The 89,031-nt window shown below is 63.1% G+C and carries 84 protein-coding genes, 1 tRNA gene and 4 pseudogenes; 49 read left to right on the top strand and 40 right to left on the bottom strand.

Annotated elements, in window-relative coordinates; translation table 11 throughout:
- Nucleotides 1–137 precede the first annotated feature (137 nt).
- From AC0L3H_RS23655 to lepA, 3 genes are all read right to left on the bottom strand, one after another.
- The gene (locus AC0L3H_RS23655; RefSeq protein WP_473587064.1) at nt 138–764 is read right to left on the bottom strand and encodes a CDGSH iron-sulfur domain-containing protein; all 627 of its coding nucleotides are present in this window, start codon (nt 762–764) and stop codon (nt 138–140) included.
- A gap of 943 nt (nt 765–1,707) precedes the next feature.
- Nucleotides 1,708–1,914 carry a hypothetical protein gene (locus AC0L3H_RS23650; RefSeq protein WP_023801431.1) on the bottom strand — a complete coding sequence of 69 codons (207 nt, stop codon included), beginning with the start codon at nt 1,912–1,914 and terminating at the stop codon, nt 1,708–1,710.
- 103 nt (nt 1,915–2,017) lie between these two features.
- Nucleotides 2,018–3,823, bottom strand: a complete 1,806-nt coding sequence (gene lepA / locus AC0L3H_RS23645) for a translation elongation factor 4 (RefSeq protein WP_027154707.1) — start codon at nt 3,821–3,823, stop codon at nt 2,018–2,020.
- Nucleotides 3,824–3,982: 159 nt separating this feature from the next.
- Here lepA and AC0L3H_RS23640 point away from each other — a divergent pair, with 159 nt between their 5' ends.
- From AC0L3H_RS23640 to msrA, 3 genes are all read left to right on the top strand, one after another.
- Entirely contained in the window at nt 3,983–5,050 is a 1,068-nt protein-coding gene (locus AC0L3H_RS23640) for a TadE/TadG family type IV pilus assembly protein (RefSeq protein WP_473587063.1), read from the top strand.
- Between the two features lie 212 nt (nt 5,051–5,262).
- Nucleotides 5,263–5,541, top strand: coding sequence for a hypothetical protein (locus AC0L3H_RS23635; protein WP_027154709.1), 279 nt, complete (start codon nt 5,263–5,265; stop codon nt 5,539–5,541).
- Between the two features lie 113 nt (nt 5,542–5,654).
- Entirely contained in the window at nt 5,655–6,395 is a 741-nt protein-coding gene (msrA, locus tag AC0L3H_RS23630) for a peptide-methionine (S)-S-oxide reductase MsrA (RefSeq protein WP_473587062.1), read from the top strand.
- A gap of 161 nt (nt 6,396–6,556) precedes the next feature.
- Here the strand turns inward: msrA and AC0L3H_RS23625 are convergent, their stop codons facing one another.
- From AC0L3H_RS23625 to AC0L3H_RS23600, 6 genes are all read right to left on the bottom strand, one after another.
- Nucleotides 6,557–7,282, bottom strand: a complete 726-nt coding sequence (locus tag AC0L3H_RS23625; RefSeq protein ID WP_473587061.1) for an amino acid ABC transporter ATP-binding protein — start codon at nt 7,280–7,282, stop codon at nt 6,557–6,559.
- Nucleotides 7,260–7,919 (bottom strand): amino acid ABC transporter permease, encoded by a 660-nt coding sequence (locus tag AC0L3H_RS23620; protein ID WP_473587060.1) that lies wholly within the window; start codon nt 7,917–7,919, stop codon nt 7,260–7,262. The genes AC0L3H_RS23625 and AC0L3H_RS23620 overlap by 23 nt, the downstream gene beginning before the upstream one ends.
- 10 nt (nt 7,920–7,929) lie before the next feature.
- Nucleotides 7,930–8,601 (bottom strand): amino acid ABC transporter permease, encoded by a 672-nt coding sequence (locus AC0L3H_RS23615; RefSeq protein ID WP_128169315.1) that lies wholly within the window; start codon nt 8,599–8,601, stop codon nt 7,930–7,932.
- A 40-nt stretch (nt 8,602–8,641) separates the two neighbouring features.
- Nucleotides 8,642–9,412: a transporter substrate-binding domain-containing protein gene (locus AC0L3H_RS23610; RefSeq protein WP_473587070.1), complete on the bottom strand. Its 771-nt coding sequence runs from the start codon at nt 9,410–9,412 to the stop codon at nt 8,642–8,644.
- A 211-nt stretch (nt 9,413–9,623) separates the two neighbouring features.
- Complete coding sequence (locus AC0L3H_RS23605; protein ID WP_091591938.1) at nt 9,624–10,628, bottom strand: cytochrome d ubiquinol oxidase subunit II; 1,005 nt, start codon at nt 10,626–10,628, stop codon at nt 9,624–9,626.
- Nucleotides 10,629–10,638: 10 nt separating this feature from the next.
- Nucleotides 10,639–11,997: a cytochrome ubiquinol oxidase subunit I gene (locus AC0L3H_RS23600; RefSeq protein ID WP_473587059.1), complete on the bottom strand. Its 1,359-nt coding sequence runs from the start codon at nt 11,995–11,997 to the stop codon at nt 10,639–10,641.
- Between the two features lie 218 nt (nt 11,998–12,215).
- Between AC0L3H_RS23600 and AC0L3H_RS23595 the strand changes: the two genes are divergently transcribed.
- From AC0L3H_RS23595 to AC0L3H_RS23580, 4 genes are all read left to right on the top strand, one after another.
- On the top strand, nt 12,216–13,142 hold the full coding sequence (locus AC0L3H_RS23595) for an ABC transporter ATP-binding protein (protein ID WP_473587058.1): 927 nt from the start codon (nt 12,216–12,218) through the stop codon (nt 13,140–13,142).
- Nucleotides 13,139–13,900: an ABC transporter permease gene (locus AC0L3H_RS23590; protein ID WP_473587057.1), complete on the top strand. Its 762-nt coding sequence runs from the start codon at nt 13,139–13,141 to the stop codon at nt 13,898–13,900. Before AC0L3H_RS23595 ends, AC0L3H_RS23590 begins: the two co-directional genes overlap by 4 nt.
- A 162-nt stretch (nt 13,901–14,062) precedes the next feature.
- Nucleotides 14,063–14,566 carry a MarR family winged helix-turn-helix transcriptional regulator gene (locus AC0L3H_RS23585; RefSeq protein ID WP_473587069.1) on the top strand — a complete coding sequence of 168 codons (504 nt, stop codon included), beginning with the start codon at nt 14,063–14,065 and terminating at the stop codon, nt 14,564–14,566.
- Nucleotides 14,550–15,230 carry a GNAT family N-acetyltransferase gene (locus AC0L3H_RS23580; protein ID WP_473587056.1) on the top strand — a complete coding sequence of 227 codons (681 nt, stop codon included), beginning with the start codon at nt 14,550–14,552 and terminating at the stop codon, nt 15,228–15,230. The genes AC0L3H_RS23585 and AC0L3H_RS23580 overlap by 17 nt, the downstream gene beginning before the upstream one ends.
- A gap of 90 nt (nt 15,231–15,320) precedes the next feature.
- Here the strand turns inward: AC0L3H_RS23580 and AC0L3H_RS23575 are convergent, their stop codons facing one another.
- Nucleotides 15,321–17,309, bottom strand: a complete 1,989-nt coding sequence (locus AC0L3H_RS23575; protein ID WP_473587055.1) for a PhoX family protein — start codon at nt 17,307–17,309, stop codon at nt 15,321–15,323.
- A 204-nt stretch (nt 17,310–17,513) separates the two neighbouring features.
- Here AC0L3H_RS23575 and AC0L3H_RS23570 point away from each other — a divergent pair, with 204 nt between their 5' ends.
- The 4 genes from AC0L3H_RS23570 to AC0L3H_RS23555 all read left to right on the top strand — a co-directional run bounded on the left by AC0L3H_RS23570 (nt 17,514) and on the right by AC0L3H_RS23555 (nt 20,984).
- Nucleotides 17,514–17,852, top strand: a complete 339-nt coding sequence (locus tag AC0L3H_RS23570) for a hypothetical protein (protein WP_027154722.1) — start codon at nt 17,514–17,516, stop codon at nt 17,850–17,852.
- A gap of 117 nt (nt 17,853–17,969) precedes the next feature.
- Entirely contained in the window at nt 17,970–18,671 is a 702-nt protein-coding gene (locus AC0L3H_RS23565; protein WP_473587054.1) for a phosphatase PAP2 family protein, read from the top strand.
- 199 nt (nt 18,672–18,870) lie between these two features.
- On the top strand, nt 18,871–19,140 hold the full coding sequence (locus AC0L3H_RS23560; protein ID WP_023801411.1) for a helix-turn-helix domain-containing protein: 270 nt from the start codon (nt 18,871–18,873) through the stop codon (nt 19,138–19,140).
- 122 nt (nt 19,141–19,262) lie between these two features.
- On the top strand, nt 19,263–20,984 hold the full coding sequence (locus tag AC0L3H_RS23555) for a SulP family inorganic anion transporter (RefSeq protein WP_473587053.1): 1,722 nt from the start codon (nt 19,263–19,265) through the stop codon (nt 20,982–20,984).
- A gap of 45 nt (nt 20,985–21,029) precedes the next feature.
- On the opposite strand, the gene AC0L3H_RS23550 is transcribed toward AC0L3H_RS23555, so the two are convergent.
- Entirely contained in the window at nt 21,030–21,977 is a 948-nt protein-coding gene (locus AC0L3H_RS23550; RefSeq protein ID WP_473587052.1) for a CHAD domain-containing protein, read from the bottom strand.
- Nucleotides 21,974–22,447 carry a CYTH domain-containing protein gene (locus tag AC0L3H_RS23545; protein WP_473514376.1) on the bottom strand — a complete coding sequence of 158 codons (474 nt, stop codon included), beginning with the start codon at nt 22,445–22,447 and terminating at the stop codon, nt 21,974–21,976. The genes AC0L3H_RS23550 and AC0L3H_RS23545 overlap by 4 nt, the downstream gene beginning before the upstream one ends.
- A gap of 105 nt (nt 22,448–22,552) precedes the next feature.
- Between AC0L3H_RS23545 and AC0L3H_RS23540 the strand changes: the two genes are divergently transcribed.
- From AC0L3H_RS23540 to AC0L3H_RS23525, 4 genes are read left to right on the top strand one after another with little or no spacing between them, the layout of a single operon-like run.
- Nucleotides 22,553–23,281, top strand: a complete 729-nt coding sequence (locus tag AC0L3H_RS23540; RefSeq protein WP_473587051.1) for a CerR family C-terminal domain-containing protein — start codon at nt 22,553–22,555, stop codon at nt 23,279–23,281.
- Nucleotides 23,278–24,231: an HlyD family secretion protein gene (locus AC0L3H_RS23535; protein ID WP_473587050.1), complete on the top strand. Its 954-nt coding sequence runs from the start codon at nt 23,278–23,280 to the stop codon at nt 24,229–24,231. The genes AC0L3H_RS23540 and AC0L3H_RS23535 overlap by 4 nt, the downstream gene beginning before the upstream one ends.
- A complete protein-coding gene (locus AC0L3H_RS23530; protein ID WP_473587049.1) occupies nt 24,228–25,148 on the top strand; it encodes an ABC transporter ATP-binding protein in 921 nt (306 codons plus the stop codon). The genes AC0L3H_RS23535 and AC0L3H_RS23530 overlap by 4 nt, the downstream gene beginning before the upstream one ends.
- An 8-nt stretch (nt 25,149–25,156) precedes the next feature.
- Nucleotides 25,157–26,293 (top strand): ABC transporter permease, encoded by a 1,137-nt coding sequence (locus AC0L3H_RS23525; RefSeq protein ID WP_473587068.1) that lies wholly within the window; start codon nt 25,157–25,159, stop codon nt 26,291–26,293.
- 78 nt (nt 26,294–26,371) lie between these two features.
- Here the strand turns inward: AC0L3H_RS23525 and AC0L3H_RS23520 are convergent, their stop codons facing one another.
- The 3 genes from AC0L3H_RS23520 to AC0L3H_RS23510 all read right to left on the bottom strand — a co-directional run bounded on the left by AC0L3H_RS23520 (nt 26,372) and on the right by AC0L3H_RS23510 (nt 28,496).
- Nucleotides 26,372–27,025: a glutathione S-transferase family protein gene (locus tag AC0L3H_RS23520; RefSeq protein WP_473587048.1), complete on the bottom strand. Its 654-nt coding sequence runs from the start codon at nt 27,023–27,025 to the stop codon at nt 26,372–26,374.
- Nucleotides 27,026–27,067: 42 nt separating this feature from the next.
- Complete coding sequence (locus AC0L3H_RS23515; protein WP_473587047.1) at nt 27,068–28,045, bottom strand: threonine ammonia-lyase; 978 nt, start codon at nt 28,043–28,045, stop codon at nt 27,068–27,070.
- Between the two features lie 127 nt (nt 28,046–28,172).
- The gene (locus tag AC0L3H_RS23510; RefSeq protein ID WP_023801401.1) at nt 28,173–28,496 is read right to left on the bottom strand and encodes a hypothetical protein; all 324 of its coding nucleotides are present in this window, start codon (nt 28,494–28,496) and stop codon (nt 28,173–28,175) included.
- Between the two features lie 173 nt (nt 28,497–28,669).
- On the opposite strand from AC0L3H_RS23510, the gene mbfA reads away from it, so the two are divergent.
- Nucleotides 28,670–29,653, top strand: a complete 984-nt coding sequence (mbfA, locus tag AC0L3H_RS23505; RefSeq protein WP_473587046.1) for an iron exporter MbfA — start codon at nt 28,670–28,672, stop codon at nt 29,651–29,653.
- 204 nt (nt 29,654–29,857) lie between these two features.
- Here mbfA and AC0L3H_RS23500 read toward each other — a convergent pair whose 3' ends face one another.
- Complete coding sequence (locus AC0L3H_RS23500; protein WP_473587045.1) at nt 29,858–30,202, bottom strand: antibiotic biosynthesis monooxygenase family protein; 345 nt, start codon at nt 30,200–30,202, stop codon at nt 29,858–29,860.
- Nucleotides 30,199–30,531 carry an NIPSNAP family protein gene (locus AC0L3H_RS23495; protein ID WP_473587067.1) on the bottom strand — a complete coding sequence of 111 codons (333 nt, stop codon included), beginning with the start codon at nt 30,529–30,531 and terminating at the stop codon, nt 30,199–30,201. The genes AC0L3H_RS23500 and AC0L3H_RS23495 overlap by 4 nt, the downstream gene beginning before the upstream one ends.
- A 392-nt stretch (nt 30,532–30,923) precedes the next feature.
- Here AC0L3H_RS23495 and AC0L3H_RS23490 point away from each other — a divergent pair, with 392 nt between their 5' ends.
- A complete protein-coding gene (locus AC0L3H_RS23490; RefSeq protein ID WP_473587044.1) occupies nt 30,924–31,598 on the top strand; it encodes an ArsR/SmtB family transcription factor in 675 nt (224 codons plus the stop codon).
- Nucleotides 31,599–31,606: 8 nt separating this feature from the next.
- On the opposite strand, the pseudogene ligD reads toward AC0L3H_RS23490, so the two are convergent.
- A pseudogene (gene ligD, locus AC0L3H_RS23485) lies at nt 31,607–32,608 on the bottom strand (DNA ligase D); the annotation flags it as partial.
- Nucleotides 32,609–32,688: 80 nt separating this feature from the next.
- Complete coding sequence (locus AC0L3H_RS23480; protein WP_027154740.1) at nt 32,689–33,195, bottom strand: YciE/YciF ferroxidase family protein; 507 nt, start codon at nt 33,193–33,195, stop codon at nt 32,689–32,691.
- A 420-nt stretch (nt 33,196–33,615) separates the two neighbouring features.
- Between AC0L3H_RS23480 and AC0L3H_RS23475 the strand changes: the two genes are divergently transcribed.
- Complete coding sequence (locus tag AC0L3H_RS23475; RefSeq protein ID WP_023801394.1) at nt 33,616–33,762, top strand: hypothetical protein; 147 nt, start codon at nt 33,616–33,618, stop codon at nt 33,760–33,762.
- A gap of 279 nt (nt 33,763–34,041) precedes the next feature.
- Here the strand turns inward: AC0L3H_RS23475 and AC0L3H_RS23470 are convergent, their stop codons facing one another.
- Nucleotides 34,042–34,494, bottom strand: a complete 453-nt coding sequence (locus AC0L3H_RS23470) for an Lrp/AsnC family transcriptional regulator (RefSeq protein ID WP_473587043.1) — start codon at nt 34,492–34,494, stop codon at nt 34,042–34,044.
- A gap of 119 nt (nt 34,495–34,613) precedes the next feature.
- On the opposite strand from AC0L3H_RS23470, the gene AC0L3H_RS23465 reads away from it, so the two are divergent.
- Complete coding sequence (locus AC0L3H_RS23465) at nt 34,614–35,609, top strand: nucleoside recognition domain-containing protein (RefSeq protein ID WP_473587042.1); 996 nt, start codon at nt 34,614–34,616, stop codon at nt 35,607–35,609.
- Nucleotides 35,610–35,724: 115 nt separating this feature from the next.
- On the opposite strand, the gene AC0L3H_RS23460 is transcribed toward AC0L3H_RS23465, so the two are convergent.
- The 3 genes from AC0L3H_RS23460 to AC0L3H_RS23450 all read right to left on the bottom strand — a co-directional run bounded on the left by AC0L3H_RS23460 (nt 35,725) and on the right by AC0L3H_RS23450 (nt 39,310).
- Complete coding sequence (locus tag AC0L3H_RS23460; protein WP_031255764.1) at nt 35,725–36,087, bottom strand: DUF1850 domain-containing protein; 363 nt, start codon at nt 36,085–36,087, stop codon at nt 35,725–35,727.
- A complete protein-coding gene (locus AC0L3H_RS23455; RefSeq protein ID WP_473587041.1) occupies nt 36,084–38,186 on the bottom strand; it encodes a TRAP transporter permease in 2,103 nt (700 codons plus the stop codon). The genes AC0L3H_RS23460 and AC0L3H_RS23455 overlap by 4 nt, the downstream gene beginning before the upstream one ends.
- A gap of 164 nt (nt 38,187–38,350) precedes the next feature.
- Nucleotides 38,351–39,310 (bottom strand): TAXI family TRAP transporter solute-binding subunit, encoded by a 960-nt coding sequence (locus AC0L3H_RS23450; RefSeq protein WP_236370914.1) that lies wholly within the window; start codon nt 39,308–39,310, stop codon nt 38,351–38,353.
- A gap of 242 nt (nt 39,311–39,552) precedes the next feature.
- Here AC0L3H_RS23450 and AC0L3H_RS23445 point away from each other — a divergent pair, with 242 nt between their 5' ends.
- Nucleotides 39,553–39,906, top strand: a complete 354-nt coding sequence (locus tag AC0L3H_RS23445; protein ID WP_027155901.1) for a YciI family protein — start codon at nt 39,553–39,555, stop codon at nt 39,904–39,906.
- A complete protein-coding gene (locus AC0L3H_RS23440) occupies nt 39,906–41,156 on the top strand; it encodes an RNA polymerase sigma factor (RefSeq protein WP_473587040.1) in 1,251 nt (416 codons plus the stop codon). Before AC0L3H_RS23445 ends, AC0L3H_RS23440 begins: the two co-directional genes overlap by 1 nt.
- Before the next feature lie 303 nt (nt 41,157–41,459).
- On the opposite strand, the gene cysK is transcribed toward AC0L3H_RS23440, so the two are convergent.
- The 3 genes from cysK to hrcA form a co-directional block, all read right to left on the bottom strand.
- Nucleotides 41,460–42,440, bottom strand: a complete 981-nt coding sequence (gene cysK / locus AC0L3H_RS23435) for a cysteine synthase A (RefSeq protein WP_023803671.1) — start codon at nt 42,438–42,440, stop codon at nt 41,460–41,462.
- A 323-nt stretch (nt 42,441–42,763) separates the two neighbouring features.
- Complete coding sequence (locus tag AC0L3H_RS23430) at nt 42,764–42,961, bottom strand: hypothetical protein (RefSeq protein WP_023803672.1); 198 nt, start codon at nt 42,959–42,961, stop codon at nt 42,764–42,766.
- Nucleotides 42,962–43,043: 82 nt separating this feature from the next.
- Nucleotides 43,044–44,159 carry a heat-inducible transcriptional repressor HrcA gene (gene hrcA / locus AC0L3H_RS23425; RefSeq protein WP_027155899.1) on the bottom strand — a complete coding sequence of 372 codons (1,116 nt, stop codon included), beginning with the start codon at nt 44,157–44,159 and terminating at the stop codon, nt 43,044–43,046.
- Between the two features lie 135 nt (nt 44,160–44,294).
- Between hrcA and rph the strand changes: the two genes are divergently transcribed.
- From rph to AC0L3H_RS23400, 5 genes are all read left to right on the top strand, one after another.
- Entirely contained in the window at nt 44,295–45,011 is a 717-nt protein-coding gene (rph, locus tag AC0L3H_RS23420; RefSeq protein WP_023803674.1) for a ribonuclease PH, read from the top strand.
- Nucleotides 45,012–45,018: 7 nt separating this feature from the next.
- The gene (locus AC0L3H_RS23415) at nt 45,019–45,429 is read left to right on the top strand and encodes a VOC family protein (protein WP_473587039.1); all 411 of its coding nucleotides are present in this window, start codon (nt 45,019–45,021) and stop codon (nt 45,427–45,429) included.
- Nucleotides 45,429–46,091 carry an RdgB/HAM1 family non-canonical purine NTP pyrophosphatase gene (gene rdgB / locus AC0L3H_RS23410; RefSeq protein WP_473587038.1) on the top strand — a complete coding sequence of 221 codons (663 nt, stop codon included), beginning with the start codon at nt 45,429–45,431 and terminating at the stop codon, nt 46,089–46,091. The genes AC0L3H_RS23415 and rdgB overlap by 1 nt, the downstream gene beginning before the upstream one ends.
- The gene (hemW, locus tag AC0L3H_RS23405) at nt 46,088–47,251 is read left to right on the top strand and encodes a radical SAM family heme chaperone HemW (RefSeq protein ID WP_473587037.1); all 1,164 of its coding nucleotides are present in this window, start codon (nt 46,088–46,090) and stop codon (nt 47,249–47,251) included. Before rdgB ends, hemW begins: the two co-directional genes overlap by 4 nt.
- 194 nt (nt 47,252–47,445) lie before the next feature.
- Complete coding sequence (locus AC0L3H_RS23400) at nt 47,446–48,852, top strand: caspase family protein (protein ID WP_473587036.1); 1,407 nt, start codon at nt 47,446–47,448, stop codon at nt 48,850–48,852.
- 113 nt (nt 48,853–48,965) lie between these two features.
- Here AC0L3H_RS23400 and AC0L3H_RS23395 read toward each other — a convergent pair whose 3' ends face one another.
- Both AC0L3H_RS23395 and AC0L3H_RS23390 read right to left on the bottom strand, forming a co-directional pair.
- Complete coding sequence (locus AC0L3H_RS23395; protein ID WP_473587035.1) at nt 48,966–49,871, bottom strand: FHA domain-containing protein; 906 nt, start codon at nt 49,869–49,871, stop codon at nt 48,966–48,968.
- 408 nt (nt 49,872–50,279) lie between these two features.
- The gene (locus AC0L3H_RS23390; protein ID WP_473587034.1) at nt 50,280–50,477 is read right to left on the bottom strand and encodes a hypothetical protein; all 198 of its coding nucleotides are present in this window, start codon (nt 50,475–50,477) and stop codon (nt 50,280–50,282) included.
- A gap of 166 nt (nt 50,478–50,643) precedes the next feature.
- Between AC0L3H_RS23390 and rsmI the strand changes: the two genes are divergently transcribed.
- Both rsmI and AC0L3H_RS23380 read left to right on the top strand, forming a co-directional pair.
- Nucleotides 50,644–51,573: a 16S rRNA (cytidine(1402)-2'-O)-methyltransferase gene (gene rsmI, locus AC0L3H_RS23385; RefSeq protein WP_473587033.1), complete on the top strand. Its 930-nt coding sequence runs from the start codon at nt 50,644–50,646 to the stop codon at nt 51,571–51,573.
- Nucleotides 51,566–53,572, top strand: coding sequence for a YraN family protein (locus tag AC0L3H_RS23380; protein ID WP_473587032.1), 2,007 nt, complete (start codon nt 51,566–51,568; stop codon nt 53,570–53,572). Before rsmI ends, AC0L3H_RS23380 begins: the two co-directional genes overlap by 8 nt.
- A gap of 16 nt (nt 53,573–53,588) precedes the next feature.
- Here the strand turns inward: AC0L3H_RS23380 and AC0L3H_RS23375 are convergent, their stop codons facing one another.
- Together AC0L3H_RS23375 and AC0L3H_RS23370 are read right to left on the bottom strand one after the other, a co-directional pair.
- The gene (locus tag AC0L3H_RS23375) at nt 53,589–53,915 is read right to left on the bottom strand and encodes a hypothetical protein (protein ID WP_473587031.1); all 327 of its coding nucleotides are present in this window, start codon (nt 53,913–53,915) and stop codon (nt 53,589–53,591) included.
- Nucleotides 53,916–54,194: 279 nt separating this feature from the next.
- On the bottom strand, nt 54,195–55,001 hold the full coding sequence (locus AC0L3H_RS23370) for an undecaprenyl-diphosphate phosphatase (RefSeq protein ID WP_473587030.1): 807 nt from the start codon (nt 54,999–55,001) through the stop codon (nt 54,195–54,197).
- Nucleotides 55,002–55,182: 181 nt separating this feature from the next.
- On the opposite strand from AC0L3H_RS23370, the gene AC0L3H_RS23365 reads away from it, so the two are divergent.
- The 13 genes from AC0L3H_RS23365 (at nt 55,183) to AC0L3H_RS23305 (ending at nt 67,992) form a co-directional block, all read left to right on the top strand.
- Nucleotides 55,183–55,875, top strand: coding sequence for a glutathione S-transferase family protein (locus tag AC0L3H_RS23365; protein ID WP_128169289.1), 693 nt, complete (start codon nt 55,183–55,185; stop codon nt 55,873–55,875).
- Nucleotides 55,856–57,016: a tRNA epoxyqueuosine(34) reductase QueG gene (gene queG, locus AC0L3H_RS23360; protein ID WP_473587029.1), complete on the top strand. Its 1,161-nt coding sequence runs from the start codon at nt 55,856–55,858 to the stop codon at nt 57,014–57,016. Before AC0L3H_RS23365 ends, queG begins: the two co-directional genes overlap by 20 nt.
- Nucleotides 57,013–57,915, top strand: coding sequence for an SDR family oxidoreductase (locus AC0L3H_RS23355; RefSeq protein WP_473587028.1), 903 nt, complete (start codon nt 57,013–57,015; stop codon nt 57,913–57,915). The genes queG and AC0L3H_RS23355 overlap by 4 nt, the downstream gene beginning before the upstream one ends.
- A 138-nt stretch (nt 57,916–58,053) precedes the next feature.
- Nucleotides 58,054–59,163 (top strand): penicillin-insensitive murein endopeptidase, encoded by a 1,110-nt coding sequence (gene mepA / locus AC0L3H_RS23350; RefSeq protein WP_473587027.1) that lies wholly within the window; start codon nt 58,054–58,056, stop codon nt 59,161–59,163.
- A gap of 333 nt (nt 59,164–59,496) precedes the next feature.
- Nucleotides 59,497–60,516: a glucokinase gene (locus AC0L3H_RS23345; protein ID WP_473587026.1), complete on the top strand. Its 1,020-nt coding sequence runs from the start codon at nt 59,497–59,499 to the stop codon at nt 60,514–60,516.
- Between the two features lie 114 nt (nt 60,517–60,630).
- A complete protein-coding gene (locus AC0L3H_RS23340) occupies nt 60,631–62,484 on the top strand; it encodes an ABC transporter ATP-binding protein (RefSeq protein ID WP_473587025.1) in 1,854 nt (617 codons plus the stop codon).
- Entirely contained in the window at nt 62,481–63,323 is an 843-nt protein-coding gene (gene dapB / locus AC0L3H_RS23335; RefSeq protein WP_473587024.1) for a 4-hydroxy-tetrahydrodipicolinate reductase, read from the top strand. Before AC0L3H_RS23340 ends, dapB begins: the two co-directional genes overlap by 4 nt.
- Before the next feature lie 33 nt (nt 63,324–63,356).
- Nucleotides 63,357–63,977, top strand: a complete 621-nt coding sequence (locus AC0L3H_RS23330) for a 2,3-bisphosphoglycerate-dependent phosphoglycerate mutase (RefSeq protein ID WP_236393119.1) — start codon at nt 63,357–63,359, stop codon at nt 63,975–63,977.
- 68 nt (nt 63,978–64,045) lie between these two features.
- A tRNA-Leu gene (locus tag AC0L3H_RS23325) sits at nt 64,046–64,130 on the top strand.
- Nucleotides 64,131–64,225: 95 nt separating this feature from the next.
- Nucleotides 64,226–64,726 carry a DUF6538 domain-containing protein gene (locus tag AC0L3H_RS23320; protein WP_473587023.1) on the top strand — a complete coding sequence of 167 codons (501 nt, stop codon included), beginning with the start codon at nt 64,226–64,228 and terminating at the stop codon, nt 64,724–64,726.
- A gap of 8 nt (nt 64,727–64,734) precedes the next feature.
- A complete protein-coding gene (locus AC0L3H_RS23315) occupies nt 64,735–65,952 on the top strand; it encodes a tyrosine-type recombinase/integrase (RefSeq protein ID WP_473587022.1) in 1,218 nt (405 codons plus the stop codon).
- Nucleotides 65,953–66,131: 179 nt separating this feature from the next.
- Nucleotides 66,132–67,145, top strand: a complete 1,014-nt coding sequence (locus AC0L3H_RS23310) for a heme-binding protein (RefSeq protein ID WP_287213604.1) — start codon at nt 66,132–66,134, stop codon at nt 67,143–67,145.
- Between the two features lie 83 nt (nt 67,146–67,228).
- Nucleotides 67,229–67,992 (top strand): IS5 family transposase gene (locus AC0L3H_RS23305; RefSeq protein WP_473587066.1). Its coding sequence is split into 2 segments (ribosomal slippage): nt 67,229–67,562 and nt 67,562–67,992, totalling 765 coding nucleotides; the frame shifts between segments, so codons are not numbered across the junction.
- 7 nt (nt 67,993–67,999) lie between these two features.
- On the opposite strand, the pseudogene AC0L3H_RS23300 reads toward AC0L3H_RS23305, so the two are convergent.
- Both AC0L3H_RS23300 and AC0L3H_RS23295 read right to left on the bottom strand, forming a co-directional pair.
- Nucleotides 68,000–68,209 (bottom strand): annotated as a pseudogene (locus tag AC0L3H_RS23300) (OB-fold nucleic acid binding domain-containing protein); the annotation flags it as partial.
- Nucleotides 68,210–68,507: 298 nt separating this feature from the next.
- Nucleotides 68,508–68,628: pseudogene (locus tag AC0L3H_RS23295) on the bottom strand (IS3 family transposase); the annotation flags it as partial.
- Nucleotides 68,629–68,861: 233 nt separating this feature from the next.
- On the opposite strand from AC0L3H_RS23295, the gene AC0L3H_RS23290 reads away from it, so the two are divergent.
- Nucleotides 68,862–72,068 carry an ATP-binding protein gene (locus tag AC0L3H_RS23290; protein WP_473587021.1) on the top strand — a complete coding sequence of 1,069 codons (3,207 nt, stop codon included), beginning with the start codon at nt 68,862–68,864 and terminating at the stop codon, nt 72,066–72,068.
- A gap of 238 nt (nt 72,069–72,306) precedes the next feature.
- On the opposite strand, the gene AC0L3H_RS23285 is transcribed toward AC0L3H_RS23290, so the two are convergent.
- From AC0L3H_RS23285 to AC0L3H_RS23255, 7 genes are all read right to left on the bottom strand, one after another.
- Nucleotides 72,307–72,495, bottom strand: coding sequence for a hypothetical protein (locus AC0L3H_RS23285; protein WP_287215568.1), 189 nt, complete (start codon nt 72,493–72,495; stop codon nt 72,307–72,309).
- Nucleotides 72,496–72,536: 41 nt separating this feature from the next.
- Nucleotides 72,537–72,890 (bottom strand): hypothetical protein, encoded by a 354-nt coding sequence (locus tag AC0L3H_RS23280; RefSeq protein WP_287215570.1) that lies wholly within the window; start codon nt 72,888–72,890, stop codon nt 72,537–72,539.
- A 114-nt stretch (nt 72,891–73,004) separates the two neighbouring features.
- On the bottom strand, nt 73,005–74,852 hold the full coding sequence (locus tag AC0L3H_RS23275) for an ABC transporter ATP-binding protein (protein ID WP_287215572.1): 1,848 nt from the start codon (nt 74,850–74,852) through the stop codon (nt 73,005–73,007).
- Complete coding sequence (locus AC0L3H_RS23270) at nt 74,849–75,601, bottom strand: ABC transporter permease (protein ID WP_287215574.1); 753 nt, start codon at nt 75,599–75,601, stop codon at nt 74,849–74,851. The genes AC0L3H_RS23275 and AC0L3H_RS23270 overlap by 4 nt, the downstream gene beginning before the upstream one ends.
- 86 nt (nt 75,602–75,687) lie before the next feature.
- On the bottom strand, nt 75,688–76,701 hold the full coding sequence (locus AC0L3H_RS23265; protein WP_287215575.1) for an ABC transporter permease: 1,014 nt from the start codon (nt 76,699–76,701) through the stop codon (nt 75,688–75,690).
- Entirely contained in the window at nt 76,650–78,581 is a 1,932-nt protein-coding gene (locus AC0L3H_RS23260; RefSeq protein ID WP_287215577.1) for a S9 family peptidase, read from the bottom strand. The genes AC0L3H_RS23265 and AC0L3H_RS23260 overlap by 52 nt, the downstream gene beginning before the upstream one ends.
- Nucleotides 78,582–78,669: 88 nt before the next feature.
- Complete coding sequence (locus tag AC0L3H_RS23255; protein WP_473587020.1) at nt 78,670–80,274, bottom strand: ABC transporter substrate-binding protein; 1,605 nt, start codon at nt 80,272–80,274, stop codon at nt 78,670–78,672.
- A 712-nt stretch (nt 80,275–80,986) separates the two neighbouring features.
- Between AC0L3H_RS23255 and AC0L3H_RS23250 the strand changes: the two genes are divergently transcribed.
- The 4 genes from AC0L3H_RS23250 to AC0L3H_RS23235 all read left to right on the top strand — a co-directional run bounded on the left by AC0L3H_RS23250 (nt 80,987) and on the right by AC0L3H_RS23235 (nt 83,507).
- Nucleotides 80,987–81,952, top strand: a complete 966-nt coding sequence (locus AC0L3H_RS23250) for an ABC transporter substrate-binding protein (RefSeq protein WP_473587019.1) — start codon at nt 80,987–80,989, stop codon at nt 81,950–81,952.
- An 86-nt stretch (nt 81,953–82,038) separates the two neighbouring features.
- Entirely contained in the window at nt 82,039–82,641 is a 603-nt protein-coding gene (locus AC0L3H_RS23245; protein ID WP_473587065.1) for a L,D-transpeptidase, read from the top strand.
- Nucleotides 82,642–82,806: 165 nt separating this feature from the next.
- On the top strand, nt 82,807–83,025 hold the full coding sequence (locus AC0L3H_RS23240) for a hypothetical protein (RefSeq protein WP_036263676.1): 219 nt from the start codon (nt 82,807–82,809) through the stop codon (nt 83,023–83,025).
- Nucleotides 83,026–83,267: 242 nt separating this feature from the next.
- Nucleotides 83,268–83,507, top strand: coding sequence for a hypothetical protein (locus AC0L3H_RS23235; protein ID WP_128245741.1), 240 nt, complete (start codon nt 83,268–83,270; stop codon nt 83,505–83,507).
- Between the two features lie 29 nt (nt 83,508–83,536).
- Here the strand turns inward: AC0L3H_RS23235 and AC0L3H_RS23230 are convergent, their stop codons facing one another.
- On the bottom strand, nt 83,537–85,582 hold the full coding sequence (locus tag AC0L3H_RS23230; RefSeq protein WP_473587018.1) for a BTAD domain-containing putative transcriptional regulator: 2,046 nt from the start codon (nt 85,580–85,582) through the stop codon (nt 83,537–83,539).
- Nucleotides 85,583–85,826: 244 nt separating this feature from the next.
- Here AC0L3H_RS23230 and AC0L3H_RS23225 point away from each other — a divergent pair, with 244 nt between their 5' ends.
- The 3 genes and pseudogenes from AC0L3H_RS23225 to AC0L3H_RS23215 form a co-directional block, all read left to right on the top strand.
- Complete coding sequence (locus tag AC0L3H_RS23225) at nt 85,827–86,915, top strand: PLP-dependent cysteine synthase family protein (RefSeq protein WP_473587017.1); 1,089 nt, start codon at nt 85,827–85,829, stop codon at nt 86,913–86,915.
- Between the two features lie 20 nt (nt 86,916–86,935).
- Nucleotides 86,936–88,207, top strand: a complete 1,272-nt coding sequence (locus AC0L3H_RS23220; protein WP_128176606.1) for an aminotransferase class I/II-fold pyridoxal phosphate-dependent enzyme — start codon at nt 86,936–86,938, stop codon at nt 88,205–88,207.
- A 110-nt stretch (nt 88,208–88,317) separates the two neighbouring features.
- A pseudogene (locus tag AC0L3H_RS23215) lies at nt 88,318–88,884 on the top strand (pyridoxal-dependent decarboxylase); the annotation flags it as partial.
- Nucleotides 88,885–89,031 lie beyond the last annotated feature (147 nt).

Raw genomic sequence — 89,031 nt, 5'->3', positions numbered from 1 at the left:
CCCCCCCCCCCCCCCCCCCCCCCCCCCCCCCCCCCCCCCCCCCCCCCCCCCCCCCCCCCCCCCCCCCCCCCACCCCCTCTGGCCTGCCGGCCATCTCCCCCTCAAGGGCCCTCAAGGGGGAGATTCGCAGCGTCAACCTACCCCACAAACCCCTCCCGCTTGTGGCTGCCGTCGCAAAACGGCTTGTTGGCCGAGTGGCCGCAGCGGCAGAGGAAGGTGCGTGTCGTGCGGCCGACCGTGTGGCCGGTGCCGGTGACGATCTCGACATTGCCTTCGAGCTTGAGCGGGCCGTTGGTGGTCGGCGTTACCGTGAGTGGGCCATTGCGCGCGTCCAGCGCCGGCGTGTCCTTCAGTGCCGGCTCGCCGGTGGCGGCGAAGCCTGACTTGCTGTGGCTGCCGTCGCAAAACGGCTTGTTCTCCGAGGCGCCGCAGCGGCAGAGCGTGGCGCGATAAAATGTTTCGCCATTCAGCACGATCTCGGCATGCACCGCCAGCGGGCCGTTTTCCCGGATGCGCACGGTGTTGACCACCGGTGGCTTTTCCTGCGGGCCGCCATCCTTCCTGACATAGGTGATGGCGCCCGATGGGCAGCTTTCGGCGATCGCCACGATCTTCTCGACGCTGGCCGCCTCGGGATGGATCCATTGGCCCTTCGCGTTGGGCACGAACACATGCGGGTCGCCAAGCACACAATTGCGCGAATGGATGCAGCGCCGGCCGGAAAAGCCGACATCGATTTTTTCGCCTTCGACCGTGCCTGCCATGGGTGGGATCTCCTGTGGATGCGGGCAGGCTAAGGCTGCTGCGCGAAGGGCGTCAAGTAGCGATCTCCCCCCTCGTGGGGGAGATGTCCGGCAGGACAGAGTGGGGCGTGAAGGCATCCATTCCGGAAGTTGGTCAAAGAGCTAAACCTGGCTGAAGAGCGTTGGGCGGAACACGCCAAGCTGGTCTTTCAGGATTTCACCGACAACGAACCAGACGAAGCCATTATCGCTCGGCTGATATCGCACTAGGTGCTACCCAGCCGGAGGGGAATGGCTCCAATCAGCTAGTGATTCGAATTTCAGGGCCGGTTTTGACCTGTTTTTGAGCCGATAAAGTATACAGCCGAAGCTATCCGAAAAAGGAAACCGCCGTAACGTCCTCTAAGCCTATGATTCACTGTGGCTTTTAACGTGCCAAGTAGAGGCCGGAATAAAGGCGGGGAAAACAACTTGACGGGGACCATGTCCCGGCGTCATGCAGGGTGTTGACGCCTGAAAAACGAAACCGTCGCAGGCTGGTACCCAGCGACGGTTTCTAAAGTTCAGGTTCCGCAGATGATGGTCGTCAGGCGCGGAAGCTGCACTCCCTTGCAAGAGTGTTCTGAGTCTTTTGGCTCGCAGTGTCAAGCCTGACGACGTGTACAACGTCAGAAGGTGACGACAATGATACCGACCCTTGAACATGCAATCCGAAACAGACTCCTTGTACATCTCGTGTACGATCCCGGCCTTCGAGTCATTGAACCGCACGCACTAGGCCACGGTAGGGACGGGCAGACTCTCTTACGCGCATATCAGGTGTCCGGCGCAAGTGCCTCGCATGAGCACACTGAATGGAAGCTGTTCAGAATAGATAGAGCAGTCAGCGCCGCACACAATGGCGTGTCGTTCAGCGGCCCGCGCGATGGTTACAAACGTGGCGACAAAGCAATGAAGCTCGGGATCATCGTCGAGCTTTGATTACGCCGCAGTCACAAGGCCCCGGTGGATACGCCGGGGCCGAGTTCACCGCACAGTCTGATGCGTGGCGGACTGCGGTCACCACCTTCTTCAACACGCGGTCAAAGTTTTCCTCGGACTCGTCGGTTTTCAGTTTGCGGGCGGCATGCTTGAAGTTCTGGTACTGTTTCTCCTTCGACTCAGTAGCCATCGTGGCCTCCTATGCAGTCTCCGGACAACGATCTTATCAGAAATATCTATCCACCGGATCGATGTCTCGGCGCCGCGCTTCGCACGGTCGCCGACCGGCTACCTCAATCGCCCATCTTCAGCGCTTGGATAAACGCCTCCTGCGGGATATCCACCTTGCCGAACTGGCGCATCCGCTTCTTGCCCTCTTTCTGCTTGTCGAGCAGCTTGCGCTTGCGCGAGACGTCGCCGCCGTAGCATTTGGCGGTGACGTCCTTGCGCAGCGCCGAGATCGTCTCGCGGGCGATGACCTTGCCGCCGATTGCCGCCTGGATCGGGATCTTGAACAGATGGTTCGGGATCAGTTCCTTCAGCTTCTCGCACATCAGCCGGCCGCGCTTTTCTGCCGCCGTGCGGTGGACCAGCATCGATAGCGCGTCGACCGGCTCCTCATTGACCAGGATCGACATCTTGACCAGGTCGCCTTCCTTGTAATCGGTAAGGTGATAGTCGAAGGAGGCGTAGCCCTTGGAGATCGACTTCAGCCGGTCGTAAAAGTCGAAGACGACCTCGTTGAGCGGCAGGTCATAGGTCAGCATGGCGCGCTTGCCGACATAGGACAGGTCAGCCTGGATGCCGCGCCGGTCCTGGCAGAGTTTTAGGATGCCGCCGAGATACTCGTCCGGGGTCAGGATGGTGGCGCGGATCCACGGCTCCTCGATGGCCGATATCTTGACCACGTCGGGCATGTCGGCGGGGTTGTGCAATTCCTTGGTCGTGCCGTCGTTCAACAGCAGCCGGTAGACGACCGACGGCGCCGTGGCGATGAGGTCGAGGTTGAACTCGCGCTCCAGCCGCTCCTGGATGATTTCCAAATGCAGCAGGCCAAGAAAGCCGCAGCGATAGCCGAAACCGAGCGCAGCGCTGGTTTCCATTTCAAAGGAGAAAGAAGCGTCGTTGAGGCGCAGCTTGCCGACTGCGGCGCGCAGATCCTCGAAATCGGCGGCATCGACCGGGAACAGGCCGCAGAACACCACCGGCTGCGCCGGCTTGAAGCCGGGCAGGGCCTGTGCTGTCTGGCGCTTGTCCTCGGTGATGGTGTCGCCGACGCGGGTGTCGGCGACTTCCTTGATCGAGCCGGTGAAGAAGCCGAACTCGCCGGGGCCGAGTTCGTCTACATTGATGCGGGCCGGCGTGAAGACGCCGGTGCGCTCGACCAGGTACTTGGCGCCGGTGCCCATCATGCGAATGGTCTGGCCCTTCTTCAGCACGCCGTCGATGATGCGGACCAGCACGATGACGCCGAGATAGGCGTCGTACCAGCTGTCGACCAGCATCGCCTTGAGCGGGGCAGCAATGTCGCCCTCGCGCGGCGGCGGCAAATCGTTGACGATCGCCTCCAGCACATCGGGAATCCCGAGGCCGGTCTTGGCCGAGATCAGCACGGCGTTGGAGGCATCGATGCCGATCACCTCCTCGACCTGCTCGCGGATGCGCTCGGGCTCGGCGGCCGGCAGGTCGACCTTGTTGAGCACCACGACGATCTCGTGGTTGTTGTCGATGGCCTGATAGACATTGGCCAATGTCTGCGCCTCGACGCCTTGCGAGGCATCGACGACCAGCAGCGAGCCCTCGCAGGCGGCCAGCGACCGCGACACTTCATAGGCGAAGTCGACATGGCCGGGCGTGTCGATCAGATTCAGGATATAATCCTCGCCATTGCTGGCGTGGTATTTCAGCCGCACCGTCTGCGCCTTGATGGTAATGCCGCGCTCGCGCTCGATATCCATCGAGTCCAGCACCTGCTCCTTCATGTCGCGCAGCTCCAGCCCGCCGGTCAGCTGGATCAGCCGGTCGGCAAGCGTGGATTTGCCATGGTCGATATGCGCGACGATGGAGAAATTGCGGATGTTCTTGATCGGCGTGGTCATGTCGGGCGCTTTAGCAGGGGCAGCTTGCCCGGGCAAGCGGCCGGCGCCGCATGAGCCGCCGGCGATCGCAGCGTCGTTAAACTTTGCTCCATCAGATTAAGGCATAATTCGCGGCCTGCGTGACAGGACACGACCTGTTACCGTTTTGGGGAACACGAAATGCCACTGTCCGGAAGCCATTTTCTCAGTTCCGAGAGCGGCTCCTTAGCGCCGATACTCGCCATCATGCTTATCCCGATGTGTGCCGCTCTGGGCCTCTCGGTCGACTATAACGCGGCCATTGCGACCAAGGGCTCGATGCAGAATGCGCTCGATGCCGCGACCCTGGCGATCACCACGCTGCCGACAAGCACGTCATTGGCGGACCGTCAGGTGAGACTGCAGGAGTCGTTTGCGGCCAATAGCGGGCAAGGCACCGCCAAGCTCGACGGCTTCGTCGTCGCCGCCGACGGCACCGCCAGCATCAATGCTTCGGCCAGCTTTGCCATGCCGACGAACTTCATGCAGATCGCCCGCGTCGACACCGTGCAGATCGGCGTCGCATCGGCAGTGCGCAAGAGGCCGGCGCTGGTGCAGACCACGTTCAAGGTCCAAAAGGTGTCGGGCCACTGGAACAAGACGGTGTCGCTCTACGGCACGAAATTTATCGAGACGGCGGTCAACCCGTTGATGAAGATCACCTATGTCTACAACAACTTTGGTGATCCGAAAGGCTACGGCACGTCGACGGTCTATACGGTCAATGGAGCGACGGAGACGAAGGTCCAGGAACAAAAATGCACGACCAAGACAGTGCAGAATTTCAACAACCTGCCAACCGGGGCGATCACACAGGTTAGCGGCAACAAGAAATACCTGACCACCTGCACCAACACCATGTACCCGGCGAACGGCGCCGGCGCGGTGATCGATGTCAGCCTTATGGACTCACTGTTTCTGCAGATGGATGTGCCGGATGCCGCAAGAGCAAACCCGCCCAAGCCACCCGTCCTCAAATCCAACGATTCGGCGACATCGAACCGGCTGTACATCGACGGCGTCGAGGTCGCGAACGGCGAGAAGGTGGACATCTTCACCGCGGTGCCGTGCGGCCAATCCAGCCAGCAGGCCTGGGAGGACGGCGGAAATCCCGTGCCGGCTCCAGTGTCCAATGCCGACTTCTTCTACACCGTGACCGGCAAGTGCGACTTCAATCAACGGCCTTCGCAAACAGTGCTTACCCAGTAGCTGGACGGGAAACGGCGCAACGCTCGACCTTATCGAAGCAATGCAAATCACAACGCCGCCAGCCACCGGGCGGCGTTTTTATTTGTGGGCCAATTCGAGGACGGGCGGAGATGGGCGATCACGAAGCGGTGATGGCTGTAACGAAGGCCCAGGCGGCGGCGAAGAGCTGATGTGATCGCCATTCCGGCGCGCCACCAACTCTGGGAGACATCATGACCGCCTTCACCCGCCTGACCTTGCCGGCACTTGCCTTCGCGCTTTGCTCGACCGCGCTTTTTGCCGGCGGCATTGCCCGCGCCGAAGATGCGATGAAGCCGGCCAATGCGATGGCGACCAATGCCATGAAGCCGGCGACCGACGCGATGAAGCCCGCGGATCCGATGGCGGTCGAAAAGCTGAAGGGCTGCATGGACAAGGCTGCCATGGAAACCGACGCGATGAAGAAGGACGAGGCGACCAAGACCTGCGACGCAATGGGCACGGCCAAGTAGGCCACGTCCGGAACGGGGTCGGGCCAGCCGACGCACACGCCCGCACGGCAATGTGAAACCGCGACGAACCTATCTGTCGTATAGTCGAAAACCTCATGCAGGAGAGATCAGAGATGGCCGGCATTGAAAGAACCGCCGCGAAACGATTGACCAACGTCGCCTGGGGCGCGCTTGCGGCGCTGATGCTCGCGGCGGCTGGCGCCGCCTTGTGGCAGACGCCGGCGATCTCGGCCGAGGCGGCGGTGGTGATCCCGCCACCGGCGATGGACGAAAAACCCGCCGCCGGCACCGCCAGGGCGATCTTCGCCGGCGGCTGCTTCTGGGGCGTGCAAGGCGTGTTCCAGCACGTCAAGGGCGTGACCAGTGCCGTCTCCGGCTATGCCGGCGGCGACAAGGACACCGCCGTCTACGAGACGGTCGGCACCGGCCGGACCGGGCATGCCGAGGCCGTCGAGATCATCTACGAGCCGTCCAAAGTCAGTTACGGCCAGCTGCTGCAGGTGTATTTCTCGGTCGCGCACAACCCGACGCAGCTGAACTACCAGGGTCCGGACCGCGGCCCGCAATACCGTTCGACGATCTTTGCCGAAAGCGACGCGCAGAAGAAGATCGCCGAGAGCTATATCGCCCAGCTCGACAAGGCCAACGTGTTTCCGGAGCCGATCGTGACCACGCTGGAGATGGGGAAAAAATTCTATCCGGCCGAGGACTATCACCAGGACTTTTTGACGCTGAACCCGACCTATCCCTACATCGTCTACAACGACCTGCCCAAGGTCGAGAATTTGAAGACGCTATTCCCAGACCTCTACAGCGACAAGCCGGTGCTGGTGCTGGCCGGCAACAAGAGCTGATCTTTCGCCAGTGTGTACCTGGTCGACGCATGTCGGCGTCAGGTGTGGTGAGGTACCAGGTCAGGCCGCGCCGAAAATGGTGGATTCCGAGGACCGGAACGGAGCGCACTTTCGGGTACGCGAGTACCGCCGGGTGCAGGCCGGCTGAATATCAACACAGCTTATTGCACGCCCAGAAACTGCCGGAGCTCCGGCGTCCTGGGATTGGAAAAAACGTCCTCGGGGGCGCCGATCTCGTGGACACGACCCTGATGCATGAAGACGACGCGCGAGCAGACGTCGCGGGCAAAGCGCATCTCGTGGGTGACCATCACCAGCGTCATGCCTTCCGCCGCCAATTCCTTGACAACGGCCAGCACTTCGGCGACGAGCTCGGGATCTAGCGCCGAGGTGATCTCGTCGCATAGCAGCGCGCTGGGCTGCATGGCGAGCGCCCGGGCGATCGCCACGCGCTGCTGCTGGCCGCCGGACAATTCGTCCGGCAACGCATCGAACTTGTGGGCGAGACCGACGCGGTCGAGCATTTTTCGCGCGACCGCCTCGGCGTCCTTCTTCGGCGTCTTCTTCACCACCATCTGCGACAGCATGACATTGCCGCCGGCGGTGAGATGCGGAAACAGGTTGAATTGCTGAAAAATCATGCCGACCTTCAGGCGCAGCGCCTTGAGATGCACCTCGTCGGGCAGGAACTGGGCGCCGGCGACGACGATCGAGCCTTCATCGATGGTCTCGAGCCCGTTGATGCAGCGCAGCAGCGTCGACTTGCCCGAACCGCTCTTGCCGATGATGGCGACTACCTCGCCCGGCGCGACGTCGATGGAAATCCCCTTCAGCACCTCGTTGTCGCCGAAGCGCTTCTTCACCTCAGTGATTGCGATGAGCGACATTGAGCTTCCTTTCCAGGAGCTGGCTGGATTTCGACAGCGGCCAGCACAAAGCAAAGTAGATGAGCGCGACCAGGCCATAGACGGTGAACGGCTGGAACGTCGCGTTGGTGACGATCGAACCGGCCTTCGACAGTTCGACGAAGCCGATGATCGAGGTGAGCGCGGTGCCCTTCACCACCTGCACCGAGAAGCCGACGGTCGGCGGCACCGCCACTATCAGTGCCTGCGGCAGGATGACGTAGCGCATCTGCTGGAGATAACCCATGCCGAGGCTGGCTGACGCCTCCCATTGGCCCTTGGCAATGCTCTCGACGCAGCCACGCCAGATTTCGGCGAGGAAGGCTGCGGTCCACAGGATGAGCGCGACACAGGCGGCAACCCAGGCGGGAACGTCGATGCCAAACAGGCCAAGCCCGAAGAAAGCCAGAAAGAGCTGCATCAGCAGCGGCGTGCCCTCAAACAGCTGGATATAGCCGCGTGACAGAAACTGCATCCCACGCCGGCCGCCGATGCGCAAGAAAAGCAGGGCCGCGCCGACGATGCCGCCACCGATGAAGGAGACCAGCGAGAGGACAACGGTCCAGCGGGCGGCCAGAAGCAGGTTGCGCAGGATGTCCCAGAAGCTGAACTCGGTCATGGCGCCTGTCTCATCGCGACGCCTTCCTCGGGAACAGCATCCCGCCCAGGCCGGCCAGCAGCTGGCGCAGCAGGATGGCGAGCGCCAGGTAGATCAAGGTGGAGACGATGTAGGTTTCGAAGGCCCTGAAATTGCGCGACTGGATAAAGTTGGCGGCGAAGGTCAGGTCCTCAGCGGCAATCTGCGAAACGACGGCCGAACCCAGCATGACGATGACGATCTGCGACGACAGCGCAGGCCAGATGCGCTGCAGCGCCGGGACCAGAACCACGTGCCAGAAGGTCTGGAACGGGGTCATGGCGAGGCTGGCGCCGGCCTCGAACTGGCCGCGCGGCGTGGCCTGGATGCCGGCGCGGATGATCTCGCAGCTGTAAGCGCCGAGATTGACGATCATGGCGAGGTTGGCGGCGGTCAGCTCCGACATCCTGATGCCAAGCGACGGCAGGCCGAAGAAAATGAAGAACAGCTGGATGAGGAAGGGCGTGTTGCGGATCAGCTCGACATAGGTCGCAACGACGGGTTTTAGCCATTTCGGCCCCAGCGCCCGGACCCAGGCGCAGGCAATGCCCAATGCCACGCCGAACACCGCGCCGATCAGGATAAGCTGCACGGTGATCCGGATGCCCTTGAGCAGCACCGGCAGAGATCCGATCAGCCAGCTGAAATCGAACTGATAGGTCATGACTTGCTATCCGACCTCAGCCACACGCGGCGGGCGGCGATCACAGCTCAGCCGGCAGGTCCACCTTCAGCCATTTTTGCGAAATGGCGTTGAGGGCGCCATCGGACCTGGCGGCGGCGATGATCCCGTTGATCTTGGCCATCAACGCCGGCTGCTCCTTGTTCATGCCGATGTAGCAAGGCGAGTTCTTGATCAGGAACTTGAGCTCCGGCCGCTTGGGCGGGTTCTTTTCGAGGATGGCGGCGGCGACGACATTCCCGGTCGCGATCACCTCGACCTGGCCCGAAAGGAAAGCCGAAATAGTGCCGTTATTGTCCTCGTAGCGCTTGATCTCGACGCTCGCGGGCACAACCTTGGTCAGTTCGAGATCTTCGATCGCGCCGCCGGTGACGCCAACGGTCTTGCCGGCGAGGTCTTCCGCTTTTGCGACGGCGACGTCTGCCGGAGCGAACACGCCGTTGTAGAACGGAGCATAGGCTTCGGAAAAGTCGATGACCTTCTCGCGATCGGGATTCTTGCCGAGGCTGGAAATGACCAGGTCGACTTTGTTGGTCTGGAGATAGGGAATGCGGTTGGCGCTGGTGACCGGGACGATCTCGACCTTGGCGCCGAGCTTTTCGCCAATCAGATTGGCGATGTCGACGTCGTAGCCTTGCGGCGTCATGTCGGCGCCGACACTGCCGAAGGGCGGGAAATCCTGTGGAACGGCGATGCGGACGGTGCCGCGCGCCGCGATGTCGCTCAAGGCGTCGGCCCGCGCCCGCGGAGACGAAGCCATGGCCATTCCAACGGCGGCGGCGAAGGCCAGCATGCAGACATTGCGACGGTTCATTATCTTTCCCTTTGACTGGACAAAACCAATTGGTCGCCAGGGCAAAGCAACAGACATGCCAAACCATCGAAATCGCTGCGAATCGGACTTTCCCGGCGGGATTGGCAAGGTGGGATTGGCAAGGCAGTCTTCACGAGCCGCTGCCGCCTGAGCAACTGCCTAAATATTGTGCAGTTCGGCGGTTTGCCAGTCAGTCGTAGGTCAGATCCGTCGCCTTGCCGCCGAAGACGCGGTAGGCATAGAACGAATAGAAAATGATGATCGGCAGCACCACCACCGTGCCGGCCAGGATGATGGCGAGGCTTTCCGGCGCGGACGCCGCCTGCCAGATGGTCAGCCTGTCGGGCACGACGAAGGGATAGAACGACCAGGCGAGGCCGGCAAAGCCCAGCGTGAAGATGGCGGCCAGCGTCAGGAACGGCGTCAGCGCATGGCGGTCGCCGGCCTTGGGCAGATGGAAGGTCTGCCGCCACAGCCATGCGAACAGCACCGCCGACAGGACCGGCAGCGGCGACAAATAGAGCATGGCCGGCCAGACGAACCATTTGTCGAAGATGCGCGGACTGGCGAGCGGCGTGGCCAGCGAGACGGCGACCATGCCGAGCGCGGTCAGCACCAGCGCCCGGCGCAGCCATAGCACCGCCTTCTTCTGCAATTCGCCTTCCGTCTTGTAGATGACCCAGGCCGCGCCCATCGCCGCGTAGGCGGCGGCAAGGCAGAGCGCCACCAGCGCGCCGAAGGCCATGCCGCCGAGGCCGACATCAAGGCCCAGCACATAGATTCCCAGCATGTAGCCCTGCGCCAGCGAAGCGATGACCGAGCCCAGGAAGAAGATGCGGTTCCAGCGATGCTTGTGACCGGCCGGCACCTTGGCCCGGAAATCGAAGGCAACGCCGCGCAGGATCAGGCCGACAAGGAGCAGGAAGACCGGAATGTAGAGCGCGGTGAGGATGGTGCCGTGCGCCAGCGGGAAGGCGACCAGCAGCAGGCCGACGGCCAGCACCAGCCAGGTCTCGTTGGCGTCCCAGAACGGGCCTATTGCGGCGATCATCGTGTCCTGCTCGGCGTCTCCGGCGGCTGCGAACAGGATGCCGATACCGAGATCAAAGCCGTCGAGGATGACGTAGATCAGGATGGCAAGGCCCATCAGGCCGGCGAAGATGAGGGGGAGCAATGTCGGCCAGTCGAGGGTCATCGCCGTTCTCCTATTTCGCCGCCGGCTGCGACAGCGGCGCGTCGAGAACGCCCGGCAGCGGCGAGGCATCGCCGTCCTTCGCCGCCTTCAGCGCCAGATAGACCAGCACGCCGAGATAGGCGATCAGAAGCAGCGCATAGAGGATGAGATAGACGACGAGCGACAGCGCGACCTGGCTGCCGGCGACCGGGCCGACGGCATCGACAGTTTTCAGCACGCCGGTGACCAGCCACGGTTGGCGACCGATCTCGGTGGTGTACCAGCCAGCCAGCGTCGCCAGCCAGCCGGACAGCGCCATCGGCACCATCACCAGCGCCAGCGGTCTCGGCAGGCTGTGCCGGCGCTTGAGGAAAAAGGCGGCCGACCAGGAGACGACGAGCATCAGGACGCCGGTACCGACCATGATGCGAAAAGCCCAGAACACCGGGAACACCGGCGGGTGGTTGCCGGCATAGTCGTTCAGCCCCGGCACGACGCCGCTGGCGCTGTGCCTGAGGATGAGGCTGGCGCCATCGGGGATGGTGATCTCGTATTTGTTCTCCCTTGCCGCCTCGTCGGGAAGCGCGAAAAGGACAAGCGGCACGTTGGGGCCGGTGTTCCAGTTGGCCTCCATGGCGGCGATCTTCTGCGGCTGATGCTCGAGCGTGTTGAGGCCATGCTGGTCGCCGGCGAAGATCTGGATGGGGATCAGGATCGCCGCGGTGAAAACACCGGTGCGCAAGGCCTTCCACATCGATTCCGAACGGTCGCCATAGAGATAGCGCAGCGCCGACAGGCCGGCGATCAGGAACGAAACCGTCAGGCCGGAGGCAAGCAGCATGTGGACAAGCCGGTAGGGCATGGACGGGTTGAAGACGATCGCCCACCAGTCGGTAGCGTGGGCTACGCCGTCGCGCATCTCGAAGCCGACCGGCGTCTGCATCCATGAATTGAGCGCGATGATCCAGAAGGCGGACAGGGTGGTGCCGCCGGCCACCAGCACGGTTGCCAGCGTGTGGATGCGGTTGGAGACGCGGCGGAAGCCGAACAGCATGATGCCGAGGAACGCCGCCTCGAGGAAGAAGGCGGTGAGTATCTCATAGGCGAGCAGCGGGCCGGCGATGTTGCCGACGGTCTCCATGTAACCCGGCCAGTTGGTGCCGAACTGGAAGCTCATGGTGACGCCTGAAACCACGCCCATGGCGAAGGACAGCGCGAACACCTTCACCCAGGTGAAATAGGCGCGCATCCAGGCGGTATCGCCGGTGGCGTTGTAGCGAAGCTTGAAGAACAGCAGCATCCAGCCAAGCGCGATGGTGATAGCCGGAAACAGGATGTGGAACGAGATGTTGGCGCCGAACTGGATGCGCGAAAGGATGAGCGGGTCCATGGCGGGCTCCGGCTGCTGCTATGTAGGGAAGATAGGCCGGATGCGCCAGGCGGTCAAAGCGGCGTGGCGTCACGCGAGGCGGAACGCCGCAGGACTGCGGCAGCGGTGGATGCGCCGATGTCCAGAATGTCAGGAGTGCCATTGACTTCCGGCCGCGCGCACCGACATTCAGCGGACTAAAATCAACAGACCTCCTTTCAAGCAGCCGTTTTTCAGCCATGCCATCGATCATTGCCATTTCCGGGGTCACCAAGACCTACGCCACCGGTTTCAAAGCGCTGAAGGAGATCAACCTCGATATAGAGCGCGGCGAGATTTTTGCGCTGCTCGGGCCGAACGGCGCCGGCAAGACGACGCTGATCTCGATCGTCTGCGGTATCGTCAACCGCTCGTCGGGCACAGTCAGCGTGGACGGCCACGACATCAGCCGGGATTATCGCGCCGCACGCAGCCTCATCGGGCTGGTGCCGCAGGAACTGACCATCGACGCGTTCGAGAGCGTGTGGGCGACGGTCAACTACAGCCGGGGCCTGTTCGGCAAGCCGGCCAACCACGCCTTCGTCGAGAAAGTGCTGCGCGACCTGTCGTTGTGGGACAAGAAGGACGCCAAGGCGATCACCCTGTCCGGCGGCATGAAGCGGCGGCTGATGATCGCCAAGGCGCTGTCGCACGAACCGAGGGTGCTGTTCCTCGACGAGCCGACAGCCGGCGTCGACGTCGAGCTGCGTCAGGACATGTGGGCGATGGTGCGCCGGTTGCGCGAGGATGGCGTCACCATCATCCTGACCACCCACTACATCGAGGAGGCCGAGGCGATGGCCGACCGCGTCGGCGTCATCAATCGCGGTGAGATCGTGCTGGTTGAGGACAAGGTGCAACTGATGCGCACGCTCGGCCGCAAACGGCTGTTGCTGGAATTGCGCTGTCCGCTCGCCACCATACCCGAGAAGTTGTCGCGCTACGCGCTGGAGCTTTCGCCGGACGGTGATCGACTGACTTACACTTATGACAACCAGAGCGAGCGGCCGGGCGTCGCCTCGCTGCTGCGCGACCTTGAGACGGCCGGCGTCCAGTTCCGCGATATCGACACGCAAAACAGCTCGCTCGAGGAGATCTTCGTCAACCTGGTGAGGAAGCGCGCATGAACCTGCGAGCCGTCTGGGCGATCTACAAGATGGAAATGGCGCGCGCCTTTCGGACCGTGCTGCAGAGCATTGTCTCGCCGGTCATCTCGACATCGCTCTATTTCGTCGTATTCGGCTCGGCCATCGGCTCGCGCATCACCGAGATCGACGGCATCAGCTACGGCGCCTTTATCGTGCCGGGGCTGATCATGCTGTCGCTGCTGACGCAGTCGATCTCCAACGCCTCCTTCGCCATCTATTTCCCGAAATTCGTCGGCTCGATCTACGAACTGCTGTCGGCGCCGGTGTCCTATCTGGAGATCATCATCGCTTATGTCGGGGGTGCGGCGACCAAGTCGATCATACTCGGCCTGATCATCCTGGGGACCGCGTCGCTGTTCGTGCCGCTGACCATCGAGCATCCGTTCTGGATGCTCTCCTTCCTGGTGCTGACGGCGGTGACCTTCAGCCTGTTCGGGTTCATCATCGGCATCTGGGCGAAGAGCTTCGAGCAGCTGCAGCTGGTGCCGCTGCTGATCATCACGCCGCTTACCTTCCTTGGCGGCAGCTTCTATTCGATCGACATGCTGCCCGGCACCTGGCGCACGGTGACGCTGTTCAACCCTGTCCTTTATCTGGTCAGCGGCTTTCGCTGGAGCTTCTACGGCAAGTCCGACGTCTCGATCGGCATCAGCCTCGGCATGACCGTGGTTTTCCTGCTTATCTGCATAGCGATCGTCGCGTGGATTTTCAGGACCGGCTACCGGCTGCGGAACTGATCGAACGGCCTGCCCAGGCGACGCAGCGCCAGCATCCGAGCGATGTTCCCGACCCAAGACCACCAAATCTGGTGACGACGCTTGAAAGCGGCCGTGCGATGGCGGCGCTTGATTTCCATATAATGTTATATATCGTGTTATCAATTGGCTGGCAGGTTGATTATGGAAGACGTCGTAAGGTCCCTTGGCTTCCTGTGCCTGGGCAGCAGGCTGAAGCGTATTGGCGAGCAATTGCAGGCGGATACGCAGCGCCTGCTCGACTGCCTCGATGTGCCGGTTCAGTCGAGCCAGTACCCGCTGCTGGCTGCGCTCGACAGGCTGGGCCCGCTGCCAGTCGGGGAGCTGGCGCAATCCCTCGGGGTGGCACAGCCAGGTGTAACGCGGAGCGTGTCGCTTCTGGCCGAATTGGGACTGGTCGAGGTCAGTCCATCGGATGATGACCAGCGGCGCAGGATTGTCTGCCTCACCCTGCACGGCCAGCGGCTGGTCGATGTTGCAAAGCACGACGTCTGGCCGCGCATCGAGAATGCCGTCGCGGATCTGTGCGCGGATCTTTCTGGGCCGCTTCTTGATCATCTGGCCGCCATCGAGGACGGCCTCGCCGCGGCGCCTCTCGACCGTCGTGTAAAGAAGCCGGAAGTGCCACGCGATGAAATACCTGCTTGACCGTCCCGTGTGGAGCGCGCTTCGGACGCGACACCAAGCCTTCGCGCAAGGTGACGACCTCGCCATGCGGTATCGGCCCTCGATAGCTCCCTTCGCCGCCAGTGCCGCGGACGATGCGGAAAGCCTGCAGGCGCTCGGAAAACTTGTCTCCCCAGGCGAGAGTGCGATCCTGCTTCAGGCGGACGCCATTGCTCTGCCCGCGGAACTCTCGGCGACTTCGACCGCGCCCGGGGTTCAGATGATTGCCGAGCGGCCATTGCAGATGGTCTCCGACAACCGCGTGCAACGTCTGACGCGAGACGATGCAGCTGAGATGCTCGCCTTGGCATTGGTCACCAAGCCTGGCCCATTCACGCTCGAAGCCTTGAGCCTAGGCGATTTTTGGGGTGTGAAGATCGAGGGCCGACTTGCGGCGATGGCCGGCGAACGCATGAAGCAACCCGGCTATACCGAACTTAGCGGCGTGTGCTCACATCCGGAATTTCGGGGCGGTGGTCTGGGCAGGCTGCTGTCGCTGTTCGTGGCAAACCAGATAGCGGCGCGCGGCGAAGTTCCCTATCTCCACGCCTTTGCCAGCAACACCACGGCCATCGGATTATACGAGTCCATTGGCTTCAGGTTGAGAACCATGATGAACGTGGCCGTGGTTCAGCGCACCGAATGAGCCCATCAGGCGCATTCCCGCGCATCAGGAAAAGGAAGGATTTCGTACCGACGAAATCCTTCGTTGGCGCTGCTAGCGCCTTGCAGTGATTCAGACCGCGATTTTGCCGCCGCCCTGTTTGGTGATGGCGACGACCGACGGCCGCACCGGCATATCGGGCTTGAAGTCAGGCCAGCGGGTCGATAGGTCCTCATAGTAGGAGGGACGGCCAAAAGCCTCCCAGTCCTCGCCGCCATCGGCCGGATGCTGGACCGCGACGAAGGCAGTCTGGTCGTCGGGCGTGAACAGCGGGCCGCAGAGTTCGGCGCCGATCGGCACGCGGAAGAATAGCTTCGAGGTCGCCCGCGCCTCGCCTTCGGTGTCGACCGCCCACAGGCCATCGGTGCGGCCGGTCGCCTTCGGGCCCTGGCCATCGGTCGAGACCCAGAGCCGGCCGGCCGCATCGATGGCGCAATTATCTGGCATGCCGAACCAGCCATTGGCGGTCGTTGCAGTCGAGAAAGTAGCGCCGACTTCGGCCACCGAGGGATCGCCGCATTTCAACATGATTTCCCACTTGCCCTTGGTGGCAGTGAAATCGCCACCGTCCTCAACAATCTCGACGATGTGGCCGAAGGCGTTTTCGGCGCGAGGGTTGGCGGCGTCGACCTGTTCCGTCTTGCGCTTCGAATTGTTGGTCAGCATGACGTAGACCTTGCCGGTCGTCGGGTGGGGCTGAATATCCTCGGGGCGGTCCATCTTGGTGGCGCCGAGAAGATCGGCGGCAAGCCTTGTCCCGATCAGCACGTCGGCCTGGCCGGCAAAGCCGTTCTCGGCGGTCAACGGACCCTGGCCGTGAACCAGCGGCAGCCATTCCAGGGTACCGTCCTCGGCGAATTTGGCGACGTAGAGCGTGCCATCGTCGAGAAGATCCATGTTGGCGGCGCGGTCCTCGGCGTTGAACTTGCCGGCCGTGACGAATTTGTAGACATAGTCGAAACGCTCGTCGTCGCCTTGGTAGAACACCACACGGCCATCCTTGGCGACGATCGATTCAGCGCCCTCATGCTTGAAACGGCCCATGGCAGTGCGCTTCCGCGGCACCGAGGTCGGATAGTTGACGTCGACCTCAACGACCCAGCCGAAGCGATTCGGCTCGTTCGGCTCCTTGCCGATGTCGAAGCGGTCGTAATGCGCAGCCCATTCATAGGAGCCTTCGGGAATCCCCAGGCGCTTGTAGTTGGCGGCTTCCTTGTGGCCTTCCTGCAGCTCGCCCGAGAAATAGCCGTGTATGTTTTCCTCGGCCATGATGTAGGTGCCCCAGGGGGTGACGCCGCCGGCACAATTGTTGACGCTGCCGAAGACCTTCGTGCCGGTCGGATCGGCACTGGTCTTGACCCGGTCGTGGCCGGCGACGGGGCCGGACAGCGCCATCTCGGTGTTGGCGGTGATGCGGCGATTGAGCTTGCCGTCGCGCACCACCTGCCATTTGCCTGATACCTTGCGAACTTCGACGATGGTGCCGCCATGCGCGGCTATCTCGATATCGACCTGTTCCTTGCTCAGGGGGGCCTGCTTGGCCTCGCCATCGACGATGCTGACAAGGCCCGGGAACATCAGATGCGGATTGGTGTACTCGTGGTTGACCACCAGCAGGCCGTGCTCGGCCGAGCCGTCTATCGGGAGATAGCCGACATAGTCGTTGTTGTAGCCAAACTGTCTTTCCTGGGCCTGCGCCGACTGTTTTGTCGGATCAAATTCCGGCGAATCGGCAAACAGCGGATCGCCCCAGCGCAACAGCACGTCGGCGTCGTAACCGGCAGCGACATGGTGCTTGTCGTCGACGCCTGCCTCGACCTCGTCGAAACTGAAGACCGAGCCGCCGCCGGCGCGGGCATCGTCGGCGAGGATCAGCGCGAGCGGGCTGACGGTGGCGGCGATGGCGGTTGCCGCGAGCGATCCCTGCAGAAAACCACGGCGCGAGAATCGCGCGGCGATGATTTCGCCCATCGTCTGGTTGTCAGTGGGATTGGTTCCTGGCCCATCGTTTTCCTCGAGCAGGCTGGTGCGGAAATGGGCGTCGGGGCGATGTTCAGTCATGGGGGCGTGCCTCTGGCTCTTTGGGATGGCTGGAGCGTGTTGCTTGACTGACCGCGTATCGCCAGCAGATCACAGTTTGATGACGTTGCCGACCAATTTCCAGCCCGATTTCATGTCTTTGATCAGGCCGCTTGACCGCGACCGACACTTCCGAAACAAGATCTGCGGCAGGCGCGCAAGCACTGCGTCGGGAGGAACAAAAAAGTGAGTTTCTGGGGACTGGGGCAGCTCGGCATTTCGACAGTGATCTTCCTGCTGGCGGCGACGGCGGCCAAGCAATGGGGGCTGGCGCCGAGCCTCGGCAAGATCGTTCTGACTCTGGCGCTCTATTCAGCGGGCAATCTGATCATGCTGAGGCTGATCCGTGAATTCGGCATGTCGGTGTCGTTCAGCCTGTCGGCGGTGATCCAACTGGTGTCGGTGAACGTGGTGGCACTGGTGTTCTTCGGCGAGCGCGTCAATTCGTTGCAGGCGACCGGCATCGTGCTCGCCGTCGCAGCGGTGGCGCTGATCACGCTCGGACCCTATCTGCAAAAACTGTAGTTGCGCATGATCCCGAAAATCGGAAACGATTTCGGAAAGGATCATGCGCCAAATCAAGTGCTACAGCGTCCTTTGCGCGTCCAAGAGGACGCGCGGCGCTGTAAGACGATTGGCCCGATGAAGAATACCGCAAACAAGCTGCTCAACTGGATCGAATTCCCGGTGCTTTTGGCCGGACTGGTCATCGCCGGCGGGCTGTGGGGGTTCGAGGAACTGATGGAGGTGGCGCGGGACACCACGCCGCACGCCTTCGACACGGAAATCATGCTCGCCTTCCGTGAAGCGGGCCAGCCAGACAATCCGATCGGACCGCCATGGCTGGAAGGGGCGATGCGCGACATTACCAGCCTCGGCAGCGCCATCGTGCTCGGGCTGATCACAGTGGCGGTGATCGTCTATCTGCTGCTGATCCACAAGCCGGGAGCAGCGTTTCTGGTCTTCGTCGCGGTGGCGGGCGGGCAGGCCCTGTCGAGCACGCTGAAGCTCGGAATCGATCGGCCGCGCCCCGACCTGGTCTCGCATCTCGCCGACGTGGCGACGCTTTCGTTTCCAAGCGGCCATGCGATGCTGTCGGCGGTGACATATTTGACGCTGGGCAGCATGGCGTCGCGTTTCCTGCCTGGGCGAACGACCAAGATCTATGTGCTGGCACTTGCCGTGCTGACAGCACTGCTCGTCGGCATCAGCCGCGTCTATCTCGGCGTTCATTGGCCATCGGACGTGCTGGCCGGCTGGTGCGCCGGCTTCGCCTGGGCGATGCTGTGCTGGCTGGTCGCATGGGCGTTCCAGCGATGGCGCGGGCAGACCGCCGGAGCCTGAACCGCCCGTTCCGAACGACGCTGCGCCAATTCTCCTCTAAGTTGCGGCGGCTGGGGCGTGCTGGCCCAGCGGGCGCGCAGGCTCGCCAAGATGCAAACGGCCTGGTGTGCACATGTCTGACATGTGCATGATGATGCTTGAACCATCACAATGATGGTATTATACATGGAATGCAGACTCAGACGGGGGTTTTTAGCCGATGATCACTGCCGCGCAGATGCGCGCCGCAAGGGCTCTGGCCGGCATCGATCAGAAGACGCTCGCCGAGCGCGCCGGGGTTTCGCTTCCAACCATTCAGCGCATGGAAGCGAGCGACGGCGTGGTCAGGGGCGTGGTCGATACGCTGATGAAGGTCATCCAGGCCCTCGACCGGGCCGGCGTGGAGCTGATCGGCGAGAACCAGGCCAGCGAGCGCGGCGGCAGGGGGGTGCGCCTCAAGCCGGTCGTGCCGCAGAACCCGCCAGGCTGAGCCGAAATAGAGTCGCGACGGCGACCGCCGACAGTCCTGCCGACGATCCCGCCGCCTGCTTGGTTTTATGCGTGGCCGCTGTGCACTTTTTGGCGGCATGCATCAGGAGCGGAAGGCAGTCCATGCATCGAACCCAGCGGGCAATTCATCAACCGGCGCAGCCGACATTTTCCGAACTGTTCACGCCGAAGCTGGCGACGGTGCTGCGCGAAGGCTACACATCAGAGCACTTCAAGGCCGATGCCATCGCCGGACTGACCGTGGCCATCGTGGCGCTGCCGCTGTCGATGGCGATCGCGATCGCATCGGGCGTGTCTCCGGAGCGCGGGCTCTACACTTCCATCATTGGCGGTTTCCTCGTCTCGGCTCTGGGCGGCAGCCGTTTTCAGATCGGCGGGCCGGCGGGCGCCTTTATCGTGCTGATGGCGGCAACCGTGGCACGGGTCGGCGTCGACGGGTTGCTGCTGGCGACGATGGTGGCCGGCGTTTTGCTGCTCGTCATCGGCTACCTCAGGCTTGGCACCTACATCAAATTCATTCCTTATCCGGTGACCGTCGGCTTCACCGCCGGCATCGCCATCATCATCTTCTCCGGCCAGATCGTCGAGCTGTTCGGGCTGAAACTCACCGGCAAGGAACCTGGACCGCTGGTGCCGAAGCTGATGGCGATCGGCGAGGCGGCCGGCACGATCAATCTCGCCGCCACCTTCGTCGCTCTGCTGACCATCGTCGCCATTGCCCTGATGAAACGGTGGCGGCCGAAATGGCCCGCCATGCTGATCGCCATCGGTCTGGCGTCGCTTGTCGTGGCGCTGTTTTCTCTGCCTGCCGAAACGATCGGCACGCGCTTCGGCGGTATCCCGCGCAGCCTGCAAATGCCGACCTTTCCGCGGATCAGCTTCGACAGGATGATCGACGTCCTGCCGGACGCCCTAGCCTTTGCGCTGCTCGGCGCGATCGAATCGCTGCTGTCGGCGGTGGTCGCCGACGGCATGACAGGAAGGCGGCACCGCTCCAACTGCGAACTCGTGGCGCAAGGCTTCGCCAACATCGCGTCCGCCCTGTTCGGCGGCATCTGCACCACCGGCACCATAGCCCGCACCGCGACCAATGTGCGGGCCGGCGCGCATGGACCGGTCTCGGGCATGATCCACTCGGCCCTGCTGCTTGCCCTGATGCTGGTGGCGGCGCCGCTGGCCAGCTACATCCCGCTTGCAGCCCTTGCCGGCGTGCTGGCGGTGGTGTGCTGGAACATGTTCGAGAAGCAGGCCTTTGCCACGCTGCTGCGTGCCTCGCGCGGCGACGCGCTGGTACTGATGGCGACTTTCCTGATCGTCATCTTCCGTGATCTCACCGAAGGCATCGTCGTCGGCTTCGCGCTGGGCTCGATCCTGTTCATCGACCGCATGGCCAAGAGCATTGCGGTTGAGCCGGATCAGGGACTGGTGCAGGACGATGTCGCCGACAGAACCGGCGCCGCCAGCGCATACGATTCCAGCGAAGCCAGCGATGCCGACACCGTCGTCTACCGGATTTCCGGCGCCTTCTTCTTCGGCGCCGCCTCGACCGTCGCCACGGTGCTGGACCGCATCGCCGACCAGCGCAAGAACTTCATCCTCGACTGCTCGGCCGTGCCATTCTTCGATTCAACGGCGGCCAACGTCATCGAGAGCGCTGCCCACAAGGCGAGGCGCGCCGGCGTGCGCTTCATCATATCAGGCGCTTCGCCGCAGACACGCCGCATGCTGATCAACCACGGCGTCAAACGGCCGCTGGTGACATACGCCGCCTCGATCAGGGACGCGCGAGCGCAGTTGAAGAATGCCGCGCCGGGAGAGGTCTAACCCTCTCCTCATCGTCAGCGATGTCGGACGGACGCAAGCACCGCGTCAGGCAGCGGCGCCGGGCGCGCTGGCGTCTTCGTGCGGCGCGGCGGCCAGATCGGTGCGCGCCTTGCGCGCGAATTTTTTTGTCGAGCGCCTGGGCCTGTCGCCGAACAGATCGGCTGCCGCCGCAAGACAGGTCTTTTTCAAGCTTTTCTCCGAGCGCTTCAACAGCTTGCTCGGCAGTCGCGTTTCCTGAGGAGAGCCGAGCGGCCGGTCGTGGGCCTCGAGAAGCGTGCGCAAGACGAATACATCATGCAGTTCGCCCAGCTTTTCGCCGAGTTCGTCGACCGCCTTGCGCCGGGCCTTGATCGGCGTCGGCCACAGCCGTCCAAGCAGCGACAGATGCATGCCGTGAGTCTTTGCCGCCTTGCGCAGATCGTGGAAATCGTCCGCATCACCGCGGGAGCCCGCTTTGTCCAGCGCCTTTCTGGCGCGACGCAGAGTGATGCGGGCGCCTTCGGCAAGCACATCGGCGGCCTGTTCGGGCTGGTCGGGCAAGGCTAACGTATCGATGCGGCTGATGCCATCCTCGCAAGCGGCAGTCGCGGCAGCTATCGCGGCGCCGAGGCCAACTCCACCATGCAATTCGTGCTGGCGCGCCACCAGCGTGTCGCGAACGGCATCGAGACCGCCACCAGCGCTTTGCTCGGGAAAGTCTTTTGCCAGCCGGTCGATGGTTTCAACAAGCGCGGTCGCCTCGCGCGGGCCGGCAAGCAGGGCAGCCACCTCTCGGTAGCATTGGTTCTCGGTACTGCAAAATGTTTCGTCTCCGGGACGGACCAGGCGCAGCAAGGCACGTATCTTCTTCAGCCGCCTGCGGCATTTGTGCAGCGCCTGCTCCGGCCTGTCATGCGCCGCGTCCAGATGGACGAGCGCCTTGCCGATCTCCTCAGCGAGGATGCGCCTGACCTCGCCAGTCATCGGCAGGCGCGGATCGATGCGATAGCTCATGCGGCGATCTCCGGAATTCCCTCCAGGGCGAGCGACGCGTTGTAGAACCTGTGCTCGCCGGTGACTTCGCGGCCGAGCCAATCTGGCAGCATTTCGCCCTGCACGTCCTGCGGCGTCTCAAGCTCGGCGACCACCAGACCGCTGAGCATCCCGCCGAAGACATCGACTTCATAGAGATGGCCGCGATGCCTAACATGATGGCGTGTCTTCTCGATGACACGACCGATGGCGAAGGCCAGCATCTCTTCCGCATCCGCCAGAGGGATCGGATATTCGAATTCGTCGCGTTCGCGGGCCTTGCTGCCGAATTTGAGCGTCAGCTTTGCCGAGGCGCCGTCGCTGATACGCACGCGGACCGAGCGGTCGGGCGCGGCAACGAGATAGAACTGGCGAATGCGGATGTCCGCTTCGACCAGATCCCGCCAGCCATCGCCGGAGACCAGGAACTTGCGCTCGATTTCCTTGACCATGGCTCCACACTAAAGCGCGTGCGGATGGAGATGGCAAGGTGGAGATCGACAGGTGGAGATCGGCAAGGCTTGACTTTAATCATTCGATTGATTAAACTGCGGATCATGAGCAAACCGACAAACGCCAAAATTTCGCGCCGTGAGGCATCCCCCGCCGAGATGACGCGCGCAGCACTTGTTCGCGCAGCGCTGAAGCTGTTCGGACGCCAGGGTTTTGACGGCACCTCGACGCGCGAGATCGCGGCTGAGGCCAGGGCCAATATCGGCTCGATCGCCTATCATTTCGGCGGCAAGGAAGGGCTTCGCACCGCTGCGGCCGACTATATCGTCGACACCATCCAGACCATTGCCGGCCAGGCGATCGGCAATCTGCAGGGCTCAAGCGAATCAGAAACGGGCGAACCAGAAACGGGCGACCCCGAAGCGGCGCGGGCACAACTGTTCACCGCGCTGGAGCGGATGGTGGCTTTCATCGTGGCAAGGCCGGAGGCCGGCGAGATCGTGCAGTTTGTCCTGCGTGAGCTGTCGCATCCGACGGCGGCACTCGACCGCATCTATGACGGCGTGTTCGAGCCGACGCATCGCCGGCTCTGCCTGATCTGGGAGCAGGCGACGGGCGAGGCGGCCGAAAGCGAGGCTACCCGACTCACCGTGTTCACGCTGATCGGCCAGGTCGTCTATTTCCGCATCGGCCGCGAGGCGGTGATGCGCCGCATGGGCTGGCGCGCGATCGGCGACGCCGAGGCCACCAAGATCGCGGCGGCAGTGACGGATAATCTCGGCGCGATTTTGGCTCGGCGTCACTTAACCGACCGGAAGGATCGTAGATCATGAGTTTCCTCTGCTCTGTGCCGCTCGCCGCCCTGCTTTTCAGCACCTGCACACCGGCGGCGCCGCTCGCCGTCGGCTATGTCGAGGGCGACTATGTGCTGCTCGCGCCGATCGAGGTGGCGCAGGTCGAGACGATTTCGGTCAAGCGCGGCGATCGCGTCGCGCCGGGCACGCCAGTGGTGACGCTGGAAAGCGCCGACGCAAAAATAGCCGTCGCGCAAGCCGAGGCGGCCCTTGCCCAGGCCCAGGCGCAACTTGCCGACCTGCAGGTCGGCAAGCGGCCGGAAGAGATTGAGGTGCTCAAGGCGCAGGTCGACATGGCCAAGGCGCAAGCCGCCGACGCCAAACGCAGATACACCCGCGCCAGCGATTTGTTCAAACGCGGCACCGGCACCCAGGCCGATTATGATACGGCTTCGGCGTCGCTGGAAACTGCCAACGCGCAGCTCGGCCAGGCGGAAGCCAATCTCGCTGTCGGAGGCCTGCCGGCGCGGCCCGAGACGATCAAGGCCGCCGACAATCAGGTCAGGCAGGCGCAATCGGCGCTGGAGCAGGCGCGCTGGCGGCTGTCGAAGCGTGTGCTGGCGGCGCCTTCGCCCGGCCGCATCAACGATGTGATCCGCTATCCCGGCGACACCGCCGGGCCGACCGCGCCGGTCATTTCGATTCTGCCGGACGGCGCGGTGAAGCTCAGCGTCTATGTGCCGGAAAGCGCGTTCTCGTCGGTGGAAGTCGGCACGCTGCTCAACGTCCATTGCGACGGCTGCGGGCCGGACGTGAAGGCTCGCGTCAGCTACGTGTCACCGGACCCGGAATTCACGCCGCCGGTGATCTACTCGCTCGAGACCCGGCAGAAGCTGGTCTATCTGGTCGAGGCGCGGCCGGAGGGCGCTGCCGGCGCGCTGCAACCGGGGCAGATCGTTGATGTCGAACTGGCGGATATCGGCAAATGAACGTCATCGACGTCCACGGCCTGGTCAAGCGTTTTGGTGACAAGACCGTCGTCGACCATGTGACGATGACGGTGGCCGAGGGCGAGATCGTCGGCTTCCTCGGCCCCAACGGCTCTGGCAAGACGACGACCATCCGCATCATGTGCGGCCTGCTGACGCCGGATGAGGGCGAAGGCACGGTGCTCGGCTTCGACATCCGCACCGACAGTCTGAGGATCAAGCGCGAAGTCGGCTATATGACCCAGAAATTCTCGTTCTACGAGGATTTGACCATCGCCGAAAACCTGGAATTCGTAGCGCGGCTCTATGGGTTGAAGCCGCTCAACGAGCATGTCGCCAGGACGCTGGAGGATCTTGGCCTCACCTCGCGCAAGGACCAGTTGGCCGGCACGCTGTCCGGTGGCTGGAAGCAGCGGCTGGCGCTGGCCGCCTGCATCATGCACAAGCCCAGATTGCTGCTGCTCGACGAGCCGACGGCGGGCGTCGATCCGAAGGCGCGGCGTGAATTCTGGTACGAGATCCATCGGCTGGCCAGCGGCGGGCTGACCGTGCTGGTCTCCACCCACTATATGGACGAGGCCGAGCGCTGCCATCGCATCGGCTACATCTCCTACGGCAGGATGCTGGCCACCGGCACGGTCGACGAGGTGGTCAGGAATGCCGGGCTGACGACCTTCGTTGTGCAGGGTCCGCGGCTCGACCAGGTCGCTGCCGCACTCAGCGGCCGGTCCGGTGTCGACCAGGTGGCGCCGTTTGGTGCGACGCTGCATGTCGTCGGTTCCGACAAGACGGCGCTTCAGGCAGCCCTCGCCGATGTCGAGAAAGACCACAAGGGCGTCACGGTGACGCCGGGCGAGACCAGCCTGGAGGATGTGTTCATCCAGTTCATGTCCGGCTCGAAGGACAATATGGGATGAAAAACGGGATAAACAGCGTCTTTTCCTTCGCCAGGCTCGGCGCGCTGCTGATCAAGGAGTTCATCCAGATGCGGCGCGACCGCATCACCTTCGCCATGATGCTGGGCGTGCCGCTGATGCAGCTGGTGCTGTTTGGCTATGCCATCAACAACGATCCAAAGAGCCTGCCGGCAGCCCTGGTGGCGATGAGCAGCGATCCCTATACGCGAGCCATGGTTTCGGCGCTGCAGACCACCGGCTACTACCGCTTCGACCATGTCGCGCAAAATGCCGCCGAGGCCGAATTCCTGATGGCGCGTGGCGACGTCGCTTTCGTCGTCACCATTCCCGCCGACTTTGCCCGGCGAGTCGAGCGCGGCGACCAGCCGCAAATCCTGATCGAAGCTGATGCGACCGACCCGGCAGTCGCCAGCGGGGCCATTTCGACGCTCGGCACCGTTGCCAACCAGGCGCTGCTCAGGGCGCGCGGCATGCAGGAGACGGCCACCGAAGCTGCCCGAGGCCAGCTCGAAGTCGTTGTGCACCGACGCTACAATCCGGAAGGCATCTCGCAATACAACATCGTGCCCGGCCTGCTCGGCGTCATCCTGCAGATGACGATGGTGATGATGACCTCGATCGCGCTGACGCGCGAGACCGAGCGCGGCACGATGGAAAACCTTCTGGCGATGCCGTCCAGCCCACTCGAAATCATGCTGGGCAAGGTGCTGCCCTATCTGGTGGTCGGCGCCGTGCAAGTGGTGGTGGTGCTGGCGGCGGCCAAGCTGCTGTTTGGGGTTCCCTTCACCGGGTCGTTGTCGCTGCTGCTCGCTGCGGTTCTGGTCTTCGTGCTGGCGCTGGTGCTGCTCGGCTACACCATCTCGACGATGGCGCGCACGCAGATGCAGGCACTCCAGCTCACCTTCTTCTTCTTCCTGCCGTCGATCCTGTTGTCGGGCTTCATGTTCCCCTATCGCGGCATGCCTGGCTGGGCGCAGATCTTCGGCGAGATCCTGCCGCTGACGCATTTCCTGCGCATCATCCGCGCGGTGATGCTGAAGGGCGCCGACCTGCCGGCGGTCGCAACCGAAATCGGCTGGCTGGTTGTGTTCGTGGCGCTGTTTGCCGGCGTGGCGCTGGTGCGGTTCCGTCGGACGCTGGATTAGGAATTAGGATCCAACTCAAGCAGCTTACGCAAATGGCCGAGGTGTCACCTTGGATGCATGATCATTCGGGTCGAGATTCTATGCCGGTCTGGCCTGATCCGGGACCGGCGGCAACTCAGGCGCATCCAGCCCTTGGAAAGGATCGCGCCAGGCGTCGATCTCTTCAAGCTGGCGATACCAGCGACTGACCGAAGGATAATCGTCGAGCGGCAATCTGGCGACATCGTTGAAAGGCAGAAACGTCGCCATTCGAAAGTCGGCATAGGAGACCGAGTTTTCGACCAGCCAGTCTCGCTCGGAAAGCGCGGCCTCAAGTGTTGCAGCGGCCGTGCGAAAGTCTCTCAGCCCCTCCTCAACCCGGTGCTGATCGATCGGGCCAATCCCATAGCGCTGCTTGGTGCCGCGTTCGAAATGCACGACGTCGCAAGCTCTTGCGAAGTTCTCTTTACCCCAACTGAGCCATCGGATCATCTCGGGTTCGTCGTCGCCGGTGCGCCAGAGATCCGAATGCGCGTCGCGTGAAAGCCGGCAGGCTATGGCGTCAGCCTCCCAGAGGCTGTTTCCCGAGCCTACGAGTATCGGCAATGAAAGATTGGGATTGAGCTGGCGATATCGCTCAGCCTGCCCGGGAGCGAAGGGCGATGCGAACTCAAAGTCGAGCTTTGCGTCGAGATAACGTGCCACGGCGACCGCGAGGCGAGGATTGGGATTGCGGCTGAAGAGCAGTTTCATTTCGTGTCAGCCTTTTTTGAATGGTGCCGGTTCGGTCGCCACCTAAGCCGCGGCCATGATCTCCGCATAGGTGCCGAAATCGACATTGCCGCCGGACAGCACCACGGCGACGCATTTGCCTGAGAGCTCGATCTCGCCCGATGACAGCGCGGCCAGCCCGACGCAGCCGCCGGGCTCGACCACCAGCTTGAGATGGGCCATGGCGTCGCGCATCGCCTGTGCCGCCGCTCTGTCGGACACGGCAATGCCGCCGGCGAGATTCCTGCGGTTGATCTCGAAGGTGATCGCGCCCGGCTCGGCGGTGAGGAGCGCGTCGCAGATCGAAGTGTGACCGGGTTCGATCGAAACCCGAGCACCTCTGGCCAATGAACGACAGGTGTCGTCGAAATGCTCGGGTTCCACCGCCCAGACGGCGGTGCCCGGCGAGGCGTCCTTGACCGCGATGGAGATGCCGCTGCTCAAGCCGCCGCCGCCGCAAGGGATGACGACCGCGTCGAGGCTCACCCCGAGCGCGTTCGCCTGCGCCATCAGTTCGAGACCGATCGTTCCCTGGCCGGCGATGATGGCCGGGTCGTCGAATGGCGGCACCAGGACCATGCCCCGTTCCATGTAGGGGCGAACCACCGCCAAGCGATCGTCGCGAAACCGGTCGAACGGAACCACTTCGGCGCCCATTTTCCTGACATTGCCGACCTTCATTGCCGGCGCATCGATGGGCATGGCGATAACCGCCTTGACGCCGAACATCGCCGCCGACGCGGCGACGCCTTGCGCGTGGTTGCCCGACGAGAAGGCGACGACGCCGCGGCTGCGCTGCTCATCGCTGAGCGACGACAGTTTATGGTAGGCGCCGCGGAACTTGAACGAGCCGGTACGCTGCAGCGTCTCCGGCTTGAACAGGATCCTGGCGCCGAAACGTTTGTTCAGCTCCGGCGATTCGATCAGCGGCGTTTCGACGATCAGGCCGGACAATCGCGTTGCTGCGTGGTGGATATCGGCGATGCCGGGAGGGGTGGTCATGGTGAGGTCCTGCGGGAGTAAGATCGCCCATGGTGCACGGAAAACCAGGCCGCGCACCACTGGAAAAATGTGACCGAGACAATTCGTGGATTGCGAGCAGAGAGTGGCACTCCTCGCCGACCGCTCCTCACCCCAAAAGCGTCCGTTGCCGTTTGGCGCCGCCCATCTTGCGCCAGGTGTTGAAGCGATGGGTGGCGGCGGCGAAGGATATCTTCATCTGCTGGGCAACCGAATAGCGCGACTTGCCCTCGTCGAACAGGCGGTAGCAGCATTCGACGCCCTCCTCGGTCAGCTTGCCGTCCGGGGCCTTGTTGTGCGGATTGGCCGGGTCGAATTTCTCGACCTGCTGCTCGACCAGGCCCTTCAGGCGCTGCAGATCGGCCTCGATGCTGGCGATCAGGTCGAGAACGGGTTTCGGGTCAAATGCATGGGTGGGCTGTTTTGCCGGCATCCGGATTCCTTTCGCTTGGTTTAAGCCCACTATATAGGTGAACATTCGCCAATAATGAAGAGCGCTGGCGGAGGATTCCCGCAACCATAAATTTGAACCTCCGGCTACAAGCGATTGACCAACGGTGCACTAAACTCTAGTTTAGAATAATTCTAAACTAGGGCGGATTTCTCATGCTTTCCCGTGTTTTCGGTTTTGGTCGCCGTCCCTTCGAGTCGCTCTCGGAGCAAGAGATCCTCGCGCTCGCCATCTCTTCCGAAGAGGATGACGGGCGTATCTACCGCGCCTATGCCGACGGGCTGGCGGATAGGTTTCCGCATTCGGCCAAAGTGTTCGAGGAAATGGCGGAGGAGGAGGACGGCCATCGCGACTCGCTGATCGAGCTTCACCGCGAGCGTTTTGGCGAGCGCATTCCGCTGATCCGTCGAGAGCATGTAAAGGGCTATTACGAGCGCAAGCCCGACTGGCTGGTCCGGCCGCTCGGCATCGAACATGTGCGCCAACAGGCCGAGTCGATGGAGCGTCAGGCCTACCTGTTCTATGTCGAAGCGGCGAAACGCACCAGCGACGCCTCGACGCGAAAGCTGCTCGACAATCTGGCGGTGGCCGAACAGGGCCACGAGACGCTGGCGCAGCGGCTGGAGCAAAAGCATGTGCCGGGCGCGGTGAAGGCCGAGGAAGCAGCAACCGAGCAGCGCCAGTTCATCCTGACCTATGTGCAGCCGGGACTGGCCGGGCTGATGGACGGATCGGTGTCGACGCTGGCGCCGATCTTCGCCGCCGCGTTCGCCACGCACGACACGTTCCAGACCTTCCTGGTCGGGCTTGCCGCCTCGATCGGCGCCGGCATCTCGATGGGCTTCACCGAGGTCGCCTCCGACGACGGCAAGCTGTCGGGCCGCGGCTCGCCGGTGAAACGCGGCATCACCACAGGCGTGATGACGGCGCTGGGTGGCCTCGGTCACGCCTTGCCCTACCTCATTCCGTATTTCTGGACCGCGACAATTCTCGCGGTCGTGGTGGTGTTCTTCGAACTGTGGGCGATCGCCTTTGTGCAGAACCGTTATATGCAGACGCCGTTCTGGCGCGCCACCTTCCAGGTGGTGCTGGGCGGCGCGCTGGTGTTTGCGGCTGGAGTGCTGATCGGGAATGCCTAGCAGCCCTCTTGCCTTCTCCCCTTGTGGGGGCCGAAGGGCGGGCGAGGCCCGTGACTCGCCCCGGGCGGTGGATCGGCGCGCAGCGCCGAGACGGAAGAGGGGTGTTGGACGGAGTGCTGTCGGTGCCAAGCTGGAACACCCCTCATCCGTCGCCTTCGGCGACACCTTCTCCCACAACAAGGGGAGAAGGAAGAGCCGCCCCACTCACCCGTTCGCCGCCCGGCTGTCCTCAGGCGCCTCGGCCCGTTCGGTCAGGCCATAGTCGCGCACGACGTGGGCGATGCGCAGACGGTAGTCGGCAAAGATGCCGCCGCGGCCGGCCTTCTGTGCCTGCCTATGTTCCTCCGTGTTGCGCCAGGCCTGCACCGCTTCCTCGTCACGCCAGAACGACAGCGACAGGATGCGGCTCGGGTCGACAAGGCTCTGGAAACGCTCGATCGACAGGAAGCCGTCGATGCCTTCGAGCAGCGGACGCAGGTCGGCGGCGAGGCCGAGATAGGCGTCGCGCTTGCCCGCTGCCGGCTCGACCTCGAAGATGACGGCGATCACAGTTTCACCAGAGAGGCGTGCGGCCCGGATGCGAGTTTCAAAAAAGTCCGATGCTCTTTCAGGATGAATTTTTCACGCCGGGCGAACTCGTAATTGGCCTTGCCGGCCGGGTCGGCGGCGAGCCTGATGCGGTAGGCCTCGTAAGCCGCCAGGCTGTCGATGTTGTAGGCGGCATAGGCTGTCGTGGCCGAGCCCTCATGAGGCGCGAAATAGCCGATCAGATCGGCGCCACAGCGCGGGATCGCCTGGCCCCAGTTGCGGGCATACTCCTCGAACGCCGCCATGCCGAACGGATCGATCTCGTAGCGGATGAAGCAGGTGATGGTCATCTTTTGTCTCCTTGCTGAATCTGGTTTGTTGCGGCGACAGTTCGAGCGGGGTCGAAGTATTCCGTGGATCGATGTGCTAGGCAATTTCTCCGGTGGTAATGCTTGCCAGAAGGATTTCGCGCATTCGCGGCGAACGTCTTGTGGCGTCAGGTCGAGGTCGCGCAAAAGGTGCTCGTCAATCTCGGCGAGGTCGAGGCGTTGCAGATGGCGGTCGTACCACCGCGCCAGCAGCCGCAGATGCACCCGGCGCAAGATCATGAACGGAGACGGCCGCCAGCCGAGGCGGCTGACAAGCACGGTGTGGGGAACGGTTCTTGCGGTCATCGTCGTCTCCTTGATCTCAGCGGAGGATAGTGGTTATCTGACGTCAATGCTTCGATGAAGGACGAACTATGCGTGAAGGACCAGATATAGCCCGCATCGCCAGCCTGGTCGGCGATCCGGCGCGGGCAAACATGCTGACCGCACTGATGGGTGGCACGGCGCTGACAGCGAGCGAACTGGCGCTCGAGGCCGGCGTGTCGCTGCCGACCGCCAGTTCACATCTGTCGAAACTGATGGAGGGCGGGCTACTGACGCTGGCAAGCCAGGGGCGGCACCGCTACTACGGGCTCGCCGGGCCGCAGGTGGCTGGCATGATCGAGGCGATCACCGGCGTGGCCGCTGCGGTCGGACCGCAGCGGGTGCGGCCGGGTCCGCGTGATGCGGCGATGCGCGTGGCGCGGGTCTGCTACGACCATCTCGCCGGCGAGCAGGCCGTGGCGATGCTCGACCGTCTAGTCGCGCGACAAGTGCTGCTGCGCGACGACAAGGAAATCCGGCTTGGGCCGTCGGCCGCCTCGCATTTTGCCGCGATCGGCATCGATATCGAGAGCAAGGCGCGACGACCGATGTGCCGGGCTTGCCTCGACTGGAGCGAGCGGCGCTCGCATCTGGCTGGCATGTTGGGCGCTGCCATCCTCGACAAGATCCTTTTGGAAAAATGGGCGCGGCGCGAGAAAGACAGCCGCGCGGTGATCTTCTCGCCGACGGGCAAGCAGGCGTTCGAGAGGGTGTTTCTCGACTGAGAAACTGATCAGCCTCGCTTGAGCGGCTTGCCCTGCTTGAAAAAATCCACCCAGGGATCGGCTTTCGCCAACTGTTTTAGCGTCGTCTTGTCGCCGATCGGAAATGTGTTCGGCGCCAACCCGGCTTCAATTTCCGCCCAGGTCGCCGGCATTGATACCGTAGCGCCTTTCTTGGCGCGCGACGAATAGGGCGCCACCGTGGTCGAGCCGCGGCTATTGCGCAGATAGTCGACGAAGATCTTGCCGGTACGCGCCTTCTTCGAGAGCGTCGCTGTATACCGATCAGGGGCGGCCTGCTCGAGGGCACGGGCGAAATCATGGGCGAAGTCCTTCACCTCATCCCAATCCGCCGACGGTTTCAGTGGCACGACGACATGGTAGCCCTTGCCGCCCGACGTCTTGACGAAATTCGGCAATGACAGCGCATCGAGCCGGTCGTGAATCTCAAGCGCCGCCGCGCGCACCGCTTTCACGTCGACGCCTTCGTCGGGATCGAGATCGAAAATGATCTGGTCCGGCTTGTCCAGTTCGTCGATGGTGCAGCCCCAGATATGGACCTCGACCACGCCGAGCTGGACCAAGGCAGCGACACCGTCGAAATCGCGGATGAACAGGATCTCCTCGCCGTCGGTCGGATCCTTCAATCTGGCGATTTTTTCGTGCATGCCTGCGGAGGCATGCTTCTGAAAAAAGCGTTGGCCGTCGACGCCGTCCGGCGCGCGCACCAGGCTGAGCGGCCGATTGACGACGAATTGGTGCATGCGCGGCCAGACCAAAGCGTAATGATCGAGCAGGCCCTGCTTCGATATCTTCTCCTGCGGCCACAGAAGCTTGTCCGGGTGAGAAAGTTTTATGACGGTGTCTGCCGCCCCCGTGGATTTGACAGCGGCGGATATCTCGCCTTTGCCCCCAGCAGGCTTTGCCTTGCTGTCGGCCCTGCTAGCGGGTGCTTTCGGCTTTTCCTGCACGACTTCCTCCGCCGGTTTGTCCTCGCGCAATCCCTGGAACGAGCGTGGCCCATTGTACGGTCAACGTCCAGCCACGGAAAGTGAGGCAAGGCCGGTTGTCCGGCGTTGCCTCGATCGACAGTCTACTCGGCGGCCTGAAGGTTGACCTTGGCTTCCGCAATCTCGGTGAGCTTGCGGTCGGTCGCCTGCTCTTCCTTGATGTTGTTGGCCAGGACATTGGCGCAGTCGGTGCGGCCAAGCTGCTTGGCCCAGGCGATCAACGTGCCGTAACGGGTTATCTCGTAGTGCTCGACCGCCTGCGCGGATGCGATCAGCGCGGCGTCGAGAACGTCCTTGTCGTCGATGTCGCCGCTGACTTCATCGGCTTCCTCGAGAATGCCGTCGATGGCCGGACAGTTGACCGTCTTGGCCTTCACGCCATGCAGTTCGAACACCTTCTCGACCCGCTCGATATGACCTTTGGTCTGGCCGAGATGCTTCTCCAGGCCGGCTTTCAGCTGCGGATCGGTCGCCTTGTCGATCATCTTCGGCAGCGACTTCTCGATCTGTTTCTCGGCGTAATAGATGTCGCGCAGCGTGTGGACGAAGAGGTCGTCCAGCGTCTTGATGTCTTTCGAAAAGAAACCCATGGCTTTGCCTTTCCATTGTTCTTGCTGTGTTGGGGGTTCCGGCGGCGGTTCCGCTCGGAAGCCGCTGGGCCGGGGTTGGTCCCGGCTCTCAGCGTCAACGTGCTTCTATCGGACGGGTTCCTGGCTTTCCCGAGTAATCAGGGAAATTTGCGCAAGCACGGAAATTTCGCGGCACCGGCCAAAGTTGAAACACAAGCGCGTCGGAGCGACATCCAAACGAAACATATGTGATGCAAAAGTCACACTAGCTGGAATGCCGACGAACTGCATGGAAAGACCCCGAATCAGCCGCATTCCAGCCACGAACCAAGGCCTTTTTGACCAAAGATTAACATCGTGTTCACCGAGTATTCACGCCTCGACGCTATGATCCCACGCAATTCGGAAGGGACATCCGAAATCGGGACAGGGACAGGGAAAATGAACTTCTTGACGCACCTCATCGGCTACGCTGCTGCCATCCGCGAATTCGTCGCGCCGACCTACCGGCCGGAGCGCTATTACATGCGCGGCCCAGGCCCCGCTTGCGCACGCCGCGGCCACACGCTCGGCATCAGCGCGCACTGATGACGACCATGGAAAGCCGTCACGACAGCCGGATATGCAGGCCGGCCGCCGATCATCGTGCGACCACCTATCGCACGGAACGTCCCGGGCTCGGCGACAGGCGGTGTGCGACAACGCCAAGGGTCTGAGTTTCCAGAATTTTGAGATTCTGGGGCTTCGAAATTCTGGGGCTTGTATCTCGCCGCCGGCAAGCTAAGTGCCGTTTGACACCAGGCCGCCGGGACTCGCGTGACCGCCCAGTAGCTGCAAGATCCCTTCCGCCAAGTTGCCTCCGAAAAGCTAGAGCGGGATTGCGGTCGTCTCCTTGGCGGTTCGAATCACAAACATGGTGTAATACCGCGCCACATTCGTCCGATCTCGGAACAGCCGCTCGCACAAAGTGTCAAACTCGTCCATATCCATCAGCCGCAGCATAAGGACAGCGTCGGTCGAGCCGCTCACGCTGTAGGCCTGGATCACCGCTGGTTCCATGGCGGCAAGCTCGAGGAAGCGGCGCATGTGCTGCTCGCCGTGGCGCTCCAGTTCGACCGTGACGATAGCCTTCATCCCTCTGCCGGCCTTGGCCGAATCAAGAAGCGCGACAACGCGGTCGATGACACCGACTGACTTGAGCCGCCGTATGCGGCGCAAGCAGCTGGAGGGTGAAAGCCCGACCTCCGCCGCCAGGTCGGCATTGGTTCGCGAAGCGTCTTCTTGCAAAAGCTTGAGAAGCTTCCTGTCGATCCGGTCCATTGCGGTCCTCCGTCGCCGTCTACCGGTCTGCAATTTTATTGCACAAGTCCGCAAATTTTGACCACAAATGCGAACCGTCTCACGGTAGTCATTTGGCGTCAATCACGGAGACAATCGCCATGGCAGTGCAGACCGCCCTCTATCGAAAGACACTGGAAACGCTTGAAATCTATTGGGAATTGGTTCGCATTATCGTTCCGGTCACGATAGCCACACAGATCCTGCAGGATCTTGGTGTCATCCGGGCGATCTCTCCGTTCTTCGCGCCTCTCATGACGCTGGTTGGACTGCCGCCCGAGCTCGCTCTTGCCTGGCTAACGGGATTGCTGGTGGGAATTTGGGGCGCGGTGGTGACCGTGTTCACTCTGGCCCCGGTTTCGTCGTTGAGCACTGCCGACATGACCGTTCTTTCAACCCTTTTGCTATTTGCGCATGCCATTCCGATTGAGCAACGCATCATTCAGAAGGTTGGGCCAAGCTTCATGGTCACTGCGGCGCTTCGCATTGGCGGCGGACTGATCCTTGCCATGCTCCTGCACCAGATATTCGCAGCAACCGGATGGCTATCCGAGCCGCTGAAGCCGGCGTGGATACCAATGGTCGAAGGCACTGATTGGAGCAGTTTTTTTCCAGGCATGCTCAAAACCCTGGCAACCATGCTCGTCATCCTCCTCGCACTAAGCTGGCTGATCGAGCTCCTCAAGGTGTCGGGCATCCTGGGTTGGCTGAACAACGGGCTTTCACCGCTGTTTCGCCTTGCCGGCATCCAGTCACAAGCGGTGCCGTTCACTGCGGTCGGTCTGTTTCTTGGAATTTCCTATGGCGCGGGACTGCTGATCCGCGAGGCGCGCACGACCAGCGTAGAGCCGCGCCAGATCTTCCTCGCTTGCGTGTTCATGGGCTTTGCCCACAGTCTCATAGAGGACACGCTGGTTGTCATCGCTCTGGGTGCAGACTTCACCAGTGTGTTTTTCGTTCGCCTGATCTTTGCCGTGCTCGCAACCGCGTTGATCGCCCGGGCTATCAGTTCGGCTTCCGACATTCTGTTTTTCAAAGCATTGTTCCGCAAGGAAGAAAGTCGGCTCGCTCAGTCGGAATCCGGTTTTGGCGGCTAACGATGGAGCGTCTTTGGTCCGCTTATGTGGCTGTGCCCGGAACTCGACATCCGACAACGCCCTGGAGGACGAGGTCCCGCACCCGCTTGCCGACCGTCCGCTACCGCGGCTGGTACTAACCTTCGCACAGCTCCAGCACCGTCGTGTCGCCTGCCGCCTTGCCCAGTTCGCGGCAGCCCTGAACCGTGCACAGCGTCCAGCCTTCACCGGTCGCGCCGGAAGCCGCGAGCACAAGGCGCCGCTGCGGCGCCATCTTGGGTTTATAGACCCACCAACCGTCCCGCAGCACCGAGCCTTCCGGCGGTTCCATGCCGGCGCCCGAGCCCTTGATCCGTGCCTCGGCGATCTCCAAGCCGGAAGGCGTCACCTTCCAGTCCTCCTGCCAATGCGTCTTTTCCACCGAATGCGTCCAGGCGAGCGTGAAGGCGGCGACAGTGAGCGTCACCGTCTTGCCGGCTGCGAGGATACAGAGGCTCATGCGGTGCCGGTGGCCTGCCGCGCCCGCCAGCAGTGCCAGCCGATCCAGGCGACAGAGAGTGCCCACCCGGCTTCGTCGGTGACAGGCAGTGCGGCAACCAGCAGCACGCCGGCGGCGAAGGCGACGAGACGTTCCCACCAGGCCATGCGCCGGGCCAGGAACCCGACGGCGGCTGCGCCCCACAGGGCAATGCCCATGCAGGCCTTGGCGACGATATAGGCGACCTCGACGGGATAACCGAACTGGGCGGCGATCGGACCGGGGTCCTGCAGCATCAGCGCCGGGGTGTAGACCGCCATGAACGGCACGACGAAGCCGGCGACGGCAAGCTTGGTGGCCTGGATGCCGATCTTGAGGCCGCTCTCCTTGGCCATCGGCGCGGCGGCGAAGGCGGCCAGCGCCACCGGCGGAGTGAGGTCGGCCATGATGCCGAAATAGAAGACGAACATATGGCTGACCACCAGCGGCACGCCGAGTGACAGCAGTGCCGGCCCGGCCAGCGACGAGGTGATGATGTAGTTGGGGATCGTCGGTATGCCCATTCCGAGCACCAGGCAGGTGAGCATGGTCAGCACCAGAGACAGGAACAGATTGTTCTCGCCGATGGAGATGATCCAGCCGATGAAGGTGGAGGCGATGCCGGTGAGCGTCAAGGTGCCGATGACGACGCCGACGATGGCGCAGGCAATGCCGACCGGCAGCGCGTTCTTTGCGCCCTCGGCCAGCGAATCTATGCATATCTGCAGCGTCTCGCGTCCGCCCCTGAAGGTGACGCAGGCGATGACGAGCCCGGCGATGACAAAACTGAGGATGTTGACGCCGAACCTCATGAAGGAGGCGGCGGCAAGCCCCAGCGCCAGCCAAAAGACGATGCGGAAGGCAAGCGGCCCGATCAAAGCCGCCAGCGGCGTGCCGAGGATGAGCACGATGGTCAGCGCCAGCCCCATGGTGCCGGCGAAGATCGGCGTATAGCCGGCAAACAGCAGATAAATGAGCGCGGCCAGCGGCAGCACCAGCGGCCAATGTCTTCTCACCGCGTGCCACGGATTGGGCAGGTCCGCCTTGGCCATGCCCTGCAGGCCGGCCTTGCCGGCTTCCAGGTAGACCTGCCAGAAGCAGGCACCGAAATAGAGCAGCGCCGGGATGATCGCTGCCTTGACCACCTCGGCATAGGGGATGTTCAGCGTCTCGGCCATGATGAAGGCGACCGCGCCCATCACCGGCGGCATGATCTGGCCGCCCATCGACGAGGTCGCCTCGACCGCGCCGGCGAAAGCCGAACGGAAGCCGAAGCGCTTCATCAGCGGAATGGTGAACTGGCCACTGGCCACCACATTGGCGACGCCGGAGCCGGAAATGGTGCCCATCAGCGCCGACGACAGAACGCAGACCTGGGCCGGGCCGCCGCGCCACGTGCCGACCAGGCCAAGCGCGAAATCGTTGAACAGTGCGATCATGCCGGCGCGTTCGAGAAAGGCGGCGAAGACGACAAAGATGAAGATATAGGCGGCCGAGACGTAGACCGGCGTGCCATAGATGCCTTCGGTGCCAAAGGCGAAGGTGTCGATAAGCTGGGCGAAATCATAGCCGCGATGGATGAAGGGCGGCGGCAGATGATTGCCGAAGAAAGCGTAGGCGAGAAAGATCAAGGCGATCAGGGCAAGCGGCAGCCCCATCAACCGCCGCGCAGCCTCGAAAACCAGCACGACCAGCACCGTGCCGACGATCAGGTCCGGCGTGGTGAGGAAGCCGGAGCGCCGGATGAGATCGGCATAGAACACCCAATTGTAGAGGCCGGTGGCGAAGCCGAGCACGCCGAGCGTCCAGAACGCTGCTTTCGCCGGTGTGCTTGTGGCGCGCAGATTGGCGATCAGGCCAAAGCCGAGTAGCAGCAAGAAGCCGACATGCATGGCGCGCACCACCTGGCTCGGCAGGCTGCCATAGGCGGCGATGTAGATCTGGAAGACGGAGAAGGCGATGGCGATGAGAAAGGCGGCCTTGCCGGCGATGCCTTCGCCGAAACCCGGCGGCAGGCCTTCGAGCGGGGCCTCGGCGGTGGGGGAGAGAATGGTCGGCGTTTCGGGATGGGCGTCGGTCATTGGCGGGTTCCTGGCGGGGCGCAATCCCTCCCCCCTTGAGGGGAGGGTGGACAGCCGCCGAAGGCGGATGGACGGGTGGGGTCGTTGCGGCAGTGCGCGGCCTGAACCGACCCCACCCGCCTCGCTTCGCTCGGCACCCTCCCCTCAAGGGGGAGGGAGCGGCCTTATTTCACCAATCCCTTTTCCTTGTAATACCGCTCGGCGCCCGGATGCAGCGGCACCGGCATGCCGTCGAGCGCCTTGGCCATGTCGATCGCCTTGGCGGCCGCGTGGGCAGCAGTGAGCTGGTCGAGATTTTCGAACAGCAGCTTGGTCATCTGATAGCCGGTCTCGTCGGAGACGTCGGCGTGGGTGATGAGGAAATTGCCGACGGCGGCTGTCGCGACGTCCTCGGTCTGGCCTTCATAGGTGCCCTTGGGAATGGTCACCGAAAGGTAGGGCGAGCCGATCTTGGCGACGTCCTGCGCCGGTACGGCGACGACGTTGATCGGCACCGACGTGGCGAGATCGCGGATCGAGGCGACGCCGAGGCCGGCCGATTGCAGCGTGGCGTCGAGTTGGCGGTTCTTGATCAGCTCGACCGATTCGGCGAAGGGCAGATACTCGACCCGTCCGAGATCCTCGTATTTCAGCCCGGCGGCGGCGAAGATGGCGCGGGCGTTGAGCTCGGTGCCGGAGGCCGGCGCGCCGACCGACAGGCTCTTGCCCTTGAGGTCGGCAAGCGTCTTGATGCCGGACTCCTTGCTGGCAACGATCTGGATGTAGTTGGGATAGATGGCGGCGATGCCGCGCAGTTTGTCGAGCTTGCCCGGGAAGCCGGCTTCGGTGTTGCCCTCGGCGGCCAGTTTGACGGCATCGCCGAGCGCGAAGGCGATCTCGCCCTTGCCCTGCTGCAACAGGTTGAGGTTCTCGACCGAGGCCTTCGTCGCCTGCACCTGGGTGCGGGCGCCCTCAATGCCCTTGCCGTAGATTTCCGACAGTGCGACGCCGAGCGGATAATAGACGCCCGAGGTGCCGCCGGTCAGCACGTTGATGAATTCCTGCGCCTTGGCCGGCACCGCGCCAAGGCCCAGCGACAGCGCCAGCGCGCCGGCAGCAATAAATTTCGTCCTGAAATTGTGCATGTGATCTCCTCCCTGAAATATCTGCCACCGCGCGACCCGAGGCGAGTTTAGACAGCGGGCGGGAAATGCCAACCCGCAATAATATCCATTAGACGAACGGCTGAGTGATGCCGCAACGCATGGCCGCTTGCGCGATGTGCGATCGGAGCCGAAAGATTTTCGCAGAGCCTGTCGAAATCGCGCGAGGCCGCGCGACATACGTTCGGCTCGCAACGATGCGGCCTTCGAAAATGGAGAAGACCATGCGATACATGCTGTTGATCTACGTGAACGAAGCCGCGATGGCGGCCGCGCCGACGGAGAAGACCTACGAGATCAGCGCAGCCTATGGCGCCTATACCGAGGCGTTGAAGAAGTCCGGCTCCTGGTTGGCCGGTGACCGGCTGAAGCCGACCCAAGCCGCGACCTCGGTGCGGATGGCCAACGGCAAGACCAATGTGCTCGACGGTCCCTATGCCGATACCAAGGAGCAGCTCGCCGGTTTCTACATGATCGAGGCGGAGGACGCCGACGCGGCTATTGCCTGGGCGGCGCGATGCCCAGCTGCCAGCACCGGCACAGTCGAGGTGCGGCCGATCTGGGAACAAACCATGTGATGACGAATAACCTTGAGGTCGCCCGGGCGGCGGCGGAAGCGGCCGCCCGGCAAAGCTACGGCAAGCTCATCGCCTTCCTCGCCGCCCGCACGCGCGACGTGGCCAGCGCCGAGGACGCGCTGGCCGACGCCTTTGCGGCGGCGCTGGAGCGCTGGCCGCAAACCGGCGTGCCGCAGAAGCCGGAAGCCTGGCTGCTGGCGGTGGCGTGCAGACGCCGCGTCGACGCGATCCGGCGGCGGCTGACCGGCGAGGCGAGCCGCGACCATCTCAGGCTGATCGCCGAGGAGATGGAGGCCCGCATGATCGACGAAGACCTGCCCGATGAGCGGCTGCGGCTGATGTTTGCCTGTGCCCATCCGGCGATCGAGGCTGGCGTGCGCGCGCCGCTGATCCTGCAGGCCATTCTGGGCTTCGACGCAGCGACGATCGCCTCGGCCTTCCTGGTGTCGCCGGCAACGATGGGCCAGCGCCTGGTGCGCGCCAAAAGCCGCATCCGCGAGACCGGCATTCCGTTCCGCGTGCCGGAGCGGGCAGAGCTTGGCGAGCGCCTGGATGCGGTGCTGGAAGCGATCTACGCCGCGTTCGCCGAAGGCTGGGCCGACCCGGACGGCACCGAAACCCGGCGCCGCAATCTCGCGACCGAAGGCATCTGGCTCGGCCGGCTGGTGGCGTCGCTGATGCCGGATGAGCCGGAAGCGCTCGGCCTGCTGGCGCTGATGCTGTTTGCCGAGGCGCGGCGTGCGGCGCGCCGCAACGCCGCCGGAGACTATGTGCCATTGGCCGAGCAGGAGCTTGGGCTGTGGGACGGCGCGTTGATTGACGAAGCGGAGACATTGCTGAAGCACGCCGCGGCCAAGCGCGTCGTCGGCCGCTACCAGCTCGAGGCAGCCGTGCAATCCGCCCATACGACAAGGCGGCTGACCGGCCGGACCGACTGGGCCGCGATCAAACAGCTCTATGATGCGCTGTCGGTGATTGCCGGCTCGCCGGTGGTCTCGATCAACCGCGCGGTGACCCTTGCCGAGGCCGACGGCGCCGCGGCGGGATTGAGTGCACTTGATGAGCTTGGCGACGACAAACGGCTGCATGATTATCAGCCTTATTGGGCCGCCCGCGCGGGCCTTCTGGCCAGGCTCGGCAAAACTCGGGAGGCTACTGAGGCCTATGACCGGGCGATCGGCCTCGAACGCGACCCGGCCGTGCGCCGGTTCCTGCAGGCACGACGGGCTGGGCTCGCAGCCGAAGAATGAGGTCCGGGAAAGGCCGGGGTCAGACATGATCCGATGTTTGGGATCTAAGGCCGAGCGCTGGCGCCGCCCCTCATTGCCCTGCCGGGCATTTTTCCCAGTAAACGGGGAGAAAGAGGCTGGTCGCGGTGTCGGCACTTTTTTCTGCAACGCTGGCGATTGGCGAACCCGTCAATGAGAGCGCCCCTCGCCCCGTTTACGGGGAGAGGATGCCGGCAGGCAGGTGAGGGGCGGCGCCGGCTTCGACAAATAGCGGGCGCTACGGAAGCGCAGGAAACCGCAACCGCAGGCCGGCACAAATATGCCCTAAGCCCCCAGCCCTTCGAACAGGATCGTCGACAGATAGCGTTCGGCGAAGGACGGAATAACGACCACCAGGTTCTTGCCCTCGTTCTCCGGTCGCGAGCCGACGACGATCGCCGCCTGCAGGGCAGCGCCCGACGAGATGCCGACCGGCACGCCTTCGAGGCGGGCGACGAGCCGCGCATTGGCGACCGAATCCTCGTTGGAGACCTTGACGATCTCGTCATAGATGGTCGTGTCGAGGATCTTCGGCGCGAAGCCGGCGCCGATGCCCTGGATCTTGTGCGGGCCGGGCTGGCCGCCCGACAGCACCGGCGAGGCTTCCGGCTCGACGGCGACGACATGCACGGAGGGCTTGCGCTGCTTCAGCACCTGGCCGACGCCGGTGATGGTGCCGCCGGTGCCGATGCCGGCGACGAAGATGTCGACTTCGCCATGAGTGTCGTTCCAGATTTCCTCGGCCGTGGTGCGGCGGTGAATTTCCGGATTGGCGGGATTCTCGAACTGCTGCGGAATGATGGCGTCGGGCAGCGTCGCGGCCAGTTCGTCGGCCTTGGCGATGGCGCCTTTCATGCCTTTCGGCCCTTCGGTCAGCACCAGTTCGGCGCCGAGCAGCGCCAGCATCTTGCGGCGTTCGACCGACATGGTTTCCGGCATGGTCAGGATCAGCTTGTAGCCCTTGGCGGCGGCGGCGAAGGCGAGCGCGATGCCGGTGTTGCCTGAGGTCGGCTCGATCAGCGTGGTCCTGCCGGGCGCAATCCTGCCCGATGCCTCCAGCGCCTCGATCATCGAGACGCCGATGCGATCCTTGACCGAGCCGATCGGGTTGAAGAATTCGAGCTTGGCCAGCAGATTGGCGACGACGCCCTTTTCCCCGGCGAACTTGTCGAGCCGCACCAGCGGCGTGTCGCCGATCGTCTCGGTGATCGAATTGTAGATGCGGCCGCGGCCGGGCACAGGCACGGTGGTGGCGGGCTTGTTCATTGGTTTCGCTCCCAAGAGGTCAGATGGGCAAGGGTCAGGCAATCAAGTGAGTCAGGCAACTAAGTCTCGACCAGGCAGGATAAAGCCTTCGGCCGCGCAAGCTAGTCTGCCGTTTGAAAATATCCGACGGGTCGCATGCTGAACACATCCTCCCCCGCAGGTGACGCGCCAGATGCAACCGGCGCCGTCCTCCGCGATAGCCAGCGCCGTCCTCCGGGCATCGCAACACTTGCCAGTCGGCCCCAGACCGCGTCGCCGGAGACGGCGAAGCCGGTCATGAGATCCTCATGTTCGCCGGTCGGCCGTCCTTGCACCTTTCGGGCTCAGTTCCCGGCGGCATAGAAATCGTCGTCGAGGCGCTTTTCCAGCGCGACGAGATCGGCCGGCAGCGGCAGGCCCATGGCGCGCATCTCCCCCAGCTTTTCGCGCAACTGCTCCTGCACTTCATGCTGATCCTCGGGCTGGTTGATCATCTGCTCGAGCAACAGGCTGATCTGAGCCTTGAATGATTCCAGCGCCATTTTTTTCTCCTTGAGGTTCCCTAAAGCGTGTCGCGTTGGAAGGGATCCCTGCGACACGCTTCGGTTTTTTGGACGACCTGCATTATCGCAGCATGCGGGAAATAAGCTGCGCGGTATAGTCGACCATCGGCACGATGCGTGCGTAGTTCAGCCGGGTCGGGCCGATGACGCCGAGCGCGCCGATGACGCGGGCGTCCTTGTCGCGATAGGGCGCCACGACCAGCGACGAGCCCGACAGCGAAAACAGCTTGTTCTCCGAGCCGATGAAGATGCGCACGCCGGAGCCTTCCTCGGCGAGGTCGAGAAGCTGGATCAGCCCGTCCTGCGTCTCCAGATCCTCGAACAAATGCCGCAGCAGCTCGATGTCGGCCTGGGCGGTGACATTTTCCAGCAGATTGGCGCGACCGCGCACGATGAGACGCGCCGGCAAGCCGCTCTCGGCGCCTGCCCAGACAGCAAGGCCCTTCTCGACCAAATCCTGCGACAGCGTGTCGAGGGCGGCCCTGGTTTCTTCCTTGATGCGGGCGATCTCGACCCGCGCCTCGGCCAGCGTGCGACCGCGGATATGGGCGTTGAGGAAATTCGAGGCTTCGTGCAGTTGCGAGACGGTGATGCCGGCAGGCAGGTCGACGACGCGGTTTTCGACGTCGCCGTTCTGCGACACCAGCACGGCCAGCGCCTTGTTCGGCTCGAGCTGGATGAATTCGATATGTTTGAGCGCCACCTCGTTCTTGGCGGCAAGCACGAGGCCGGCGCCGCGCGACATGCCGGACAGCATCTGGCTGGCCTCGGTGAGCATGTGCTCCAGCGTCGCACCAGAGCCGGAGGCGCGTACCTGCGCCTCGATGGTGCGGCGCTCCTCGTCGGAGAGATCGCCAAGCTCCATGAAGGCATCGACGAAGAAGCGCAGGCCGGCCTGGGTCGGCAATCGGCCGGCCGAGATATGCGGCGCGTAGATCAGGCCGAGATGCTCGAGATCGCTCATCACATTGCGGATGGTGGCCGGCGACAGCGAAGACGGCAGGATACGCGACAGGCTGCGCGAGCCGACCGGCTCGCCGTCCTTCAGATAGGAATCGACAATGCGCCGAAAGATGTCGCGCGAGCGCATGTCGAGCGATTGAAGGGCGGGCGATTGAAGCGCGGGGGATTGGAGCGCTGCCGCCGACTGGGAACCGGGATCGACTGCCTTGGTCATTCGAGCCAAATACCTCCGGCCCAAGGATATAGACATCGGCTGCGCCCGCGCAACTGGTCCATTTTCCTTTGCGCCTCTCGTCGCGTGCGGCTACAAGCCGGCCACGACTCCTAAAACGACAAGAAAGAAGCCTGAATGCGCCCTTCCAAACGCCAATTCGACGAAATGCGCGCCATCTCCTTTGAGCGCGGCGTCTCCAAGCACGCGGAAGGCTCGTGCCTGGTGAAGTTCGGCGACACCCACGTGCTTTGCACCGCCAGCCTCGAAGAAAAGGTGCCGGGCTGGATGCGCAATTCCGGCAAGGGCTGGGTGACGGCGGAATACGGCATGCTGCCGCGCTCGACCGGCGAGCGCATGCGCCGCGAGGCTTCGGCTGGCAAGCAAGGCGGCCGCACGCTGGAAATCCAGAGGCTGATCGGCCGTTCGCTGCGCGCAGTGGTCGATCTGCAGGCGCTGGGCGAGCAGCAGATCACCGTCGACTGCGACGTGATCCAGGCCGATGGCGGCACGCGCACCGCCTCGATCACCGGCGGCTGGGTGGCGCTTTACGACTGCCTGCGCTGGATGGAAGCCCGGCAGATGGCCAGCGTCGCCAAGGTGCTGAAGGACCATGTCGCGGCTATCTCCTGCGGCATCCACGACGGCCAGCCGGTTATCGACCTCGACTATCTCGAGGATTCATCGGCCGGCACCGACGCCAATTTCGTCATGACCGGCAAAGGCGGCATCGTCGAGATACAAGGCACGGCCGAGGGCGAGCCTTTCTCGGAAGAGCAATTTGCGGCGCTGATGGAATTGGCCAAGAAAGGTATTGCGCGACTGGTCAGCCTGCAGCAGATGGCTGTAGCTTAACCCTGTCATGACTCCTTCCGCCATCCTCGAATCAGCGCTCTACGTCACCGACCTCGATGCCGCGGAAAAATTCTACACCGATCTGCTCGGGCTCGATCTGCTGGGCAAGGTCGACGGCAGGCATCTTTTCTTCCGTTGCGGGGACGGCGTGCTGCTCATCTTCAACGCCGACGCGACCAGGGTGCCGCCGGCGCCCGATGCCAAGCTGAAAGTGCCGCCGCACGGCACGGTCGGCGACGGCCATCTCTGCTTTGCGGCGAGCGCGGACGAGATCGTGCGCTGGAGAGCGCATCTTGAGCGGAAGAAAATCGCCATCGAAAGCGAGTTCGAATGGCCGCAAGGTGGCCGCTCGATCTATATTCGCGACCCTTCCGGCAATTCGATCGAATTCGCCGAGCCAAGAATCTGGGGCATGTGATGCATTCGCTTGATGGACATGAGATCGTCGTGGCCAGCCACAATGCAGGCAAATTGCGCGAATTCGCCGATCTGATGGCGCCGTTTGGCATAGAAGCGAAGTCGGCCAAGGACTATGGCCTGCCGGAGCCGGACGAGACCGGCTCCACTTTCGAGGAGAACGCCTATATCAAGGCTTTTGCCGCCGCCAAGGCGACAGGCCTGCCGGCATTGTCGGATGATTCCGGCCTGTGTGTCGATGCGCTGGGCGGAGCGCCCGGCGTCTACACCGCCAACTGGGCCGAGGCGCCGGACGGGTCCCGCGACTTCGGCATTGCGATGCAGCGAGCCGAAGTGGCGTTGCAGGAAGTCGGCGCGGTTGATCCAGCGCAGCGCAAGGGTCGCTTCGTCGCCGTCATCTGCCTGGCGTTTCCCGACGGCGCGGCCGAATATTTCCGAGGCGAGGTCGAGGGCACGCTGATATGGCCGCCGCGCGGCGAACTCGGCTTCGGCTACGACCCGGTATTCGTGCCGGACGGTTTCGAGACGACCTTCGGCGAGATGACCGCAGAGGAGAAACATGGCTGGAAGCCCGGCCAGCCGACGGCATTGTCGCATCGCGCGCGTGCCTTCCAGAAATTCGCGCTGGCCAGACTGGATTTGGCGCGATCGGCGGTGAAATGACCATGCTGCTCGACCGCAGCCCCGGTTTCGGCGTCTACGTTCACTGGCCGTTCTGCGCTGCCAAGTGCCCCTATTGCGACTTCAACAGCCATGTCCGCCACCAGCCGGTCGACCAGGAGCGTTTTGCGCGCGCCTTCGAGATCGAGCTTGCGACGATGCGCAACCGCACCGGACCGCGCGAGGTGACCAGCATTTTTCTCGGCGGCGGCACGCCATCGCTGATGAAGCCGCAAACCGTGGCGACGGTGCTGGACGCGGTGGCGAAGAACTGGACAGTGCCTGCCGGCATCGAGGTGACGCTGGAAGCCAACCCGTCTTCGGTCGAGGCCGAGCGCTTTCGCGGCTACCGGGCGGCAGGCGTCAACCGGGTGTCGCTCGGCGTGCAGGCGCTGAACGACAAGGATTTGCGCTTTCTCGGCCGGCTGCACAATGTCGATGAAGCGCTGCATGCGATTGGCCTGGCGCGTGAGATTTTCCCGCGGCTGTCGTTCGACCTGATCTACGCACGGCCCGGCCAGACGCCGGAAGCGTGGCAGGCGGAACTCGAACAGGCGATCGGCCATGCCGCCGACCATTTGTCGCTCTACCAGTTGACCATCGAGGAAGGCACGCCGTTCCACGCGCTGCATGCGGCCAGGAAATTCGCTATTCCCGACAATGACCATGCCGCCGATCTCTATGCGCTGACGCAGGAGATCACCGCCGCGCATGGGCTGCCGGCCTATGAGATTTCGAACCACGCCAGATCAGGCGCCGAAAGCCGGCACAATCTCACCTATTGGCGCTATGGCGAATATGTCGGCGTCGGTCCCGGCGCGCATGGCCGCTTCGTCGAAAACGGCCGTCGCGTGGTGACGATCGCCGAACGAATGCCGGAAACCTGGGCCAATCTGGTCGAGGCCAAGGGCCATGGCGTCACCGGCGGCGAGATCCTGACGCGCTCGGAAGAGGCCGACGAGTTCCTGTTGATGGGGCTGAGGCTGGCCGAGGGCATCGACCTATCGCGCTACGAAGCGTATTCCGGCCGTGGCCTGTCGACGGCGCGGCTGTCGATGCTGCAGGGCGAGGGGCTGGTGGCGCCGATCGGCAATGCACGCCTGCGCGCCACGCCGGCCGGCATGATCGTGCTAGACGCTGTGGTGGCGGATCTGGCGCGGTAAAGCTTGGGCCAGGAGCTGGCCTGTCCCAGACAATTGTCGGCTCACGCAAGGATGCTGGAAATTCGGCTTGCTTGGCCGAATGGCCATCCCACTGCCATCCGCAGCCGATAATTACTTGCAAGCGTGGGCCTGACTGGTCAAGCTTCGGTCGGGCGCCGCTAATATATGCGGCTGAAGCAGAGCACGGGGCTAAAATGCGCCTCTTCAACATCGCGCTTGCTGTCATTGCTCTGATCGGCGGGCTGGAGGTGGCGTGGGCTGAAAAACGTGTTGCGCTGGTGATCGGCAATTCGAGCTATCAACGGGTCGCTAGACTTCCCAATCCGAACAATGACGCTGCTGACATGGCGGCCTTGCTCTCAAAGGTAGGGTTCAAAGTATCTCGCAAGATGGACTTGGACCATACCGCATTCAGGAAAGCTCTGCAGGAGTTCGGTCGCGAGGCGGAAGGTGCTGATTTCGCAATAATCTTCTTCGCGGGACATGGGGTTGAGGTTGAGAATAGAAATTTTCTCGTTCCTACAGATGTCAGCCTGAGCGCTGATTCCGACGTGGAGTTTGAGGCAATCCCGCTGGATCTGGTGATGAACGCGTTGTCCCGTGTCTCCGGCGTGCGGGTGGTTCTACTTGATGCTTGCCGGGACAACCCTTTTATCGCGGCCATGCGACGATCAAACGCAACGCGTTCCATCGGCAGAGGCCTGGCTGCTATTGAGCCGGCAGCCGGAACCTTGGTCGGGTACGCTGCGAAGGAAGGTACAACCGCTTTCGATGGAGCGGGACGGAACAGTCCCTACACTGCAGGGCTGTTGGCGCATCTGGGTGAACCCGGGGTAGACATCCAATTCGTGTTCCGCAAGGTTCGCGACACTGTTCTGGCCGCGACAGGCGGCAAGCAGGAACCATTCACGTATGGATCGCTGCCTGGCAGGGAGATTTTCATTGCCCCTCGTCGTGGCGCAACGGCAGTCTCGCCAGCCAACAACAACAGCCGAGATGCGAGCCTGACGGAAATCGAGTTGTGGACCTCAATCCGCGGCTCCAAAAGCAGCGGAGCGCTAAAGGATTATCTTCGACTGTACCCGGACGGCCTGTTTGTGCCTCTCGCCAGACTCCAGATTCAACAGTTGGAGAATGCAGATCATCAATCGGACGCCAACCAGGAAGATGCCCCGAACGAACTGGCGAAGCGGATACAGCGCGAGCTTGGCCGCGTTGGGTGTAATCCGGGAAACCCAGACGGCATCTGGGGTGGAAGAACCCGGGAGGCGTTGCGCCGTTTCGCTCGCCACTCCGGCGCTGAGATCGACATCGCGAAACCGACAGAAATTGCTTTGAAGAAACTGGAAGGAAGCACAGCGCGCGTGTGTCCGGTGGTTGCCCGGCCGAAGTCGATAGAAAAACCCCGCAATGCGAATAACCCGAACACCCGGCCACGACCGACAACGGAACAGAAGCGTACCGCCGCTGCTCCGAGCGCGAGCCGGCCAGCTCGCGTTTGCAGGGCAGAAACCCACGATGAGTGCAGGGTCAGAGCGCGGGCCGCCGGGGCTCGGCGGGGCAGCGGCTTCTGCCGCGATCGACTTACAATCTGCGAGTGACGTGCCTCGGCAGAGGCTGCCGATCTGGCGTCCCTCAGCGGCCACGAGCCCTGTTGAAGCCGGCGAGAACCGGCGGCAAGCGGCAGCAGAAAGCTATGCTCCTGCTGGCGCGCCTATTCTAGGCTGAATACCTCGATCATCTCGGCGCGCCCTTTGACCTCGTGATAGCCGCAGGACTTGAAATATTGTCTACCTTCAGGCCAGTGCTCGACGAACTGGGCGCTGACCAATAGCGGCTTGTCCAGTTTTCGCGTCAATCCCTCAATACGAAAGGCCAAATTCACGGCATCGCCCAGCGCGGTGTTGATGCCTTTGCCCATAGCGCCGATAGCAACTTCACCCACATGAAGGCCAATGCGGCAGTCGAGTACGATGTCTTGTTGTTCCCTGACCAGTACTCGGGTTGGCGACGTAGCCGCGTCTTCCGCAGCGCGGAGCGCCTGGGCAGCCTGAACCGCAGCGACACAGACATCCGCTGCCGTCTCGTGCCAATAAGCAAATACACAATCACCGATGAATTTGTCGATCGAGGCACCGTAGTGCTTCAAGATCATATTGCAGTCCATATACCACTCGGCCAGGAGGGCCGCCACCTGTTCCGGGGACAGCCTGGCGCTAATTCCGGTAAACTCCTTCAAATCAGCAACGAACAGCGTGGCCGGCCGGCTCTTGGGGGCTGCCGGGTTGCCCCATTGAGTTTTTGTGTTCGCCACTTGCGAATCTGGAACGGGGGCAGTCGTGCCCTGGTCGAAAAGAAAAATCGATCTGCCGAACTGGACGCGATCGCCGGTGTGCAGCACACGCGCGGTTGTGAGCGCCACGTCATTCACATAACTGCCATTGGCACTGCCGACATCAACAACCCAGTAGTTCGCGCCGTCGCGCCGGATCGTTGCATGCTGGCGCGAAACTTCCCCGTCTTCCAAGCGTATGGTGGAATGTTCGCCACGACCAATCAGGTTGAAATCTCCCAGCCTGTAGGCCTCTCTGCTGCCCAGTGCGGTTAAAGTCGCCGACATGATCCTCTCCCGTACGCTCAAGCGCGCGCACGCAGGTTCAATATTAGCACGTTACGAACAGAGGCTGGCGACATTCCAGAGGACGATGAGTTCGTGGAGCCAGCGTCTGCTGGAAGCGCGCGTCTCGAACTATCCGGGCTGAATGATGTGGCCGAGCGTTTCCCCCACGCTTTAGAGAGAAGTGTCTCGGCCAATCGCGAAGGTCGCGGTAGTCAGGCATCGTGCTTGGGGCGGCGCCTGGCGTGGTCTTTCTCGGCGTCCGCCTCACCGTCGCGAGCCGGCTTGGCCTCGCCCTTGTCGCGGCGTGCACGGTATCGATCGCTTGTCGGATGTGGGGGCGCTCCATTGCGGGAGCTTTTGGTTTCAAGGCGGGTGATGAAAATGTCGAAGCGATTGGGCATCGTCTGGTCAGTGCTCCATCGTGCTGCCGGTGCCGGTCGAGGGCTCGATCTCGAGCTTGGTTGCCTTTGACGGCCGACGCTTTCGCGGCTTTTTAGCCGAGCCGCCGCCGGCTTTGGCAGGCAGGCCCTTGCCCTTTCGCACGGCAAAGCGCTTGCGGCCTGCATAGTAGGGTTCGAAAACGTCTTGTATCTTGAGGCTGTCCATCCTGCTCCTCCCGAGATCAGGCATAAATCCGCCGGGCACGGTTTCGTTCCGCAGTGTGGCAAAGGCATGACAGCCGCGTCACTCCGGCATGGGTTTTGCAACCCGGCGTGAGCCGTGCCAAACAGGGCCGAATGCATTCAAGGTCAGAGCCTGACGGGGGACACCGGTGACCGGCGAGTCGGCAAAACGCAACTACGTGATCGGCCAGACCGAGATACCGGCCCGGCCGCTCGAGCCGGCGCTCTACCTGGTGGCGACGCCGATCGGCAATCTCGCCGACATCACATTACGCGCGCTTGAAACGCTCGCCGCCGCCGACATCGTCGCCTGCGAGGACACGCGTGTCAGTCGCGTGCTGCTCGACCGCTACGGCATCCGCCGCCGCACCACTGCGTATCATGAGCACAATGCCGGCGAGGCCGGCCCAAAGCTGATCGCAGCCTTGCTGGCAGGGCAGAGCGTGGCGCTGATCTCGGACGCCGGCACACCGCTGATCTCCGATCCGGGCTACCGACTGGTCGGCGAAGCGCTCGACCAGGGCATTCGCGTCGTGCCGATCCCCGGCCCGTCGGCGCCGCTCGCGGCGCTGACGGCCTCCGGCCTGCCCTCCGACGCCTTCCTGTTCGCCGGCTTCCTGCCAGTGAAGACCGGCCAGCGGCTGACCCGGCTGGAAGCGCTTAAAACCGTGCCGGCGACGCTGATCTTCTTCGAATCGCCGCGCCGGCTGGCCGAGACGCTCGGTGCCATGGGCGAGGCGCTGGGCGGCGCCCGCAAGGCCGCGATCGGCCGCGAGCTGACCAAGACCTTCGAGGAGATACGGACCGGCACTTTGCAGTCGCTCGCCGATCATTACGCGGCGGCCGACACGCCGAAGGGCGAGATCGTCATCTGCGTCGGCCCGTCGGACGCAACGGCCGACGAGCCGGCGGACATCGACCGGCTTCTGCTTTCGCTTGCCGCCGAGATGCCGGCCTCCAAGGCGGCGGCGGAAGCCGCCAAGATGACCGGCGGCCAGAAGCAGGCGCTTTACCGGCGGCTGCTCGAACTCAAGGACACCGGCAAAGACGGCGACACCGGGAAAGACGGCGATGGCTGAACGCCCGGTCGCCAGCCGCCAGCGCGCCTATCGGCGCGGCCACCGCAGCGAGTGGCTGGCTGCGGCGGCGTTGATGGTGAAGGGCTATCGGATCCTGGCCCGCCGCCACCGCACGCGGTTCGGCGAGATCGACCTGATCGCGCGGCGCGGCAACCTGGTGCTGATCGTCGAGGTGAATCTTTCCCAGTGCATCAGCGAAATCAGGAAAGCCATCGGCGACGAGAAGCAGAGCCTGCTCAAGACAGTCGCGCGACGGGGATATCGCTTTGTCCCCGAAAGCCAAGCGCCCGGCATACCTCACGATCGCTACCCGCAGGTTCACGGCACTGCCTCTCCTGGCCAGCACGAGACCAAAAGCCGGCGAAGCCTGATATTTGTAAGCGCTGTACTGGCAATCATTGCCGCAGTCGCGGCGTTCGTCTGGATGCCTACATTTGATACGGGAGTGCCGACCTCGCTCTCGATCGCGGTTCTGCCGTTCGCAAATCTCAGCGAAGCCGAGGAGCAGGCCTATCTTGCCAACGGTTTCGCGGACGATCTGACGACAGAGCTGGCGCGCGTTCCCGGCCTGTTCGTCGTCTCGCACAATGCCGCGCGTGCATATCGCAACAGCGGTCTGCCGCCGGCGAAGATCGCGAAAGAGCTCGGCGTCCGCTACCTGCTGGAGGGCTCGGTTCGACGTCTCGGCGATGAAGTGCGCATCAATGCGCACTTGGTCGATGCCTCGACGGTTGGCCAGATCTGGGCCGAGCGGTTCGAAGGTCCATTCAGCGATGTGTTCAAGCTCCAGGACAAGGTGACCGGTCAGATTGTCGCCGCGCTGCAGCTAAAGCTCGTCCCGGGAAAAGCAAACCTGGCCGTGTCCGGCGATACTGACGATCCGGAAGCTTACCAGGCTTTTCGGCGCGCTATCGAGGCGCGACGAACGGATACGCCATCAGGCACCGTGGACGCATCTCGCTACCTGCGCCAGGCCCTGGCGCTGGATGCCGATTTCGGCGCGGCGGCCGCGGAATTGGCATGGCTCCACTGGGATGCCGACGACGCGAGGAGACAGGCCCTAGGGCTTGGTTGGACCGAGATCGACGACGAGCTCTACGGCAATCTGGCCATCGCTGCCGGAAATCCGTCGCCCGGTTACTATCAGCTGATTTCCGAGCTTCTGGTCCGGGAGCATAGGTCCGACGAGGCGGTGGCTGCCCTGCAAAAGGCGATAGCGCTCGACCCGAGCGATTCCTGGACCTACGAAGGGCTGAGCCAGGCCCTCATCTTCAACGGCAGGCCGGCTGAGGGGCGAACCTTTCTCGAGGCGGCCCTACGCGTCGATCCCGGGTGGACGGAGTGGCGACACTATCAGGCTGGCTTGGCGGCGTTCGGCCAGGGCCGCTACGAGGAGGCGGTCGCGCAGCTTGAGCAGGTCGATGTTCGGTCGCCCAATCCCTGGACGAAGTTCTACGGCCTGCATGTTCTTGTCGCAGCGCTTGCGCATCTCGATCGCCTGCCGGAAGCGGCCTCAGCCCTGGAGCAGCTCCGAAGCGTGCTGTCGGAAAGGCAGGAGGGTCAGCCGAACCTGCTGATCGCGCAGCAGTTCTTCGTCTACAAGCGACAGGAAGATATCGTTCGCCTGCTCGATGGCTTGAGGAAGGCAGGGGTTTCTGAGCTTCCTGCCGGAATGGAACCCGAATCCGCTGAACGGATGAATGGCGTCGACATCGGCAATCTCATGATCGGACACGAGCTGACGGGACGCCAGGTTCTGCCCGATGTCTTGGCTTACCATGCTGTGATTGCGGCAGACGGCAGCGTGACCCGAACAGTTGGTGAGGAGGTCGTGACCGGTCGAATGTGGGTGCAGGGCGATAGCCTGTGCACCGCTTATCCGCGTAAACTGACGGGCTGTGGCGCCGTCTTCCGCAACCTGAGCGTCACGCCCGGAGCCCCGAACGAATACATACTTATGTCTCGCGTCAAGCGTTACGAATTCTCGGTCGCGAAGTAGCAGCACTTCGCTGCGTTTACAGAGGCCATGAGAGATTGAGGTTCATTTCGCTCATGCCTTCGGTGGCGTACGGGCCACAACGCTTCAATGCGTCCGCGAAATCCCTGGCCAAGCCCTTGTACGTCTCGGTCTGCGGCGCAACGTCGATGATCTGGATGGCACTGACTTGACCCTCGCGGGTGAAACTGACGCGGACATCTGCACTGAAGCTGATCCCGCGCATCGCCGTCTGCGTAGGCCAACAGCTTGCTGCCCGTTCGAGAATGTGGCGGCTCAGACCATCACCAGCGGACGCGGTGGTCGCGGCGCCGATCACGAGAACTCCCAAGATGCGGTTGATCATCCTTTATCTCCTCAGTTCGACGCCCGAACCGTGTGGGAACGTCGTGGGAGAGAGGACGCGAGGGCTCGTTCGAAGTCATGATATCGGCGTGAAAAAGTTCTGAAGAGTGGTGAACACAGTCGATTCGGCCATCAGATGCATTCAAGCGGGTGAGAACGACCCCGCGATGACGGCTTGGGTTGGAGGGGCGGGTCTACGCTGGTCGTCCCCCACCATCAGCCGACATTGGTAGGCCAAACGAACAAATAGAGCCCTTGGCGACAAAATAAGCGTGCCGCCTCATCCCCGGACGAACAGCGCCGCCAGGCCGACGGTGCCGATAACCAGCCGCCACCAGCCGAACAGCGAATAGCCGTGGCGCGAGACGTAGTTGAGCAGGAAGCGCACGACGATAAGCGCCGCGACGAAGGCGGCGATGAAACCGGCGGCGATGATGGGCAGATCGGCGCTGGTCAGCACATTGCGGTTCTTGAACAGGTCGAAGGCGAAGGCGCCGACCATCGTCGGCATGGCGAGAAAGAAGGAGAATTCCGCAGCCGCGCGTTTGTCGACGCCCAGAAGCAGCGCGCCGACGATCGTCGAACCGGAACGCGACGTGCCGGGGATCAGCGAAAGGCACTGGAACAGTCCGATCTGCAGATAGAGCCGGAGCGGAAACCGCTCGACGTTGTGATAGAGCGGCTTCGGCTTGAAGCGATCCACCCACAGCAGGACCAGGCCGCCGATGATCAGCATGACGCAGATCAGCCTCGGCGATTCAAACAGCACCGTCTTGATGAAGCCATGCGCCAGCGCGCCGATGACGGCCGCCGGCAGAAAGGCGACGAGGATGCCGAGAACGAAATGCCGCGTCACCCGATCACGCGGCAGGTCGACCAGCATCTGCCACAGGCGATGGAAATAGACGCTGAGGATCGCCAGTATGGCGCCGAGCTGGATCAGGATCTCGAAGGCCTTGCCGGTCGAATGGAAGCCGAGAAAATGACCGGCAAGCAGGATATGGCCGGTCGACGAGACCGGAATGAACTCGGTCATGCCCTCGATCATGCCGAGCAGCAGCGCTTCGACAATGGTCTGGCTTTCCATGGAAACCTCGGCGTTCGAGTGAGAGCTTGGAAGAACGGCTTGCTTGTCATGGCGCGGAACTCCTCCTATAGGTCGCAGCACCCTGACGGCCCTTTGAATCGGGGCGGCCCCCTGAATCGGGGCGGCCAAGACTTACCGGCGCAGCCGGCGATTTGCCAGTGCGCTCTATTATCGCGGGACCATGCTGACGCTTTTCCACCACCCGATGTTCGCCACCTGCCGCTTCGTTCGCCTCGCTTTCGGCGAGTATGGCGAGGAACTGGCGCTGATCGAGGAAAAGCCGTGGATGCGGCGCAAGGAGTTCCTGGCGCTGAACCCGGCCGGCACGCTGCCGATCCTGCTTGCCGAGGGCGACGTGCCGATCGTCGGCGCCATGGTCATCGGCGAATATCTCGACGAGACGCGTGGCGTGCTCAAGCGCGACAAGCGGCTGTTCGCCGAGGACCCGATGGAGCGCGCCGAAATCCGCCGGCTGACCGACTGGTATCTCAGCAAGGCCGATAGCGAGGTGACGCGGCACCTGGTGCGCGAGCGCGTGCTGAAGCCGATCATGCCGGAAACGGCGGGCGGCGGCTCGCCCGATTCGGCGGCGATCCGCGCCGCGCGCGCCAACATCCGCCAGCACATGAAATACACCAACTGGCTGGCCGGCACCCGCCATTGGCTGGCCGGCAGCAAGGTCACCTATGCCGACCTCGCGGCTGCGGCTGCGCTGTCCGTGCTCGACTATCTCGGCGAGATCGACTGGCGCGAACACGCTGCCGCGCGCGAATGGTATGCACGGGTGAAATCACGGCCATCGTTCCGGCCGCTTTTGTCCGACCGGGTGCGCGGCCTGTCGCCGGTGTCACATTATGCGGACCTCGATTTCTAGAGCGCAAAACTTGCGCGCGCTGATCGACCGCGAGGCGCGGCGCGCCGGTTTCGATGCCGTTGCCGTCACCACGCCCGATGCCATCCCGCAGGCGCCGGCCCGGCTTGCCGCATTCGTCGCCGACGGCTTCCACGGCTCGATGGGTTGGATCGCCGAGACGCTCGAACGCCGTGCCGAGCCGATGGCGCTTTGGCCCGAGGTTCGCTCGATCATCGTGCTGGCCATGAACTACGGGCCGGACCACGACCCGCGCGCGGTGCTGGGCAAGCGCCAGCGCGGCGCGATCTCCGTCTATGCGCAGAACCGCGATTATCACGATGTGATGAAGGGCCGGCTGAAAGAGATCGCCGGCAAGATCGTGGCTCACTCTGGGAGCGACGTAAAAGTGTTCGTCGACACCGCCCCGGTGATGGAAAAGCCGCTGGCAGAAGCCGCCGGCCTCGGCTGGCAGGGCAAGCACACCAATCTGGTCAGCCGCGAGCACGGCTCCTGGCTGTTCCTCGGCACCATCTTCACGACGGCCGAGCTTGCAGCCGATACGCCCGAAGACGACCATTGCGGCTCCTGCCGCGCCTGTCTCGACGTCTGCCCGACCGACGCCTTTCCGGCTCCCTACCGGCTCGATGCGCGCCGCTGCATCTCCTACCTCACCATCGAGAACAAGGGGCCGATCCCGCTCGAGTTCCGTGAAAAAATCGGCAACCGCATCTATGGCTGCGACGATTGCCTGGCCGCCTGCCCATGGAACAAGTTTGCCCGGGCAGCGTCCGAGGCAAAGCTCGTCGCCCGCGCGGACTTGCGCGAGCCGCCGCTCGCCGATCTGTTGGCGCTCGACGACGCTTCCTTCCGGTCGTTCTTTAGCGGTTCGCCGGTCAAGCGCATCGGTCGCGACCGCTTTGTCCGCAATGTGCTGATCGCCGCCGGCAATTCCGGCGAACCCTCGCTCGGCAACGCCGTGCGTGCGCTGCTCGGTGACACCTCGCCGCTGGTGCGCGGCGCAGCGGTTTGGGCGCTGTCACGGCTTGTGCCGACTTCGGATTTCGCCAAATCGGCCACTGCTGCGGTGAAGGCCGAAGGCGACGAGGCCGTGCGACGCGAATGGCGCCTGGCGCTGGCAAACCAGATCGAGGCGCATGCATGAGCGAGAAGCAGATCCTCATTTTCGGCGCCGGCTATTCGGGCAAGGCATTTGCCCGCGCCAGCAAGGATGCCGGCACGATCCTTGGCACGACACGCGCAGCGGAGAAATTCGAAGCGCTGCGGCAAGCCGGAATCCAGCCGCTGCTTTTCGATGGCGCGCTGACGCTTGAAATCAGCGACGCGCTCGAGAAAACAACCCACCTCGTCGTCTCGGTGGCGCCGGAAGAGGCCGGCGACCCGGTGCTGAATGCGGCGCGCCAGGCAATCGCGAAGATGCCGGCGCTCGAATGCATCGCCTATCTCTCCACCGTCGGCGTCTACGGCGACCATGGCGGCGGCTGGGTCGACGAGACCTCCGAATGCAGGCCGCTGTCGAAGCGCTCGATGCTGCGTGTCGCCGCCGAGCAGGACTGGCTAAAGCTGGGTCGAGACATCGCCCGGCCGGTGGCGATCCTGCGGCTTTCCGGCATCTACGGGCCGGGCCGCAATGCCCTGGTCAATCTGGAAAACGGCACCGCGCGGCGGCTGGTCAAGCCCGGCCAGGTGTTCAACCGCATCCATTGCGACGACATTGCGGGGGCGCTTTGGCATCTGCTCAAGCACACCAGCGGCGGCATCTTCAACGTCACCGACGACCTGCCGGCGCCGCCGCAGGACGTCGTCACCTATGCCGCAGGGCTGATGGGCGTCACACCGCCGCCAGAAATTCCGTTCGAGACCGCCCAACTTTCGCCCATGGCGCGGTCCTTCTATGGCGAGAACAAGCGTGTCGCCAACACGGCGATCAAGGCGGCCGGCTATCGCTTCCGCTTTCCCGACTACCGGTCGGCCTTCGACCATATGTGGGTTTTGGGCAACTGGCGAGACGGCGAGGCGCGCAGCCCGATGAAGCGGTCGTGATCGAAATCGCGCGCCGGGCGTGCTATGATTCAACCCAATTTGCAGAGGGGTTCTGCTTTCATGACGATGTTGAAGCGACCATTGCCCGGCAAATCGCTGCTGCTAAAGCGCGTCGCAACGCGCTTTAGATCTCTGTTTATGCATGTCGTTGTCCCAAAACCGCTGCGCACTTTTGGGCGACATGCATTAGCAGCACTCGCCGTCCTCGCCTTGGCGGGGCTTGCAGCGCGACCTGCGACGGCCGAAGAGCTGGCGAAAAACCTGTTCGGCGCCAAAAAGCTGCCGGCCGTGGCTGCGCCGCAGTCGATCGGTTTTTATTCCAAGGGCTGCTTTGCCGGCGGCGTCGCCATGCCCCTGAACGGCCCGAAATGGGAGGTGATGCGGCCTTCGCGCAACCGCCGCTGGGGCCATCCGACGATGATCGCGCTGATCGAGAAACTGTCGCGCGACGCCGCGGCCGATGGCTGGCCCGGCCTTTTGGTCGGCGACATTTCGCAGCCGCGAGGCGGCCCGATGCTGACCGGCCATGCCTCGCACCAGATCGGCCTCGACGCCGACATCTGGCTGACGCCAATGCCCGACCGCAAGCTTTCGCTCGAGCAGCGCGAAAACATGAGCGCCACCTTGCTTGTCGACGAAAAGACCCATTTGGTGAAAGATGCGCTCTGGGCACCGGAGCATACGCGGCTGCTGAAGCGCGCGGCAAGTTATGCGGAAGTCGAGCGAATCCTGGTCAATCCCGGCATCAAGAAGAAGCTCTGCGACACGGTGAAAGGCGACCGTGGATGGCTGCGCAAGGTCAGGCCGTTCTGGGGCCACGACTATCACTTCCACATCCGCATCGGCTGCCAGCCCGGCTCGCCCAAATGCAAGGCGCAGGAAAACACCGCGCCAGGCGACGGCTGCGACCAGTCGCTGGCATGGTGGTTCACCGAGGAGCCGTGGCGCCCCAACAAGAACCCGGACAGGCCGAAAGCGCGCGACCTGATGACGATGGCGAGCCTGCCCGCAGCATGCCAGGCCGTGCTCGACGGGCCAAATCCGGCTTCGGCGGAGGCGGTCACCTATTATGGCGACTATTATGGCGAGGACGGCGTGCCGGTCGCGGCTGCACCAGTTCTCACCAAGGCTCCGTCGCCGGCGCGGGCATCGGCAAGCGGCGCGGCAGCCCTCCCGGCCACGGCCAACGCCTACGCCGAAACGCCCGAGATCGGCATTCCGCTGCCGCGACCCCGGCCGGGGTACTGAGGCCAGCTAATGTTGGAGACAACCAACTGTTGCGGTCGGCGCCGCCCCTCATTGCCCTGCCGGGCATTTCTCCCCGTATAGTGACGGGGAGAAAGGGCTGGCCGCTGCCTTGGCGCCGTTCTTGCAGCGTTGGAGATTGGCGAAACCATCGATGAGAGCGTCCCTCTTCCCGTCACTATACGGGGAGAGGATGCCGGCAGGCAGGTGAGGGGCGGCGCCCGCTGAATGAGGTTGCTCCGGAACTGACCCTGAAGCGACTTTCCCTTTCCCGGGTCATGCGCTAGTCAACAAAAGAACGGCGGAACGCCACTGGGAACCGGGACGGACGAGAGCATGCCAGGCGACGACGACACAGTGCTGCAGTTTCCGGTCCTGATCGGCGACATCGGCGGCACCAATGCGCGCTTTTCGATGGTGCTCGACGCGGATTCGGAACCAACCGAACCGCAGATCGTCCAGACCGCCAATTTCAACACCATCGACTCAGCGATCCAGGCGGCGGTGCTCGACCGCTCGTCGGTGCGGCCCAACTCCGCCGTGCTGGCGGTGGCCGGCCCGGTCGACAGCGACGAGATCCCGCTCACCAACTGCCCGTGGATCGTCAAGCCGAAAAAAATGTTTGCCAGCCTCGGCCTCGGCGACGTCGTGGTGCTCAATGATTTCGAGGCGCAAGCGCTGGCCGTCGTGGCACTCGGCGAAGAGCATATGGAAAAGATCGGCGGCGATGCGCCGGAGCCCAATGCCGGGCGCGTGGTGCTTGGCCCCGGAACCGGGCTTGGCGTCGCCGGCCTGGTGCACGCGCTGAACCACTGGATACCGGTGCCCGGCGAGGGCGGTCACATGGATCTCGGGCCGCGTTCGCCGCGCGATTTCCAGGTGTTTGCGCATATCGAGAAGCTCGAGGGCAGAATCTCCGGCGAACAGATCCTGTCCGGGCGCGGCTTGGTCAATGCCTACCGGGCGGTGGCCAAGGCGGACGGCAAGCCGGCGCCGTTGACCACGCCGGCCGAGGTCACCGCCGCGGCGCTGGCGAAGTCGGATCCGGTGGCCGAGGAAGCGCTGTCGCTGTTCGTCACCTGCCTGGGGCGCACCGCCGGCGACCTTGCGCTGGTGTTCATGAGCCGCGGCGGCGTCTTCCTGACCGGCGGCATCGCGCAGAAAATCCTGCCGGCGCTGAAAACTGGCAATTTCCGCGCCGCCTTCGAGGACAAGGCGCCGCACAGCGAGCTGATGCGCACCATGCCGGTCTATGTGATCACCCATCCGCTGGCAGCGCTTTCCGGCCTTGCCGCCTATGCCAGAAACCCATCGCTGTTCGGCGTCCAGACGGCGGGGCGACGCTGGCGGGCGTGACCCCACAGAGTTTTTGCCGGCCTCGGCCATAGGCAAGCCGGCACCGGGGCGCTAAGAGGATTGCCGAATTAACCCGGCCGCGGAGCCGGACCGACATCACGGAACGATCCCGACTTGAACCAAGCCCCAAACCACCAAGCCAAAGCCCGGCCCGGCGAGGTCGTGGCGGTGATCCGCCGCATCCTCGCCGAGAACGGCCGCGACTATCGCTGGTATTATGTTCTGGCCGTTCTGTGCCTGGTGATGGTTGCGGCCACGACCGCCTTCACCGCCTGGATCATGAAGGATGTCGTCGACCAGATATTCTACCAGCAGCGCGGCGATCTGATCGCGCTGATCTGCCTGTTGATCCTGGGCGCCTTCATGCTGCGCGGGCTGGCCACCTACGGCCAGGCGGTGACGCTGGCCAGGATCGGCAACAATCTGGTGGCGCGCTACCAGCGCCGCATCTTCGCCCATCTGATGAAGCTCGGCATCAATTTCTTCAACGACACGCGCTCGGGACGGCTGGCCGCCCAGATCAACGAGAACGTCAACGGCATCCGCGACCTGCTGTCGATGACGCTGACGTCGTTGGCACGCGACGCCGTATCGCTGATCGCGCTGATCGGCGTCATGATCTGGCAGGATCCGATGCTGTCGCTGATGTCGCTGCTGATCGGGCCGCCGCTGATCTACACCGTCGTCTACCTGACCCGCAGGATAAGGCGCGCCACTCGCGAAGCCGTGCAGATAAACGCGCGGCTGATCGGCGCCATGCAGGAAGCGACGCAAGGCATCGCCATCGTCAAGGCGTTCACGCTGGAGGACGAGCTGTCGCGCCGCATCAGCGATCTTGTCGCCAGCGCCGAGCAGCGGGCAAACCGCATCGCCCGCGTCTCGGAACGGTTATCGCCGATCTCCGACATGCTGGCCGGTTTCGCCGTCGCCGGCGTCATCGCCTATTCCGGCTACCGGGCAGCCGTCGGCGGCCAGCCGCCCGGTGCTGTCTTTTCCTTCATCACCGCACTGCTGCTTGCCTACGACCCGGCCCGGCGGCTGGCGCGCATGCAGGTCGGCATGGAACGGGCGCTGGTCAATGCGCGCATGATCTACGAGTTGCTCGACCTCGAGCCGCAGCAGGGCGACGCGCCCGGCGCGGCCGAAGTGAAGATCACCCGGGGCGAGGTGCGCTTCAACAATGTGTCGTTCGGCTATGTCGCCGACGCCCCGGTGCTGCAGGATCTCAGCTTCGTTGCCGCCGCCGGCAAGATGACGGCCATCGTCGGCGCCTCGGGCGCCGGCAAATCGACGCTGGTGGCGCTGCTGCAGCGTTTTTACGATGTCGAGGCGGGCAGCATCGAGGTCGACGGCCAGGACATTTTAGAAGTGACCAAGCAGTCGCTGCGCCGCTGCATCGCCTATGTCTCGCAGCAGCCCTATCTGTTCGAAGGCAGCATTCGCGACAACATTCGCTACGGGCGGCTGAGCGCCAGCGACGCCGAGATCGAACTGGCCGCGCAACAGGCCGAGGCCGATGGCTTCATCCGCCAGCAGCCGCAGGGCTATGACACCCCTGTCGGCGAAGGCGGCCTGACGCTGTCGGGCGGCCAGCGCCAGCGCCTGTCGATCGCTCGCGCCATCGTGCGGCAGGCGCCGATCCTGCTGCTCGACGAGGCGACCTCGGCGCTCGACAACGAAGCGGAAGCGCGCGTCCAGCAGGCGCTGACCCAGATCATGGCGGGGCGCACGACCATCGTCATTGCGCACCGGCTGTCTACCGTGGTCAATGCCGACCATATCATCGTGCTGGAACGGGGCCGGCTGGTCGAGCAAGGCACGCATGCCTCGCTGATGGCCGACCCGCACAGCGTCTATGCCCGGTTCCACCGGGTGCAGGGCAACAAGGGGTTGGGGCTTGTCGACGACGGCAAGCCAATCCAAACTCTGCTGCGGCGCGCGAAAAAAGCGATCGGGAGAAATTTATGAGCGGTACGGCCACAAACGACCCGCCCGTCAGTGAAATGGACCTGGTGGTGGTCGGCGCGGCCGGTCGCATGGGCCAGGCGCTGATCCGCGCCATCCACACCATTCCGGGCGCCCGCGTCGCCGGCGCGATCGAGCGGGCCGGCTCGCCGCATCTCGGCAAGGATGCCGGCGAACTGGCCGGCATCGGCACTATCGGCGTGGTGATCGGCGACGATCCGCTGCCGGCTTTCGCCAGGGCCGACGGCGTCCTCGATTTCACCAGCCCGGCGGCGACCGTCGAATTCGCCGGCTATGCGGCGCAGGCGCGCGTCGCCCATGTCATCGGCACCACCGGCTGCTCGGCGGACGACAATGCAAAGATAGCGGCGGCGGCGCGCCACGCGACGATCGTCAAGTCAGGCAATATGAGCCTCGGCGTCAATCTGCTGGCGGTGCTGGTGGAGCAGGCGGCGCGCGCGCTCGATGCCGACGATTTCGACATCGAGATCCTGGAAATGCACCACCGGCACAAGGTCGACGCGCCGTCGGGCACGGCACTGCTGCTCGGTGAAGCCGCCGCCGCCGGGCGCGGCATCGATCTTGACGGGAACAGCGTGCGGTCGCGCGACGGCCATACCGGCGTGCGCAAGACCGGCTCGATCGGCTTCGCCACGCTGCGCGGCGGCTCGGTGGTCGGTGACCACAGTGTCGTGCTGGCCGGCACCGGCGAGCGCATCACGCTTGCCCATCACGCCGAGGACCGGGCGATCTTCGCCCGCGGCGCGGTCAAGGCCGCACTGTGGGCGCGCGGCAGGAAGCCGGGTCTGTATTCGATGCGCGACGTGCTCGGACTCGCCTGAGACGATCTCATCCACCAAACCTAAGGAGCAAAAATGTCGGGAACTCTCGTGCTCGTGCGCCATGGCCAGAGCGAATGGAACCTGAAGAACCTTTTCACCGGCTGGCGCGACGTCGACCTGACCGAATTGGGCCACGCCGAGGCCAGGGAGGCGGGCGCCAAGCTGAAGGCGCGCGGCATGAAATTCGACATCGCCTTCACCTCGTCGCTGATCCGGGCGCAGAAGACCTGCCAGCACATTCTCGACGCCGTCGGCCAGAGCGATCTCGAGACTATTCGCGACCAGGCGCTGAACGAGCGCGACTATGGCGATCTCTCCGGCCTCAACAAGGACGACGCGCGCCAGAAATGGGGCGAGGAGCAGGTGCATGTCTGGCGCCGCTCCTACGACGTGCCGCCGCCCGGCGGCGAAAGCCTGAAGGACACCGGCGCGCGCGTCTGGCCCTATTATCTGCACGACCTGCAGCCGCATGTGCTGCGCGGCGGCACAGTCCTGGTCGCGGCGCATGGCAATTCGCTGCGCGCGCTGATCATGGCGCTGGACGGCAAGTCGGGCGAGGAGATCGTCAGGCTGGAGCTCGGCACCGGCGTGCCGGTCATCTACAGGCTCAACGCCGATTCGACGGTGGCATCCAAGGAAGTGCTGGCCGGCTGAGCCGGCGGGGCAGCTTTCAAAAAAGCGCGTTGACACTCACCGTTTGCCCGCCTAAAGAGCCCGCACCAGCCCAGATGGCGGAATTGGTAGACGCGCACGGTTCAGGTCCGTGTTCCGCAAGGAGTGGAGGTTCGAGTCCTCTTCTGGGCACCATCAACCCCTAAAGGGTTGATTCCGTTTTTCTTTTTGAACCTGCTCTAAAATTTGGCCCAGTTGCGACAGGGATTGTAGCAGTTGGGTTAGATCGCATGGCGAAAACGCCTGAGCGAATTATGCTTCGGGCCGGCGTGTATTATTGCCGGCTTTGGGTTCCCGCCGACGTAGCGCACGCGTTTGGAAAAACGTCGGTTGTTAGCTCGTTGCGTACCAGAGATCCAAAAATCGCCAGGTCCAGGCTGGCTCGTAAGACACTCGAACTGGAGGAGAAGTTCGAGCGACTTCGGCAGCAGAATCCTTCAGCGAATCCCGCCCTTCCGTCGTGTCCCGGCCGTGCAGAGCTCATGGAGCGAGCAAGGGAGCACGCGAACGAGGTTGCCGATCAGGTGATCATCGACCAAGTCACGCTCTTTGAACTCGCGACCCGTGACCCCGGTCGCCTGCGGAGTGGCGAACTGACTCCACTGCCATCGCCTGCCGACAATGCGGATGACTTTACGCATTACGATCGACTGGTTGCGGAAGGCGACCTTGAGGCGGTCATCGCTTCCTGCAGAGATTCCGGCTGCGCAAACGCATCAATGACCTGGTGAGAATGCGCGTGACCGGCAACCTTGCCGAGTTCATACCCCTCGCATCGACGCTGTATCCGCAGTTGGCCAGCGGGCCGAGAATCGTCTTTGCGCGGCTCCTTCTGGCGGAAGAGCTTCGAATCCTTCAGGCAGCGGAGGAGGATATCGCCTTCCATGAGTTTCCGCGCCTCGCGGTCGAACACGCTGGCGCCGGACGCTCTACCAACGAGCCGCATTTGTTCGGTCAGAGCGGTGTCCTTGCGCCCCAAATCTCGCTCGACGAGCTCTTCCAGCGCTGGGAGCAGGAAGGCGATCCCAGTGCAAGCACGCTTTCCACCTGGCGCGGCGTAGTCAAGAACCTGAAGGCGCACCTCGGGCGGAAGGCGGCCGACATCCGCTCCATCGACAGCGACGACATCGTCGCTTGGAAGGACAAGCTCGTAAAATCCGGAAAATCCGCCAAGACGATCGGCAACGGGTACCTGGCTTGCGCTCGCGTGCTGTTCCGCTTCGCCGTAGCCAACAAGCTGGCGGAAAACGATCCAGCAGAGGGCGTCAAGGTCGCACGCAAGGCCAAGGCGGGCAAAAAGATGCTCGGCTATGACAATGCAGAGGTCGCGCGCATCTTGGAACTGGCCTCGGCGGCAACGGAGCCGTGGAAGCGTTGGTTGCCTTGGCTTGCGGTTTCGACCGGCTCCCGCATTGGTGAGGTCGCGCAGCTGCACGGAAGTCATGTTCTCGAACTCGAAGGCATCTATGTCGTGAAGATCGCGCCTGCCATCGACGGCGGAAGCATCAAGAACGTGGAGAGCGAACGCTACGTCCCCACTCACTCGAAGCTGATCGCCGACGGCTTCCTGGATTTCGTGAAGTCACGCGGTGACGGTCCCCTGTTCTACAACCGGACATCCGGAGACCCTAAGCGCAAGCACGCATCCAAGGGTTTGTCAAACCGGCTTGCGGCTTGGATCCGCGAGAACGGTTTCACCGATCCGCGGAAGGCTCCTAATCATGCCCTCCGTCATTGGTTCAAATCTGAAGCGGCGAGAATCGGGATTCCAGATAGCGTCGCGGATGCAATCCAGGGACATAGCGACGGTCGGGCCGCGAGTGGCTACAGGCATATATCGCTTCAAAGTATGGCTTCGGCAATCGAGTCTATGAGGCTTCCGCCCAGCCGAGCGCTGTCTAGTCAGCAAGGCTTCGATCTAGCGAAACCAAATGACGTATTGGAAATAGTCACTTGAAAATAGCATACAACCGTTGTACACCACATTCTATTCTTGCGCATTCACGGCATACGTTTATTCCGTGAAGTATGTTTGTTATGTCATCAATTCTAATGGTTGAAGTTCACCATGTATTCTGTAATTCATGGACATTACTTTTGGATCTCTGAAAAACCAATATACTATTGGAGAGGGGCATGGTCTCAGTAGAAAGATTGGATCAACTTAAGTATCAACCTCGGCATATCGAGGTTTCGAGCACCGGGGATCCCGATCTTGGTATACTGCAACTCCTTCCAGGGACTTGGAGTAACGCGCCTGACCTGTTGGGGCGCGGTTGGAACGCAATCGCACTTCCCTTTGCATCCAATACCAGCAGCATAGACTATCGGCTGTTGGTGAACCAGTACAATGAGGTGCTGAAGTTCACTCTCGTGGACAAGGGGGTCAAGAACCGAGGCATCCAACGCGGTGCTCCTTCTCTAAATACTGACCAGATTGTAGTAGCGCTGGACTATGAGCAGCGGATCGAACAGATCGACGCTGATGATTTTCCGGCTAGCGGTCTGGCAGGCGATCCGTACACAACCATCCATCATGAGCCCGGTCTATGGCTCTTCATGACCAATGAAGCCGAACCGCACAGCAATATTTCTCGGTTGGGTACGATACCGCACGGCGATTCCCTGCTTGCACTTGGCGCAGGCACTCTCTCCGTCCTGCCCCCCACGATCCCGGCGATCAACGGGCTCCCGATCGGTGTCAACCAAGCTCTCACCAACCCTTATCTGGCCCCGTACGCTCACTTTCACGCAAATCCATTCAATGGAGTCTTCGACCCGACGCAACCGCACAAGCTTCTGGTCGGCGCCATACCGGGCACCGTGAAGCGGACGACGAAGCTGGAGGTCAGCACGAGGATCGAAACGGGGGGCATCGTCAATATCCCGTTCATCGTCAGGCAAGCCAACGCCGCAGAAATGATATCGACGTTCTGGATTTGCGAACTGCAAGAAACCGACGCGTGCGGTAATCCTCGCCTGATCATGCAATATCTGCAGATTGTGCTGCTGGACTTCTTTGCGCGGCGAGACGGAATGCCGGGACCGATCCGGTGGCCGCATGTGAGCATAAACACAATGGAAAAGACATCAGAACCTGACGCACTAAAAGCCATCATACCCGCCGCAGAGGTGGAGAAGACGCTTTGATAATTGTCTAGCTAGGGTCGGGACCCATTAATTTGTTGAATTGAAGGAGCGGCAGTGATTCAAGGTGGCTGGAGGTGGCCACCATGGGTGATTTGTTGCTCCTGTCTCCGGCGCAGATGCGGCGGATCGAGCCGTTCTTTCCACGGTCGCACGGGGTGCCTCGGGTCGATGACCGACGGGTGCTGAGCGGCATCCTGTTCGTGATCCGTAACGGTCTGCGCTGGCGAGATGTGCCGGCCGCCTATGGCCCGCACAAGACGATCTACAACCGGTTCATCCGCTGGAGCCGGCTGGGCGTGTTCAACCGCATCCTGGCCGAGTTGGCTGCACGTGGCGGCGGCACCGACAGGCTGATGATCGACGCCACCCACCTCAAGGCACATCGCACGGCAGCCAGCCTGCTCAAAAAGGGGCTCTACCCCGATGTATCGGACGCACCAGAGGCGGTCTGACCACCAAGCTACAGGTGGTCTGCGACGACCGTGGACGCCCGTTACTGTTACACCTGAGCGAAGGCCAGGCCAACGATCACAGAACCGCTGCCGCCGTGCTCGAGGAACTCCCTCCCGCCCGCCATCTGCTGGCCGATCGGGCCTACAGTTCCACTGGCTTCCGCGAGGCGCTCATCGGCAAGGGCATCACGCCCTGCATCCCGCCTCATGCCAAGCACCGTGTCCAGCACAGCTATGATCCGCTGCTCTATAGGCAGCGCCACAGGATCGAGAACATGTTCGCCCGCCTCAAGGACTGGCGACGCATCCACACCCGATACGACCGATGCGCTCACACCTTCCTGTCCGCAATCGCCTTCGCCGCTGCCTTCATCTTCTGGATCAATGAGTCCTGACCTAGCTGGCGAGTTCGGCCGACAGATCCGTCAGGTAATGGCGACAAGATGCGCGACCTCGCCCTCGCTGGATGCGGCCCTTCACGGCGAACATGCCGGCAGACAGGATGATGCGGCGATGCTTCTCGAAGATTGTCGGCCAGACCACCAAATTGGCGATACCCGTTTCGTCCTCCAGCGTGATGAACATGATACCCTTGGCGCTGCCGGGCCGCAGGTGATGACGGCGGCGCTGCAGATCCGCGCGCAGAATGAGACCGACCGTCTTCGCAACACGCTCCGACGCAGCTGTGAGCGTGAACAGCGGCGGTGCACATCCCGTAAGCCCTTCAGCGACCAGATTGCCTCGCGTCGTACGAGGCCGAGCGCCGGCCGGAAAGCGTCAGCCTCGGCAAGCCGCTCCAGGGCGGGAACCGGCACGCCAGCCCGCTGCCACATATCGTTGAGTGATGTGAACTGTTCGATAAGCGCTTCATGGGCATTGGAGAGGCCTTTCACCATCCTGGACCCGAGGCGGAGCGGTCACTGCTCTCGAAGCTGCGATCGATCGCCGTCACCAGCACTTCGTCCCCGTGAACGAGCGCTGGGGCTGCGGTTGAGCCGGGCGTGAAAGCCCGACCGGGAGACATCCAGCGCATCTCACAGGCGGCCGGCGCGGCTTGTCGCCCAGGGAGAGGGGCCGCCGGAGTCTCCCGCACTTCCCGAAGACGGCAACGATTCCGCGGTACCCGGTCGTCGATGTCAATGGCGCGACGTTCATCGTCCCCTCCTTCGCTATCGGCTGCCGATCGAAGAACCCGGAGTGCCGCTGGAGCGCGCCCGGAGCGAGTGCTATTGTCACCGAGCGTTAACCGGACGGAAGGCCTCAGATGAAGTTTAGAGCCGACCATGGCGTGCAGGGGCAGGCGATCCTCGGCCAGGGCGCGGCGTCCCAACCCAAAGCGCTGCGGACGCCGGCGGCGGCTCTGCAGAAAGAGCGGGAGCCGGCACTGGACGCCCGCAAGACGGTTACGTTCCTATTCACCGACATCGTCGACTCGTCTCGGCTCGGCCTCGCCCTCGATCCGGAAGCGCTCCGGAGCCTGCTCGCGCGCTACTTCGGTGAGCTGAGCGATGTCATCCGACGGCACGGCGGTTTCGTGCAAAAGTACATTGGTGACGCGATCATGGCGGTATTCGGCGTGCCGATCCTCCACGAGGACGACGCCCTACGCGCGGTTCGAACGGCCATTGAGATGCGCGACACACTCGCCACCCTCAACTCCGAGTTCGAAGCGAGCTGGGGCGTGCGCCTGGCCCACCGGGTTGGCGTCAACACCGGCGAGGTGTTCATCGGCGAACACACTAAGGGACAACTATTCATCACCGGCGAAGTCGTCAACGTGGCCAAGCGCCTTGAAGAGGCGGCGGCGGCGGACGAGATCCTGATGGGGGAGTCCACGCACAAGCTCGTGCGCCACGCGGTCATCGTCGAACCGAGCGGGCCGCGCGTGGTCAAGCACGGCGAGACGATCCACGCCTTTGTGGTGGTGGACGTCTTGGCCCACGCCCCTGCGCGCCAATTCGATTCGCCCTTCGTGGGGCGCGAGCGCCAGCGTGCCGTACTCGAGACCGTGTTTGGCAACGTGGTTGCCGATAGGGCCTGCCATCTGCTGACCGTGCTCGGCGGCGCGGGTGTGGGCAAGTCGCGGCTCGTGTGGGAGTTCACGAACGGGCTCGCCAGCGAGGCGACGGTCCTGCGCGGTCGCTGCCTGTCCTACGGCGAGGGTATCACCTACTGGCCGCTGGCTGGGATTGTACGGGAGATCACTCGCGCGCAGGGCCTTGACCCCGAGCACTCGGCGGTGGCGATCGCGGCGCATCTCGCCGGGGAGGAAAGGGCCCAGCTGATCGCCAAGCGCGTTACCGAGGCGGTCGGGCTCGGCGGCGCCGGAGGAGGGACGAGCGAAGAGACCTTCTGGGCCGTCCGAAAGCTGTTCGAGGCGCTAGCGCGAGCAGGGCCGCTTGTCATCGTCGTAGACGACATCCACTGGGCCGAGCCGACGTTTCTCGACCTGATCGAGCACCTCGCCGACTTCTCGTGCGATGTCCCGATCCTGATCGTCTGTATCGCGCGACCGGAGCTCCTCGACACGCGCCCAAGCTGGGGTAACGGGAAGCTCAAAGCGACGTCGATCGCCCTTGAGCCGCTCAGCGAGGGGGAATGTCGCGAGCTGATCTCGAACCTGCTCCATGGCCTCCCGCTCGCCGCCGAAGCACGGATCGCCCGTGTTGCTGAGGGAAACCCGCTCTTCGCGGAGGAGCTCGTCGCGATGCTCGTCGACGACGAGCTGTTAAAGCGCGAGGACGACAGTTGGGTCGCCTCGTCCGACCTCTCCGAACTGCCCGTCCCGTCAACGATTCACGCGCTTCTCGCCGCTCGTCTCGAGGGGCTCCCGGATGCGGAGCGCGCGATCCTGACGACCGCCGCGGTCGAGGGCGCAGTGTTTCACCGGAGCGCCGTTGCCGAGCTCGCCGGTCCCGCGCTCGACCCGAGCCTCGAAGACGGCCTACTGGCGCTGATCCGCCGGGATCTGATCCGCCCCGCCGCGGCAGACTTCGCCGGCGAGCAGGCCTACGGCTTCCGCCATGTCCTGATCCGCGACGCTGCCTATCGCTCGCTGTCGAAAAACGTGCGTGCCGACCTGCACGAGCGCTTTGCCGCCTGGCTTGAGCTGACTGCCGGGGAGCGGCGGCGCGAGTTCGAGGAGATCGTCGGCTACCATCTCGAGCAGGCCTATCTGAATCGTGTCGCGCTTCGATCGCGCGACGCGTACGCCGCGTCGCTTGCCGCCCGGGCATCTGAGCGGCTCGAGGTGGCGGGGCGGCGCGCGCTCGTCCGCAGCGACCTGCCCGCGGCGATCGGCCTCTTGGAGCGGGTTTCGCGGCTACTTCCAACCGCCGATCCACAGCGGATCGCGCTGCTCGTTGAGCTAGGCGGTGCGCTAATCGAAAGCGGGCGGCTGGCCGAGGCCGGGCGCGTGCTCGACGACGCGGAACGCTTGGCTGCGGCCGCGGATGATGAGTGCGTGGCGTCGCATGTGCTCGTCCAACAGCAGTTCCTCCGGCTCCTCCACGGCGAGGAGGGCGGGCTGGAGGAGGCCGCGCGGACGACGGCCCGGGTGATCCCGGTCTTCGAGCGTCGCGGGGACGATCTCGGCCTGTGCCATGCACGGCGGCTGGAGGCTTGGCTCTTTTGGAACGAGGCCCACGCAGCGGCCGCCGCCGCGGCGTGGGAGCGCGCGGCCGCACACGCGCGGCGGGCAGGGGATTGGCATGAGTACCACGAAATTCTCACGTGGATCGCATCCTCGCTCTGGTTCGGGCCGACGCCGGCCGACGAGGGCATCCGCCGTTGCGAGGCGATGCGCGAGGAGGTCCGAGAGAGCCCCGAGTCCGAGGCAGCAATCCTCCGCCAGCTCGCATGCCTCAACGCAATCGTCGGCCGCTTCGCGTTTGCCCGCGAGCTGCTTGCGACGAGCAACGCCACCTACGCCGACCTCGGCCTCACGCTCTACGTAGCGTCCTCCGATCACCAAGCCGTCGTCGAGCTGCTTGCCGGGAATCCGGGGGCAGCTGAGAAAAGCGCGCGAGCGGGGTATCGCGCGCTCGAGGAGATGGGCGAGCGTGCGTTCCGCTCGACGATCGCCGCGTCCCTTGCGTGGACAATCCTCGAACAGGGACGCGACGAGGAGGCTGAGGACCTGGCTGACCTCAGCGCCCGGCTAGCTGCGAGCGGCGACCTGATCACGCAGGTCCGCTGGCGTCGCGTGCGTGCACGCGCGCTCGCACGGCGCGGGAAGATCAAGGAGGCGGAGGCGCTCGCGCGCGAGGCGGTGGCGATCGCCGAGGCGACCGACTTCGTCAACGATCGGGCGGATGCACTGATCGATCTGTCGCACGTGCTCGAGGCCTCCCGCCGGTGCGACGACGCGGTCACCGCTGCATCAGGAGCGCTGCATCTCTACGAGCTGAAGGGAAACGTGGTCGCCGCGGCCGCGACGCGGCTCCGCTTAGAGAAACTCGTGAATATGTGACACTGTGGAGATGCGGCAAGAGGGTGCCGCCCGCACCTCCACGCTTGGAAACTTCACAGTGGCCGATCTGGTGTCCTTCGCCGGGGTAACGCAACCATAGAGATCGCGTTGCGTACGCCGATGACGGACCTTCAGCCGCGCTGACTTCATCTTCGATCCGATCCAGAACCAGTTCACCTGTCCCGCTGTCCCGACGGAGCCGAAAGGCTGCCTTTGGGGTCGCTTCCACTGAGCGATCCTAGCCACCACCGCCCTGATCCGCCGGACTTTGCTCTGGACCAAAGACCCTTTCTATAGGTTCCCCAGCCTCAATTTGCTTGAGCCGTCCTTCGGCCCTTTCGATTGCCTTTTGGACCGCCCGCTCCATGTTTTTAAGGACACCGATCTGCTCCTTGAAACGCTTAACAAAATCTTTGTCGATAGCCATTTTATCCCTCCATCTATGCCTCGCTCGACAGTTACCGAGAGCTACTTAAGAAGGACTATCTCAAACCACCAATAGTACTCGTAAGTATAAGGCGCCCCTCCGTTGCTGCGCGAAGCCAGGATCGAGATCCCCAATGCCGGCTCATAACTGCCCTGGAAGGTTCCGTTTCTCCACTTCAGGTTGGATGCAGTCCAGCGCCCCAGCACGAAGGGTGCATTCTGGTCGGTGCTTTGACTGGGGCCTGTGTGGGTAACTTCTTCCACCAAGTGCCCCCCCTGCACAACCCAGGCATCGACCCACTTGGCGTCAAAGCCTGGGTTGAGTGTCATCGGACCCGTCGACCCGACCTCACCGGTGGGGTTAATGTGCTGAATCAAATCCCAATTGGCTGGCATGACATATCTCCAATCGCTGCCGGGCGACTCGCCCGGATTCATGAACAAGAGATGATACGGCTCGTCGACTATGTGCCATTTCTTCGAGTTCGACTAGATACTCAAAATGAGGTGTCATAGGGTACGTTGAATGGCCGAGCGGGGTATCGATTTAATGAGTTGACGCGTGTAAGGGTGCTTCGGGTCGCCCATGACCGTCTCCGTTGGTCCCTCTTCGACGATCTCGCCGAGATAGAGAACATAGATGCGCTCGACGATCTGGCGGACGACAGCAAGGTCGTGCGTGATGAAGAGATATGACAGCCTATACTCGGTCTGCAGGCGTTTGAAGAGATTGAGCACCTGCGCCTGAACCGAGACGTCGAGGGCCGATACCGGTTCGTCGCAGACGAGGATTTTCGGTTTGACGGCTAGCGCCCGCGCGATGGCGACTCGCTGGCGTTCGCCGCCAGAGAGTGATGCCGGACGGCGCGTGGCGTATGCGGCCGGCAAGCCGACTTCCGCCAGTAGCGCTGTGATCCGTTCCGGCGTTGCCGGGCCGGTCTCGCCCGCCGAGGCTCCGAGCGCCTCGGCCAGCGCCCGTCCGACACTGTGCCTCGGATTGAGCGTCGAATACGGATCCTGGAAGACCATCTGGATTGTTCGCCGAATGCGTGCGCGGTCGGCGTTCGCCATGGCGCCGAAATCCGCCGCCGCGATGCCGTCGATGCGGATGTCGCCGGCAGTCGGCGTTTCGAGGCCGACGAGGCAGCGCCCGAGCGTGGTCTTGCCGGAACCGGATTCTCCAACGAGGCCGATGCTCTCTCCCGGCATAATGCGTAGCGATACTCCCTTCACCGCTGGCACCGTGCGGCCGCGGCTGTCGACAAATGTCTTTACAAGGCCGTCGACTCGAACGAGCGCCCGTTCGGCTTCGTCCTGGCGCGGCGCTATCGGCACCGCGGAGAGAGCCGCCGTGCGTAGCGTATCGAGTTCGCCCTGAATCTCTTCCTGACGGACGCACGCGGTGAACCGGCTCGTATCGCGGGCGGCCAGCGGCGGCTTGCCGGCACGGCAGATCTGCTTTGCCCAATCGCAACGGTCGGCAAAACCGCAGCTGTCGATCACATCGGCAGCGAGCGGCACGGAGCCCCGGATCGCTACGAGCCGTGGCACGCGAATATCGGCCGGCGGTTCCGACAGCAAAAGTCCCAAAGTGTAGGGATGAAACGGCTGGCGCTCGACGGCTGCGGCGTTGCCGACTTCGAGCAGCGAGCCAGCGTAGAGCACATAGATGCGCTCACAGGTCGAGAACGCGAGCCGTAGGTTGTGGGTAATGAGAATAAGGCTCATGTGTCGCTCACGCTGAACACGCCGCAGGAGCTTGATGATCTCCGCCTGGGTCGTTACGTCGAGCGCTGTTGAGGGCTCGTCAGCGATGAGCAACTCCGGGTCGCGAGCAAGGGCCGCGGCCAGTGCGACGCGCTGGCACATGCCACCCGACAGCTGGAATGGCATGCGGCGGGCTACATCCTCGTCGACTATGCCGACTTCTGCGAGGCGGCGTTTCACCTCCGCCGCGCGCGCGGCGCGAGAGGCAAATTCAGGCCGGCCGCGCAGCATCTCGTCGATGTGGTCGCCGCTTCGCATGAGCGGATTCAGCATCGTGAACGGATCCTGCATAAGCATCGACACACGAAACCCACGGATCTTGCGGAGTTCGCTCTCGGCAAGCCGCATCAGGGGGATGCCGTCGAGCGTGACGTCGCCTGTGGCACTTATGCCTGGCGGCAATATGCCGGCGATCGCCCGTGCGGTGAGCGATTTTCCAGACCCTGATTCGCCGACGATCGCAATAGTCTCGCCCCGCTCCACCACTATGCCCAAGGGCGTCGTAATGGGCACCGCGCCGTGTGCGATCGCTAGCCCCTTGACCTCTAGGAGCGGGCCCTGTTGGCCTGCGCGCGTCGCGGCCGTGTTCACTTCGCAAACCGCTCGAATAGCCAGTCGCCGATCAGGTTCATACTGACCGCGGTAAGGATGATCATTCCCGCAGGCAGGAGCAGCGCAACCGGATTGGAGAAGAGGATATTGCGGTTCTCAAAGAGCATCCGACCCCAGTCAGGGGCCCCTGGTTGAACGCCGAGGCCGAGAAACGACAGCCCGGCGAGATTGACCAGCGCGAAGGCAAAGTCGAGGACTACATACGCGAGGATGATAGGCAGCACGTTCGGGAGGATGTGCACGAACAGAATACGCGTCTTTGAGATGCCTAGAGTGCGAGCGGCATCGATATAAGGAAGCGGTCGCTGCTCGAGGACCGCGCTCCGCACGATGCGCGTGTCGGGGGCGGTGAAAAGGACGACAAGGACGAGGACAGCAGTCCAGTATCCGCCTCCTACTATGCCGACGACGACAATTGCCACGAGCGGCCCCGGCAACGCGAACATGAAATCCACCCAGCGCATGATCGCTGAATCGACCAGACCGCCGAGATAGCCCGAAAGAAGGCCAAGCAGGGTCGCGATAGCGAAAGCTCCCGTGGCGACAACGATTGGGCCGACCAAAGCCGTTCTCGCACCGTAGATCACGCGCGACAGCACATCGCGGCCGAGTAGATCTGTTCCGGCAATATGGGCGGCGGAAGGAGGCGTATCGCCGACCTCGAGACGCTGGAGGAAGGCTGAATCGGGGGCGATCCTCTCCCCAAGGACGGCGCAGATCACCACCACCGTTACAATCGCCACGGCAAAGAGAATGACGATCGGTAGGTGCCATGGCAGCTTCGTCCTTCGCGTCTCGCCGATGGGTGGGGCGCTCATGACTCGACCCTGCTGAATCGGATGCGCGGGTCAATCAACGTGTAGACCACGTCGATCGCCAGGTTGACCAGCACGACGAATACAGAAAAAAGCAGGGTGGTCCCTTGGATCACCGGGATGTCGCGCTTTTGGATCGCATCGACCGTCAAGGCGCCGAGACCTGGCAAAGAGAAGGTGACCTCGACGTAGATCCCGCCGGCCACGATGCCGACGACGATGAGCCCTGCGGCCGTGACTACGGGAATGAGGGCGTTCCTGAGGACGTAGGCAAACAAAATGCGACGCGAATTCAGTCCGCGCGCCCGCGCAAACGTGACGTAATCTCGGTCCAGCTCCTCGATCATCGCCGCGCGCGTGATCTTGACAACAATCGCCATGACCGAGATCGCTAGCGCAACCGCCGGAAGCGTCAGGTGCCAGGCACGGTCGAGGAATCCCCTTCCCGGACCGAAGATCGGGAACCAGTGCAGCAGAGCGCCGAAGACATAGAGAAGGAAAATGCCGGTGACGAACGCTGGAGAGCTGATGCCGAAAACACCGAACATGACAACCGCCCGGTCGAGCCGCGTGCCACGGCGGAAGGCGGCGACCGCACCGAGCAAGATGCCAAGGCCGAGAACGAGAATAGTGCTCATCAAGCTCAGGAAGATGGTGACGCCGAGCCGATCCGCGATGGTGCTCGTCACCGCCCGGTTGCCCTGGATGGAGACGCCGAGGTCGCCTTGGACAACCTGCGACAGCCACTTGCCATATTGGACGAGGAACGGATCGTCCAAGTGGTAGCGCTCACGGATGGCGGCGAGCGTTGCCGGGTCTGACGCGCGCGCCCCCAGCAGGGAGCGCACCGGGTCGCCGGGCGCGACGTGGACCAGCGCGAAGACGCCAAAGGAGATTATGAGGAGAAGCGGGATCGCCAAGGCGAGCCGCCGCATGACGAAGACGATTACGTTCGAGCCCGTCACCTTGGCGACACAAGGTAGCGGCCGAACCAGCCGATCGTGCGGCGCCATGCGTCGAGCTGGTGCTCCCGCTCGCGCACGCCATGGCCTTCGCGCGAATAGACGATCAGTTCCGACTCGACTCCGCGTTCGAGGAGCGCCGCATATAACTCTTGAGCCTGGCCGAGCGGGGTGCACCGGTCCCTGTCGCCATGGATCATCAATGTCGGCGTCGTCGGCTTGTCGAGCCGCGTGATCGCCGAACGCTCGACCGCTACGCGCCGATAGCGCTCCTCCGAAAGCGGCCCGCCGTTGATGAAAGCATGGAAGTCGTGGTTGCAGGAATAGTGGCACGAGAGTTGATTGGCGATACCGGAGACCATCACCGCGGCTTTGAACCGGTTAGTCGTCGCGACCGCCCAAGCCGTGAGATAACCGCCGTAGCTCGCGCCGCTGATGCCGAGTCGGTCGGGGTCGACAATCCCTGCTGCGACGCATTTGTCGAGGCCAGCGAGGATATCCTGGAACTCGGTCCCCGCGGGGTCGCCGATATTCAGCATGCCGAACGCCTTTCCCCAGCCTACATTGCCACGGTAGTTGGGCAGGAAGACGGCGTAGCCGGCCGTCGCGAAGGGCAGCGCGTGACCCGGATTGTAGGCATACCTAACCGCCCAGCTCGGGCCGCCGTGGACGTCCACGATGGTCGGCCTTGGCCCCTTGGCGCCGTCGCGTGGCAGCAGAACCAGCCCCTCCAGTTCGATACCATCTGCGCCTTTCCAGGTAATGGCGCGGATTTCCGGGTAGGCCTCGAAGTTCTTGGCCACCTCGCCGTTCAGATTGGAGACCGCCGACCATTCGGAAGCTTCCGCGCCGGGCTTGAATACTATTTCAGGCGGCGCTCCATCCCTCTCGCGAACCGCGGCGAAACCCTTCCTGTCGGGCGCAGGCGCTATGCCGGCCCTGAAGCTGTTCGTGCCGATGATCGCGTCTTCCCGCGTCATCCACTCGACGCTGCCGTCGAGGCGTGTGACGCCATAGACTGAGCCGAGCCGCGACCAGCCGGCGAACCAAAGGCTTTCGTCATCACGCCACTTCATCGACGCAATGCTCGACATGCCGCTCGGGGTGACGGTGACAATCTCCCCTGTGGCGATGTCGAGGATGCTGATGTCGCTGGCGACGAGGCCACGGTCGCTGGACCATCCTTCGAGGAAGGCGGCGCGCTTGGCGCTCGGGTTGGCTGAGGGGGCCAAAAGCTGCCAGCGCGAGCAGTGCAAGACCGTCGCGGCACGTGTCGCAAGATCGATCTTAATTAGTACCGCGTGATACCAGCCGCGCTCGCTCGGGTCGGCAGAGACGATCGCAAGCGCCGCATCATCGCCGAGGAGTTCGAATTCCCAGACGCTGAACGCAGGGGGCCCGACTTCGACCGTCGATCCGTCGTCAATGCTGATGCGAAACAGGCGGCGTCGCGCATCCGCCGGGCTCGTCACCTCGGGATCCTCGGGCTCTCCCCAGGTCAGGCGCTGCGCACCATTGATCGCGGCGCCGTCGAGGCCGCGATCCGCGGCCAGAACGATCAGGCTGCGGCCGTCGGGTGTCCACCGCATGTCCTCGATGGTGCCAACGACGTCTCCTACTGGCCGCTCGCCGCGATCGTCCTTGAGGAATAGCGACATTTTTCCTTGCAAAGCGCGATCGGAAACAAATGCCAGCGTGTCGTCGACGGGCGACAGATGCGGCAGGCCGTCGCCGCCTGGCCCGTTGGTCAGCTGTACCGCCTCTGCCCCATCCAGTGAAAAGCGCCAGACGCGGCTCTGAGGGGATTGCCGCGGCTCGTGTGTGGCGGGACGGACTGTGGCAATGACCGCCGTGCCGTCACGGGTGAAGGAGAGATCCATAGGGAAGCGCAGCTGATGAAGTCGTCCGAGACTCGCTTCAAAAAGGTCCATCTGCAGACACCTTCATATCGGGCGTGCGAGCGCCGTCGATGCGCAGAAAACAATGAACATGGGCCGTGGCCAGCGGCCCGGCGGTCCCTTACTTTAGGCCGAAACCCCGGATCGCCCACGGAATATTGTACCAGAAGGCGGTGTAGCCGGTGAGCTTGTACTCGTTGTTGATTGCCATCGCCGAGGCGGGCCAGAAGATCGGCACGACCGCGACCTCCTCGTTGGCGATCTTGAACACGCCCTTCAGCGCATCGGCGCGCGCCTTCGGGTCGGCCTTCTCGTTGGCGACCTTCAGGAACGCATCGACTTCGGCGTTCTTGAAGTTCGAGCCGTTCATGCCATCCTTCACTGCCGTCGCACTTGAGAAGAAAAGGTAGGGGTAGTTGACCGCGTCGGCGAAGTCCGGATAATACGCCATGATCTGCATGCCAAGGTTCTCGTGCCGAAAGTACTGCGCGAGCCAGGTGTTGTTATCGATCTCCTGGATGCTTGCACGGATACCGATCTGCTTCAGGTTCTCCACCACCGACTGCATGATGTTGATCATATAAGGATCGGCGGTCGGTGCGGGTATGGTGACGTCAAAGCCGTCCGGATGGCCGGATTGCGCTAGCTCGGCCTTCGCCTTCACTAGGTCAAACGGGTAGCTCGGCAAGGTAGCGTAGAAGGCACGGACTTCGTCAGGAGGCAGAACTCCCGACCACATCTCGGGCGGGTTCAACGCCGTCGCCGCCTCGCCGTTGCCCTTGAGGAGCGCCTTGACCAAACCTTCCCGGTCCACGGCATGGGCTACGGCACGGCGCACATGAATATCGTCGAACGGCGGCGCTGAATGGTCGAGAGTAAGCGCGTACATGCCGAGCGACGGCGCGGTGACGATGTCGACGTTGCCCAGCGCCTTCCACTGGTCGACGTCGGAGATGGCGAGATCGAAGGTACCGTCGATGTCGCCGTTCTGCATGGCGAGAAGCCGGGCCTGCCGGTCTGGAATCGCGTGGAAGGTAATCCGTTTGACCACTGGTTTCGGCCCCCAATAGTCGTCGCGCGCTTCGAGGATGACATGATCTGTCGGGACGAATTCAACAAGCTTGTACGGACCGGTCCCCAGCGGCAGAACCTCGGGCGTTCCGATGTTCTTGTCTGCGAGCTGTTCTTTCTTGAGGACGAATCCCGCCATGTGAGCGGCCGTATAGGCGAATTGGACATTCGGCGCCTTCAATTTGACGGTCACCTCATCGGGAGCGGTTGCCTCGACGGTCGCCACCGAATTGTAGAAGGAGGCGAGCTGCGAGCCGGAATCCGGGCTCATGTGATACGTGAAGGTGGCGACGATATCGTCGGCCGTGAGCGGACTTCCGTCGCCGAACTTGACGCCGCTCCGGAGGTGATACTTGACGGTCGTCGGATCGACCTGCTCCCACTTGTCGGCCGATGCGGGTTTGAGAGCGAGATCGTCGCCGAAGGCGAGCGGTCCTTCCTGGACGAGCGACATTATCGCGCCGATATAGGTCGTCCAGGCATGCGGAATGAAGAGCGTATCTGGGATGCTGGGCAGCGCCCACGTGATCGATTCGATCTGCTCCTCTGCCCTTGCCGAAGGTGCTATCGAGAGTCCCCTGGTCATGACGACGGCAGCGGCGGTGAGCGCCACTCCGTTGAGCATAGCGCGACGCCGTGTCAACCCGATTGCCATTTGTTCCTCCCTTCGTGCCATCCTGTCGCACAGGCAAGCTGAATTGTACGCAATCAATGTCTCTTACGCAAAAGGAAGGTGCCGTCCACTCAGCTGGATCAAGCGTCTTTGGATCACAGTGGGGCCTCGGTATGTCTGCATTGGGTTGCCATGGATAGTTATTCACCGTGATCAACTTCGGATCAAATAACGACGATTGTGTCGTCCGGCCCCTAACTCACATATTGGGCTGTACCAAGAAGTGTGCTAGTGAACAGTTCGACACTGGGTTACCCTGCTGAGCAATATCAAAGAGATAGCATACCCTTAATGGGCTTGGGCCTTTTCCTCTTCTGGGCACCAATCCCTTTGTAAGCTCTTGATTTCCTGGAAACCTTAGGTTTCCGGGTCATCAGCTGCTACACAAAGGTGCTGTCGCCTTGCGAATGACCTCACCCAACAAGGCGTCCTGATACGCCCCCTGGTTCTTAAGGCGCATGCCTGCGGACATCTCTGAGGTTGTCGCGCGACGGCCGTGTTTGAGCATCTTCCCATACGGAATGTCATCGAGTAGCGTGCAGGGGCGGCATGTGACGGCGCTCTCCTTGGCGAATGCACTGCTGCACCTTCAGCAGTTGCCGTCAGACCATTGGGCTGCTGTCACAACCCGGTGCTTGCCGTGACAGATTATTCCCGTCCCGGTTCTTTTCGGCACCGAAACGAGGGGAAAGAAATGCACAACCGATTTCGGCGGTGCCTGCGGAGAATGTCGCTGGCGGCATTGACGATGCTGGCGGTTCCGGTCCACGCGGCTGATCTCGTCATTGCAATGCCGAACTGGCCGTCGGGCCAGGCGACGGCAAACATTCTCAAGGTCAGCCTGAAGCAACATTTCGGGCTCGATGCCGATGTGCGCGAGATGGGGACGCTCATTGCCTTTGCCGGCCTCGATTCGGGCGAGGTGGATATTCATCCCGAAATCTGGCTGCCCAACCTGGACAATCTGGTGAAGAAGTATGTCGACGGCGCCGGCACGGTAGCCATCAGTCCCATCGGTGTGCCGGCATGGCAGGGCATATGCGCCACCCGCGAAACTGCCGACAAATTTGGCATCCGCGACATTTCGGATCTCACCGACCCGCGCAAAACCGCCGCGTTGGACACGGATCGGGACGGACGCGGAGAACTCTGGATTGGCGCCGAGGGTTGGTCCTCGACGGCGATCGAGCGTGTCCGCGCCAACAGCTATGGCTACGCCGAGACAATGACATTGCTGGAGACGCCGGAGGATGTCGGAATGGCGGCTGTCGATGCCGCGGTTGCCACGGCTCATCCGATGGTGTTTGCCTGCTATGCGCCGCATCACGTGTTTGAACTGCACGAAATTGTCCGGCTTGCCGAGCCGCCTTTTGACCCGGCAAAGTGGAATATCGTGCTGCCTTCCGAGGATCCGCTCTGGGTCTCGAAGTCCAGCGCGCCGGTGTCATGGGATACGGCACATTTCCACATCGCTTACGCCACCTCGCTGCGCAAGAAATATCCTGAGGTGGTCGCGTTCCTGGAACGGGTCGCCCTCAAGCCCGAGGACGCCACCAAGATGAGTTATGCGCTCCAGGTGGAGCGCCAGGATCCTTACGAGTACGCCAAACAATGGGTCGCCGCGCAGGGCGCTCGGGTGCAAGGGTGGGCAAAGCCATGACCGGAAAGCTGACGATCGCGGGAAGCACCGCTCTCCAGCGGCGCTGCCTGACGGCAATTGTCGCGGTAGCGCTCGGTCTTGTCGCGATGGCGGCGCTGGCTGCCGGAACCCAGGTTTTCGATCCGAAAACCCGCAAATGGGTGGACTATGACCGCGCCAAGGCGCGCAAATACTATGCCGCGCATAATCAAGTGCCAGAGGCGTTTCGCCCGCAGATGGTCAAGTTCCGCACCGCGGAAGCGCCCGGTACGATCATCATCGACGGCAACCAGCATTTTCTCTACCTTGTGCAGCCGGGTCAGCGCGCCATGCGCTACGGTATTGGCGTCGGCCGGGAAGGCTTTGGATGGGCCGGAATCGTGCGCGTCGGCCGCATGGCGGAATGGCCGACCTGGACGCCGCCGGCCGAAATGGTCGCTCGCGATCCGAATGCTGTCAAACATGCGGGAGGCATGCCGGGAGGGCCCGACAACCCGCTCGGCGCCAGGGCGCTCTATCTGTATGAGCGCGACCAGGACACGATCTACCGGATACACGGCACGCCGGAGCCGTGGACGATCGGGCTCGACGTGTCATCAGGCTGCATCCGGATGCGGAACGACGACATCACCGACCTGGCATCGCGCGTCAAGGTTGGGGCCAAGGTCATCGTTCTCATGCAGGGGGCGGCACTTTACAAGGGCGTTTGAAGCCGGGGTGTTGAAGCCGGGGTGTGTGAAGCGGCATTCGGAGAGGGACAAGCAATGTCGGCAAAACCTGCAGTGAGAACTTCGATCCGGGCAACAGCAATTGGGTTCCTGGCGGGGGCCTTGAGCGCTTGCGTCAGCACGCCGCCGCCGCCGCCTCAGGACCAGATGTCCAGGACCCAGGTCGAGACGGCCCCGGCCGACCTTCAGCTGCTTTGCGCCGACGCAGCCGCCAAGGCGAGCGGTGCCGACAGCAGCAAAATACTTCCGGTTTCGTCGAGCAAGATCGATTCCACAACCTATCGGGTCGAACTCGATGCCAGCGGCAAGAAGACAAGCTGCCTTGTCGATACCGAAGGCAATGTCAAATCCGTTCAGCCCACCTGATCCGCTCTGGTCGAAGGATTTTGCGGCGATCTGACGATTGCCGCGAACCTGGCGTCTACTTTTGACGTGACGAAGTTGGCGACCAGCCGGGGTGAACGATTCAGAAACCACGAGAAAAAGCCCGGCCGACCGCAGCGTGCCCCAACCCAGCGGCATCATCGTGATTGGCACGTTCGGGCATTGGCTGTACCATTCCTGCGCCGGGCGCCGAAATTGCGCGTTCCGGCAAGGGAGAAACGTCCATGTTACGATCAATTTCGCTTGCGGTTTTCCTGGCGGTCATTCCTGCGACAGCCTTTGCGAATTCATGCCCGACCATCATGGCCAAGATCGACGCGGCATTGCCGACCGCGACCATCGCCGAGGCGGACAAGACCAAAGTCAAGGAACTGCGCGCCCAGGGCGAGAAATTGCACGCCGCCGGCGATCATGCAGGATCAGAGGCTGCGCTCAACCAGGCCAAGTCGATCCTCGGCATATAGATGCTCCCCCTTCTCCACCGCCCGCGTGATCACCCCAAGCCGATGCGCCTGGCGCCTTGCCGGAACATGGTCTCGGCGTCCGGCTCGAAGCGGAAGGTGCCGATGAAATCGTCGGCGCAGTAGTTCGGCAGCGTCTTGCGGATAGCGGCCGCGAAAGTGCGGGCCTCGTCAAGCCGCCCCGCCAGCGCCAGGCAGTGCGCCGCGATCGCCAGGATGATGGCATGGGCGTTGGGACGGGCGGCGGCCTTCAGCGCCCATTCGGCGGCCTCGTCGAACTGGCCGAGGCGGACATGCGCCATCGCCCTGGCGCCGAGCATGCCAAACAGCAGCGGATCGAACGGACTGAGATGGCGCGAGTGATCGGATGAACCGATCGCCGCGTTCGGATCACCCGACTGCGAGTGGACAAACGAAAGCGCGTAGTGGCCGAGCGCGAAGTTCGGGCTGAGGTCCACCGCCCGTTCCAACTCGATGAGGGAGCCGTCCTGCTCGCCGCGCAACCACAGCGCCCGGCCCATGGCCCAGTGCGCGGCCGGATTGTGATCGTCGATCAGAACACTTTGGCCGGCGGTCTCGAAGGCGAGCGCGCTTTCCTGGTCGCGGTCTCCCCAGCGCTGAAAGGCGTTCTGCCAATGGGTGAAGGACAGGCCGGCATAGGCGCGGGCGAAGGTCGGATCGAGCTTCAATGCCATGTCGAAGAAATGCCGGGCCTGCTCGTTTTCCGTGCGGGTGAAGCGATACATGTGCCAGAGGCCGCGATGGTAGGCTTCCCAGGCGTTCAGCGAGCTGGGGGCTTTCAGCATGGCGCGGTTGCGTTCGACCATCTCGATCTCGGCGGAGATCGACGAGACGATGCTGTTGCCGATATCGTCGAGGACGGCAAAGATGTCGTCGGGCCTGCGTTCGAAGGTTTCGGCCCAGACGATCCTGGCCGTGCGCACCTCGACAAGTTCGACGCTGACCGCGACACGGCCAGCCTGGCTGCGCACCGTCCCGGTGGCGACGTATTCGACGTTGAGCCGCCGGCCGGCATCTTCCGGCGCGATGTTCTTTTCGGCCAGCGCAAAGACCGAGCCGCGGGCGATGACGAAAAAATCCCTGAGCTTGGCCAGACGGGTGATGATGTCGTGGGTGAGGCCGTCGGCCAATCCACCGCAAGAGGGGCCACCGCAAGAGCCGCCGACAGCTGCCTCCTCGACAAACGGCATTACCGCGAGCGACGCCTTGCACGGTGCAGCAACACCGGAATCGGGAAGCACAATTGACGTTTTGGCGGCTGCGGGCGACAGCGCCGGCTGCGGCCGGAGCGTCGCGGCAGGTCGTTCGCTGCGGATCGTCCGCCATGCCTCACGAACGGGTCCGAAATCGAGATCCTCCGAGGCAAATAGCTGCGCCGCCGAAGCAAGATGGTCCTCGCAGGCGGCGATCTGGCCATGCCGCGCCAGGCTTGCCAGAAGAGCCACGTGCGCGCGCGCGTCGAACGGATTGAGTTCCAGCCATTTCTCCAGATGCGCGGACATTTCGTCGGCATCCGCCGGCAGCTTACTGACGAGCTGTTCCAGAATGGCGGCGTGCCACGAGCTGAAGCGGCGGCGTTGCGCGATCAGCCAGCTGTTGAAATGCGGGCTGCGGTCGATCTCCAGCCCGTCGAGGAAGTCGCCGACGAATAGTCTGGACAGGGCCTGCAGCCGCTCAAGATCGAGCGTCTCGATGCCCGTGGCGGCGGCCGAGGCGACATCGAAGGCGTCGACGGAAACGCCCTTCAGATCGAGCGCGACCGTGTCGCCTGATGTTTCGATCCTGTGGCGATCCGGTTCGTCAAGAATGCCCCTGAGCTTGCTGAGGCACCAGCGAAGCTCGCCGCGCGGATCGTTCGGCACATCCCACAAAAGCTCGCACAGACGGCTGCGGCCGACGGCATGCGGCGCGAGCGCCAGATAGGCGAAGAGCGCGCGCAGCTTGCGCGATGCCGGCAGTTGCACGGTGGCGCCGTCACGGATGACCGTCAGCGGCCCGAGCAGCCGCACGGACAGCTCGGCCGCTGCGCCGTCCAGGCTCGATCGAGCGGATTCCACGTGCGTTTCCACGCTTGCTCCCACGCTGGCCAGTTGTCCTCTGTTTTACCATCGAAAGCGATCGAGGGCATCCGGCAACGAATTTTCCGCGCCGGTTGCCCGCATTGCCAGCTTTCCGGGCCGCGTTGACGGCAACGGACCGTATCGCGGCAAGGTCTCGAAACCTCGCCGCCCAAGCCGCCGGTTTGTAACCGGCTCGTGACAACGAACACCTCGTGACGACAACAAAAAGGGGAGAGCAGACATGTTGCAGCAACGGAAAATCAGGACCACGGCCGGTCGCGGCCGCCTGTTCGACAGCATTATCGACACGGTCGGCGATACGCCGGTGATCAGGATCAACAATCTCGGCCCCGATCATGTGACGATCTATGTGAAGGCCGAGTTCTTCAATCCGGCAGCGTCGGTGAAGGACCGGCTGGCGCTCAACATCATCGAGGAGGGCGAGCGCAGCGGCGCCCTGAAACCGGGCCAGACCGTCGTCGAGGCGACCAGCGGCAACACCGGCATCGGTCTGGCCATGGTCTGCGCGCAAAAAGGCTATCCACTGGTGGTGACGATGGCCGACAGTTTCTCCATCGAGCGGCGCAAGCTGATGCGCATGCTGGGCGCCAAGGTGGTGCTGACGCCGCGTGCCCAGAAGGGTTTTGGCATGTACAACAAGGCGGTCGAGCTCGCCAAGGCCAATGGCTGGTTCCTGGCCCGCCAGTTCGAGACCATCGCCAATGCCGCCATTCACGAGGCGACGACGGCGCGCGAGATCATCAACGACTTCGCCGCATCGCGGCTCGACTGCTTCGTCACCGGCTACGGAACCGGCGGCACCGTCGTCGGTGTCGGGCGCGTGCTGCGCCGCGAGCGTCCCGAGATCCGGATCGTGCTGGCCGAACCCGCCAATGCCCAGCTCATCGGCAGCGGCAAGGCGCAGGAGCGCGGCGCCGACGGCGCACCCGCCGCCAGCCATCCGGCCTTCGAGCCGCACCCGATCCAGGGCTGGACGCCGGATTTCATTCCCAACGTCCTGCAGGAGGCGGTCGACGCCAGCCTCTATGACGAGGTCGTGCCGATTGCCGGGCCCGAAGGCATCAAATGGGCCAAGGCGCTGGCGCAAAAGGAAGGGATTTTCACCGGCATCTCCGGCGGAGCGACCTTTGCCGTGGCACGCCAGATCGCCGAAAAAGCTGCACCCGGCTCGGTGATCCTGTGCATGCTTCCCGACACCGGCGAACGCTACATGACGACGCCGCTGTTCGACGGCATCGAAGCCGAGATGGACGCGGAGGAAATGGCTCTTTCGCAGTCGACACCCAGCGGCCAGTTCCCGGCCGAGTAGCGGGAGAGGGAGAAACCACCATGGACGCGACGCCAAAATCCTCCGGCATGGCTTTCGAAGAAACGCTCGACATGCGCCGCCTGCAGCAGGGGGAGTGCGTCGTGCCAATCGCCACCGTGTCCAGCCGGATGCTCGCCGTCACAGAGGAAATGCGCACGGTCATGGATTTTGCGCGAAATGTCCTGGAGGGCGACGGCCTGGGGCCCGATGCCTGCGATTTCATGTTCGGCAATCCGCAGGAAACGCCGTTGCGTGGATTTGTCGATGCATTGATCCGCCACGTCGAGCCACAGGATGTTCACTGGTTCGGTTATAAAAAGTACGATGCGCTGGCGCGCGAAACGGTGGCCCGTTCGCTCAGCCAGGCGCGAAGCCGAAACTACAAGCCAGACGACATTGCGATCACCGCGGGAGGGTTCGGCGCGATAGCGGCTGCGCTGCTGGCCGTGCTCGAGGTGGGAGAGGAGGTCATCTATCCGCGTCCCGGCTGGTTCGCCTATGGTGCCCAGATTCGCGGCGCGGCAGGGACACCCGTCGCCGTCGACCTAGCACCGGGAACCTATGACCTCGATCTCGAAAGGATTGAGGCAGCGATCACCCCGCGCACCCGCGTGGTGGTGGTCAACACGCCGCACAACCCGACCGGCCGCATCTTTCCCCGCGCTCAACTCGACGCGCTCGCCGACAAGCTCGCGGCCGCGTCCGAAAGATTTGGCAAGGTGATTTATCTCCTTGCCGACGAGCCCTATGCGCGACTGGTGTTTGACGGCCATGCGCATATCAGTCCGGCCGAGAGCTATCCGCACACGCTGATCGCCTATTCCTTCGGCAAGACCTTGCTCGCGCCCGGCGAGCGCCTGGGCTGGCTCGCACTCGGGGCGGACATGCCCGAGGCCGATCGCATACTGTTGCGCGAGGCTGTCGACATAGCGCAGGTTTCGCACGGTTGGGCTTTCGCCGGCCGTACCCTGCAGCGGGCACTGCCTGATCTCGAGAAGCTCAGCATAGATGTCGCAGCCCTTGCGCGGCGCCGCGATCGCATGGTCGAAGGCTTGAGGGCAGCGGGATATGACCTGCCGGTGCCTGAAGGTACCTTCTATCTCATTCCACGCTCCCCAATACCGGACGACATGGCCTTCGCGGCACGCCTCGCAACTGACGGTGTCTGGGTGCTGCCCGGCAGCGTCGCCCAATTGCCTGGACGTCTGCGGATCAGTTTGACTGCAAACGACGGCATGGTGGAGCGCTCTTTGCCCGTTTTTGCGCGAGCGATCCGGGAAGTCGCAGCCTAACTCCTCCTGGCCAGCAGGAGCTCACACAAGGGCTTCTGGTCCATCGCTTGAGCGATGGCTGGCGGCCCGTTGCAATCGACTGCTGAATGCCAAATTAATAGGTCCTGATCCTAGTCAGGGATGCTTCAGCGCATCGCAAACCCTTCGCGGTCACGCCGGAATATCTGGAATCGACGCCGCGCGGCCTCGCGTCGGGCCAGTGGCTGCATGATTTTGGCCTGCAGACGTCACGCGGTTTCAGGGCGCTGAAAGTGTGAATGGCGCTGAAGCAGTACGGCATCGAGAAATTCGGCCGGCTGATCGACCAAAACATCGCACAAGGCCACTATTTCTCCGGGCTGATCGAGGCTGAACCGACCCTCGAGCTGACGGCGCCGACCAGCATCAACATCGTCTGTTTTCGCTACCGCGGCGACGGGCTGACGGCAGAGCGGCAGAAGGCGCTCGACACCGAGATCATGCTGCGGCTGCAGGAAGACGGCATCGCCGCCCTTTCGGACACGACGGTGCACGGCCAGCATTGCCTCAGAGTAGCGATCAACAACCACCGCACCAGGCGCGACGATCTGGATTTGTTGGTGCGGGAAACGGTGCGGCTTGGGCAGGAGGTTTCAAGGCGTGGCGCGGCTCTGCCTTCTCCCCTTGTGGGAGAAGGTGGCCGCGAAGCGGCCGGATGAGGGGTGTTCCAGCTTGGCACCGCCGCACTCCATCCAGCACCCCTCTTCCGTCTTGGCGCTGCGCGCCAATCCACCTTCTCCCACAAGGAGGCCTTTGCACAGAATCGGATTGATGATTCCGGGGGTAAGGAAGAGAGGGAGATGATT

The sequence above is a fragment of the Mesorhizobium sp. WSM4816 genome, assembly GCF_055811535.1.
The sequence above is the reverse complement of the archived record's forward strand: the minus strand, read 5'-3'. Positions and strand labels throughout refer to the sequence as shown.

What these genes read in the sequence shown, in the direction of transcription:
- AC0L3H_RS23655 (WP_473587064.1), bottom strand. Translation starts at nt 764, where the DNA reads ATGGCAGGCACGGTCGAAGGCGAAAAAATCGATGTCGGCTTTTCCGGC.
- AC0L3H_RS23650 (WP_023801431.1), bottom strand. Translation starts at nt 1,914, where the DNA reads ATGGCTACTGAGTCGAAGGAGAAACAGTACCAGAACTTCAAGCATGCC.
- lepA (WP_027154707.1), bottom strand. Translation starts at nt 3,823, where the DNA reads ATGACCACGCCGATCAAGAACATCCGCAATTTCTCCATCGTCGCGCAT.
- AC0L3H_RS23640 (WP_473587063.1), top strand. Translation starts at nt 3,983, where the DNA reads ATGCCACTGTCCGGAAGCCATTTTCTCAGTTCCGAGAGCGGCTCCTTA.
- AC0L3H_RS23635 (WP_027154709.1), top strand. Translation starts at nt 5,263, where the DNA reads ATGACCGCCTTCACCCGCCTGACCTTGCCGGCACTTGCCTTCGCGCTT.
- msrA (WP_473587062.1), top strand. Translation starts at nt 5,655, where the DNA reads ATGGCCGGCATTGAAAGAACCGCCGCGAAACGATTGACCAACGTCGCC.
- AC0L3H_RS23625 (WP_473587061.1), bottom strand. Translation starts at nt 7,282, where the DNA reads ATGTCGCTCATCGCAATCACTGAGGTGAAGAAGCGCTTCGGCGACAAC.
- AC0L3H_RS23620 (WP_473587060.1), bottom strand. Translation starts at nt 7,919, where the DNA reads ATGACCGAGTTCAGCTTCTGGGACATCCTGCGCAACCTGCTTCTGGCC.
- AC0L3H_RS23615 (WP_128169315.1), bottom strand. Translation starts at nt 8,601, where the DNA reads ATGACCTATCAGTTCGATTTCAGCTGGCTGATCGGATCTCTGCCGGTG.
- AC0L3H_RS23610 (WP_473587070.1), bottom strand. Translation starts at nt 9,412, where the DNA reads ATGCTGGCCTTCGCCGCCGCCGTTGGAATGGCCATGGCTTCGTCTCCG.
- AC0L3H_RS23605 (WP_091591938.1), bottom strand. Translation starts at nt 10,628, where the DNA reads ATGACCCTCGACTGGCCGACATTGCTCCCCCTCATCTTCGCCGGCCTG.
- AC0L3H_RS23600 (WP_473587059.1), bottom strand. Translation starts at nt 11,997, where the DNA reads ATGGACCCGCTCATCCTTTCGCGCATCCAGTTCGGCGCCAACATCTCG.
- AC0L3H_RS23595 (WP_473587058.1), top strand. Translation starts at nt 12,216, where the DNA reads ATGCCATCGATCATTGCCATTTCCGGGGTCACCAAGACCTACGCCACC.
- AC0L3H_RS23590 (WP_473587057.1), top strand. Translation starts at nt 13,139, where the DNA reads ATGAACCTGCGAGCCGTCTGGGCGATCTACAAGATGGAAATGGCGCGC.
- AC0L3H_RS23585 (WP_473587069.1), top strand. Translation starts at nt 14,063, where the DNA reads ATGGAAGACGTCGTAAGGTCCCTTGGCTTCCTGTGCCTGGGCAGCAGG.
- AC0L3H_RS23580 (WP_473587056.1), top strand. Translation starts at nt 14,550, where the DNA reads ATGAAATACCTGCTTGACCGTCCCGTGTGGAGCGCGCTTCGGACGCGA.
- AC0L3H_RS23575 (WP_473587055.1), bottom strand. Translation starts at nt 17,309, where the DNA reads ATGACTGAACATCGCCCCGACGCCCATTTCCGCACCAGCCTGCTCGAG.
- AC0L3H_RS23565 (WP_473587054.1), top strand. Translation starts at nt 17,970, where the DNA reads ATGAAGAATACCGCAAACAAGCTGCTCAACTGGATCGAATTCCCGGTG.
- AC0L3H_RS23560 (WP_023801411.1), top strand. Translation starts at nt 18,871, where the DNA reads ATGATCACTGCCGCGCAGATGCGCGCCGCAAGGGCTCTGGCCGGCATC.
- AC0L3H_RS23555 (WP_473587053.1), top strand. Translation starts at nt 19,263, where the DNA reads ATGCATCGAACCCAGCGGGCAATTCATCAACCGGCGCAGCCGACATTT.
- AC0L3H_RS23550 (WP_473587052.1), bottom strand. Translation starts at nt 21,977, where the DNA reads ATGAGCTATCGCATCGATCCGCGCCTGCCGATGACTGGCGAGGTCAGG.
- AC0L3H_RS23545 (WP_473514376.1), bottom strand. Translation starts at nt 22,447, where the DNA reads ATGGTCAAGGAAATCGAGCGCAAGTTCCTGGTCTCCGGCGATGGCTGG.
- AC0L3H_RS23540 (WP_473587051.1), top strand. Translation starts at nt 22,553, where the DNA reads ATGAGCAAACCGACAAACGCCAAAATTTCGCGCCGTGAGGCATCCCCC.
- AC0L3H_RS23535 (WP_473587050.1), top strand. Translation starts at nt 23,278, where the DNA reads ATGAGTTTCCTCTGCTCTGTGCCGCTCGCCGCCCTGCTTTTCAGCACC.
- AC0L3H_RS23530 (WP_473587049.1), top strand. Translation starts at nt 24,228, where the DNA reads ATGAACGTCATCGACGTCCACGGCCTGGTCAAGCGTTTTGGTGACAAG.
- AC0L3H_RS23520 (WP_473587048.1), bottom strand. Translation starts at nt 27,025, where the DNA reads ATGAAACTGCTCTTCAGCCGCAATCCCAATCCTCGCCTCGCGGTCGCC.
- AC0L3H_RS23515 (WP_473587047.1), bottom strand. Translation starts at nt 28,045, where the DNA reads ATGACCACCCCTCCCGGCATCGCCGATATCCACCACGCAGCAACGCGA.
- AC0L3H_RS23510 (WP_023801401.1), bottom strand. Translation starts at nt 28,496, where the DNA reads ATGCCGGCAAAACAGCCCACCCATGCATTTGACCCGAAACCCGTTCTC.
- mbfA (WP_473587046.1), top strand. Translation starts at nt 28,670, where the DNA reads ATGCTTTCCCGTGTTTTCGGTTTTGGTCGCCGTCCCTTCGAGTCGCTC.
- AC0L3H_RS23495 (WP_473587067.1), bottom strand. Translation starts at nt 30,531, where the DNA reads ATGACCATCACCTGCTTCATCCGCTACGAGATCGATCCGTTCGGCATG.
- AC0L3H_RS23490 (WP_473587044.1), top strand. Translation starts at nt 30,924, where the DNA reads ATGCGTGAAGGACCAGATATAGCCCGCATCGCCAGCCTGGTCGGCGAT.
- AC0L3H_RS23480 (WP_027154740.1), bottom strand. Translation starts at nt 33,195, where the DNA reads ATGGGTTTCTTTTCGAAAGACATCAAGACGCTGGACGACCTCTTCGTC.
- AC0L3H_RS23475 (WP_023801394.1), top strand. Translation starts at nt 33,616, where the DNA reads ATGAACTTCTTGACGCACCTCATCGGCTACGCTGCTGCCATCCGCGAA.
- AC0L3H_RS23470 (WP_473587043.1), bottom strand. Translation starts at nt 34,494, where the DNA reads ATGGACCGGATCGACAGGAAGCTTCTCAAGCTTTTGCAAGAAGACGCT.
- AC0L3H_RS23465 (WP_473587042.1), top strand. Translation starts at nt 34,614, where the DNA reads ATGGCAGTGCAGACCGCCCTCTATCGAAAGACACTGGAAACGCTTGAA.
- AC0L3H_RS23460 (WP_031255764.1), bottom strand. Translation starts at nt 36,087, where the DNA reads ATGAGCCTCTGTATCCTCGCAGCCGGCAAGACGGTGACGCTCACTGTC.
- AC0L3H_RS23455 (WP_473587041.1), bottom strand. Translation starts at nt 38,186, where the DNA reads ATGACCGACGCCCATCCCGAAACGCCGACCATTCTCTCCCCCACCGCC.
- AC0L3H_RS23450 (WP_236370914.1), bottom strand. Translation starts at nt 39,310, where the DNA reads ATGCACAATTTCAGGACGAAATTTATTGCTGCCGGCGCGCTGGCGCTG.
- AC0L3H_RS23445 (WP_027155901.1), top strand. Translation starts at nt 39,553, where the DNA reads ATGCGATACATGCTGTTGATCTACGTGAACGAAGCCGCGATGGCGGCC.
- AC0L3H_RS23440 (WP_473587040.1), top strand. Translation starts at nt 39,906, where the DNA reads ATGACGAATAACCTTGAGGTCGCCCGGGCGGCGGCGGAAGCGGCCGCC.
- cysK (WP_023803671.1), bottom strand. Translation starts at nt 42,440, where the DNA reads ATGAACAAGCCCGCCACCACCGTGCCTGTGCCCGGCCGCGGCCGCATC.
- AC0L3H_RS23430 (WP_023803672.1), bottom strand. Translation starts at nt 42,961, where the DNA reads ATGGCGCTGGAATCATTCAAGGCTCAGATCAGCCTGTTGCTCGAGCAG.
- hrcA (WP_027155899.1), bottom strand. Translation starts at nt 44,159, where the DNA reads ATGACCAAGGCAGTCGATCCCGGTTCCCAGTCGGCGGCAGCGCTCCAA.
- rph (WP_023803674.1), top strand. Translation starts at nt 44,295, where the DNA reads ATGCGCCCTTCCAAACGCCAATTCGACGAAATGCGCGCCATCTCCTTT.
- AC0L3H_RS23415 (WP_473587039.1), top strand. Translation starts at nt 45,019, where the DNA reads ATGACTCCTTCCGCCATCCTCGAATCAGCGCTCTACGTCACCGACCTC.
- rdgB (WP_473587038.1), top strand. Translation starts at nt 45,429, where the DNA reads ATGCATTCGCTTGATGGACATGAGATCGTCGTGGCCAGCCACAATGCA.
- hemW (WP_473587037.1), top strand. Translation starts at nt 46,088, where the DNA reads ATGACCATGCTGCTCGACCGCAGCCCCGGTTTCGGCGTCTACGTTCAC.
- AC0L3H_RS23400 (WP_473587036.1), top strand. Translation starts at nt 47,446, where the DNA reads ATGCGCCTCTTCAACATCGCGCTTGCTGTCATTGCTCTGATCGGCGGG.
- AC0L3H_RS23395 (WP_473587035.1), bottom strand. Translation starts at nt 49,871, where the DNA reads ATGTCGGCGACTTTAACCGCACTGGGCAGCAGAGAGGCCTACAGGCTG.
- AC0L3H_RS23390 (WP_473587034.1), bottom strand. Translation starts at nt 50,477, where the DNA reads ATGGACAGCCTCAAGATACAAGACGTTTTCGAACCCTACTATGCAGGC.
- AC0L3H_RS23380 (WP_473587032.1), top strand. Translation starts at nt 51,566, where the DNA reads ATGGCTGAACGCCCGGTCGCCAGCCGCCAGCGCGCCTATCGGCGCGGC.
- AC0L3H_RS23375 (WP_473587031.1), bottom strand. Translation starts at nt 53,915, where the DNA reads ATGATCAACCGCATCTTGGGAGTTCTCGTGATCGGCGCCGCGACCACC.
- AC0L3H_RS23370 (WP_473587030.1), bottom strand. Translation starts at nt 55,001, where the DNA reads ATGGAAAGCCAGACCATTGTCGAAGCGCTGCTGCTCGGCATGATCGAG.
- AC0L3H_RS23365 (WP_128169289.1), top strand. Translation starts at nt 55,183, where the DNA reads ATGCTGACGCTTTTCCACCACCCGATGTTCGCCACCTGCCGCTTCGTT.
- queG (WP_473587029.1), top strand. Translation starts at nt 55,856, where the DNA reads ATGCGGACCTCGATTTCTAGAGCGCAAAACTTGCGCGCGCTGATCGAC.
- AC0L3H_RS23355 (WP_473587028.1), top strand. Translation starts at nt 57,013, where the DNA reads ATGAGCGAGAAGCAGATCCTCATTTTCGGCGCCGGCTATTCGGGCAAG.
- mepA (WP_473587027.1), top strand. Translation starts at nt 58,054, where the DNA reads ATGCATGTCGTTGTCCCAAAACCGCTGCGCACTTTTGGGCGACATGCA.
- AC0L3H_RS23345 (WP_473587026.1), top strand. Translation starts at nt 59,497, where the DNA reads ATGCCAGGCGACGACGACACAGTGCTGCAGTTTCCGGTCCTGATCGGC.
- dapB (WP_473587024.1), top strand. Translation starts at nt 62,481, where the DNA reads ATGAGCGGTACGGCCACAAACGACCCGCCCGTCAGTGAAATGGACCTG.
- AC0L3H_RS23330 (WP_236393119.1), top strand. Translation starts at nt 63,357, where the DNA reads ATGTCGGGAACTCTCGTGCTCGTGCGCCATGGCCAGAGCGAATGGAAC.
- AC0L3H_RS23320 (WP_473587023.1), top strand. Translation starts at nt 64,226, where the DNA reads ATGGCGAAAACGCCTGAGCGAATTATGCTTCGGGCCGGCGTGTATTAT.
- AC0L3H_RS23310 (WP_287213604.1), top strand. Translation starts at nt 66,132, where the DNA reads ATGGTCTCAGTAGAAAGATTGGATCAACTTAAGTATCAACCTCGGCAT.
- AC0L3H_RS23290 (WP_473587021.1), top strand. Translation starts at nt 68,862, where the DNA reads ATGAAGTTTAGAGCCGACCATGGCGTGCAGGGGCAGGCGATCCTCGGC.
- AC0L3H_RS23285 (WP_287215568.1), bottom strand. Translation starts at nt 72,495, where the DNA reads ATGGCTATCGACAAAGATTTTGTTAAGCGTTTCAAGGAGCAGATCGGT.
- AC0L3H_RS23280 (WP_287215570.1), bottom strand. Translation starts at nt 72,890, where the DNA reads ATGCCAGCCAATTGGGATTTGATTCAGCACATTAACCCCACCGGTGAG.
- AC0L3H_RS23265 (WP_287215575.1), bottom strand. Translation starts at nt 76,701, where the DNA reads ATGGCGCCGCACGATCGGCTGGTTCGGCCGCTACCTTGTGTCGCCAAG.
- AC0L3H_RS23260 (WP_287215577.1), bottom strand. Translation starts at nt 78,581, where the DNA reads ATGGACCTTTTTGAAGCGAGTCTCGGACGACTTCATCAGCTGCGCTTC.
- AC0L3H_RS23255 (WP_473587020.1), bottom strand. Translation starts at nt 80,274, where the DNA reads ATGGCAATCGGGTTGACACGGCGTCGCGCTATGCTCAACGGAGTGGCG.
- AC0L3H_RS23250 (WP_473587019.1), top strand. Translation starts at nt 80,987, where the DNA reads ATGCACAACCGATTTCGGCGGTGCCTGCGGAGAATGTCGCTGGCGGCA.
- AC0L3H_RS23245 (WP_473587065.1), top strand. Translation starts at nt 82,039, where the DNA reads ATGGCGGCGCTGGCTGCCGGAACCCAGGTTTTCGATCCGAAAACCCGC.
- AC0L3H_RS23240 (WP_036263676.1), top strand. Translation starts at nt 82,807, where the DNA reads ATGTCCAGGACCCAGGTCGAGACGGCCCCGGCCGACCTTCAGCTGCTT.
- AC0L3H_RS23235 (WP_128245741.1), top strand. Translation starts at nt 83,268, where the DNA reads ATGTTACGATCAATTTCGCTTGCGGTTTTCCTGGCGGTCATTCCTGCG.
- AC0L3H_RS23225 (WP_473587017.1), top strand. Translation starts at nt 85,827, where the DNA reads ATGTTGCAGCAACGGAAAATCAGGACCACGGCCGGTCGCGGCCGCCTG.
- AC0L3H_RS23220 (WP_128176606.1), top strand. Translation starts at nt 86,936, where the DNA reads ATGGACGCGACGCCAAAATCCTCCGGCATGGCTTTCGAAGAAACGCTC.